General features: G+C 46.8%; 122 protein-coding genes and 1 tRNA gene (2 of these 123 only partly in view). 35 read left to right on the top strand and 88 right to left on the bottom strand.

Translation table 11 applies throughout. The features are described from left to right. The 12 genes from rlmD to rpoE all read right to left on the bottom strand — a co-directional run. On the bottom strand, nt 1-1,263 hold the 5' portion of the coding sequence (gene rlmD, locus IL_RS04100; RefSeq protein WP_011234056.1) for a 23S rRNA (uracil(1939)-C(5))-methyltransferase RlmD. 90 nt of this gene lie to the left of the window's left edge; the window shows 1,263 of its 1,353 coding nt (coding positions 1-1,263); it begins with the start codon at nt 1,261-1,263; its stop codon lies off the left edge, out of view. 27 nt (nt 1,264-1,290) lie between these two features. Beyond that, on the bottom strand, nt 1,291-1,671 hold the full coding sequence (gene acpS / locus IL_RS04105; RefSeq protein WP_011234057.1) for a holo-ACP synthase: 381 nt from the start codon (nt 1,669-1,671) through the stop codon (nt 1,291-1,293). Next, on the bottom strand, nt 1,671-2,399 hold the full coding sequence (gene pdxJ, locus IL_RS04110) for a pyridoxine 5'-phosphate synthase (RefSeq protein WP_011234058.1): 729 nt from the start codon (nt 2,397-2,399) through the stop codon (nt 1,671-1,673). Before pdxJ ends, acpS begins: the two co-directional genes overlap by 1 nt. A gap of 38 nt (nt 2,400-2,437) precedes the next feature. Further along, complete coding sequence (recO, locus tag IL_RS04115) at nt 2,438-3,142, bottom strand: DNA repair protein RecO (RefSeq protein ID WP_011234059.1); 705 nt, start codon at nt 3,140-3,142, stop codon at nt 2,438-2,440. A gap of 3 nt (nt 3,143-3,145) precedes the next feature. Then, the gene (era, locus tag IL_RS04120; RefSeq protein ID WP_011234060.1) at nt 3,146-4,063 is read right to left on the bottom strand and encodes a GTPase Era; all 918 of its coding nucleotides are present in this window, start codon (nt 4,061-4,063) and stop codon (nt 3,146-3,148) included. Further along, nucleotides 4,060-4,749 (bottom strand): ribonuclease III, encoded by a 690-nt coding sequence (gene rnc, locus IL_RS04125; RefSeq protein ID WP_011234061.1) that lies wholly within the window; start codon nt 4,747-4,749, stop codon nt 4,060-4,062. The genes era and rnc overlap by 4 nt, the downstream gene beginning before the upstream one ends. After that, a complete protein-coding gene (gene lepB, locus IL_RS04130) occupies nt 4,746-5,666 on the bottom strand; it encodes a signal peptidase I (protein WP_011234062.1) in 921 nt (306 codons plus the stop codon). Before lepB ends, rnc begins: the two co-directional genes overlap by 4 nt. A gap of 3 nt (nt 5,667-5,669) precedes the next feature. Then, a complete protein-coding gene (lepA, locus tag IL_RS04135; RefSeq protein ID WP_011234063.1) occupies nt 5,670-7,481 on the bottom strand; it encodes a translation elongation factor 4 in 1,812 nt (603 codons plus the stop codon). A gap of 103 nt (nt 7,482-7,584) precedes the next feature. Beyond that, entirely contained in the window at nt 7,585-8,028 is a 444-nt protein-coding gene (locus tag IL_RS04140) for a SoxR reducing system RseC family protein (RefSeq protein ID WP_011234064.1), read from the bottom strand. Next, entirely contained in the window at nt 8,028-8,993 is a 966-nt protein-coding gene (locus IL_RS04145; RefSeq protein ID WP_011234065.1) for a MucB/RseB C-terminal domain-containing protein, read from the bottom strand. The genes IL_RS04140 and IL_RS04145 overlap by 1 nt, the downstream gene beginning before the upstream one ends. A 4-nt stretch (nt 8,994-8,997) precedes the next feature. Next, nucleotides 8,998-9,585, bottom strand: a complete 588-nt coding sequence (locus IL_RS04150) for a sigma-E factor negative regulatory protein (protein WP_011234066.1) — start codon at nt 9,583-9,585, stop codon at nt 8,998-9,000. Nucleotides 9,586-9,603: 18 nt separating this feature from the next. Then, nucleotides 9,604-10,182, bottom strand: coding sequence for an RNA polymerase sigma factor RpoE (gene rpoE / locus IL_RS04155; RefSeq protein ID WP_011234067.1), 579 nt, complete (start codon nt 10,180-10,182; stop codon nt 9,604-9,606). A gap of 145 nt (nt 10,183-10,327) precedes the next feature. Here rpoE and nadB point away from each other — a divergent pair, with 145 nt between their 5' ends. Continuing rightward, nucleotides 10,328-11,929: an L-aspartate oxidase gene (gene nadB, locus IL_RS04160; RefSeq protein WP_011234068.1), complete on the top strand. Its 1,602-nt coding sequence runs from the start codon at nt 10,328-10,330 to the stop codon at nt 11,927-11,929. Here the strand turns inward: nadB and IL_RS04165 are convergent. Next, nucleotides 11,926-12,159, bottom strand: a complete 234-nt coding sequence (locus IL_RS04165) for a hypothetical protein (RefSeq protein WP_153849033.1) — start codon at nt 12,157-12,159, stop codon at nt 11,926-11,928. The two genes, nadB and IL_RS04165, sit on opposite strands and share 4 nt — an antisense overlap. A gap of 45 nt (nt 12,160-12,204) precedes the next feature. Next, nucleotides 12,205-12,477 carry a succinate dehydrogenase assembly factor 2 gene (locus tag IL_RS04170; protein WP_011234070.1) on the bottom strand — a complete coding sequence of 91 codons (273 nt, stop codon included), beginning with the start codon at nt 12,475-12,477 and terminating at the stop codon, nt 12,205-12,207. 80 nt (nt 12,478-12,557) lie between these two features. Between IL_RS04170 and IL_RS04175 the strand changes: the two genes are divergently transcribed. Beyond that, nucleotides 12,558-13,451 (top strand): YgfZ/GcvT domain-containing protein, encoded by an 894-nt coding sequence (locus IL_RS04175; protein ID WP_011234071.1) that lies wholly within the window; start codon nt 12,558-12,560, stop codon nt 13,449-13,451. Between the two features lie 4 nt (nt 13,452-13,455). Then, entirely contained in the window at nt 13,456-13,938 is a 483-nt protein-coding gene (locus IL_RS04180) for an FKBP-type peptidyl-prolyl cis-trans isomerase (RefSeq protein WP_011234072.1), read from the top strand. 62 nt (nt 13,939-14,000) lie between these two features. On the opposite strand, the gene lysS is transcribed toward IL_RS04180, so the two are convergent. From lysS to IL_RS04210, 6 genes are all read right to left on the bottom strand, one after another. Continuing rightward, on the bottom strand, nt 14,001-15,512 hold the full coding sequence (lysS, locus tag IL_RS04185) for a lysine--tRNA ligase (RefSeq protein ID WP_011234073.1): 1,512 nt from the start codon (nt 15,510-15,512) through the stop codon (nt 14,001-14,003). 36 nt (nt 15,513-15,548) lie between these two features. Further along, nucleotides 15,549-16,647, bottom strand: a protein-coding gene (prfB, locus tag IL_RS04190; RefSeq protein ID WP_110012522.1) for a peptide chain release factor 2 whose coding sequence is annotated in 2 segments (ribosomal slippage) — nt 15,549-16,571 and nt 16,573-16,647 — 1,098 coding nt in all. Because the reading frame shifts where the segments join, the coding sequence is not laid out codon by codon here. Nucleotides 16,648-16,686: 39 nt separating this feature from the next. Continuing rightward, nucleotides 16,687-18,399: a single-stranded-DNA-specific exonuclease RecJ gene (gene recJ / locus IL_RS04195; protein WP_011234075.1), complete on the bottom strand. Its 1,713-nt coding sequence runs from the start codon at nt 18,397-18,399 to the stop codon at nt 16,687-16,689. 3 nt (nt 18,400-18,402) lie between these two features. Beyond that, a complete protein-coding gene (gene dsbC / locus IL_RS04200; protein WP_011234076.1) occupies nt 18,403-19,134 on the bottom strand; it encodes a bifunctional protein-disulfide isomerase/oxidoreductase DsbC in 732 nt (243 codons plus the stop codon). A 55-nt stretch (nt 19,135-19,189) separates the two neighbouring features. Further along, nucleotides 19,190-20,092, bottom strand: coding sequence for a site-specific tyrosine recombinase XerD (xerD, locus tag IL_RS04205; protein ID WP_011234077.1), 903 nt, complete (start codon nt 20,090-20,092; stop codon nt 19,190-19,192). 100 nt (nt 20,093-20,192) lie between these two features. Continuing rightward, the gene (locus IL_RS04210; protein WP_011234078.1) at nt 20,193-20,678 is read right to left on the bottom strand and encodes a VC2046/SO_2500 family protein; all 486 of its coding nucleotides are present in this window, start codon (nt 20,676-20,678) and stop codon (nt 20,193-20,195) included. Between the two features lie 111 nt (nt 20,679-20,789). Between IL_RS04210 and IL_RS04215 the strand changes: the two genes are divergently transcribed. Continuing rightward, nucleotides 20,790-20,874, top strand: a tRNA-Tyr gene (locus tag IL_RS04215). A gap of 37 nt (nt 20,875-20,911) precedes the next feature. Here IL_RS04215 and IL_RS04220 read toward each other — a convergent pair. Continuing rightward, entirely contained in the window at nt 20,912-21,880 is a 969-nt protein-coding gene (locus IL_RS04220; protein WP_011234079.1) for an NAD(P)H-quinone oxidoreductase, read from the bottom strand. 84 nt (nt 21,881-21,964) lie between these two features. Between IL_RS04220 and IL_RS04225 the strand changes: the two genes are divergently transcribed. Then, on the top strand, nt 21,965-23,608 hold the full coding sequence (locus IL_RS04225) for a tetratricopeptide repeat-containing response regulator (protein WP_011234080.1): 1,644 nt from the start codon (nt 21,965-21,967) through the stop codon (nt 23,606-23,608). Here IL_RS04225 and IL_RS04230 read toward each other — a convergent pair. The 16 genes from IL_RS04230 to rpsB all read right to left on the bottom strand — a co-directional run bounded on the left by IL_RS04230 (nt 23,605) and on the right by rpsB (nt 39,319). Beyond that, nucleotides 23,605-24,441, bottom strand: coding sequence for a pirin family protein (locus IL_RS04230; protein WP_011234081.1), 837 nt, complete (start codon nt 24,439-24,441; stop codon nt 23,605-23,607). The two genes, IL_RS04225 and IL_RS04230, sit on opposite strands and share 4 nt — an antisense overlap. After that, a complete protein-coding gene (locus IL_RS04235) occupies nt 24,438-25,400 on the bottom strand; it encodes a glutathione S-transferase family protein (protein ID WP_011234082.1) in 963 nt (320 codons plus the stop codon). The genes IL_RS04230 and IL_RS04235 overlap by 4 nt, the downstream gene beginning before the upstream one ends. Nucleotides 25,401-25,494: 94 nt before the next feature. Beyond that, nucleotides 25,495-26,634 (bottom strand): lipid-A-disaccharide synthase, encoded by a 1,140-nt coding sequence (lpxB, locus tag IL_RS04240; RefSeq protein WP_011234083.1) that lies wholly within the window; start codon nt 26,632-26,634, stop codon nt 25,495-25,497. Next, nucleotides 26,634-27,401, bottom strand: coding sequence for an acyl-ACP--UDP-N-acetylglucosamine O-acyltransferase (gene lpxA / locus IL_RS04245; protein WP_011234084.1), 768 nt, complete (start codon nt 27,399-27,401; stop codon nt 26,634-26,636). Before lpxA ends, lpxB begins: the two co-directional genes overlap by 1 nt. Further along, nucleotides 27,402-27,857 (bottom strand): 3-hydroxyacyl-ACP dehydratase FabZ, encoded by a 456-nt coding sequence (gene fabZ, locus IL_RS04250; RefSeq protein WP_011234085.1) that lies wholly within the window; start codon nt 27,855-27,857, stop codon nt 27,402-27,404. It lies immediately after the preceding gene. Between the two features lie 14 nt (nt 27,858-27,871). Beyond that, nucleotides 27,872-28,897, bottom strand: coding sequence for a UDP-3-O-(3-hydroxymyristoyl)glucosamine N-acyltransferase (gene lpxD / locus IL_RS04255; RefSeq protein ID WP_011234086.1), 1,026 nt, complete (start codon nt 28,895-28,897; stop codon nt 27,872-27,874). 3 nt (nt 28,898-28,900) lie between these two features. Further along, nucleotides 28,901-29,416, bottom strand: coding sequence for an OmpH family outer membrane protein (locus IL_RS04260; RefSeq protein WP_011234087.1), 516 nt, complete (start codon nt 29,414-29,416; stop codon nt 28,901-28,903). A gap of 47 nt (nt 29,417-29,463) precedes the next feature. Further along, complete coding sequence (gene bamA, locus IL_RS04265) at nt 29,464-31,965, bottom strand: outer membrane protein assembly factor BamA (protein WP_011234088.1); 2,502 nt, start codon at nt 31,963-31,965, stop codon at nt 29,464-29,466. Nucleotides 31,966-31,996: 31 nt separating this feature from the next. Then, entirely contained in the window at nt 31,997-33,352 is a 1,356-nt protein-coding gene (gene rseP / locus IL_RS04270) for a sigma E protease regulator RseP (RefSeq protein WP_011234089.1), read from the bottom strand. After that, nucleotides 33,349-34,542, bottom strand: coding sequence for a 1-deoxy-D-xylulose-5-phosphate reductoisomerase (ispC, locus tag IL_RS04275; RefSeq protein WP_011234090.1), 1,194 nt, complete (start codon nt 34,540-34,542; stop codon nt 33,349-33,351). Before ispC ends, rseP begins: the two co-directional genes overlap by 4 nt. A gap of 4 nt (nt 34,543-34,546) precedes the next feature. Further along, nucleotides 34,547-35,410 carry a phosphatidate cytidylyltransferase gene (locus tag IL_RS04280; protein WP_011234091.1) on the bottom strand — a complete coding sequence of 288 codons (864 nt, stop codon included), beginning with the start codon at nt 35,408-35,410 and terminating at the stop codon, nt 34,547-34,549. Between the two features lie 3 nt (nt 35,411-35,413). Continuing rightward, nucleotides 35,414-36,187 (bottom strand): polyprenyl diphosphate synthase, encoded by a 774-nt coding sequence (gene uppS / locus IL_RS04285; protein ID WP_011234092.1) that lies wholly within the window; start codon nt 36,185-36,187, stop codon nt 35,414-35,416. A gap of 82 nt (nt 36,188-36,269) precedes the next feature. After that, a complete protein-coding gene (gene frr / locus IL_RS04290; RefSeq protein ID WP_011234093.1) occupies nt 36,270-36,827 on the bottom strand; it encodes a ribosome recycling factor in 558 nt (185 codons plus the stop codon). A gap of 31 nt (nt 36,828-36,858) precedes the next feature. After that, on the bottom strand, nt 36,859-37,593 hold the full coding sequence (gene pyrH / locus IL_RS04295) for a UMP kinase (protein ID WP_016341299.1): 735 nt from the start codon (nt 37,591-37,593) through the stop codon (nt 36,859-36,861). Nucleotides 37,594-37,696: 103 nt separating this feature from the next. Then, nucleotides 37,697-38,575: a translation elongation factor Ts gene (tsf, locus tag IL_RS04300; protein ID WP_011234095.1), complete on the bottom strand. Its 879-nt coding sequence runs from the start codon at nt 38,573-38,575 to the stop codon at nt 37,697-37,699. Between the two features lie 15 nt (nt 38,576-38,590). Beyond that, nucleotides 38,591-39,319 (bottom strand): 30S ribosomal protein S2, encoded by a 729-nt coding sequence (rpsB, locus tag IL_RS04305; RefSeq protein ID WP_011234096.1) that lies wholly within the window; start codon nt 39,317-39,319, stop codon nt 38,591-38,593. 285 nt (nt 39,320-39,604) lie between these two features. Here rpsB and map point away from each other — a divergent pair, with 285 nt between their 5' ends. The 3 genes from map to dapD are packed head-to-tail and all read left to right on the top strand — an operon-like array spanning nt 39,605 to nt 43,887. Continuing rightward, on the top strand, nt 39,605-40,393 hold the full coding sequence (gene map, locus IL_RS04310) for a type I methionyl aminopeptidase (protein ID WP_011234097.1): 789 nt from the start codon (nt 39,605-39,607) through the stop codon (nt 40,391-40,393). 20 nt (nt 40,394-40,413) lie between these two features. After that, on the top strand, nt 40,414-43,053 hold the full coding sequence (gene glnD / locus IL_RS04315) for a [protein-PII] uridylyltransferase (RefSeq protein WP_011234098.1): 2,640 nt from the start codon (nt 40,414-40,416) through the stop codon (nt 43,051-43,053). Between the two features lie 9 nt (nt 43,054-43,062). Then, nucleotides 43,063-43,887: a 2,3,4,5-tetrahydropyridine-2,6-dicarboxylate N-succinyltransferase gene (gene dapD / locus IL_RS04320; RefSeq protein WP_011234099.1), complete on the top strand. Its 825-nt coding sequence runs from the start codon at nt 43,063-43,065 to the stop codon at nt 43,885-43,887. Nucleotides 43,888-43,890: 3 nt separating this feature from the next. On the opposite strand, the gene truC is transcribed toward dapD, so the two are convergent. Then, nucleotides 43,891-44,601, bottom strand: a complete 711-nt coding sequence (gene truC / locus IL_RS04325; RefSeq protein ID WP_011234100.1) for a tRNA pseudouridine(65) synthase TruC — start codon at nt 44,599-44,601, stop codon at nt 43,891-43,893. Nucleotides 44,602-44,603: 2 nt separating this feature from the next. Next, entirely contained in the window at nt 44,604-44,948 is a 345-nt protein-coding gene (locus IL_RS04330; protein WP_011234101.1) for a YqcC family protein, read from the bottom strand. Between the two features lie 93 nt (nt 44,949-45,041). On the opposite strand from IL_RS04330, the gene IL_RS04335 reads away from it, so the two are divergent. Both IL_RS04335 and IL_RS04340 read left to right on the top strand, forming a co-directional pair. After that, nucleotides 45,042-46,073, top strand: a complete 1,032-nt coding sequence (locus IL_RS04335) for a DUF3549 family protein (protein WP_011234102.1) — start codon at nt 45,042-45,044, stop codon at nt 46,071-46,073. Continuing rightward, a complete protein-coding gene (locus IL_RS04340) occupies nt 46,073-46,384 on the top strand; it encodes a DUF3301 domain-containing protein (RefSeq protein WP_011234103.1) in 312 nt (103 codons plus the stop codon). Before IL_RS04335 ends, IL_RS04340 begins: the two co-directional genes overlap by 1 nt. Before the next feature lies 1 nt (nt 46,385). Here the strand turns inward: IL_RS04340 and IL_RS04345 are convergent, their stop codons facing one another. Further along, on the bottom strand, nt 46,386-47,066 hold the full coding sequence (locus IL_RS04345) for a GNAT family N-acetyltransferase (protein ID WP_011234104.1): 681 nt from the start codon (nt 47,064-47,066) through the stop codon (nt 46,386-46,388). A 97-nt stretch (nt 47,067-47,163) separates the two neighbouring features. Next, entirely contained in the window at nt 47,164-47,715 is a 552-nt protein-coding gene (gene syd / locus IL_RS04350) for a SecY-interacting protein (RefSeq protein WP_011234105.1), read from the bottom strand. 59 nt (nt 47,716-47,774) lie between these two features. Between syd and queF the strand changes: the two genes are divergently transcribed. Continuing rightward, nucleotides 47,775-48,599 (top strand): NADPH-dependent 7-cyano-7-deazaguanine reductase QueF, encoded by an 825-nt coding sequence (gene queF / locus IL_RS04355; RefSeq protein ID WP_011234106.1) that lies wholly within the window; start codon nt 47,775-47,777, stop codon nt 48,597-48,599. Nucleotides 48,600-48,605: 6 nt separating this feature from the next. Here queF and IL_RS04360 read toward each other — a convergent pair whose 3' ends face one another. Continuing rightward, nucleotides 48,606-50,411 (bottom strand): M61 family metallopeptidase, encoded by a 1,806-nt coding sequence (locus tag IL_RS04360; protein ID WP_011234107.1) that lies wholly within the window; start codon nt 50,409-50,411, stop codon nt 48,606-48,608. 151 nt (nt 50,412-50,562) lie between these two features. Here IL_RS04360 and IL_RS04365 point away from each other — a divergent pair, with 151 nt between their 5' ends. The 5 genes from IL_RS04365 (at nt 50,563) to IL_RS04385 (ending at nt 56,540) form a co-directional block, all read left to right on the top strand. Further along, nucleotides 50,563-52,086, top strand: a complete 1,524-nt coding sequence (locus tag IL_RS04365; RefSeq protein ID WP_011234108.1) for a GGDEF domain-containing protein — start codon at nt 50,563-50,565, stop codon at nt 52,084-52,086. A 74-nt stretch (nt 52,087-52,160) separates the two neighbouring features. After that, complete coding sequence (ppnN, locus tag IL_RS04370) at nt 52,161-53,516, top strand: nucleotide 5'-monophosphate nucleosidase PpnN (RefSeq protein WP_011234109.1); 1,356 nt, start codon at nt 52,161-52,163, stop codon at nt 53,514-53,516. Between the two features lie 7 nt (nt 53,517-53,523). Beyond that, nucleotides 53,524-53,910 carry a DUF3192 domain-containing protein gene (locus tag IL_RS04375; protein WP_011234110.1) on the top strand — a complete coding sequence of 129 codons (387 nt, stop codon included), beginning with the start codon at nt 53,524-53,526 and terminating at the stop codon, nt 53,908-53,910. Further along, complete coding sequence (locus IL_RS04380) at nt 53,907-55,430, top strand: hypothetical protein (RefSeq protein ID WP_011234111.1); 1,524 nt, start codon at nt 53,907-53,909, stop codon at nt 55,428-55,430. The genes IL_RS04375 and IL_RS04380 overlap by 4 nt, the downstream gene beginning before the upstream one ends. A 105-nt stretch (nt 55,431-55,535) precedes the next feature. Continuing rightward, nucleotides 55,536-56,540, top strand: coding sequence for an isocitrate dehydrogenase (locus IL_RS04385; protein ID WP_011234112.1), 1,005 nt, complete (start codon nt 55,536-55,538; stop codon nt 56,538-56,540). A gap of 45 nt (nt 56,541-56,585) precedes the next feature. On the opposite strand, the gene rlmM is transcribed toward IL_RS04385, so the two are convergent. The 9 genes from rlmM to IL_RS04430 form a co-directional block, all read right to left on the bottom strand. After that, nucleotides 56,586-57,695: a 23S rRNA (cytidine(2498)-2'-O)-methyltransferase RlmM gene (rlmM, locus tag IL_RS04390; RefSeq protein WP_011234113.1), complete on the bottom strand. Its 1,110-nt coding sequence runs from the start codon at nt 57,693-57,695 to the stop codon at nt 56,586-56,588. Further along, a complete protein-coding gene (locus IL_RS04395) occupies nt 57,695-58,075 on the bottom strand; it encodes a DUF423 domain-containing protein (protein WP_011234114.1) in 381 nt (126 codons plus the stop codon). The genes rlmM and IL_RS04395 overlap by 1 nt, the downstream gene beginning before the upstream one ends. Continuing rightward, nucleotides 58,072-58,695: an alpha/beta fold hydrolase gene (locus tag IL_RS04400; protein WP_011234115.1), complete on the bottom strand. Its 624-nt coding sequence runs from the start codon at nt 58,693-58,695 to the stop codon at nt 58,072-58,074. The genes IL_RS04395 and IL_RS04400 overlap by 4 nt, the downstream gene beginning before the upstream one ends. Then, nucleotides 58,695-59,594: a transcriptional regulator GcvA gene (locus IL_RS04405; protein ID WP_011234116.1), complete on the bottom strand. Its 900-nt coding sequence runs from the start codon at nt 59,592-59,594 to the stop codon at nt 58,695-58,697. Before IL_RS04405 ends, IL_RS04400 begins: the two co-directional genes overlap by 1 nt. Nucleotides 59,595-59,691: 97 nt before the next feature. Beyond that, nucleotides 59,692-60,456: an SDR family oxidoreductase gene (locus IL_RS04410; protein WP_011234117.1), complete on the bottom strand. Its 765-nt coding sequence runs from the start codon at nt 60,454-60,456 to the stop codon at nt 59,692-59,694. Between the two features lie 20 nt (nt 60,457-60,476). Beyond that, nucleotides 60,477-61,373 (bottom strand): 3-hydroxyisobutyrate dehydrogenase, encoded by an 897-nt coding sequence (mmsB, locus tag IL_RS04415; protein ID WP_011234118.1) that lies wholly within the window; start codon nt 61,371-61,373, stop codon nt 60,477-60,479. A 27-nt stretch (nt 61,374-61,400) separates the two neighbouring features. Continuing rightward, nucleotides 61,401-62,522 carry an enoyl-CoA hydratase/isomerase family protein gene (locus tag IL_RS04420; RefSeq protein ID WP_011234119.1) on the bottom strand — a complete coding sequence of 374 codons (1,122 nt, stop codon included), beginning with the start codon at nt 62,520-62,522 and terminating at the stop codon, nt 61,401-61,403. Nucleotides 62,523-62,531: 9 nt separating this feature from the next. Beyond that, complete coding sequence (locus IL_RS04425; protein ID WP_011234120.1) at nt 62,532-63,689, bottom strand: acyl-CoA dehydrogenase family protein; 1,158 nt, start codon at nt 63,687-63,689, stop codon at nt 62,532-62,534. Between the two features lie 12 nt (nt 63,690-63,701). Next, entirely contained in the window at nt 63,702-65,201 is a 1,500-nt protein-coding gene (locus tag IL_RS04430) for a CoA-acylating methylmalonate-semialdehyde dehydrogenase (protein WP_011234121.1), read from the bottom strand. A 68-nt stretch (nt 65,202-65,269) separates the two neighbouring features. On the opposite strand from IL_RS04430, the gene IL_RS04435 reads away from it, so the two are divergent. Beyond that, nucleotides 65,270-66,148 (top strand): EamA family transporter, encoded by an 879-nt coding sequence (locus IL_RS04435; protein ID WP_011234122.1) that lies wholly within the window; start codon nt 65,270-65,272, stop codon nt 66,146-66,148. Between the two features lie 8 nt (nt 66,149-66,156). Here IL_RS04435 and IL_RS04440 read toward each other — a convergent pair whose 3' ends face one another. Further along, a complete protein-coding gene (locus IL_RS04440; protein WP_011234123.1) occupies nt 66,157-67,338 on the bottom strand; it encodes an acetyl-CoA C-acyltransferase in 1,182 nt (393 codons plus the stop codon). A gap of 78 nt (nt 67,339-67,416) precedes the next feature. Here IL_RS04440 and IL_RS04445 point away from each other — a divergent pair, with 78 nt between their 5' ends. The 11 genes from IL_RS04445 to IL_RS04495 all read left to right on the top strand — a co-directional run bounded on the left by IL_RS04445 (nt 67,417) and on the right by IL_RS04495 (nt 81,426). Continuing rightward, nucleotides 67,417-67,836: a MerR family transcriptional regulator gene (locus tag IL_RS04445; RefSeq protein WP_011234124.1), complete on the top strand. Its 420-nt coding sequence runs from the start codon at nt 67,417-67,419 to the stop codon at nt 67,834-67,836. Then, entirely contained in the window at nt 67,833-69,002 is a 1,170-nt protein-coding gene (locus IL_RS04450) for an isovaleryl-CoA dehydrogenase (RefSeq protein WP_011234125.1), read from the top strand. The genes IL_RS04445 and IL_RS04450 overlap by 4 nt, the downstream gene beginning before the upstream one ends. A gap of 15 nt (nt 69,003-69,017) precedes the next feature. Then, on the top strand, nt 69,018-70,625 hold the full coding sequence (locus IL_RS04455; RefSeq protein ID WP_011234126.1) for a carboxyl transferase domain-containing protein: 1,608 nt from the start codon (nt 69,018-69,020) through the stop codon (nt 70,623-70,625). Between the two features lie 16 nt (nt 70,626-70,641). Further along, a complete protein-coding gene (locus IL_RS04460) occupies nt 70,642-71,427 on the top strand; it encodes an enoyl-CoA hydratase-related protein (protein WP_011234127.1) in 786 nt (261 codons plus the stop codon). A 14-nt stretch (nt 71,428-71,441) separates the two neighbouring features. Further along, entirely contained in the window at nt 71,442-73,412 is a 1,971-nt protein-coding gene (locus IL_RS04465; protein ID WP_011234128.1) for an acetyl/propionyl/methylcrotonyl-CoA carboxylase subunit alpha, read from the top strand. Between the two features lie 32 nt (nt 73,413-73,444). Next, nucleotides 73,445-74,344 (top strand): hydroxymethylglutaryl-CoA lyase, encoded by a 900-nt coding sequence (locus tag IL_RS04470; protein ID WP_011234129.1) that lies wholly within the window; start codon nt 73,445-73,447, stop codon nt 74,342-74,344. 22 nt (nt 74,345-74,366) lie between these two features. Then, on the top strand, nt 74,367-76,310 hold the full coding sequence (locus tag IL_RS04475) for an acetoacetate--CoA ligase (RefSeq protein WP_011234130.1): 1,944 nt from the start codon (nt 74,367-74,369) through the stop codon (nt 76,308-76,310). Between the two features lie 3 nt (nt 76,311-76,313). After that, the gene (locus IL_RS04480) at nt 76,314-78,533 is read left to right on the top strand and encodes a putative bifunctional diguanylate cyclase/phosphodiesterase (RefSeq protein WP_011234131.1); all 2,220 of its coding nucleotides are present in this window, start codon (nt 76,314-76,316) and stop codon (nt 78,531-78,533) included. 17 nt (nt 78,534-78,550) lie between these two features. Continuing rightward, on the top strand, nt 78,551-80,200 hold the full coding sequence (locus IL_RS04485) for an electron transfer flavoprotein-ubiquinone oxidoreductase (RefSeq protein WP_011234132.1): 1,650 nt from the start codon (nt 78,551-78,553) through the stop codon (nt 80,198-80,200). 327 nt (nt 80,201-80,527) lie between these two features. Beyond that, nucleotides 80,528-80,944 (top strand): H-NS family nucleoid-associated regulatory protein, encoded by a 417-nt coding sequence (locus tag IL_RS04490; protein WP_011234133.1) that lies wholly within the window; start codon nt 80,528-80,530, stop codon nt 80,942-80,944. Between the two features lie 113 nt (nt 80,945-81,057). Continuing rightward, nucleotides 81,058-81,426 (top strand): hypothetical protein, encoded by a 369-nt coding sequence (locus IL_RS04495; protein ID WP_231378628.1) that lies wholly within the window; start codon nt 81,058-81,060, stop codon nt 81,424-81,426. On the opposite strand, the gene IL_RS04500 is transcribed toward IL_RS04495, so the two are convergent. After that, nucleotides 81,423-82,064: a hypothetical protein gene (locus IL_RS04500; RefSeq protein WP_011234135.1), complete on the bottom strand. Its 642-nt coding sequence runs from the start codon at nt 82,062-82,064 to the stop codon at nt 81,423-81,425. The genes IL_RS04495 and IL_RS04500 overlap by 4 nt on opposite strands. A 211-nt stretch (nt 82,065-82,275) precedes the next feature. Here IL_RS04500 and tsaA point away from each other — a divergent pair, with 211 nt between their 5' ends. Together tsaA and IL_RS04510 are read left to right on the top strand one after the other, a co-directional pair. Further along, a complete protein-coding gene (tsaA, locus tag IL_RS04505; RefSeq protein ID WP_011234136.1) occupies nt 82,276-82,983 on the top strand; it encodes a tRNA (N6-threonylcarbamoyladenosine(37)-N6)-methyltransferase TrmO in 708 nt (235 codons plus the stop codon). Between the two features lie 78 nt (nt 82,984-83,061). Beyond that, nucleotides 83,062-84,765, top strand: coding sequence for a proline--tRNA ligase (locus tag IL_RS04510; RefSeq protein ID WP_011234137.1), 1,704 nt, complete (start codon nt 83,062-83,064; stop codon nt 84,763-84,765). An 80-nt stretch (nt 84,766-84,845) separates the two neighbouring features. Here IL_RS04510 and gpt read toward each other — a convergent pair whose 3' ends face one another. Beyond that, on the bottom strand, nt 84,846-85,331 hold the full coding sequence (gpt, locus tag IL_RS04515; RefSeq protein WP_011234138.1) for a xanthine phosphoribosyltransferase: 486 nt from the start codon (nt 85,329-85,331) through the stop codon (nt 84,846-84,848). A 146-nt stretch (nt 85,332-85,477) separates the two neighbouring features. Between gpt and IL_RS04520 the strand changes: the two genes are divergently transcribed. Further along, on the top strand, nt 85,478-85,798 hold the full coding sequence (locus IL_RS04520) for a 2Fe-2S iron-sulfur cluster-binding protein (RefSeq protein ID WP_011234139.1): 321 nt from the start codon (nt 85,478-85,480) through the stop codon (nt 85,796-85,798). A gap of 12 nt (nt 85,799-85,810) precedes the next feature. On the opposite strand, the gene IL_RS04525 is transcribed toward IL_RS04520, so the two are convergent. Genes IL_RS04525 through prmB form a run of 5 tightly spaced genes read right to left on the bottom strand, consistent with a single transcriptional unit; the run spans nt 85,811 to nt 89,668 of the window. Beyond that, nucleotides 85,811-86,953 (bottom strand): ATP-NAD kinase family protein, encoded by a 1,143-nt coding sequence (locus tag IL_RS04525; protein ID WP_011234140.1) that lies wholly within the window; start codon nt 86,951-86,953, stop codon nt 85,811-85,813. A 2-nt stretch (nt 86,954-86,955) separates the two neighbouring features. Then, nucleotides 86,956-87,084, bottom strand: coding sequence for an entericidin A/B family lipoprotein (locus tag IL_RS13600; protein WP_011234141.1), 129 nt, complete (start codon nt 87,082-87,084; stop codon nt 86,956-86,958). Between the two features lie 27 nt (nt 87,085-87,111). Continuing rightward, nucleotides 87,112-87,645: an elongation factor P hydroxylase gene (locus IL_RS04530; RefSeq protein WP_011234142.1), complete on the bottom strand. Its 534-nt coding sequence runs from the start codon at nt 87,643-87,645 to the stop codon at nt 87,112-87,114. A gap of 5 nt (nt 87,646-87,650) precedes the next feature. Further along, entirely contained in the window at nt 87,651-88,739 is a 1,089-nt protein-coding gene (aroC, locus tag IL_RS04535; protein ID WP_011234143.1) for a chorismate synthase, read from the bottom strand. Beyond that, nucleotides 88,739-89,668 (bottom strand): 50S ribosomal protein L3 N(5)-glutamine methyltransferase, encoded by a 930-nt coding sequence (prmB, locus tag IL_RS04540; protein WP_011234144.1) that lies wholly within the window; start codon nt 89,666-89,668, stop codon nt 88,739-88,741. Before prmB ends, aroC begins: the two co-directional genes overlap by 1 nt. An 86-nt stretch (nt 89,669-89,754) precedes the next feature. On the opposite strand from prmB, the gene smrB reads away from it, so the two are divergent. Beyond that, complete coding sequence (gene smrB / locus IL_RS04545; protein WP_011234145.1) at nt 89,755-90,318, top strand: endonuclease SmrB; 564 nt, start codon at nt 89,755-89,757, stop codon at nt 90,316-90,318. A gap of 3 nt (nt 90,319-90,321) precedes the next feature. On the opposite strand, the gene sixA is transcribed toward smrB, so the two are convergent. From sixA to IL_RS04560, 3 genes are read right to left on the bottom strand one after another with little or no spacing between them, the layout of a single operon-like run. Then, nucleotides 90,322-90,804, bottom strand: a complete 483-nt coding sequence (sixA, locus tag IL_RS04550) for a phosphohistidine phosphatase SixA (protein ID WP_011234146.1) — start codon at nt 90,802-90,804, stop codon at nt 90,322-90,324. Further along, nucleotides 90,801-91,178: an RnfH family protein gene (locus IL_RS04555; protein ID WP_011234147.1), complete on the bottom strand. Its 378-nt coding sequence runs from the start codon at nt 91,176-91,178 to the stop codon at nt 90,801-90,803. Before IL_RS04555 ends, sixA begins: the two co-directional genes overlap by 4 nt. Then, nucleotides 91,156-91,602, bottom strand: a complete 447-nt coding sequence (locus tag IL_RS04560) for a type II toxin-antitoxin system RatA family toxin (RefSeq protein WP_011234148.1) — start codon at nt 91,600-91,602, stop codon at nt 91,156-91,158. Before IL_RS04560 ends, IL_RS04555 begins: the two co-directional genes overlap by 23 nt. 106 nt (nt 91,603-91,708) lie before the next feature. Here IL_RS04560 and smpB point away from each other — a divergent pair, with 106 nt between their 5' ends. Further along, nucleotides 91,709-92,188: an SsrA-binding protein SmpB gene (smpB, locus tag IL_RS04565; RefSeq protein WP_011234149.1), complete on the top strand. Its 480-nt coding sequence runs from the start codon at nt 91,709-91,711 to the stop codon at nt 92,186-92,188. Here smpB and IL_RS13700 read toward each other — a convergent pair. From IL_RS13700 to queE, 16 genes are all read right to left on the bottom strand, one after another. Then, nucleotides 92,130-92,642: a hypothetical protein gene (locus IL_RS13700; protein WP_011234150.1), complete on the bottom strand. Its 513-nt coding sequence runs from the start codon at nt 92,640-92,642 to the stop codon at nt 92,130-92,132. The genes smpB and IL_RS13700 overlap by 59 nt on opposite strands. Beyond that, nucleotides 92,596-92,988, bottom strand: a complete 393-nt coding sequence (locus tag IL_RS04570) for a DUF192 domain-containing protein (RefSeq protein WP_011234151.1) — start codon at nt 92,986-92,988, stop codon at nt 92,596-92,598. Before IL_RS04570 ends, IL_RS13700 begins: the two co-directional genes overlap by 47 nt. Further along, entirely contained in the window at nt 92,985-93,773 is a 789-nt protein-coding gene (locus tag IL_RS04575; protein WP_016341301.1) for a type II secretion system F family protein, read from the bottom strand. Before IL_RS04575 ends, IL_RS04570 begins: the two co-directional genes overlap by 4 nt. Further along, a complete protein-coding gene (locus tag IL_RS04580) occupies nt 93,770-94,621 on the bottom strand; it encodes a type II secretion system F family protein (protein WP_016341302.1) in 852 nt (283 codons plus the stop codon). The genes IL_RS04575 and IL_RS04580 overlap by 4 nt, the downstream gene beginning before the upstream one ends. After that, complete coding sequence (locus IL_RS04585) at nt 94,603-95,826, bottom strand: CpaF family protein (RefSeq protein WP_011234154.1); 1,224 nt, start codon at nt 95,824-95,826, stop codon at nt 94,603-94,605. The genes IL_RS04580 and IL_RS04585 overlap by 19 nt, the downstream gene beginning before the upstream one ends. Further along, nucleotides 95,823-97,037 (bottom strand): type II and III secretion system protein family protein, encoded by a 1,215-nt coding sequence (locus IL_RS04590; protein WP_011234155.1) that lies wholly within the window; start codon nt 97,035-97,037, stop codon nt 95,823-95,825. The genes IL_RS04585 and IL_RS04590 overlap by 4 nt, the downstream gene beginning before the upstream one ends. Continuing rightward, complete coding sequence (locus IL_RS04595; RefSeq protein WP_011234156.1) at nt 97,022-97,729, bottom strand: Flp pilus assembly protein CpaB; 708 nt, start codon at nt 97,727-97,729, stop codon at nt 97,022-97,024. Before IL_RS04595 ends, IL_RS04590 begins: the two co-directional genes overlap by 16 nt. Continuing rightward, nucleotides 97,726-97,917, bottom strand: coding sequence for a hypothetical protein (locus IL_RS04600; protein ID WP_016341303.1), 192 nt, complete (start codon nt 97,915-97,917; stop codon nt 97,726-97,728). The genes IL_RS04595 and IL_RS04600 overlap by 4 nt, the downstream gene beginning before the upstream one ends. Further along, the gene (locus IL_RS04605) at nt 97,914-98,420 is read right to left on the bottom strand and encodes a hypothetical protein (protein ID WP_011234157.1); all 507 of its coding nucleotides are present in this window, start codon (nt 98,418-98,420) and stop codon (nt 97,914-97,916) included. Before IL_RS04605 ends, IL_RS04600 begins: the two co-directional genes overlap by 4 nt. Nucleotides 98,421-98,527: 107 nt before the next feature. Continuing rightward, nucleotides 98,528-99,028: a hypothetical protein gene (locus IL_RS04610; RefSeq protein WP_011234158.1), complete on the bottom strand. Its 501-nt coding sequence runs from the start codon at nt 99,026-99,028 to the stop codon at nt 98,528-98,530. Between the two features lie 2 nt (nt 99,029-99,030). Further along, nucleotides 99,031-99,567: a hypothetical protein gene (locus IL_RS04615; protein ID WP_016341304.1), complete on the bottom strand. Its 537-nt coding sequence runs from the start codon at nt 99,565-99,567 to the stop codon at nt 99,031-99,033. Then, nucleotides 99,557-100,780 carry a TadE/TadG family type IV pilus assembly protein gene (locus IL_RS04620; protein WP_011234160.1) on the bottom strand — a complete coding sequence of 408 codons (1,224 nt, stop codon included), beginning with the start codon at nt 100,778-100,780 and terminating at the stop codon, nt 99,557-99,559. Before IL_RS04620 ends, IL_RS04615 begins: the two co-directional genes overlap by 11 nt. Then, nucleotides 100,777-101,055, bottom strand: coding sequence for a Flp family type IVb pilin (locus IL_RS04625; RefSeq protein ID WP_011234161.1), 279 nt, complete (start codon nt 101,053-101,055; stop codon nt 100,777-100,779). Before IL_RS04625 ends, IL_RS04620 begins: the two co-directional genes overlap by 4 nt. 154 nt (nt 101,056-101,209) lie before the next feature. Then, entirely contained in the window at nt 101,210-101,509 is a 300-nt protein-coding gene (locus IL_RS04630; RefSeq protein ID WP_011234162.1) for a type II toxin-antitoxin system RelE/ParE family toxin, read from the bottom strand. Further along, nucleotides 101,506-101,745: an addiction module protein gene (locus tag IL_RS04635; protein ID WP_011234163.1), complete on the bottom strand. Its 240-nt coding sequence runs from the start codon at nt 101,743-101,745 to the stop codon at nt 101,506-101,508. Before IL_RS04635 ends, IL_RS04630 begins: the two co-directional genes overlap by 4 nt. A 155-nt stretch (nt 101,746-101,900) precedes the next feature. Then, nucleotides 101,901-102,572, bottom strand: coding sequence for a 7-carboxy-7-deazaguanine synthase QueE (gene queE, locus IL_RS04640; RefSeq protein WP_016341305.1), 672 nt, complete (start codon nt 102,570-102,572; stop codon nt 101,901-101,903). Nucleotides 102,573-102,634: 62 nt separating this feature from the next. Between queE and queC the strand changes: the two genes are divergently transcribed. Then, a complete protein-coding gene (gene queC / locus IL_RS04645) occupies nt 102,635-103,291 on the top strand; it encodes a 7-cyano-7-deazaguanine synthase QueC (protein ID WP_011234165.1) in 657 nt (218 codons plus the stop codon). 15 nt (nt 103,292-103,306) lie between these two features. On the opposite strand, the gene nagZ is transcribed toward queC, so the two are convergent. Beyond that, nucleotides 103,307-104,299, bottom strand: a complete 993-nt coding sequence (gene nagZ / locus IL_RS04650) for a beta-N-acetylhexosaminidase (protein ID WP_011234166.1) — start codon at nt 104,297-104,299, stop codon at nt 103,307-103,309. A gap of 133 nt (nt 104,300-104,432) precedes the next feature. On the opposite strand from nagZ, the gene IL_RS04655 reads away from it, so the two are divergent. Then, on the top strand, nt 104,433-105,776 hold the full coding sequence (locus IL_RS04655; RefSeq protein ID WP_011234167.1) for a S41 family peptidase: 1,344 nt from the start codon (nt 104,433-104,435) through the stop codon (nt 105,774-105,776). A gap of 31 nt (nt 105,777-105,807) precedes the next feature. Here the strand turns inward: IL_RS04655 and IL_RS04660 are convergent, their stop codons facing one another. From IL_RS04660 to prfA, 9 genes are all read right to left on the bottom strand, one after another. After that, nucleotides 105,808-108,147 carry an acyl-CoA dehydrogenase gene (locus IL_RS04660; protein WP_011234168.1) on the bottom strand — a complete coding sequence of 780 codons (2,340 nt, stop codon included), beginning with the start codon at nt 108,145-108,147 and terminating at the stop codon, nt 105,808-105,810. Nucleotides 108,148-108,210: 63 nt separating this feature from the next. Then, nucleotides 108,211-108,837, bottom strand: coding sequence for a TetR/AcrR family transcriptional regulator (locus tag IL_RS04665; RefSeq protein ID WP_011234169.1), 627 nt, complete (start codon nt 108,835-108,837; stop codon nt 108,211-108,213). Nucleotides 108,838-108,951: 114 nt separating this feature from the next. After that, nucleotides 108,952-110,445, bottom strand: coding sequence for a TrkH family potassium uptake protein (locus IL_RS04670; RefSeq protein WP_227016307.1), 1,494 nt, complete (start codon nt 110,443-110,445; stop codon nt 108,952-108,954). A 4-nt stretch (nt 110,446-110,449) separates the two neighbouring features. Next, nucleotides 110,450-111,292 carry a 3-deoxy-8-phosphooctulonate synthase gene (gene kdsA, locus IL_RS04675; protein ID WP_011234171.1) on the bottom strand — a complete coding sequence of 281 codons (843 nt, stop codon included), beginning with the start codon at nt 111,290-111,292 and terminating at the stop codon, nt 110,450-110,452. Nucleotides 111,293-111,307: 15 nt separating this feature from the next. Next, the gene (locus tag IL_RS04680; protein WP_011234172.1) at nt 111,308-112,579 is read right to left on the bottom strand and encodes a DUF819 domain-containing protein; all 1,272 of its coding nucleotides are present in this window, start codon (nt 112,577-112,579) and stop codon (nt 111,308-111,310) included. Between the two features lie 15 nt (nt 112,580-112,594). After that, a complete protein-coding gene (locus IL_RS04685) occupies nt 112,595-112,969 on the bottom strand; it encodes a SirB2 family protein (RefSeq protein WP_011234173.1) in 375 nt (124 codons plus the stop codon). A 24-nt stretch (nt 112,970-112,993) separates the two neighbouring features. Continuing rightward, entirely contained in the window at nt 112,994-114,466 is a 1,473-nt protein-coding gene (locus IL_RS04690; protein WP_011234174.1) for a DUF3369 domain-containing protein, read from the bottom strand. A gap of 2 nt (nt 114,467-114,468) precedes the next feature. Beyond that, nucleotides 114,469-115,314, bottom strand: coding sequence for a peptide chain release factor N(5)-glutamine methyltransferase (gene prmC / locus IL_RS04695; protein WP_011234175.1), 846 nt, complete (start codon nt 115,312-115,314; stop codon nt 114,469-114,471). Further along, a protein-coding gene (prfA, locus tag IL_RS04700; protein WP_011234176.1) for a peptide chain release factor 1 crosses the window boundary here: on the bottom strand, nt 115,311-115,343 show its end. Its footprint extends 1,062 nt past the window's final position; the window shows 33 of its 1,095 coding nt (coding positions 1,063-1,095); the start codon falls outside the window, past its right edge; it ends in the stop codon at nt 115,311-115,313. The genes prmC and prfA overlap by 4 nt, the downstream gene beginning before the upstream one ends.

Here is a 115,343-nt window from a genome sequence, read left to right on the forward strand (position 1 = left end):
ACAGCCCTTGCTTTCGGTTAGCATGCCGGCAATATCCCGCGCCAAAGTATCCGGTGCGCAGGAAACATACAAAATGCGTTGTGGTCTGTGTTCGGGCTTCAGCTTATGCAGCAACTTCACCACACCTTCAGCTCCTGGTCTGGCAGGATCTAAACACCACAAATCAGCGGGTTTGCCTAAGTCTGAAGCAGTTATTTCGTTTAAGTCAGCGCTAAGTGAACTCAGGTTATCCATACCGTTGCTTTCGGCGTTAATGCGCGTCTGCTCGGCCATACGGTAAACACCTTCTACCGCCAGTACCGACTGTGCCCGGCGCGCCAACGGCAGACTGAAGTTACCAATACCGGCGAAAAAGTCATACACGCGCTGTGTTTTTTCTGGCTTCAGCCAGTCCATAGCCTGTTGCACCATGCGCTGGTTAATACCGCCGTTAACTTGTAGAAAGTCACCCGGCTGAAAATACAGCTTGTCGCCGTCGATGCTAGTATCAAAAGGCATTGCAGCACCGGCTAAAGGCTGCAGATCATTCTCGCTCTGTAACCAAATATTGGTTTTATTGACCGTTTGCCACTCCTGCAACGCCTGCATAGCATCACCCGGCAGCGCTTCCGTGATACGCAGCAAAATAACGGGCGTGTTGGTGTTTATTGCTTCAATATGGCCCAGCTTGCTGGCAACAGTCGATGTATTTAATAACGGGTATAGGGTATTTACGCAGTGCAGCAGAATTTCATCGGCTACCAGGCAATCTTCTATGGGCACAATATGGTGGCTTTGCGCTTCTCTGAAACCAATCAGCAGCTTTTGCTCTTTGCCCAACCAGCGCGTTGCCAGCCTCACTCTGCGACGGTAACGCATCGGTTCGCTGACAAGAGGTTCCTGCCACGGCAGACTGCTGGTTTGGGGATTAAATACGCCGAACTTCTGAAACAGCTCTTCCACCACTTGCCGCTTATGAGCCAGTTGTTTTTGCTCGTCTATATGCTGAAAGTCGCAACCTCCACAGCTAGCATAATACTCACAGGGCACTTCGCGACGGTCGCTACTGGGTTCCAGAATACGCTCTAAATGACCACTGTGTTTGCCGGCGGTTTTGTACTCTATAACCTCGCCCGGCAAGGCGCCCATGATAAAACGGGTGGACTGACCTTTTACAGCTGCACGGACAACCGCACGCGCCTGATGGTCAAGTGCTGACACCTGACCTTTTAGGGTTTTACTTACGGACTTATTGCGCTTCTGCGGCTTAAAAAATTGCGCCATGTTGGTTTTGTTTTACCTAATTTATTTCTAGTCTGTTTCTAAAATAACCGTTGCTACCGCGTAGTGCTTTTCGTCACTAATGGATAAATGACTACCGCTGATGCCCTGCTCTTTTACCCATTGTGCCGCGGTTTCGGTGAAATGCCACTCGGGTTTACCGTATTCATTATGCACTACCTGCATATGCTGAAACGACAGTCCGGCGGAAATACCCCGGCCAAAGGCTTTGGAACAGGCTTCTTTAGCAGCAAAACGTTTGGCCAGAAAAGCGGCTTCATCAACCGAGGCTGTCATTTCTTCCTGTTCTTTTGGCGTTAACACGCGTTTCACTAAACTGTTGCCACGCGCTAAAGACTGCTCTATACGGGCTACTTCAACAATGTCAGTACCTAAGCCCCAAATTGCCATTAGCGTGCCTTATCTAAAATATTGCGCATATCGCGCACAGCCTGATCCAAGCCAACCAATACCGCACGGGCAATAATCGAATGACCAATGTTCAGTTCACAAACTTGTGGAATTTCCGCCACCTCTAATGTGTTGTGATAATGCAGACCGTGACCTACATTCACCTGCAAACCAATAGAATGCGCGTATTCTGACGCTTCCATTAAGCGTGCCAGTTCAACGGTACGCTGCTCTTCAGTTTCGGCCTCTGCGTATTGCCCGGTGTGCAATTCCACAATGGGCGCACCGGCTTTTTTAGCGGCGTCTATTTGCTCATGGTCAGCGTCAATAAACAACGACACCTGAATACCTGCATCACTTAAGCGACGAGTAGCATCGGTGATGGTTTCTAACTGACCGGCAACATTCAGGCCACCTTCTGTAGTCAGTTCCTGGCGTTTTTCCGGTACCAGACAACTGTAGGTAGGTTGCGTTTTTATCGCTATATCGAGCATTTCCTCGGTAACAGCCATTTCCAGATTCATGGGGACGTTCAATGTCTGCTTCAGCATAGCAACGTCGCGGTCAGTAATGTGGCGGCGGTCTTCACGCAAATGAATGGTAATGCCGTCGGCACCAGCTTGTTCGGCAATAGCTGCCGCAGCTACCGGGTCAGGATAACGGACTCCACGTGCGTTACGCAACGTGGCCACATGGTCAATGTTAACGCCCAGGCGTAAACCTTTCATTATTCAGCTCCTTTCGCTTTCGGCTAGTTCTTCGTAATTCACTGACGCTTAGTGCCCCGGAACAATTCACGACTGCGCAGCGGTTTATCACCTAAGTAAACCGCTAAGGCGTCACGCATAATATATTTTAGCAGTCTTAAGCGGTTTTCGTCGTCAACGTCCCACGCAGCCAGTTTTTGAATATCCGCCACAGAGTATGCTCGTTGTTGATTATCTCTGGCTTGGGTCACAAAGCCATGATCGGGAATAAAATAGCACCACTTCGAGTCGGACAGCACATTACCGGTGTCGGCGTCATAATGCCAGTCAAACGCCGCTCCCAGATGCTGTAATAACTGCCATTCAAACTGACGCAAAGCTGGCTCTACGCGCTCGCTGTTGGTCATGTTTTGTAAGGCCGACAAGTAGCTTTCAAAAAGCTCGGGGGCTTCAGCTTCTGTAGGCACCAGCCGTTGAATTAACTCGTTGAGGTAAAAGCCACTGTAGAGTTTATCACCCTGCAACAGCAGCTTTTGAGTGGTTTGCTGCGGTTCCAGCAAGGTTAAGGTTTTTAAGTCGCTGCGCCCCTGAAACTCGGCCAACAGTGGCATAAAAGGTTGTGCTAAACCGCGCCAGGGGCTTTTCGGGCGCTTAGCGCCTTTTGCCACCACCCGGACCCGTCCTTTATCTTCAGTGAACAGATCCAGAATAAGACTGGTTTCCTGATAGTCCCAACGATGCAACACCAGTGCTCGCTGCGCCACCGATTAATCTTCCCGGTAGCCCAGACTTTTTAACGCTCGTTCGTCGTCCGACCAGCCAGATTTTACCTTAACCCAAAGTTTCATCATGACTTTGTTGTCCAGCAGTTTTTCTAGATCGCGCCGGGCTTCGGTGCCTATGGTTTTCAGTTTGCTACCGCCTTGCCCGATAATCATCCGCTTCTGCGCTTCGCGTTCAACCAGTATTAAGGCATGAATATGAGTGGTGCCTTTTTCAGACTGACCAAACTGCTCAATTTCCACTGTCGTTTCATACGGCAATTCGTCACCGGTAAAACGCATAAGCTTTTCACGCACAATTTCTGCCGCCATAAAGCGCACAGAACGGTCCGTTACGTAGTCTTCAGGGTAATAGTGGTAGCCTGGCTGCAAATGCGAGCGAACAATTTTTCTCAGCTCGTCAACATTGTCGCCGTGTGTTGCCGATATGGGCAGAATGGCATCAAACTTATGCTGTTCATTCAGCCACTGCAAATGCGGTAATAAGCGTTCTTTGTCTTTCAATTGGTCAACTTTATTAACCAATAACACTACTGGCACTTTACTGCGCTGAATTTTCTCCAGCACCATTTTGTCGTCTTCTAACCACTTTAGGTTTTCAACCACAAAAAGCACTAGGTCCACGTCTTTCAAGGCGGAGGATGCAGTCTGGTTCATCACGCGGTTTATCGCACGAGGTTCCTGTTTGTGCATACCAGGCGTGTCGACATAAATAGCCTGACAGCCATCGTCGGTATCTACGCCTAAAATACGATGACGGGTGGTCTGAGGTTTATTCGAGGTAATACTGATTTTCTGCCCCAGCAACCGGTTAATCAGTGTGGATTTCCCCACATTCGGACGACCAACAATGGCGACAAAGCCGCTGTGTTTATTCTCGTCCAGTTCTATATCCAGCGTCATGCGCTCTCCTGCAAATGTTCTAATGCGGCCGTTGCTGCAGCCTGTTCGGCTTTACGGCGGCTGGTACCTGTGCCTTTAAAAGGGCTTTCGATACCTTCTACAGAACAGTTTACGGTAAATTGTTGATTATGCGCCTGCCCCTGCGTAGCGACCACGTCGTACTCAGGTAAAGGCTTCTGACGCGCCTGCAGTAATTCCTGCAAGCGTGTTTTCGGATCTTTCTGGCTGGTACCAGGTTCAATCAAGGTTAACTGGGGTTCGAACCAGTTAAGAATGACCTGTCGAATGGTATCCATGTCACTGTCCAGATAAATGGCACCAATAATGGCTTCTACTGCATCGGCAAGAATGGACTCGCGACGATAACCGCCGCTTTTTAGCTCGCCCTGACCCAGCGACAAAAAATCGCCCAGTCCCATTTTTTTTCCAAGCTTCGCCAAAGAACGACCACAAACTATGGCAGCGCGCATGCGGCTTAAATCGCCTTCTGCTACTTTGGGGAATTTTTGATACAAAGCTTCAGCTATCACCAGACCTAAAATAGAATCGCCCAAAAACTCCAGGCGTTCATTGTGCGTTGATGAAGCACTACGGTGGGTCATTGCCTGATGCAATAAACCCTGCTGTTCAAAGCTATAACCAACAATTTTTTCCAGTTCCGTTAAAGGTGGTTTGGGCAAACTCACTCAATACTCCCTAGCCTTTCAAATCGAACTCCCGTAGGAACCCACGACGGCAACCAACTATCGCTACTGCGATCCATTTCAAAACTCATCCAGATGAATACCGCTCTGCCAACCAGCAACTCTTCGTCAACAAAGCCCCAATAGCGGCTGTCACGAGAATTATCGCGGTTATCACCCATAGCAAAATACTGGCCTTCCGGCACCACCCACTCGTCTTTCTGTGTGCCCGGCTGATTAAAATACGACATAGTCCGTGGCGCAACACGTGGGTCGATAAGAATTTCGTGGCTTACATCGCCTAACTGTTCTTCATAAGTGCGTAAAGGTGACGAACCAGAGAAATACTCACCATCTTCTTTTAATGAGGTGGATACCACCTTCATTTCTTCACAGTCTTTCTCGCCAACGGCACACGCAGGCTGAATATAAAGTGACTTGTTTCGGTAAATAATACGGTCGCCAGGCAAGCCAATAACGCGTTTTATGTAATCTATGCTCGGTTCTTCCGGATATTTAAATACGGCGATATCGCCGCGTTCAGGCAACGAGGTATCCACCAACGTCTTTTGAAAAAGCGGATCTTTAATACCGTAGGAAAACTTTTCTACCAGAATAAAGTCGCCCTTTAGTAAGGTTGGCATCATTGAGCCTGACGGTATCTGAAATGGCTCGTATAACAATGTACGAACCACCAGTACTAAAGCAATCACTGGAAAAATAGACTCGCTCAGCTCCATAAGTTTAGGCTGAGGTGCCAGTGTGTCAATTTGCTGTTCGGTTAAAGCCTTGGTTGTTTTGGTCTCAACCTCAGCAATAACCGCTTTACGCTTTGGCTTCAGTACTCGCGCATCGTAAAGCCATAACAACCCGGACAGAACGGTAATAACGGTTAAAATAATTGAAAAATAATTGGCCATTTCCTATTTGCCTACTTTTAAAACCGCAAGAAAGGCTTCCTGAGGTACTTCTACGTTACCCAGGTTCTTCATGCGCTTTTTACCCTCTTTTTGTTTTTGTAAAAGCTTCTTCTTACGACTAATGTCGCCGCCATAACACTTCGCTGTTACGTTTTTACGCAACTGCTTGACCGTCGAGCGCGCAATAACATGGTTGCCAATGGTCGCCTGAATGGCAATATCAAACATTTGTCGTGGAATTAACTCACGCATTTTATCAACTAACATGCGGCCGCGCCCTTCAGCGTGATCACGGTGAGTGATCATTGCCAGCGCATCTACCCGGTCGCCGTTAATCAGTATATCGACACGAACCATGTCCGCAGGTTCAAATTTCTTGAACTGATAATCCAGTGAAGCGTAACCACGACTGGTCGATTTTAACCGGTCGAAGAAATCCATAACCACTTCTGCCATGGGCAGCTCGTAAGTTACCGCAACTTGTTTACCATGGTAAGCCATAGCCGTTTGTACGCCGCGCTTATCAACGCACAAGGTAATCACATTACCCAGAAACTCTTGCGGAACCAGAATATTGGCTTCCACAATAGGTTCGTAAATGGTTTCAATATCGTTAACCGCTGGCAAGTTCACCGGGTTATCCACTTTGACTATGCTGCCATCGGTCTTTTCAACTTCGTAAACAACCGTTGGTGCCGTGGTAATCAAGTCTATGTCGTACTCACGCTCTAAGCGTTCCTGAATAATTTCCATGTGCAGCATGCCAAGGAAACCACAACGGAAGCCAAAGCCAAGTGCCGCAGAGTTCTCCGGCTCATAAAAAAGCGACGCGTCATTTAACGACAATTTCCCCAAAGCATCCCGGAACGACTCATAGTCCTCTGAGCTGATTGGGAACATACCTGCGTAAACCTGAGGTTTGACTTTTTTAAAGCCCGGTACCGGCTCTTTTGCCGGGCTCTTCGTATTGGTTAGAGTATCACCGACCGGTGCGCCCAGAATGTCTTTAATACCCGAAATAACATAGCCCACCTCACCAGTGTGTAAAATACCGGTTTCGTGAGGTTTCGGGTCAAAATAACCAACTTTATCAATTTGATACGACTGACCAGTAGACATTACTGTCATTTTCTCGCCGGCACGCAACGTTCCGTTGCGGACGCGAACCAAAGAAACAACCCCCTGATAATTATCAAACCAGGAGTCAATAATCAGTGCCTGTAATGGCTCTTCTGGTTCGCCCTTAGGCGGCGGTATTTGCCGGACAATGCGCTCAAGCACGTCGTCAATACCTAAACCAGTTTTAGCCGAACACTGAACCGCGTCTACGGCTTCAATGCCCACAATGTCCTCTATTTCCTGTGCAACGCCCATAGCATCGGCCTGCGGCAGGTCAATTTTGTTCAATACCGGAACAACTTCCAGGTCCATTTCAATAGCGGTATAACAGTTTGCCAAAGTCTGCGCTTCAACACCCTGAGCTGCATCAACAACCAGCAGTGCGCCTTCACAACCCGCCAACGAACGCGAGACTTCATAAGAGAAGTCAACATGCCCTGGAGTATCGATGAAGTTTAACTGATAGGTTTCACCATCTTTAGCCGTGTAATAAAGGGTTACGCTCTGCGCTTTAATCGTAATACCCCGCTCACGCTCCAAATCCATGGAATCGAGTACTTGCTCAGCCATCTCACGGTCAGTCAGTCCACCGCAATGCTGGATCAAGCGGTCGGACAAGGTGGATTTACCGTGGTCAATGTGAGCGATGATCGAGAAGTTACGAATATTACTTTGCTTGAACGCCCTATTCGGCATTGATGATACCTCTGTAAAACTGAATTCTGGAACTTAAAAAATTAGTCCCGATCATACTCATGTTAGCGGCAAGAACAAAGGACTTTATGACAGTTCAGGGGTTTCAGTGCTGAACTTCAGCCGCGACGGTTTCCAGTTTGACCATTGCATTGACTTGAATGTCACGTTTACGGAACCAGCGTTTTAGTCCCCAGAAGGTAAAAGCAAAGCCAGCAAAGGACAATAAAATAACAAAACCTTCGGGTAACGTGCCTGTGTTTTCCAGTAGCACAGCTAATAGCAACAGTGTCAGTATAGGTAAACCGTAGAGTAGTAGAGCAAAACGTGTTACTGCGGTTTCCGGTACTTCTAATTGCACCTGGTCGCCGGGACTAAACGTTTGTTCGGTAACCACAGTAAACTGCGCATTTCGGTCGGCAAAAACTTTACTTAAAATGCCAGCGCCACAGTTAGATACCTGCGCGCAACCCGAACAGGCCGTTTTTAACTGAGTGGTAACGGTTACGCGGTTGCCATCAACCGCGGTTACTTCTGCTACTTCTTTCATTATTTAACTTCCGCCGCTATGCGTTGAGCCATGGTTAAAGGTACCTGACCCACCACTGTCACAAGAAAGTTATTATAACGCTTTGAGAACAAAGTGTGTGAAGAAGATAGAGCGAGATCGGTTTCCATACCTTCTGTTAGCTCAGCCACATAAACCGAGTACTCAGCAAGACCATCAGAAAACAAATAATGGTCAACCGGCGTTGCATCAACAACGAGAGTATGGCTTTGCTGGCTTAACAATTTGAATCCGCGCGGTGCCCACCGCGGCCCAACACTGTAATTTGTTGCACTTTGTACCCGAAGATCTTTTAACAGCGGTGGCATTTCAATATTGCTTATTTCTTTGGTTATTTCGGGAGCGGTATCACGAACCGATAAACTGGTTAATTGCATTTGCTCCACAACATCGCCGGACTGATTCATCATGATCATTTTAAGCGGCATACCGTGCTTGCGGTCAATCCATAGTGCATAGCTGTAACGCTGATTATCGCGGCTTAAAATACGAATATGCTGGGCATTACGACCTAAAACCCGTGCGCCACCACCCACCATAACTTGATAACTATGGCTAAGACGCTCAAAGGGTTGAGAAAATGCGGCCGGAAAGATAGCAGTAATAGTATCGGACTCTAGCGCGTAATTACTGGATGAGGTATTAAAGTGGGCAACCTTGTTATTCACTCTTAAGATGCGAAAGTCCGGACCATTCATTTGAATTAACAGTTCGGTACTTCCTGTCTCCGGATCGTTGCCCTGTAGCCATTGATAAGGCTCAATTTGATCACCATGTACATGAACTAAAGAAGCCTCAAAATTCAGTTCAGTTAAAGCTTCTGCCATACGGTTGAACCAGTCAGCGCCACTTTCTGCTTGTTCGTTAGTCTGCTGTGCGCTTACCGAGAAGGTGCCGGCGAATAAAACAGCGCCACATAAAATAGACCGATACAACCGAGTTATCATAGCCTTAATTACCTTTGTTGAGCTCCTGCTCTGACTGCTCATCTTTTTCTGCTTGCTCTGTTTTCTGCTGCAACATCAATTGTTGTTGATGATCAATCAGGTATGACTGAACCTGACGGCGTCTTTGCTGATCGCTGATTTGCGACATTGGCTCAACACGATTCAAGCTCACCGGCTCACGGCCACCACCAATGGGGCTGGTCAGCAGAGTAGGTTCTGCGCTGCTACCATCGGGTGTCGCGGGTTGCTGATAAGTTTGCACTGTCATCACCGCAACCACGGCCACACTTGCTGCAACGGCAACTTTGGCGAAAGGCTGGAACCAACGTGAAGCCGCTTTATTCTGGCTCTTAGAGCGACCAAAACCTGGCTTAACGACATTGGACTCCTGGCTTACGCTAACACGAACACGCTCGCTAATATCAAGGCTGATATCCGAGTTTAAGTCACCTTTTATTGCCGCGTGAATAACACTGTAACGGTGCCACTCCTGCTGAGCCTGTTCATCTTGCAACAGTGCTTCAATTTCATCGGCATTGATGAGTTGTTCATCAAACAACGCGGATGTTGATTCTGATTTATTCCGAGACATAGATGCCCCTCTGTTAGTTTACCGTTCCAGCAACGGTCGGAGTTGATTATCTATTGCTTCCCGAGCGCGAAAGATGCGAGAGCGGACAGTACCTATAGGACAATCCATTTCTAGCGCAATTTCCTCGTAACCGAGACCTTCAATTTCCCTTAAAGTAATTGCCCGACGTAAATCATCCGGCAATTCATCAATTGTTTTTAATACCACATCTCGAATCTCATCAGAGAGCATTTGCCTTTCCGGAGAGGCGCTGTCTCTTAGCGCACCGGCTCCTTCATAAAACTCTGCGTCTTCTGCATCAATGTCAGATGCGGGCGGTTTTCTACCTTGCGAAACTAAATAGTTTTTCGCCGTATTCACCGCAATTCGGTACAGCCAGGTATAAAAGGCACTGTCGCCACGGAAGTTCGGTAACGCCCGATACGCTTTTATAAACGCTTCCTGTGCAACATCAGCTACGTCGCCCTGTTGTTTGACATAACGCGATATCAAACTCATGACTTTATGCTGATACTTTTTTACCAGCAGATCAAAAGCTCGGTTATCACCTTGTTGTACTCTTTCGACCAGCTGTTGGTCACTCACCTGTTCGCTCATCCGAGCCTGTTCTCCCTTAACCCAGGAACTGCTGGAACTGGCGGCCCGTCCTGTTTCTTACTGACTGTGACAGAGCCGCATGTAAAAAGTTCGCAAAAATATCGTCAAATGCGTAAAATCGTTCAAAATTCACATTGAGTACTTTATGGAACCTGTTGCAAATTATCAATGCGATGTACTGATTATTGGTTCGGGAGCCGCGGGATTAACTACCGCTTTACAGTTGGCCGATAACTTAAACGTTACGGTACTAAGTAAAGGCCCGCTGACTGAAGGCTCAACCTTTTACGCGCAAGGCGGCATTGCCGCAGTATTCGACGAAAACGACAGTATTGAGAGTCACATCGAGGATACCTTAATTGCCGGCGCCGGCCTTTGCGATCCCGAAGCCGTTAAGTTTACCACAGAAAACGCGCGCGCAAGTCTGCAATGGCTGATTGATGCCGGCGTGGGTTTTGATCAAGTCGAGTCTAAAGACAGCAACCCAGCGTACCACCTGAACCGTGAAGGCGGTCACAGTCATCGACGAATTCTGCACGCAGCAGATGCCACCGGCAAAGCGGTACAGACAACATTGCAGAAAAAAGCAATGGAGCATCCAAATATTCAGGTGCTGGAACGATACAACGCGGTCGATTTGATCACGGGTTCTCGTATCGGTAAACCTGACGGTTGCTATGGAGCTTATGTCTGGAGCCGTCAGAAAGAACAAGTGGAAACCGTTGCGGCAGGCTGTGTGGTATTGGCTACGGGCGGTGCAAGTAAGGTATATCAGTATACCAGTAACCCGGATATTGCCAGCGGCGACGGTATTGCCATGGCCTGGCGCGCAGGCTGCAGTGTGGCCAATATGGAATTTAATCAGTTCCATCCAACCTGTTTATTTCACCCCAACGCGCAGAGTTTTCTATTAAGCGAAGCCTTGCGTGGCGAAGGCGCTTTGCTGAAACGGCCCGACGGAACTCGTTTTATGCCGGACTTTCATGAGTCTGCTGAATTGGCTCCGCGCGACGTGGTTGCCCGCGCTATCGACTTTGAAATGAAGCGTCTGGGTGCTGACTGCATGTATCTGGATATTTCTCATAAACCGAAAGACTTTATTCAGCATCACTTCCCTACCATTATGGAAAAATGCTTGTCGCTGGGTATTGATATCAGCAAACAGCCGATGCCGGTTGTTCCTGCGGCCCATTACACCTGTGGCGGTGTTAAAACCGATATGAACGCAGCGACCGATTTACCCAACTTGTATGCTGTTGGTGAGGTTGCCTGCACAGGTCTGCACGGAGCCAATCGCATGGCTAGCAACTCGCTGCTGGAATGTCTGGTTTTCGCCCGTGCGGCGGCTAAAGATATTTTATCTAAACGCCCTCATCAGAAGGCCTTAAATCATATTCCCGGTTGGGATGAAAGTCAGGTAGGCAATTCCGACGAGGAAGTTATAATTCAACATAACTGGCATGAGCTACGACTGTTCATGTGGGACTACGTTGGCATTGTGCGTACCACCAAGCGTCTGGAACGGGCCCTTCACCGAATTCAGTTGCTACAGCGCGAAATTCACGAGTATTACTCGAACTTCCGCGTGAGTAACAATTTACTGGAGTTACGTAACTTAGTGCAGGTATCAGAGCTTATTGTACGAAGCGCTATTAGTCGTAAAGAAAGTCGCGGCTTACATTATACTCTCGACTACCCTGACACATTGCCGGATCCTCAGCCTACGGTGCTGACACCGAAAAGTTAAGGCTCTGACAACTGTTGTAACTGGCGCCGCAGTTTTATCTGCTGCGCCTTTGACAACTGAAACCACCAAACCCGGAGCCAGTGCCGCTTTTCCTGACCTTTTTCTGTTTTATAGGCAAGCGGCAGTAAAACCAACATACCGCCTACGACCAGTGCTTTGCTGAATAATTGACAACGTTCACCCAGCCACCACCAGTAACGTCCGCACGCTGACACAGACAACACGCGCATAGGTCGCTGTAAACGAAAATAACTGTCAGGGTTCACCGCCCGAGTCTATACCTTAACGCGTGACAACATAAACCGAATCATTTCAGCAAGTTCTTCGTCTTCACACTTCTGGTGACCCATAAACCAGGCAAAAAGATCCGGGTCATCGCAGGTAATTAAACGGCGAAATACCGCTTTTTGTTCTTCACTTAGTTCGTCGTAAGCCTGATCAACAAAAGGTTCAAATAATACATCCAGCTCCAGCATGCCCCGGCGGCACGCCCAACGTAAACGACGCTTGTCTTTTAGTGCTTCTTCTGACTGTTTTAACGGCAACATAAAATCTCCGCAGCAATTGCCCTTGTAATTCGATAATGTGCCCTAATATTACCACGTAAGCCATTTAATAAGGAGTCATTGTGGTTGAGTTAACGCAGCATTTTACTGACGCAAATCAGGATCACCTTTCCGTTCAACTGACGGACTATGGTATCCTCTCGGTTTCTGGCGAAGATGCTGACAGTTTTTTACAGGGTCAGCTGACATGTGATTTACGCAAACTCGACCAGGATAATTGCTTATATGGCGCACATTGCGATCAAACCGGAAAAGCGTTTAGCATCTTCTGGCTTTATCGCGAAGACGACGCCGTTTTTTTAATTATGCATCGCAGTGCAATTGAAGGCTCTTTGGCACAATTAAAGAAATTCGGTGTCTTTAGTAAAGTCACTATTGAAGATGTAAGCGACGACTGGAGCATAGCCGGTGTTTTCGGTAGCAAAGCAGCCAGCGTTGCAGCAGAATTTGATGGCCGGGTAATGCAGGTTGGGACCAGTCCCGACCAATATCTGTTACTCAGCCAACAGCCAATTTCTACGGATTATCCGCAACCTTACTGGGATGCGTTGGAAATTGAACGGGTTCGTCCACAACTTACGTCTGAGAACATCCAGGCGTTTGTCCCGCAAATGATGAATTTGCAGGTGTGGGATGGAATCAGTTTTGACAAAGGATGTTATATCGGCCAGGAGACTATTGCCCGGATGAAATATTTGGGCAAACAGAAACGGGCGCTCTTTCGCTTATCCGGTAAAGTAACGGCTCAAGTTACTGCTGGTACGCAATTAGAGAAAGCCATTGGCGAGAACTGGCGTCGTGCAGGTACGGTCATTATGGCAGTGAACCGCACCGACACCCAAGTGGACTTATTAGCTGTTTTACCCAGTGACATAGACACTGACACGGCTATACGAGTCCGGGATGACGACGCAAGTCTTCTGGAAATACACTCACTGCCTTATCAATTAGGTTAAATTTATGAGCGAAACCATTGCACCAAACAAAGTCGTGGCTATCAACTATGCCGTTAAAACGGAAGATGGCCAGACGCTGGACCAGTCTAAAGATGGCAGCCCACTGAACTTCATCCACGGTCGTGGCATGCTGATTCCTGGTCTGGAAAATGCACTGGAAGGCAAAAAAGTTGGCGATAGCTTCACTGCAGAAGTTAAACCAGAAGAAGCTTATGGCGAACGTCATGACGGCTTAATCCAGACTGTACCACGTAACCTGTTCGGCGAAAACGAAGTACAGCCTGGCATGCAGTTCCGTGCCAGCACGGATCAAGGCGAACAGTCTGTTGTTATCGTTGAAGTAAAAGACGACGAAGTGACTGTTGACGGTAACCACCCACTGGCCGGTGTTAACCTGAACTTTGACGTAAAAGTTATTGAAGTTCGTGAAGCGACTGAGCAAGAACTTGAGCACGGTCACGTTCACACTGACGGCGAAGATCACTAAGCGCTGTTTTTGATAAAAGAAACCCGGCTAATAAGCCGGGTTTTTTTGTTTCAGAGAGGTAATTAATCCGCTTTTGGGCGCATATGCGGGAACAATAATACGTCGCGAATAGACGCAGAATCCGTTAGCAACATTACCAGACGGTCAATACCAATGCCCTGACCGGCTGTTGGCGGCATACCGTGTTCCAGTGCGGTGACATAATCTTCGTCGTAGAACATGGCTTCATCATCGCCCGCTTCTTTCTGTTCAACTTGCTCGCGAAAACGTTCAGCCTGATCTTCAGCATCGTTAAGCTCCGAGAAACCATTCGCCAACTCACGACCACCGGCAAAAAATTCAAAACGATCAGTCACAAACGGATTGTCGTCGTGACGACGAGCCAACGGTGAAACTTCAGCCGGGTACGCAGTAATAAAGGTAGGCTGAATTAAACGATGCTCAGCAACAGTCTCAAAAATTTCGATCTGAACTTTACCTAAGCCCCATGACGGCTTAACACTGACACCAACCTGCTCGGCAATTTCAGTTGCTGTATTCATGTCATTAAGCTGCTCAAGGCTCACTTCCGGCATGTACTTAACAATAGCTTCCAACACTGTCATGCGCTCAAACGGCTTACCGAAATCATAATCCACGCCCTGGCTGGTAAACTGAGCAGAGCCTAAGACCGACTCAGCCGCACCACGTAACATCTGCTCGGTTAAATCCATTAAGTCGTGATAATCCGCGTACGCCCAGTAGAACTCCAACATAGTGAACTCAGGGTTGTGGCGCGTTGACAGGCCTTCATTACGGAAATTACGGTTAATTTCGAACACCTTCTCAAAACCACCAACGACTAAACGTTTCAGGTAAAGTTCTGGTGCAATACGTAAAAACAGTTCCATATCCAGTGCGTTATGGTGCGTGCTGAAAGGACGAGCTGCGGCGCCGCCCGGAATCGCCTGCATCATAGGAGTTTCAACTTCCAGAAACTGACGGTCACTTAAAAAACGACGAATATAGTCAATGATTTTAGAGCGAGCCATGAAAGTACTGCGAGACTCTTCGTTGGTAATCAGGTCCAGATAACGCTGACGATAGCGCATTTCCTGATCTGACAAGCCATGGAATTTATCCGGCAAAGGACGCAGTGCTTTAGTCAGCAAACGTACTTCGTCAACTTGCACGCTTAACTCACCGGTTCCGGTAATAAACAAGGTGCCAGAGGCGCCGAGAATATCGCCTAAATCCCATTTTTTAAATTCCGTGTTGTAATAACCTTCAGGCAGATTGTCGCGGGCAACATACAGTTGAATTTTGCCGCTCATATCCTGGATGGTTGCGAAACTGGCTTTCCCCATAATACGGCGGGTCATCATACGGCCGGCAACTTTCACGCGAATGCCTTTTTCCGCCAGCTCTTCTTTGCTCAGATTATCGTATTCAGCGTGTAAGTCAGCAGCTAACGAGTCCCGACGGAAATCGTTCGGGAATGCGATACCCTTATCGCGAAGCGCCGACAGTTTCGCCTTTCGCTGCGCGATCTGTTCGTTTACGTCTACTTCAGGTGCCTGCGATTTATCAGTCATTATCGATTTTCCTCTGTCGGGATACTTAAATTAAACTTACAGCCCGCTTTTCAAGCTGGCTTCAATAAACGGGTCAAGTGCGCCATCAAGCACAGCCTGGGTATTACGGTTTTCGATACCCGTACGTAAATCTTTGATACGCGCATCGTCCAGAACATAAGAGCGAATTTGACTGCCCCAGCCGATATCAGCTTTTGAGTCTTCTAATGCCTGTTTCTCTTCGTTCTGTTTCTGTAATTCAAATTCGTACAATTTCGCTTTCAGCTGTTTCATTGCTGAGTCGCGGTTCTTGTGCTGCGAACGGTCACTCTGACATTGCACCACAATGCCTGTTGGTTCGTGCGTTAAACGAACCGCAGAATCGGTACGGTTAACGTGCTGACCACCGGCACCCGATGCCCGATAGGTATCCACCCGCAGGTCAGACGGATCAATCTCAATATCAATGTCGTCATCTACTTCCGGGTAAACAAAAACCGACGCGAACGATGTATGGCGGCGATTACCTGAGTCGAAGGGGGATTTACGTACTAAACGGTGCACACCGGTTTCAGTACGCAGCCAGCCGTAGGCGTATTCTCCGACCACACGTACCGTGGCCGATTTTATACCAGCGACATCGCCTTCTGACAGCTCAGTAATTTCCGCTTTAAAGTCATGCGCTTCTGCCCAGCGCAAATACATGCGTAGCAACATATTAGCCCAGTCCTGAGCTTCGGTTCCGCCGGAGCCTGACTGAATATCCAGGTAGCAGTCTGCCGAGTCGTTGTCTTTTGAAAACATACGACGAAACTCTAAAGCTTCCAGCTGTTTCACTAAACCGGACAGCTCTTCATGAGCTTCGTTAAAAGTGTCTTCGTCTTCTGCTTCTACCGCAAGATCAACAAGACCCTCGACATCATCCAGCCCCTGCTGAAGTTTATCCAGGGTTTGTACCACTTGCTCTAATGCCGCACGCTCTTTACCTAAAGCTTGCGCCTTGGGTGGATCATCCCACACATTGGGCTGTTCCATCTCACGAGTAACTTCTTCCAGACGCTCTAACTTAGCATCGTAGTCAAAGATACCCCCTAAGCGAATTACTACGCTCACGCATTTCTTTGATGTTGTTGTAGGTTGCGTTAGTTTCAAACATGCGACTACCTAATTCTGTTAATTCTAAAAGGGGCGTAGTTTAACGTATTGCGCGGATTTGCTCCACCAACAACTGAACGTTTGTGCGTCCGCGGAAGTGATTAAGCTGTGGCTTGTATAAAAGTTCAACAACGGAGGCCTGCCGCGCCGGCCATTGTTGTGTATCGACGTTAAAGGCAATCGCATCTAATAATTCGCCTTGCGGATGACGCACCACCAATTTTAGATGTCGCTCTCCGACAATGCGCTGATCCACCAATTCAAACTGGCCGTCAAACATAGGTTCGGGAAACTGCTGTCCCCAGGGGCCGGCACTTTGCAGCGTATTCACACTGTCCAGCGAGAGTTGTGTTGTTGTGAGTTCGCCATCAGACCAGAATACCCGCTGCTTCTGTTCTTCTGACAGCCACTCCGACGCAACTTGCTCCGCCAGTTCGGAAAAGCGCGTCAGATTTTCTTTCTTCATGGTTAAGCCGGCGGCCATAGCATGTCCACCGAAACGTTCCATAATGCCCGGCTGCAGACTATGAACACGTTCCAGTAAATCCCGCATATGCAGACCACTAACCGAACGTGCGGAGCCTTTTAGGAATTCATCGTCATCGTTGGCAAGCGCAATCACCGGTCGGTTCACTTGCTCTTTTACTCTACCCGCGACAATACCGATAACCCCGGCATGCCAGTCCGGCTGATACAAGGTGACTAAATCAGGCACCTGCCCTTGATCAAAACACAGCTTTGCAACAGCGCTTTCGGCGTGCTCGCGCATTTCCGTTTCAATCGATTTACGTTGCTGGTTTAAATCGTTAAGTTGCTGCGCTAACTGCTGCGCCCGGGTCTCACCCGCTAATAAGCACTCTATTCCCAGCCCGATATCGTCTAAGCGGCCAGCAGCATTAATTCGCGGACCAAGGGCAAACCCTAAATCACTGGCGGCCAGCTGACTGGCATCACGGTTGGCAACTTCCAGCAACGCTTTAATTCCGGGTCGGCTCATGCCTTTACGAATACGGGCTATCCCCTGCTGCACTAATACGCGATTGTTATAATCCAGCGGTACAACATCCGCTACGGTGCCAAGAGCAACAAGATCCAGCCAGTCAGCCAGGTTAGGTAACGGTTCAACGCCTTGTTCACGTAACGCTGAACGCAACGCCAGCAGGACGTAAAACGCCACACCCACACCCGCTAAATTTTTGCTGGAAAACTCACAGCCGTGCTGATTCGGGTTCACTATCGCGTTAGCCGGAGGCAGTTCTTCAGGTGGTAAATGGTGGTCAGTAACCAGCACTTGTATGCCTTTTTCACGAGCAAGTACAATAGCGTCATGCGCTGCAATGCCGTTATCGACAGTCACAATTAACTGCACATTCTCGACAGCTAGTTGTTCTACCATGGCAACAGAAAGTCCGTAGCCGTCAGTCATTCGGTTTGGTACGCGATACCCCACCTGCTGTAGACCAAAGGCCTGCAAGGCCGACACCATTAATGCCGAACTGGTTGCACCGTCGGCATCAAAATCACCGCAAATACAAACTTTTGCTTGATTTTTTAACGCATTTTGCAGCAGTTCAACGGCTTTCCCGATGTCTCTTAACGAAGAGAAATGCAGTAAACCGGAAGCTTTCAAAGATAATTCGTCAGCACGACGGACACCCCGGCGGGCATAAATTTGCCGCAACAAAGGTGGCATTTGTTGCGGCAAAAAGTCATCGTCAACCAGTTGATAACGACGTATTTCATAATCACTCATGAATTACTGTGACTCACCTTTTTTAATTTCAGCAATTAAGCGTGATGCAGGTAACGCCCCCGGTACTAAGCGACCGTCGGGCAGAACGATAGCGGGCGTACCGCTTACCCCAAAAGATTTGCCCAGTTGGTAGTGCTCAGCAACCGGATTGGAACAGCTTGAGTCGCCACTGTAATTTTCGTCTTCTTTAAAGGCGGTAATGGCCCCTTTTTTGTCATCCGCACACCAAACGGTTTGTAACTGCTTCCCGCCTTTGCTACTCATACCACCACGGGGAAAGGCCAGGTATTTTATGGTAATGCCTTGTGCGTGATAGCTGTCCATGTTTTCGTGCAGGCGCTGACAATAACCGCAGGTAGTGTCAGTAAAAACCGTTACCTGATATTTCTCGTCCTCAGCCGGGTACACGATCATATCGTCAGCAAAGCCTTTTAGCATTTTCAGGCGAACTTTAGCCATGCCGGCTTCACTTAAATTTTCCGGTTCACTCCCGGTTATATCAAACACATTGCCGCTAATAAGCCGTTCACCGTCATCTGACACATAAAACATGCCCTGATTAGTCACCGCACGGACATAGCCGTCAATTTCACCGGGCTCTGTGGACAACACTTCAATACCAATTTTATTCAGGTGCCGGGTGTCGACTTCACTTTGTTCCGCACTAATAGCCGGCGCACTGAAACTTGCGCCGACCAGCCCTACTAATCCAACTACAGACATTAAATTGCGCATAAATACCTCTTAAATTAACTGTCCGAACCCTACCCTGTTACCAGCCAAAATGCAATTAGCCTCGCGGGTGATGCTGAGCATGTAAGGCCTGCAGACGTTCACGTGCAACCTGGGTATAAATTTGTGTGGTAGATAAATCACTGTGACCTAACAGTAGCTGTAAGACACGTAAGTCGGCGCCATGGTTCAGCAAATGCGTGGCAAAAGCATGGCGTAAAGTGTGCGGCGACAAATGTGCGTAAATGCCGGCTTCTTCGGCGTAATGCTTTAATCTGTACCAAAATGCCTGACGTGTTAATAACGAGCCACGTTGCGTAACAAATATCCAGGGGCTGCTTTTATCCGTTATTGCCGGACGTCCATGCTTTAAATAATTGTCCAGCCACTCCAGCGCGTCTTCCCCTAAAGGCACTAAGCGTTCCTTATTGCCTTTGCCGATAACCCGAACTAAGCCTTGCTGGCGGCTCAACTGATCATATTGCAGACGAATAAGTTCGGTTACCCGTAATCCGGTGGCATAGAGAACTTCCAGCATAGTCCGGTCACGCAGACCAATGGGAGTTTCTGTATCCGGTTGTTCCAATAAAGAAATCACATCCTCTTCGCTTAACGAATGTGGGATGCTTTGCGGTAACTTAGGGCGTTTCAGGCGCGCTGTTGGGTCTACTGCCACCCACTGCTGTTTTACAGCAAACTGGAAGAATTTCTTCGTCGAACTTAAAAATCGCGAGGTGCTTCGTGGCGATAAGCCTTGCATACGCCGCCACAACAGGTAGTCCTGCAGCACCACTTCATCAGTGTCCATTAAGGATTTTTTAAGCGATAGCAAATATTCACAATAACGGCGTAAGTCACTGCGGTACGCGGCTTGAGTATTATTGCTGGAGCCATGATGCAGCCAGAGGTGCTCAGTAAAAGCATCAATACGATCTTCGTCCTCTGGGCGGAGTTGCTTCATGGTTTTTGGAAATTAGCGAAATGATAATGCTATTATGCCGCATAGCGAGAGCGGCTGAAACTGCTTGTGCAAAACTCTCCGAAAAGAATCAAGTTAAGCGCTAATGAGTAATGCCTAGTTTCTGCAGAACATCGTATAGGCCAGCGGGCCCTTTATATTTGTACTCGTTTTTTTCGTCCGTTTGCGGCTGCTTCTTCTTTTCCAGCCGCTGGCGAACCCGCCAGTCCAGGTTGTGAAGAAGCTCCAGGGGCAAACGATCAGGCGTTGCATCGGGAATAAGCGGCTGAGGATGAGTTGCGTCCTGTAGTTTAAAGTCTGACAACTGACTAACTGTTGCATAGACACCACTAGCCAGCACCATGCCTGGCTTTACATCTAAAGGCCGCGTTCTGCCGGCACCAATGGTTCTTTGCCAGTTAACTTGCGCAGGGCGCTCAGAAATAACCGGGTCGTCACCCAAGGCAGACACCCAATAAGCAAACTCGCCCGCGAAGCCGTGATTAACTGCTTCGCTCGCGTGTTGCTCAAAGAAATGAGCGGCCTGGTTTTCGACAGCACTATTCTGTACAGCTGAAACTTGACTCATTAAGACTCTGGATAATCGGTTACAGATACTTCTGTATCGGCCAAAGTCCTAAAAGTTTAAGTTTTCTCTTTACAGCTAAGCTAAGACTGTTATTATACGCGCCTCTTGAGTGGAGGGGTTCCCGAGTGGCCAAAGGGATCAGACTGTAAATCTGACGGCTCAGCCTTCGCAGGTTCGAATCCTGCCCCCTCCACCATTTCTTTACTGCACCGGCAGTTGGCTATCAGCCTGAATTACTCTTCCGAAAGCGTTATAACCACCTTACCCTGAGTTTTATTATCTGCAACATAATCCAGTGCTTGCTGAATATCGTCAGCGGCAAAAACCTCATCGATGATAGGTTTTATGGTGCTGCTTTTAAACTTATCGCCAAAATCACGCCACAAACCCTGTAAAATTTTTCCTTTGCGTTCCGGTGATAATGCTCGCAGAGTTGAGCCAATCAGCTTTTGGCGCTTCATCAGCATACGTCCGAAATCAACTTCGCCAGTCACGCCAGCCATTAAACCAATTAAAATAATACGGCCATCCTGTGCCAGATACTGCTGGTCTTTTGCTATAGACTCACCAGCGACAGGATTCAGAATGACGTCGACTTCGCCAAGAGCTTTAACTTCTTCAACAATGTTCTGTTTGTGCCGGTTTATCGCATTCTTCGCACCCAGTTTCAGGCAAAACTCCGATTTCTCTCCACTACCCACTACGGCGGTAAGCTCATTACCACTTTCCCGGCACAACTGGATCAGTGACGAACCCACACCGCTGGCACCCGCATGAGCTAATACCCGCTCTCCGGGTTTTAAGTCAGCTAATTGATAGACATTAAGATAGGCCGTAGCAAAAGTTTCCAGCCAACCCGCAGCTTCTGCATTACTCCAGCTTTCAGGCACCTCCAGTATTTGTTCAGCAGAAACATTCACTTGTTCAGCAAAACCGCCGCCAGCCAATAACGCGCTGACACGTTGCCCGGTTTGCCAGCCATTGACTTCGCTACCTACTTTTTCTATAACCCCACAGACTTCTAGTCCAGGAATAGTTGAGGCACCTTTAGGTGGTGGGTATTTCCCTGCTATTTGCATTAAGTCGGCACGATTAAGCCCGGCGCTCAGTACCCGCAGCTGAACTTCATTAGCCTGTGGCTCGTCCAGCTCAGGATGGTTCTTCCAGTGTACTTTTTGTTCGGAAATAGCAATTGCTTTCATATCAGCCTCTGTTGCCGCTTAACATTATTGAAATTAGCCAGTATGCTGTCGGTATGAATAAGATCAGGATACTGTTTGACGCAAATGGACAAAACCTTAGAGCTCAATAATAAACGCGTATTATTAATAGATGACCAGAAGCCCTTTCAGGTCATGCTCAAAGGCTTGCTGTTAAACTTGGGGGCGCAGGACGTACAAGTCAAGACCACCGGCGAAGCAGGTATTGCCGCTTACATTAAAAACCCGCACGATATTCTGTTGGTAGACTATAACCTTGGGCGTGGTCGCAATGGTCGTCAGGTTTTAGAGGAACTGCAAGTTCGAGGGCTAATGAAAGAGCATACTCTGTTCTTTATTATTACCGGCGACAACACCCGTCCTATGGTTCTCAGCGCACTGGAACTTCAACCCGATGATTATTTGATGAAACCGTTTTCACATAGAGTGTTGCGCTCCCGCCTGGTGCGAGCCTATAAACGCCGCATGTGGTTAAAAGACGTATTCAAGGCGCTGACAAATCATGATTATGAAACCTGTATTGGTGCCTGCCAGAAACATATTCAATCTAACAGCCGCTACAGTAATTACTGCCGCAAACTGCAAATTGAGTTGTACAACAAAACCGGTCAATTAGATAAAGCGGAAACGGCAATTAAAGAACTACTTGAGGAAAACTCTCACAGTTGGGTCTTTCTAAAACTGGCTGAAACGCGGTTATTACAAAACTCTCCCGAAGAAGCCCTGAATATTCTTAATCATTTAATTAAGCGCATGCCTAATGCTGTTGAAGCTTATGACCTGAAAACCGAATGTTACCTTCAACAACAGCAGCTGGAAGACGCTTTGGAAAGCGCCCGTGATGCCATCACCATGGCGCCATTTTCAATTGAAAGGCAAACCAAACTGGCCCATATTGCCCGCGACAACGGCGACTTTGACATTGCCAAGCAAGCCATGAACAACGTTTTGCAAATAGCTCGTAAATCGGTTTTTCGTAACGCACATCACTTATGTAACTATTTACGCAGCATTTTAGATGCGGCCGAAAATAGCGATACACCGCAGCAAATCAGTAAGTATCAGACAGAAGCAACAATGGAGCTACAACGAGCCCGCTATGACGAGCACCTGTTGCATGCCGATATTTCGTTTGAGGATTTGGAATCCATTTTATTGTCACGTATTGATTCATTTAATGGTCGTTTACGCGAAGCTCAGCAACGCTTAAACGAGGTTGTTGGCGAAAAACTAGCGCACAATCAGCCTATCAATAAAGATTTACTACCTGACGTTATCGCCATTTTACTGGATGTCGGGGAGTATGAAAAAGCGAATGCGCTAGCAGCGAATCAGGATGAAAACCCGACTCTTGACAGTTATACCACTAAAATTTTACAGGCACGCTTAGCTGCAGCTCAAAAACAGCAGGATAACTTCTTTGAAGTTCATAAGGCGGGCTTAGATGCTTATCAGCAAGGCAACTATATTCGTGCACTGGAGCTGTTTCGTAACGCCATGGAGGCCGCGCCAATGAATAGTGGTGCTGCACTTAACTTTATTCAGGCGGCCGTCCGTTATGTTGAAGAAACTCCAGGTGGAGAGCGAGCTCGGCTTAAGAAAGAATGCGATAATTGCTTTAAAGTCTTAGAGGGGCTGCAATTATCCAGTAGCCACAGTAACCGCTATGAGCGGTTACTGGAGCAAACTGAAGGGTTGGAACTGCGCTAGCTCAGCTTTTGGTTAGCGGCTAACTGACCTGATTGATAATCCTTAATAGCCTGCTCAATCTGATCCGACGAGTTCATGACAAAAGGACCGTATTGAGCAATCGGTTCTTCAATAGGTTTGGCGGCCAACAAGATAAAGCGCGCATGTTCAGTAGCGGAAAAATCTAAGGTTTCAGCAGGATCAAGCAAGATCAACTCGCCCTCTTTCGCCCCCTCCCCATTCACTGTCAGCTCACCCTGATAAACATAAGCCAAGCGTCGTTTTTGCCCTTGTGACGGCAAACTGAAGCTGTCACTTTCTAAGTGAACATCGAGCATTAGAAAGTCTCGTCCCGGCGCATTTACTGGACCCTCCTGCTGCTGGTATTTCCCTGAAATTATTCGGATCAGAGCATCACCATTTTTCACTTCAGGAATGCTGGCTGCCGGATAGTCGTGCCACTCAGGTTCACTCATTTTTTCATCGCCCGGCAAGTTTACCCAGAGCTGAAAACCCCACATAAGGCCTTCAACTTGCTTCGGCATTTCGGCGTGAATAATACCTTTCGCCGCCTTCATCCACTGCACACCGCCAGCATCAACTTCACCGCTATTACCAACAGAGTCTTTATGTTCCATAGTGCCCGCTAACATATAGGTCAGCGTACAAAAACCGCGGTGTGGATGGGGCGGAAAACCCGCAATATAATCGTCCGGGTTATCGGAACGAAACTCATCCAGCATTAAAAACGGGTCCTGATGTTTTAGCCCCGGCTGATTAATAATACGAGTGAGTTTAACTCCCGCGCCATCCTGCGCCGGCATTCCCCGGTGTTTGGCTAAAATAACACTCATGACTGGCTACTCCCCTTGCTACCCCTGTTATGTGCCTGGTGAAAATCGATTTCCGGTCCCTTCGGCACTATTTGTGTCGGATTAATGGTTTTATGGCTGGCATAGTAATGCGTTTTAATATGGTCCATCACTACGGTCTCTTCTACGCCCGGGTACTGGTATAGCTCCAATAGGTAATTCCACATATTAGGGTAATCGACAATGCGCTTCTTGTTGGTTTTAAAGTGCCCGAAATAAACCGCATCGAAACGTACCAGAGTAGTAAATAAACGCCAGTCAGCCTCGGTTAATACGTCACCAGCTAAATAACGGCTCTGACTAAGAATGTTCTCTACTTTGTCTAAGGCAGCAAATAGCGATTCGTACGCTTCTTCATACGCATGCTGCGTGGTCGCGAAGCCACTACGGTAAACACCGTTGTTAATGTCGTTGTAAACCCACTCATTAACTTCTTCTATCTGCTTTTGCTTACCTGCGGGAAAGAAGTCCGATGTATTCCCGGTCAGCTCGTTAAACGCTGAATTGAAAATACGGATAATTTCGGCCGATTCATTGTTCACTATGGTCTGATTTTTCTTATCCCATAGTACTGGAACGGTTACTCGCCCGGTGTATTCCGGGTCAGCTTTTAAATACAGCTGATAAAGGAAGTCGGCATCATACAATGGCTCGTTAAGCGGCGCGTCTGAAAACTCCCAGCCATTCTCCAGCATCAGCGGGTGCACAACGGAAACATCAATATGACTTTCCAGACCTTTTAATTTTCGGAAAATAAGCGCACGGTGAGCCCACGGACAGGCGTAAGAAACGTAAAGATGGTAACGCCCAGACTCGGGCTCAAACTCTGTGCCCTGCGCTACGGTATTGCGAAACTGTGATTCGCTGCGAACAAAGCGGCCACCGTGTTTTTTGGTGTCATACCATTTGTCATGCCATTGGCCATCAACTAATAAACCCATAATAAACTCCTCAAGTTAGTATAGCTTTATAATAGAGTCTATTTTTTGGAATTATTAGCGCATTATTTTCTATTAATTATTCTAAAAAATAGAACTATAGAAAGGATTCAACCACGTCAGCAGCTTTTTCGCTCGCCGATACCTGTAATTGCTGGTGAATATTTGTGAATTGCTCCAATAAGGGCTCGTTGTCTTGCTCAATTAACTGAACTAGCGCTTGTTCGATTGCCTCTTCCGAAGCATCAGATTGAGCCAGTTCCGGCACAATTTCTTTACCCGCTAAGAGGTTAGGTAAGGAGAAAAAAGGCGCGTGAAATAAACGTTTAATGATTTGATAAGATAACCAATGAAAACGATAAGCTACTACCATAGGGCGTTTTATCAGCAAGGCTTCAAGCGCAACGGTTCCTGACGTTAGCAGTAAATAATTGGCTGCGGCCATAACTTTTCGACTTTCACCAACAGGTAACACAATATTCAGTTCGGGACTGTATTGGTCAACTAGTTCCCGAAATTGTGCGGCGCGAGCTTCGCTTATCATAGGCGCAACAAAGCGAAGTTCTGGGTATCTTTCTGCTAGTTTGTTCGCTACTTTCAAAAATACCGGCGCCATACGGGCAATCTCACCTTTACGACTTCCAGGTAAAATAGCCAGATACATAACAGCAGGTTCAAGTTCCAGCTCATTACGCGCTTCTGTTTGCTGCCATTGCATAGGAATATCATCTGCCAACGGATGACCAACAAAAGTTGCAGGCAATTGATGTTTATCGTAGAAATCTTTTTCAAAAGGCAATAAGCACAGTACGTGATCAACTGCTTTTTTTATGCCTTTAATACGCCCTTCTCGCCATGCCCAGACAGATGGACTGACGTAATGAATGGTAGAGATACCGGCTTTTTTAAGGCGAGCTTCAACCGTTAGGTTAAAATCAGGGGCATCAATGCCTATCATCACATCCGGTTGCTCAGAAATGAGATAGTTGACCAGGTTCTTTCTGTGTTTTAACAGCTTAGGAAGTTGCTGAAAGACCTCAGCAATGCCCATAACGGCCAAGTCATCCATGGCAAAGAACGAGTCCATTCCCCGTTCTGCCATTAAAGGCCCGCCGACTCCAATAAAAGTTGCATTGGGGTGACGCTTGGCAATGGCCTGCATTAGCCCGGCGCCTAGAAGATCACCCGAGTGCTCACCGGCAACAATAGCTATTTTAGGCGGCTGATTGCGGCTCATTACGGACGAATAATGCCTCGTGAACTGTTTTCAACAAAAGCTTTAAAACCATCCAATACCGGTTCATTTAATGCTGAAATACCTTCCAGGGCTTCGTCTACAGTAAGGCTGGAACGATACAAAATTTTATAGGCACGACGGACATTTTGAATTTGTTCGGGCGTATAGCCGCGACGCTTTAAACCCTCGGAATTGATTGTTCGGGGTTTGGCGTTATGACCCTGCGCCATCACAAAAGGAGGAATATCCTGAACGATAATAGAGTTAACCGCGGCAAAAGAGTGAGAACCAATATGACAAAATTGATGCACACCACTCATGCCACCCAGAATAACCCAGTCGCCTACGTGAACATGGCCAGCCAGAGTAACCTGATTAGCAAAGATATTGTCATTACCTATGACACAATCATGCGCAACATGTACGTAGGCCATAAACAGGTTATTATCGCCAATTTTAGTTAACGAGTTATCCTGCACCGTGCCACGGTGAATCGTTACCGACTCTCGGATAACGTTGTTGTCGCCAATCTCAAGCTCAGTCGGTTCGCCGTCGTATTTTTTATCCTGGCAGTCTTCACCAACCGACGCAAATTGATAAATGGTATTGTTCTTACCAATGGTTGTTGGGCCTTTTAAAACAACGTGTGACCGAATATCACAGTTGTCGCCGATAACAACATCGGGGCCAATAACCGTCCAAGGACCGACACTAACGTTCGTACCGAGTTTGGCGCTGGGGTCGATAATTGCGGTTTCGTGAATCACTTAAACTTCTCTTCTTGCACAAATAATTTCAGCAGTACAGGCAACGTCACCGTCAACTTCCGCGCGACCAGTAAATTTCCAGATACCACGGCGTTCTTTTTCGAAAGTAACAAAGAAATCAACAGTGTCCCCCGGGATAACCTGACGTTTAAAGCGGGCATTATCAATACCGGCAAAAAGGTACAAATCGTTTGCATTCTTTTTGCTTTCTGTAATTTTAAAACCTAATAAGCCACAGGCCTGAGCTATAGCTTCAAGCAACAACACTCCCGGGAAAATAGGCTTTGCCGGAAAATGTCCATTGAACATGGGCTCGTTAAAAGTCACGTTTTTTATCGCGTGTAACGAGTCTTTAGAGTTTGTTTCTATAACTCTGTCTATTAATAAAAACGGATAACGATGAGGCAGTAAATCTAGTACGCCCTGAATATCAAAACCTGATTCCGTAATTTTCAAATCTTTCACCTTACTCAGTTATTATCGTCAGCTTGTTTTTCTAACTCTTTGACACGCTTAAAAAGATCATCCAGCTGACGGAATCTCGCTCCATTACGTCGCCATTCACGATGCCCACTGGCAGGAATACCTGACGCATAAACACCTGGCTCGGTGATTTCTTTTATCACCATAGCAAATCCCATAATTTGCACGTCGTCACAAACACTGATATGACCGTTAATAGCCGAAGCCCCACCAATCATACAACGCTTACCAATGCGGCAACTGCCTGCTAGTACAGTACAGCCTGCGATAGCCGTATCTTCATCAATGAATACGTTATGCGCAATTTGACATTGATTATCAATAATACAGCCCGACGAAATAACCGTGTCGTCCAGAGCTCCGCGATCGACCGTTGTGCTGGCACCAATTTCAACATTGTCTTTAATAACAACGCGGCCTAGCTGAGGAATTTTTAGCCACTTGCCATTATCGGGAGCCCAACCAAAACCATCAGCACCAATAATTGAGCCAGAATGAAACAGGCAATCATCGCCAATAACACAACGGTGATAGATTTTAACGCCTGACCAAAGTGTGCACCCGGCGCCAATTTGCGTTTCCGGACCAATATAGCAATGCGGGCCAATACTGGTGTTATCACCAATTATAACGCCTTCGTCAATCACCGTATATTCACCAATGCTAACGTTCTGACCGATAGTAGCTGACGGTGCAATTTTCGCAGACTCTGCGATACCATGAGCCGGCTTCGGCGTGGTGTCTAATAGTTGAGCAATTCGCGCAAAAGCCGCATAAGGGTTAACTACCCGGATTGCATTATCTATCGCATCGCTATCGTCTTTTTCAGAGACAATAACAGCGCCGGCGGAGGTTGTTTCTAACTGACTTTTGTAACGGCTATTCGCCAAAAAAGCGATAGCGTCACCAGTAGCAGACTGCAAGGTCGCCACGCGCAAAATGGGGAGCTGCGAATTGCCTCGCACCTCCCCACCCACATGGTCAGCCAACTGCTGCAATGTGTACTCAGACATAAATTAGTTACCTGAAGTCATTTTCTCGACAACAGCACCAGACAAGTCATTATCGGCTTTCATGTAAGTAACCGCGTTACTTTCAAGAACCATGTCATAGTCTTTAGCTTCTGCAACAGCAGTAATCGCGTCCTGAACTTTTCCAAGCAACTTGTTACGTTCTTCATTTTGACGACGACGAGTGTCCTCTTGCAATGCTTTGCTTTTCAGCTGCGCTTCAGAGATAGTCTGCTCAAGATCTCGCTCTAGCTGAGTTTTCTCAGAAGCTGACATGATTGATGCATCGCGTTCTTGCTTTTGACGCAGTTCCTGAACTTTCTGTTCAAGCTGACGCATTTCCTCAAAGCGATCCTGAAACTCTGTTTGCAGCTGTTCGGAAATTTGCTCACGTTGTGGTAACTGCTGGAATACTTCCATCATATCGACAACACCAATTTTTTGCTGTGCCTGTGCAGCACCAGCAAAAAGCGCTGTTGAAACAGCAACTGCTGCAGCTGTAGATTTAATTAACTTTTTCAAGGTAAAACTCCTTCAAATTTTTTGTAACTATTATGTAATTATTATTATCAGAATGTAGTTCCGATATTAAATGAGAACACTTGGGTTTCATCACCCTCAACTTCTTTTAAAGCCCGACCTAACGAGAAAGTTAATGGACCCATTGGAGATATCCATTGCACAGACACACCAGCCGATGCGCGGAAATCTCCCGGTGAGCTATAGTCAGTTAACGGTTGTGGACTAGTATTTTCCAAGTCCTTGTATCTATCGTAGTCGAATTCAGTATCCCAAACCATACCAAAATCAACAAAGACACTAGTTCGTATGCTATTACGCATACCTTCGTCAACAAAAGGTGTCGGTACAATCAGTTCCAGTCCACCAGAGACTTTAGCGTTACCGCCTAAAGAATAGTTATTTTGTACAAACAACTGCTGGTTACCCGTTTCCGAACTGTAGTTCGGTGTTGGCAACCCGGTGAAATCCGGAATACCCTCAGAGTTGACCGACTCAGGTACAACATAAACAGCTCTCGGACCGACAGTATTCGGTTCAAAACCGCGTAAATCGCCCTGGCCACCAATACGGAAGTATTCCCAGAACGGTAAGAGGTAATCATTTCCAGCATCGTCTTCACCGTAACCGTTACCATAACCTAAATTCAGTCTGGTGAGAAATGACCACTGCTGGTCACGACTTAACGGATAATAGTGCTTGTACTCATAGTTTAAACGAAAATACTTTACGTCACTAAATGGCGCCGAAATTTCGGCACTAGCACGCTGCGAGGATCCACTAGTCGGGAATGTTCCACGATTAAGCGTCACCCGAGACCAACCGGCATTTAATTCATAAATATCGAAACTGATTGGTCGCTCCGGATTCTGGTCATCCAGATAAGAGCGGTAAAACTGCTGGATTTGCTCGATACTCTGGTTCTGCGAATTAACACTCACTTCCTGATTTTTATAACCCACGCCAAAGTTTAAGCGGTTAATTTCATCTATTGGAAAGCTAAGTCCCGTGGATAACCCATAGGTTTTCTGATTATAGTTAACGAGGTTTTGTGCATTACCTGCGTCAAACTCGCTCATATAAATCTGACCTGAGAGTCCAACACCATTCATAGTGAAATAAGGGTCGGAATACGACACACTGACGTTTTTATTAAAACGACTGGTACTGATATTGAACCCGACTCGGGTACCCGTACCTAAAAAGTTGTTTTGCTGAACACCTGCGTTAAGTTGCAGACCTGAGTAGTCTCCGTAACCAATACCCGCATTAAAGGAACCTGAAGGTTGCTCTTTAACCTTATAAGTCACATCTACCTGATCATCCCGGCCTTCAACCCGTTCAGTGGACGTTTCTACGGTTTCGAAATAGCCCAGACGCTCAAGACGAACTTTACCTTGCTCAATGTTGCTGTCAGACAACCATGCGCCTTCAAGTTGACGCATTTCACGGCGTAACACCCGGTCTTTGGTCGCGCCATTGCCTTCAAAATTAATATGACGAACGTAGACGCGTTTTCCTGGGTTTATCGAAAAGGTAATTTTAACCGTTTTATCTTCATCATCGTGCTCAGGGATAGCTCTAACTTCTGGATACGCATAACCATAGCGACCATAAAAGCGGCTGATCATGTCTTCAATATAAGTAACCTGTGCCGCGTTATAGAGCGTGCCTTTCTCAATTTTAGCAATTTTTCCAACCAACTCGTCATGGCCTTTTAAATCACCAATGACATCGGTCTCGCTAATTTTATATTTATCACCTTCACTGACATTTATAGTGATATAAATGCCTTCGCGATCCGGCGTCATAGAGACCTGTACAGACTCTACCCGGAAGCGCAAATAGCCGCGGTCACGATAAAATGACTCTAAGGTTTCCAGGTCACCGCTTAATTGTTGTTTCTGGTAACGCTTTTCGCCTATAAAGTTCCACCATGGAAGGCTATCCCGAAGTTCAAAGGTATCCAGTAATAGCTCATCAGCGAAAGCTTTATTGCCCACAATATTAATTTGCGCAATTTCCGCCGCATCACCTTCTTCAAAGTTCATGCGTAACTCAACACGGTTACGTGGCAAGTCCACAACCTGAACTTCCACCGACGCATTATATTTACCCACACTGTGATAAAAGTCTTCCAGACCTTTTTCAATGCCAGAAATAGTGGTTCTGTCTAAAGGTTCACCAGTAACAATATTATTATCAACTAAGCTTTCCTGAAGCTGCTCGTCTTTAATATCGCTGTTACCTTCAAAGGTGATTTCGGCAATGGTTGGCCGTTCACTAACAGTGAAGATCAAAGTGTCTTCACTTCTGCGCGCATCGATATAGTCGAAATGAGTAGAAGAATAAAGTGAGCGAATAGCGCTGCGAATTTGCAACTCGCTAACTTCGTCACCGACTCTCACAGGTATGTAGGTTAACGCAGCACCTAAAGCGACACGTTGTAATCCTTTTACTTCAATATCTTCGACAACAAATTCATCTTGTGCGTAGGCTGGTGCTACTGCACCTGCAATCATGGCACTCACTAACAGCTTTTTAAACGTCATTATCACTAGCTACTTATTGTTAATTCGTGACTCAGAATGCGAAACGGGCGATGTCATTTGATATTGCTAACGCCATCAACGCGAATACCAGCACCCCACCAATCCTATAGCAAACGTCTTGCACTCTTTCGGATACCGGCTTACCGCGCACCCATTCAATGCTGTAAAACATCAAATGACCGCCGTCTAATACCGGTAAAGGTAATAAATTAATTATCCCTAAATTGACACTTAACAGCGCCAAAAAACTTAAAAAATAAACGAACCCATTGCTGGCACTAACTCCAGCACCTTCGGCAATACTTAAAGGCCCTGCCAGGTTCTTTACAGAAACATCTCCGGTCAGCAGTTTACCTATCATTTTCACGCTAACAACCATCAATTCCCAAGTTTTTTCTGCGCCTTTCGCTAAGCCGCTAAAAAAACCATATTGATGCGTGAAAACGTAATCATCTGGCAAAGGCTCTGTTACCGGAACTACGCCAAGGTAGCCTATGACACCATTTTGGCTTTCCCGTTCCCCTATTTGAACAGAAATTTGCTGCTCAACCTGATTCCTCTGAACCGTAAATAAAACGTCCTGTCCCGCCGATTCAGCGATTATTTTACGTATTTCAGTCCAACTTTCGACACTTTCATCACCAATTCGGGTGATTGTGTCACCTTCTTTTAATCCGCCGGCCTCGGCTGGGGAGCCACTTTCTACCTGGCTAAGTTCGGTATAAACAGCAGGTTGATAAACCTCAATTCCCAAACTGCCAAAGGTCGATTCCGTTTCCGGATCAAACTGCCAGCCACTTAAATTCAGTGTGCGTTTTACTTCATCACCGTCCGGCGTTCTTAATGTGAGTACTGTTTCATCGTCGCCAATTGCCGACATAAGCCCCAGCTGAACCTGTTGCCAGTCATAGGCTTCAACATTATCAACTGAGAGAATTTCGCTACCTCTTTCAAGCTGAGCTTCGGCTGCAACAGAGTCGGCTTTTACATCGCCGATAACCGGTTTCACCGTGGGAACACCAATGCCAAACATCAACCATAAAACAGCGACCGCTAAAACAAAGTTCGCGATTGGACCGGCAGCAACTATCGCAAAACGTTTATATACTGATTGCGCGTTAAAGCTAACATCTCGCTCTTCCTCGCTGACATCATCAATACGTTCGTCCAGCATGCGAACGTAGCCACCAAGGGGAATAATCCCCAGTTGATAAACCGTGCCTTCTTTGCCTTCACGTTTCCATATAGCCCTGCCAAAACCTACCGAGAAAGTTAACACTTTTACACCGCAGCGGCGCGCAACCCAAAAGTGCCCAAACTCGTGAAAAGCAACTAAAATACCGAGAGTTACAACGAAGGAAAAGAAATACCAAATTGCGTCTATCACTGTGCGTACTCCTGCAACCATTTATTGGCTGCTAAACGCGCTTGTTTATCTATGGCTAACAGCGTCTCTAAGCTATCGGCCTCATCAGCTTGTATTGACTGCAATACCGAATCACAAACTTTTGCAATATCAGTAAAACCAACCTGTTCTTGTAAAAATGCAGCAACGGCAACTTCGTTCGCCGCGTTTAAAGCAGTAGTGGCCCACTGCCCTTCCCAACATGCTTCTATCGCCAACTGTAAACACGGATAACGTTGTGCTTCGGGCTGCTTAAAGGTCAGTTCGGCTATTTGAGTAAAATCTAAGCCCGCAACACCGCTTTCTAAACGCTCTGGATAACCCAACGAATGGGCTATAGGCGTGCGCATGTCCGGTTCACCCATTTGAGCAAGTACGGAACCGTCGGTGTATTGCACCATAGAATGAATAACGCTCTGCGGGTGAATAACAACTTTCAGTTGGTCACGCGAACAATTGAATAACCAGCGGGCTTCAATGTATTCCAGCCCCTTGTTCAGCATGGTGGCGGAATCCACTGAAATTTTCCGACCCATGGACCAATTTGGGTGATTGCATGCCGCACCAGGGGTTTGTTGCGGCAACTCCTCAAGAGGTATATCGCGAAACGGACCGCCGGAGCCGGTTAACAGTAAATACTGAATGCCATGCTCCGCTAACGCCATAGTACCAACCTGTTGCTGCGCAGCCTGGGGTAAACACTGAAAAATAGCGTTGTGTTCGCTGTCGACCGGAATAATTCTAGCGCCGGAACGTTGAGCATGATCAATAAACAACTGACCGCTCATAACCAGAGCTTCTTTATTGGCTAACAGTACATCTTTACCTGCGTCAATCGCAGCTAGTGTCGGTGATAGTCCGGCCGCACCGACTATAGCCGCCATAACCACATCCACCTCAGCGTCCGAACTGACCTCAGCTAAAGCCTGATCTCCATACATAACCTGAGTTGAAGTCTGTTGACCGAGAAGTGCTTTAAGCTCAGCAGCAGCATTGTATGAACCCATAACCGCGTATTGCGGATTATGCTTTACACAAAGCTCAGCCATAGCACTAATCTGGCTATGGGCTGTTAAGGCAAAAACCTGAAAGTCATCCGGATGCCGTGAGACAACGTTCAATGTGTTTTGACCAATAGAGCCGGTTGCTCCCAAAACTGTTATTCGACGCATAGGTTTAATGCAAAAACTCCAGATAAGCTAAGGTGAAAATAGGCACTGCAGCGGTAAGACTGTCAATACGGTCAAGAATTCCCCCGTGCCCGGGTAAAATTGAACCGCTGTCCTTAACCCCTGCACTACGCTTAAACATGCTTTCGTTTAAATCACCAAATACTGAAGCAACCACAGTAAACAATCCGGTTAAGTAATAACCGGTAAACTGATCGGCAGGCACTTTAGTCCAGTGCGCCACAACCATCATCACTACAAAAGCTAAGGTCACACCACCACAAAGGCCTTCCATTGTTTTACCCGGGCTTACCGCTGGCATCATCTTATTACGGCCATAACGCACGCCGGCAAAATACGCACCAACATCAGCAGCCCAAACCAGCAGTAAAATAAAGAGAACCACCCAGCCACCAAAGAAGCGCGACTCATCAATATCAATTGAGCGAACCGTGACTAATGCCGCCCAGGTAGGAATAAAAATTAACAAACCAAATACACCGACAATGGCTCGGGTTCGTGACCACATACGTCGGCTGGAGGGATAATTTACGATCATTGCCAACGCAACGACCCACCAGACACCGCCAGCTAAAATAGTGTAGTAGATGAGTTTAGAGAGCTCACCGCCCTCCCACAAATGCTCGTAGGGAGCCAGCCAGGACAACACGCCAATTATGGCACCGACAAATAAGGTGTAAGCGATGCGCGCTGAAATGCGACGCACGCCCATTAGCGGAGACCATTCCCAGGCGCCCAGCATAAGGACCCCCTGAATGAAAAGAGCAAAGCCCCACAACGGCAGCATAAAAACACCGTACAGTGCCACCGGAACCAGCAATAGTGCTGTAATAATACGTTGTTTTAGCAAGTGTTATTCCTCTATCCGAGTTTCTATGCCTTGCATTAGCACGGTTAATTGTTCGCTCGTTAAACCAAAACGGCGTTCCCGTTGCGCAAAATCTGTAATTGCCTGAGCAAAGGCCGTATCGTCAAAATCAGGCCATAATACTGAGGTGAAATACAGTTCGGCATAAGCCAGCTGCCATAAAAGAAAGTTACTGATACGATGTTCACCGCCTGTACGAATAAGTAAATCCGGCAAAGGCTGGTCTGCCATCATCAATTCGCCTGCTATTGTCTGTTCAGTAATTTCCGCCGGTTCTATTTCACCCGCTTTCACTCTCTCAGCTAATCTACGACTGGCTTGTGTAATATCCCACTGACCGCCGTAGTTCGCCGCTATGTTTAGATTGAGTCCGCTGTTACTTCGCGTTTGCTCTTCTGCTTCACTCATGCGCTTTTGCAAACGCTTTGAAAAAGCCTCTTTGTCACCAACTATGCGCAAGCGAATATCGTTGTCATCTAATTTTTTAATTTCGCTTTTCAGTACTGACATAAACAATTCCATCAATACCGAGACTTCAGTTGCCGGACGCTTCCAGTTTTCACTACTGAATGCGAACAAAGTCAGTGACTCAATACCGTTACGGCGAGCAAAAGCAACTGCCTTGCGCACTGCTTCCGCGCCGGCTTTATGCCCGAAGGTTCTTATTTTACCGCGTTGTTTCGCCCAGCGCCCGTTACCATCCATTATAATGGCAACATGCTTGGGGACTAACTGCTCAATTGACGGTAATTCTTTCATTCAATCTGCCGTAAACATTAAAAAACGCCGTGCGAGTATACCTGACACGGCGTCATAGACCAACGTAGGGACGGTTTGATGGTTAAATTTCCATCAAATCCGCTTCTTTTGCTTTCAGAGCTTCATCAATTTGCTTCACGAATTTATCGGTCAGTTTTTGAATCTCTTCTTCAGCATTACGTTCTTCGTCTTCAGTAATTTCTTTCTCTTTCAGCAGATCTTTAATATCGCCATTTGCATCGCGACGAATATTACGTACCGCAATACGCCCGTTCTCAGCTTCGGCACGAACAATTTTAACTAAGTCGCGACGACGCTCTTCTGTCAACGGAGGTAATGGAATACGAATAACTGCGCCTGCTGAGGCCGGATTCAGACCCAAATCAGAATTAATAATGGCTTTTTCAACTGCCGCTGAAGCTGACTTATCAAACACTGTCAGAGCCAGAGTTCTGGAGTCTTCCGTGGTGATATTAGCTAACTGCTTAAGAGGCGTGTCAGTACCGTAATAGTTCACCATGACACTGTCCAGTATGCTTGGATGAGCACGACCCGTACGCACTTTTGACATTTGACTGCGCAGCGACTCAACACTTTTTTCCATGCGATCTTTAGCGTCTTCTATAGTTTCTTTTATCACTGTCTTATACCCTTTTATTCAATAACTGCGTTTACTCTGCGTTCTTGCTAATCAGTGTACCTTCTTCTTCACCCATTATCACGGCTCGTAAGGCACCCGGCTTATTCATATTAAACACCCGGATAGGCAAAGCGTGATCACGCGCCAGAGTAAAAGCCGCTAAATCCATTACTTTTAACTGTTTTTCCAGTATATCATCGTAATTAATATGCTTATACAAAGTCGCATCCGGGTTACTCACCGGGTCATCAGAATATACTCCGTCAACCTTGGTTCCCTTAAGTACGACTTCAGCTTCAATTTCGATACCGCGCAAACAAGCGGCAGAATCTGTAGTAAAGAACGGATTACCGGTTCCCGCAGAAAATATCACTACACGTCCTGATTTTAGCAAACTGATGGCTTCTGCCCAGTTGTAACTGTCACAAACACCGGTCAATTCAATAGCTGACATTAAACGTGCGTTAACAAAGGCACGGTGTAAAGCGTCGCGCATAGCCAGGCCATTCATTACAGTGGCCAACATGCCCATGTGGTCGCCCACAACCCGATTCATACCCGCTTTTGCTAAGCCTTCTCCACGGAATAAGTTACCGCCCCCAATGACTAAACCAACCTGAACCCCAAGTTCAACCAATTCTTTAATTTCCTGCGCCATACGATCAAGTACTTTGGCGTCAATACCAAATGGCTCATCTCCCATAAGGGCTTCACCACTGAGTTTTAACAATATGCGTCGATAACTGGGTTTCGGATGGGTGCTCATCATTGCCTCTACTCTTTCCTTTAGTTTAAAAAAAACCGCGTCCTGAACGCTCAAGACGCGGTTTATAATTTTCTATTTCATGGGGCTGGTCGAGACCACGCTATTAGCCTTTACTCGCTGCCGCCACTTGTGCCTGAACTTCAGAAGCAAAATCTTCTTCTTTACGTTCAATACCTTCACCCACTTCAAAGCGAACGAAAGTCACAACATCAGCACCAGCTTTCTTCAATAACTCACCAACAGTCATTGATGGATCTTTAACGAAAGGCTGACCTGTCAGGCTGATTTCGCCGGTAAACTTACGCATACGGCCTTCAACCATTTTTTCAGCAATTTCTTTCGGCTTACCGCTTTGCATTGCGATATCAACCTGAATAGAACGCTCTTTTTCTACAACTTCAGCTGCAACGTCTTCAGGCTTAACGAATTGCGGGCTGCTTGCTGCAACATGCATGCACAGGTCACGAGCCAGATCTTCGTCACCGCCAGTTAAAGCAACAGCAACACCAATGCGGGCACCGTGAGTATAAGTCGCAACAACGTCGCCAGCTTCAAGAGTTTGAACACGACGAACGTTCATGTTCTCGCCAATTTTAGCCACTAAATCTTCACGAGTTTTCTCAACAGTCTGACCATCGATGTCAGTTGTTTTTAATGCTTCAACGTCATTTTCTTTATTAGCAAATGCTGCGTTGATAACTTTATCACCGAATTCCAGGAAGCTGTCATCGCGAGCAACAAAGTCGGTTTCACAGTTCAGTTCAACCAAAGTTGCCTGATTACCTTCAGATTTAACTAAGATAACGCCTTCAGCCGCAACACGGCCTGCTTTTTTAGCTGCTTTTGCCTGACCGCTCTTACGCATCAGTTCAATTGCCGCTTCCATATCACCGTCGACTTCCTGCAATGCTTTCTTGCAGTCCATCATGCCAGCGCCTGTGCGCTCGCGCAGTTCTTTAACTAGAGCTGCTGTAATAGCCATGATTCTATTCCTCGATTATTCAGTTGCTTCGACGAAATCGTCTGAGTCTTTCGCTTCAACTTGCGCTGTACGTGCTTCTTTTACCGCTTCAGCTGCAGTGTTCAAGTATAATTGAACCGCACGGATTGCGTCATCGTTACCTGGAACAATGTAGTCCACACCGTCAGGGTTAGAGTTTGTATCCACAACAGAAACAACTGGAATGCCCAGGTTATTTGCTTCTTTAATAGAGATGTGTTCGTGATCTGCGTCGATAACAAACAGAACGTCTGGTAAGCCGCCCATGTTTTTGATACCGCCTAAGCCTTTTTCCAGCTTTTCCATTTCACGAGTATTAACCAAAGCTTCTTTCTTGGTCAGTTTCTCGAAAGTACCGTCCTGGCTCATTGTTTCAAGGTCTTTTAGACGCTTGATTGATTGACGAACTGTTTTCCAGTTAGTCAACATGCCGCCTAACCAACGGTGGTTTACATAGTACTGACCACAGTTAATGGCTGCTTCTTTAACCGCTTCAGCTGCTGCGCGCTTAGTACCAACAAACAGGATTTTGCCTTTGTTAGAAGCAACGTGCTGCATATAGCTCAACGCGTCGTTGAACATAGGCACAGTTTTTTCGAGGTTAATGATATGAATTTTGTTACGAGCACCAAAAATGTAAGGTTTCATTTTTGGGTTCCAGAAACGAGTTTGGTGACCGAAGTGGACACCCGCTTTCAGCATGTCACGCATTGACACGTTAGCCATAATATTTTCCTTTTTAGGGGGTTAAGCCTCCATACATCCCATAAGCCGACCTGTTCTTAGACAAGCACCCCGCCTTATGTGTCGATGTATGTGTGGATTATAATTTACATACAAGTGTACTTTGTTGGCATAAGGCCAAAAAAGCGTGCGTTTTATACCATAAAGCCGAGCCCTGCACAACAAAAAACCTTCGCTAACTTCTGCTTTGACCCACCTCAAAGATAGCGAATTTTATCAGTCACTGTTAAACTGTCGGCTTTTCCAGCAGTCATGGACAGGAAGAGAATGACCATCTCAATTAAGACACCCGAAGAAATCGAAAAAATGCGCGCCGCAGGCAAGCTCGCTGCCAGTGTGCTTGAAATGATTGGTGAGCACATCAAACCCGGCGTAACCACGGAAGAACTGGATGATATCTGCCATAAGTACATCACGGATCATAACGCCTATCCAGCACCATTAAACTATCACGGTTTCCCTAAATCGATATGTACGTCGGTTAACCATTGTGTCTGTCATGGTATTCCTGGCCCGAAAAAACTGAAAGACGGCGATATCATGAATATTGACGTTACCGTTAAACTGGATGGTTACCATGGCGACACTTCGAAAATGTTTGTTGTGGGTAAACCTTCAATAATGGCCGAGCGGTTAATTAAGGTAACTCAGGAGTCGCTTTATAAAGCCATAGAAATGGTCAAGCCAGGTATCAAGCTGGGTGACTTTGCTGAAGTTATTCAGAAACACGCCGAAGGCCATGGCTATTCTATTGTTAGAGAGTACTGCGGTCACGGTATTGGCTCTGTATTCCATGAAGACCCACAAATTCTGCATTACGGTGAGGCAGGTACTGGCGAAGAGCTAAAAGCCGGTATGTGTTTCACTATTGAACCTATGGTAAATGTGGGTAAGCGCCACACTAAACTGATGAAAGACGGCTGGACCGTACTGACTAAAGATCGCAGCTTAAGTGCACAGTGGGAACATACATTATTAGTTACCGATAACGGTGTTGAAGTACTGACACTGCGCAGTGATGAGCCTGACTTAGCGCGAGTTATCGAGCACAGCTAACGCATTTGCAGGGGGAGCCTATGGCTAACGTTCAAGAAGATAAAGACTTTCACGGGCGCTGGCCTGACCGAACCCTGCAACCTTGCCTAAAAGACTACAAAGCGCTTTTAGAAAGTTACCAAAACTGGTCTGCAGCACGTTTTGTTACCGCCGATATCGATGAGCTGGTTCATCACCGTGCGACCTTCTTTGACCAGCTAATTAGCCAGTTGTGGCAGCAATTTCAGCTTGAAGACGAGCCGGCAAGTATTTTAGCTGTGGGTGGCTATGGTCGTGAGACTCTGCACCCGGGTTCAGATATCGACCTGCTCATTTTAGTGGGCCCTGAAAATGCTGAAGCCGAAGCTAAGTTGTCTGAAAAACTCGGACAGTTTGTTACCTTTTTATGGGACCTGCACCTGGATATCGGCCATTCGGTACGTACTATCGAAGACTGCTTCGCTCAGTCAGAAAACGATATCACGATAGCCACAAACCTTATTGAAAGCCGATACCTCTCAGGAGCTGAATCGCTTTACAATGAATTTCATCAACAGTTGTTAAATGACTTCCCCTGGTCAAGCCGCGATTTCTATCAGGCCAAGCTGGATGAACAAAAGCAGCGCCACCAGCAATACCACAGTACATCTTATAACCTGGAACCGAATATTAAATCGAGCCCCGGAGGGCTACGTGATATTCAGACCGTAGGCTGGATTGCTAAACGTCATTTCCGTACTCACTCAGATGAAAACCTGGTTGAGTACGGTTATATGACAGCCGATGAATTCGTTGAACTGCGTGACTGCATGAACTGGCTATGGCGCATACGCTTTGCCCTTCATCTGGAAGCAGGTAAACGCGAAGACCGCTTACTCTTTGACTTTCAGCCAGGCGTTGCTGTTCGTCTGGGCTACGGTAATGACGGTAAGGCATCCGTTGAAACCATGATGAAAGATTACTTTAAAGTGGTCTTACGCGTCAGCGAGCTTAACCAGATGCTTCTGCAGTTTTTTCATCAGGCGATATTAGGAACACAGGACTTACAACACGCTGAACATATTAGCGATGACTTTGCGGTTGCGAATAAACTGTTAACAGCACGCCACGACAATGTATTTGATAATCACTGCAATATTATCCGCGCTTTTGTCTGCATTGCGGAACACCCGCAAATACAGGGCATACACTCGAATACCATACGTTTACTCAGAAATGCCCGAGCCCAATTAAGCGAACCGTTAAGCCATGACCCAGAATGCCGCGACTTATTCAATCAGCTGATTCAGCATCCCAGAGGCTGTGGTTTGTCCTTTGCACTGATGCATCACCACAGTGTACTGGCAAGCTACCTGTCGCAGTGGCAACAAATTGTCGGGCAAATGCAATTTGACCTTTTTCACGCTTACACAGTGGATGAACACACCTTTCGTTTAGTGAGAAACTTATACCGCTTTAGCGACGAAGATTATCAGGATCAGTTTCCACTATGCGAGAAGCTGGTTGCACAAATGGATCGTCGCTATTGCCTGTATCTGGCGGGTATTTTCCATGACATAGCTAAAGGTCGCGGCGGCGATCATTCAGAGCTTGGCGAAATGGATGCGCGTAATTTTTGCCATCAACACGGTTACAGTGAAGAAGACGCAGAGCTGGTGGCCTGGCTGGTGCGGCATCATTTAACCATGTCGGTTACCGCGCAAAAGCGGGATATCCATGACCCCGAAGTCATCCAGGACTTTGCGAATCAAGTTTCTACGCCCGAGCGGTTAGACTACCTTTACTGTCTTACGGTGGCAGATATTCGCGCAACCAACCAGTCGCTTTGGAACAACTGGAAAGCAACTTTACTGGAAGAGCTTTATAACGCCACTTCGTACTTACTGCAGCAGGACAGCAATAAGCCTACCCTGGATATTCGCCAAAAAATAAATGAAAATAAAGCCAGTGCAATGGCATTACTATTAAGCGCAGGCTTTGAAAAAGCTGAGATTCTGGCGTTATGGGGGCGTTTTACCGCAGATTATTTCTTCCGCCATACGGCAGAGCAAATCAGTTGGCATTCACAGCATATTCTGAACCTGCCAAGCGAGCAGTTGCCGCTCATTCTTATTGGGGATGAGAACAACTACGGCACAACTGAGTTGTTTATCTACCACCACGAAGAGGGGCATTTGTTTGCCTCGGTTGCGGGCGTGCTGGACAGTCAGCAACTCAACATTCTGGACGCACAAATTCTGGCTACCCGCGATGGCTTTGTCATGGATACTTTCGTTGTGCTGCAACGGGACGGCAAGCCGTTAACAGAACCTCATCGTATTGAGGAGGTAAAACAACAATTGCTGGATGTCCTGCATAAACGGATACCCGTTCCCAGCACTAAGCGGCCATTGTCGCGTCGCATGAAGAACTTTTCGGTGGCAACTGAGGTCACCTTTATACCCAGTAAACACCACGGCCGTACCACCTTCGAACTGGTAACACTGGACAGGCCGGGGCTTATTGCTAAACTTGCCGCTATTTTGCAGCAACAGAACGTTATCCTGCTGGCAGCAAAAATCACCACCATAGGCGAGCAGGCAGAAGATTTATTTATTGTCACTACCGAGCAGCAAACCGCCCTTAGCGACAAACAGAAAAAAACATTGAAAGCAAAAATTATCAAAGACCTGGAGTTTTAAATTCTTATCATGGAAAACATAAAACAGCGCATCATTGATGCATTTGAACAACGTGATCAAATCAATGCTCGAACCGAAAACGACGACCTACGCGAAGCTGTGCGTTACGTTATCGACGAGATTGACCGCGGCGAGTTACGGGTTGCAGAAAAAGTTTCCGGTGAATGGGTTGTTCATCAATGGCTTAAGAAAGCGGTTCTGTTGTCATTTCGCTTAAACGACAACGACCTGATTGAAGGCGGAGAAACCCGCTTCTGGGACAAAGTCCCGGCCAAATTTGCTGACTATGACAGTGCCCGTTTCCGTGCCGAAGGCATGCGGGTTGTACCACCCGCGATGGTTCGTAAAGGTGCCTTTATCGGCCGCAACGTTGTCGTAATGCCATCGTACGTTAATATTGGTGCACACGTTGGTGAAGGCACTATGGTGGATACCTGGGCTACCGTGGGCTCTTGTGCGCAAATTGGAAAAAATGTTCACTTATCCGGCGGGGTTGGTATCGGTGGGGTTTTAGAACCATTGCAGGCTAATCCGACTATTATTGAAGATAACTGCTTCATTGGTGCGCGCTCAGAAATTGTTGAAGGCGTTATTGTTGAAGAAGGCGCGGTGATTTCCATGGGCGTTTACATTGGCCAGAGCACGCGTATTTATGACCGCGAAAATGACCGCATTCTATATGGTCGCGTACCTTCAGGTTCCGTTGTTGTACCAGGTTCATTGCCTTCTGCAAACGGAACGCACAGCCTTTACGCTGCCATCATTGTTAAGCGGGTTGATGCTAAAACTCGTGCCAAAGTGGGTATCAATGCCCTGCTACGCAGCGCGGAATAACTTTTACTTAAGAAATGGCTGGTGAAACTCATCCGGCAGTGGTATTTCCAAATTGATGGACTCGCCACTGACCGGATGTTTAAAGCTAAGTCCAGTCGCTGCCAGCAGTAAACGGTGGCAATTAAAGTGCTCGCGAAAAAAGTTATTATGCCGTCCATCACCATGGTTTGTATCACCAACAATGGGATGCCTAATGTGTGCCATGTGTCTACGTAATTGATGCTTGCGCCCCGTTTCCGGTTGCATCTGAACCAGTGAATACCGTGTGGTGTCATGTTTTTTACTGACTTTATAAGGCAGTTCAATCTGCTTTAAACATTGATAATGCGTTACCGCCGGCTGCTTATCTTTATCCGGATCCGCGTCTTTATCAGCAAGCTTATCCAGTTCTTCTTTCAGCGCGTAATCGATAGTACCGTTTTCTGGTACGTAGCCTCGGACCACAGCGTGGTATGTTTTGCTCACTTCGCGCGCGGTCAGTTGCTCTGTCAGAGTACGGGCGACATCGCTGTTTAAGCCAAAGATCAACAAACCGGATGTAGGGCGATCTAAACGATGAACAGGGTAAACGTGGCAGCCAAGTTGATTCCGCAGCATCTGCATTGCAAACTCGCGGGCACCGCTGGCTATACGGCTTCGATGAACCAATAAGCCACTGGGCTTATTAATAACGGCAAGGTGCTCATCCAGATAAACAACTTCTAACTGACTCACCGTTAAACATCTTCCTGCAAGGGGTCAGTTCCGCTGAGCAACACATCAAATTCACGTATCAGTGCAATAAGTTGTTCGTATTGTTCCAGCTCGCTGCGGTAGATATGCGCAGCCATGGGGCTAACGGCAATACCCTCAGGCAAAGGGCGCTTGCTATCCACTAAGGCCCACATTCGGGGAAGCATAATAAACTGCAACCACTGATGAAACTCCAGCGTGTCGACAGCAAAAGGCTGCTGACTCTCTAACGCCTGCACCGGCGGGTGGTGAGACTGCCATAAGCCAAGACTGTTCAGTTCACGCTCTATTCTATCCAGCAATCGAGCGGCTTTCTGATACTGCTCCATATCAGACTCCGTTACCACATCATTGTATAAACCGATATAATGGCGCCATAGTGATTTAATACGCCTTAAAATTCAAGCAAAAAGGGAGCGCCTGTGTCAGCACCGACCATCACCACCTTGGGTGAGTTTTTGCAAGCCGGCCAAGCCGAATACAAAATTTTTGATATTGGCAGATGCCTGACGGAGCTGTCTCAAGAAGAGTTTGCAGCCATTGAGCAACAACAGCGTCCGTACCCCTACCCCATTGCGCGGCAAGCTCAATTGGCAATACTGTTCCAGCATAAACAACATGACCAACAGCCTTTTATTTGGTTTTTGCAATTTCCGTTGGACGAGCGCGGTCTTTTAAATATAGCCGCACGTAATCAATACCTGGAGTATGTGGTCAATGCATTGGGCCATGAAATAACCGGAGAAATGACCGAAGAGCAGCAAAAGCAGCTGCAACAAAACCCGTATTTATTAACGCCGAATGAGCAACAGCGCGCGGCTTTGCATGCCCGGGTTCAGCGCCAGCAAAAGTTGTCGCCGTCTATACATTTTGAAACGGCGGAAGCGTATTTAAAGCAGCCTGAAAGCGGCATAGACTGGCAACAAATGGGCTTGCAGGGGTTACATGACTGCGCTGCCCGGTTAGAGCAATTGCCGGAACTGAGCAAAGCCATAGCAACGCATTTCTCTCATTATCCGAGTGCGGTGCGCCAGCCGTTGGCGGTTGCGCTTGAGCAACAAAGCCTGACGCCACCGGTAAGAGACGCTCTTCTGCAAAACCTCGAGAGCAGTAATGCTCAACTATGCACTGACAGTTTGCGTGCGCTGGCCTCCGCTTCAGCTCATCCTCGGGTAAAAAAGGCAGTAAACAAGCTGGTTCCACATGCCAATGCCGATCAGCTCGTTGTTATTGCTGCGCGTTTATGGCCCGTGCTTTGCGAAGAGCAAAATTTGTTGCGCTACTTAGACGCCATAGCAGAGCTTGATAATTCACTGTTTGATGCCTTATTCCAGGATATTATTGCCCTGCCGGACATACGTCCGTTACTGTTATCTATTATTGCTCAACAAAAACAGTCTGCGGCGGTTAATGAAGCATTAAACCGATTAAAACAACAGACTCAGGGAAGCTGATGAATTTACTCGATGTCATTGTTTTACTGGCGCTGGCAACCGCAATATGGGTGTTTTGGCAACACCGCCAACAGTCAGAAAGCGCACAAAAACATGCAGTATTTTACTGTAAGCAGCAGGGGCTTCAGTTTTTAGATATTCGTCGCGAGGACACGCGCTGGTCTTTTAAAGGCAGCCAGCCGGGCTGGCGTAGTACTTTTAAAATGGGCTTTAGTAGCGACGGCGAAACTCGTTATGAAGGCGACTTAACCCTTCATAACCAGCGTTTGGTAGGTGTTGAGCTACCGCCGTTTCGAATTCCCGCGCAATAATTTAATCAGGCTGCCGTTGGTAGAACAGAACTTCACCTGGCAGCTTTTCCACTTCTATCTGAGCTTGAATGCGATAGCCGCGCTTTTTAAAGAAAGCCTGATAATCCGAACGAGTCACGTAAACGGCTATCCCTTGTGATTCCGGGTCTTCCTCAAAAACCGCTTTGGCAGCTTCAACAAGTAAATGCCCCACTCCCTGCGACTGATACTGTGGTGCTACCGCAATAAATGCCAGCATATGGTAAGGCACATCAGGCATCGCTTCCTGAATTAAGCGTTCCTTTTCAAGTACCTGCTTAGTACTCAAAAAACCAGCCGTTAATAACATGCTTATTCGCCAATGCCAGAAACGTCCGGGACCAAAGCTTTTACCAGGACGGGTAAGACACGCGACACCTAGTAGTGTGCCACCATCTCTAATACCAATAATAGGCTGTCCGCTTTCCCAGAAAGCGTTTAAGTCTTCGCGGATAGCCGCCCGTAAACGCTTATCGTAGTCAGGTTTGTCTGACCGGAAAATCTTTTGCAGTAATTCATCATCGTAATACGTCTGGAACAAAAGCGAGGCCGCTAATTTCAGATCTTCAGCAACAAGGTAAACCAGCTCGCCCTGAACATGCTCATTGCTGTTTTCACCTGCTTCATCAATTTCGTTTTCCGTTTTTTCTGTCAGACCCTGCATAATGAATAGCCAATTGTTAGTTTTTCATAACACCAACTTAACCATTTTTCGGAATTCTGTCGAGAGTCATTTATCCGCCATTCAGGCAAGACTCTCATCAAGAGTTTTTATCAGTCTCAACTTGAGGCTGACAATTATCAAGCCAGGCCGCCAATGAATCAGACAGAACGTCGTGTTGTTCCTTACCTACCCATTCGAGTCCAACCGCACCACTTTGGTTATCTATGGTTACCAACAAGCCGTCATCCTCGCTACCTAAACCAATAAAGACCGTTTCAGGCTGTTTCAAACGACGCTTCATTAAAATGTGACCAGTAATATTCTCTAATAAACGTTCACCGTCTTCTGCACTCTGCGTCTGTAGCAAACTAATTGTGTGCCCCTGATAATCAAGCGCAAGGTCTCCTGCATACCAGCGGCCAAACAAAGTTTTAATACTCTGATGGAAACTCATTTCCAGAGCACTCTCAAGATCATCAAAGTTTAACGCTTCGGGTTGCCGGCACGGCGTCCACTCAACCGTATTCTCATCAATCACAGTTCCGTAAATTGGGCTATTCCACTCTTCTACATACTCGGTATAGCGCACAGGAACATTTTCCTTATAGCGTGTCATTAGTGCATCTATTGATTCTTCTAACGTCTTCATCTGGTACTTACACCTCAGAAAATTTACAATACGGCCATTGTACTTACGGAGCGACTTAAATGCCAAAGAAGGACGCACTAGACCATTTATCACTGGGTCAGCACACCGACTATCCGAATGAATATGACCCGAAGCAGCTGCAGCCAGTCCCCCGCTCACTGAATCGGGAACCTATAGGGCTTAAAGATAAGCTTCCTTTTTCGGGTGTTGATTTATGGACCGGTTATGAAATCTCCTGGTTAAATGCAAACGGACTCCCACAGGTTGCGGTGGGGTATTTTGCAGTGCCAGCTGAAAGCCCTAACCTGATCGAATCCAAATCCTTTAAGCTTTATTTAAACAGCTTCAATGACTCGCGTTTTGACACTTGGGAGTATGTGCAACAACTGATGGAAACCGATCTTTCCGCTTGTGCTGGAACGCCGGTTAAAGTCAAGCTGAAACAGTTATCCGAGCTGGAAGGTGAATCTGTGGCGACTTTCCCGGGTCATTGCATAGATGATCAGAACATCAGTATTTCGCATTACGACTATCAGCCATCACTGCTTGCTACAGAACAACATGAAACAGAAGAAGCACTGCACAGTCATCTGTTAAAATCGAACTGCCTGATAACCAATCAACCCGATTGGGGTTCGGTTTACATTCATTATCAGGGGCCGAAGTTGGATCGCGCTGCGCTGCTGGCTTATCTGGTCTCATTCAGACGTCATAACGAATTCCACGAGCAATGCGTCGAGCGCATTTATCAGGACTTGAAAGCACTAGGAATGAAAAAGTTGACGGTTTATGCCCGTTACACACGTCGTGGCGGTCTGGACATAAATCCATTTCGTTCCGACTTCGAGCCAGCGCTGCAAATGCAACGCATGGCCCGACAATAACGGATTTTAAGCGTTAGGGTGCGGAATTTGTAACCATTGCAGAAAACGAGCTTTCTGTTCAGCCGTAGGCTCGTCTAATGGTTCAATTTTCGCATCGGTTGCAGGGGTTGGTTGCACCGTTAAGGTTTTCTTGTGCAACTGGTCGCGACGGAAGAATGTCACTTCAATTGAATCACCCGCTTTATATTCAGCAAAAGCTTCTTTAAAGCGACCATCAACTACGGTGTGTCCGTCGTAAGCAACAATGACATCGCCCGGCGTAAAGCCCGCTTCCCAGGCGGGACTGCCCTTACTAACCCGGGTCAACTCCATACCACCGCTGGCTTCACTGGCACTCCAGCCAGCCCAAACTTTCTCAGCTTCGGATTCATCCTCGTCTTCTTTCTTGCCCTGCTCGTAAACCAGCTCTAAACCCACCTGCTTCAGCATGCTCTCAAACGGAATGTCTGCAACCGGACTTTCAACATTTTCTTGCCACCAGTCCTGCCAGGACTCACCGGTTAAATCTTTCAAAATAGTTAGCACGTCGGCTGAAGTGAAGCCCTGCTCGTCGGCATCGAAGCGCTGATACAACGCGTTATGCACGTCGCGGTAGCTAACTTTCCCATCGGTTGCTTTTAACAGCTCGCTGTCCAGCATCCAGGACACCAGAGCACCTTCCGAATAAATATTAACGGAATCGTTATGCGCCCGGTCTCCGTATTGATCAATCCAGGCTTCGAACGAGGCTTCTGCTACTGACATCACCTCCCGACCCGGTTTGGCTCTATAACGGTCGATACCCGTTGCCACTCGTTCAAAATATTCAGACGGCTCCATAATCCCTGCCTGTAATAGCAAGTGATTCTGGAAGTAGCTGGTGGAACCTTCCGCAATCCAGAACAAATCTGTGTAGTTTTCTTTTTGGTAATCGTATGGCACCAGCCCGTCCGGACGATAAGCCTTCACGTTCCATGTATGCACAAACTCGTGTGACGCTGTGGACATAAACGACAGATAATCATCGCGACTGGCAAAGCTGTATCTGGGGCGCTGGATAATCGTCGAGTTTTTGTGCTCAGTCGCACCACCCGCGCCAGTCGTCGCGTGGATCATGAAAACATAACGCTCAAATGGATAACTGCTCCAAATCGAGTCACCGGTAGTCACCAACTTTTGTAAGTCTTCGACCGTTTTTTCAGCGTCGTAGTTACCCTCGCCCCAGAATACGACTTCATAATCGCGATCATCCTGAGTGAATTCATAGTGTTTGTTAATGCCCGTTTCTATGGGCGAATCAACTAAGACGTCCCAGTTTGCGGCAGAGAACTGGTGTGCCCCGTCTCTCTCCATACCGGAGTAACTCTTCCACTCGCCCGGGACATCCAGAGAAACGGACACCGGCTCATTACGCCAGGCGTCGGCATACATAAAGACAGCGGATGCATCTAAATAAGCATGAGTATCATCGATATGCCGACTGCGACGCCCAAGTTGATTGGCGTAAATTTCGTAGTCAACGGTTACTTCACCGCTGTCTTCAGGTAAGTAAACGCGCCAGGTGCTCTTATCGACCTTTTCCCAGCGAAGTTCTTCCCCGTTGCTCTGAGCATCAAAGTCACGGACGCCATTAGCGAGATTCAAAATGCGATAATAACCTGTTCTCCAGGCTGGCATTTTTACATCCAGAAACTTAGCGTCACTGGCCGGGAAGGTTATAGACACTTCGCCTTTGTGGTGCTCAGGTTGCGTTAAATCAATTTTATAATCGGTATTTGCCAATACAATGGAAGGTGCCAACATAACACCAACAGCTAATAAGCTCTTGCGCACAGTTTATCTCCGTTAGTTTCGCTTTATTTGTTAGTTAACTTGTTCAAAGACTACCACAATTCACCAATAGAAAATAAATTCAGATAGGTTAGACTTTATGGGATTATTTTTCGTATTATGCGTATTGACTTCAACATTTGGTAGGTGAGCATTGGCAATACCGGAAACACCGCAAGAGCAGGTTCAGCACCTTAGCAAGAAGCTACGACAGAGCATCCAGTCGCGTAAACAGATAGAAGACGACTATCTGCGCGATTCGCAACGTTACTCAAACTTTGTGAACGACCTTTGTCTGGCATTAAATGGTGTTGATAGTGAGTTAGACGGTTTACTGCATAAATTACGCGGTCACCTGCAGCAAAATGCGTCCGCTGCGGTTCTAGAGCCCATGATGCAACAAGTGGGTGAGGTAATTTCTCAGCATACCGTTCGTATGCAAACGCTGCTGAAAGAAACCAACGAAAGTATCCAACTGGCATTACAGTCTATTAAGCCACGTGATAGCAGTGGCAGAAGCCAGCTACAAAAAATAGCAAATGAATTCGAGCAACCAACAATGACGGTTTCTCATTATTTGCCATTAGTAAACCAATTACTGGCACTTTCCTACCAGCAGCAAGGTACTCAGACAGAAACCCAAGTAGCTCAATATCAAAGTCAATTGCTTGATTTACTCAGCGAAGTCGAATTTCTGGGAAATGCTGCTGACACCTTGCAGCAAGTAAAAGTAGCTTTACAAAAGCCGCAAACTAACGAAACCTTGTTAGCTATAACCTTGAAGGTTATGCGGCTGGTGTTTAACAACATCAACGATGAACGCCGCTCAGCACAACTATTTCTGCAACAATTAAATGCTTCTTTAGAGTCTGTTCAAAGTGTATTAGGTAAAACCATAAGTCATTCTGCGGACTTTGCCGACCAGCGACTGCACCTGAACCAACAACTAAAAAGTGGCGTCTCCGAGATAAAAGCTTGTGTCACTGACGCGTATGAACTGAACGATTTAAAAGAATCGGTAGGTTTGCAGCTACACCGTTTAGGTGAAACTTTAAATCAGCACCTAAAGTTGCATGACGAAGAACGTCAAAGTTTCCATAGCAACACACAGGCCATGGAGCAGAAACTCCGTGAAACCGAAGAGCAGGTTTTACATTACAAGCAGGAGCTGGCTAAACAAAAGTTCCGCAGCTTACAGGACAACCTGACCAAGCTGCCTAACCGCTCTGCTTTTGATGAGCGCTTAAACCTGGAATTCCAGCGTTGGGTCAACGATGAAACCCCGCTGAGTATAGCCATTATCGATGTTGATCATTTTAAGAATATTAATGATAGCTTCGGCCACATTGCCGGCGACAAGACCTTACAAGTTATCGCAGGTACTCTTAGCAAATCGTTACGAGAATCAGCTTTTGTTTGTCGCTATGGTGGCGAAGAGTTTGCTATCATATTCTGTTCTGATGGACAAAGTGCCTATCAACATATCGAGAATACGCGGGAGAAAGTGGCTAATATCCCGTTTAAATTTAAAACCGACGATATACGCATTACTATTTCCGCGGGAATAGCCGAATTTAAATACAATGAAGATACACCGCTGGCGGTTTTTGAAAGAGCCGATAAGGCGCTCTATGAAGCAAAAAATAGCGGGCGCAACAAAGTCATCACAGCAAAATAGAAACCAACGCTGAGGATCACCGCCGGCACAAGGATGACGCCGAGTCATCGTTATTACAGGAGTATGGAAAAATAATGAGAGCAAGCATTTCTCCAAGAGGCACTATGTCTCTTTTGTCACAACTGGAAATAGAACGTTTAAAGCAATCCTCAAACAGCCAACTTTATAAATTATTTCGCAACTGCTGTCTCGCGGTCCTAAATGCCGGAAGTAATACCGACAGCAGCGCTGAAATTTACGATAAGTATAAAGATTTCTCCGTTAATATTATCCGCAAAGAGCGCGGTATTAAAATTGAGTTGATTGAACCGCCGGCGGAAGCTTTTGTTGATGGCGAACTCATTGTCGGTATTCGTGAGTTACTGGAATCCGTATTGCGCGATATTCTCTTTACCGGAGAGCGCTACTCAGAAGAAGAACTGAAAGACGCCGACAGCGCTACCCTAACCCACGTGGTGTTCGATATTTTACGCAACGCCCGTACTATTCAGGCCATGCAAGAGCCCGATATGGTTGTTTGCTGGGGTGGTCACTCGATTAACGAAGCTGAGTATAAATACACTAAAGAAGTGGGTTATCAGTTGGGTTTGCGTGGCTTAAATATCTGTACCGGGTGTGGTCCGGGTGCCATGAAAGGCCCTATGAAAGGCGCGACCATTGGTCATGCTAAACAGCGTATTAGTGGTGGTCGTTACCTGGGCCTTACTGAGCCTGGCATTATCGCTGCCGAGCCACCTAATCCTATCGTTAACGAACTGGTTATTTTGCCCGATATTGAAAAACGCCTGGAAGCTTTTGTTCGCTGTGCGCACGGCATCGTTATTTTCCCAGGTGGCGCGGGTACGGCTGAAGAACTGCTGTATCTTCTTGGCATACTGATGCACCCGAAAAACCAACAACAAAGCTTACCAGTTATATTGACGGGCCCTGAAGCGTCTAAAGATTACTTTGATGCGCTGGATACCTTTATTGTCGAAACTCTGGGTGAAGAGGCTCGCGGCTTTTACCGTATTATTATTGCTGATCCATCAGGTGTTGCGCAGCACATGCACGCAGGCATGGCAGCCGTAAAACAATACCGCCGTGATTCTGGTGACGCTTACTACTTTAACTGGACCTTGTTTATTGATGAAAACTTCCAACGCCCGTTCTACCCGACTCACGAAAATGTGGCGTCACTGAACCTGCACCCGGAACAGCCTAAAGAAGAGTTAGCAGCGGACTTACGCCGCGCATTCTCAGCTATTGTTGCCGGCAATGTGAAAGATGGTGGCATTCGCCAAATTAGAGAAAAAGGCGTATTTACCATTCACGGTGAAAAAGAGTTAATGAAACGACTGGACGTATTGTTAAGAGCATTCGTCGAACAAGGGCGTATGAAATTACCAGGTTCGGTGTATCATCCTTGTTATAAGGTTGTTACTGACTGAAGGATTTATGAAAAATAAAGTCTTTGTCATACTCGCCATTGGCGCTGTTTCTTATCTAGCTATAGTAGGAGCAGTGCTGATGCTTTATCAGGCTGATCCTGCTGATTTACAGTGGCAGGAACGAGAGACCTACAACGCCAGACAAATTGGTCAATTTGATCTGGGTATGTCAAAAGACAGTGTTATTCGAGTTTTAGGCTCACCAGACATAACTGAAGCGAAAGCGTCATCTGAAGGTGACATGCAAGTTCTGTTTTATCGAACTCATCACGTGACTTCTGACGGAATCACGACTAAAGATGAATGTACCCCTTTGGTTTTTCGCGATAATAAGCTTATCGCCTGGGGTAACGACTCTTATCGTGACTATCAGAATTATCAGAGGCGAGAATGAGAGAACTGACCGAGTGTTGTGAAAAAGCGGCAAGTTTACTAAAACAACACGACGTTCGTCAGCTTTATCGTCTGGTTCAGTTTATTGATGAAGAATACCAGCAAAACCGCTGGCCTGAACTGCTTCCCCTTTACGCTCAGCAACATGCTCAGGACAATAATCAGCTAATAAGTGAGTTACTCGCGGTTTGTGTGAACGCGCTGCATTGCGGTTACCAATGGTCTTTGCACTCACATTATCGCCGAATTCTGGCCGCCGCTTGCGTCAGTGAAAAGCTCAACCCAGACCCGAACTACTGGAAGCAACTTCATTTAAGGCAGCCCCTGTGGCTTTCGGCTTTAGAGCCTCTAACCCTAAAATCCGCTGATATTGTCTTTTTTCGCTACTGGGTTAACGCCTTAACTCAGGTTCAGCTGCAACGCTGTGAGCCTACTCAAGCTTTTTTCCCCTTATTGAACAGCGAATTCCGCTATCGCTTCTGGACGCTTTTAAATCAGCAGAATGCGCTTCCGGTAAGACTCACTGGTCAAAAGTTTTCACATCACAAAAACCAGCAGACCGCGGTACTTTTAGGTTATGAAGGAAAGCACCAAGTTCTGGCTCTATTACATAAGCTGGACAGCCCGTTTTATGTCAGCCCGGACGAAACACAAAATTGGCAAGTTAACGACAAACCTCTGACACAGGAACAAATGAGCGCACTGGCTCAGCATCGGTTGCTAAAACAAGAGCAAACAAGCACAACACAACAAACGCCCAGACAACTGTTACGGGCAATAAACCGTTACGCCAATGCCAGTGGCGCCTTAAACGCAGTAATTCAGCAAATTAACCAACTGCCTTTTTTAGCCAGCAGCCTTCATGCCGCCGTGCATCAGAGCGAACGCATTGGCTACAGCGAAGCCAGCCGTATGGACTTGAAACAGTCTTATTTATGGCTAGGCTCTAAACGAGCTTCAGTTATTCTTGCGACCGCTTTTTTACAACACCAATTTTCATTAAATACAATTCCTCTGCATAACGCATTGATGCAAAAGCTCGGCTTACTGACCACAACGCTACAGCACTTATCGGCAGAAACCGGCGTTAGCCTGCCAACCCCGGCTCCGCTACTTGCCCTACTTTCAGGCTCCGATCTTTTTCGTCACCCAGAGCTGCTTAAATCAGCGAAGTGGCCCCGTCCGCGAGAAATAGAACACTGCTATAGCACAAGTTGGGTTGGCTCTGCACTGGATATCAGTGACTTTCGCCGCAGTCGACAATTAGTTAAGCGCTGGCAATTGCCTCCGGCTACCGAAAATTTATTAAACCCCGATAAAGCCGAGACCAGCAAATTAAGTGCACTATTTTTCTTAGCCCACTATTTAACGCTAAGCACTTATTATCCAGAGGTGTCGTTAAGCAGTTCAGTAAAATCGATGCTAAAGTCTTATTGTCAGCAACTGCAAATAAACAGTGAGCAACTGACCCGAATTAAAGCTAAATCGGCTTTTGAAAGTCACTGTTACTCACCGTTATAACCTATATTCACTGGCTGAATAATGCTTTGCTAGTCAGTATTAGCGCGGCAATGGTAGAATTACCGTTCCTGTTTTTGTTGTAACACGGTTTAAAGGAATCAATTCATGAGTAGAACTATCACAGTTATTCCAGGTGACGGCATCGGCCCGGATATTGTCGAGTCTGCAACAGCCATTCTTGATAAAGCAGGTTGTGACTTTGAATATGAATACGTCGACGCTGGTCTGACTGCTTTGGAAAAAACCGGAGAGTTATTACCTCAAAATACTCTTGATGCGATTGAACGTAACGGTGTTACATTAAAAGGTCCACTGACTACTCCGGTTGGCGAAGGCTTCACCTCTATTAATGTCAGCCTGCGTAAACACTTTTCGCTATATGCTAACGTACGCCCTGTTTTGTCTTTTACCGGCACCCAAGCGCGCTACGAAAACATTGATATTATTACCATTCGTGAAAATACCGAAGGTATGTATTCCGGCTTAGGCCAAAAAGTGTCTGAAGACGGTAATGAAGCAGAAGCAGTCAGCAAAATTACCCGTGAAGGCGCTGAGCGGATTGTCCGTTTCGCCTATGAAACCGCACGCCGCGAAGGCCGTAAGAAAGTCACCGCAGTGCATAAAGCCAATATTCTGAAGTCCACTTCTGGTCTATTCTTAAAAGTAGCGCGTGAAATTGCGGAAGAGTATCCGGACATTGAATCAACAGAAATGATTGTTGATGCGGCCTGCATGCGCTTAGTTATGAACCCTGAAGAGTTTGACGTTATTGTTACCACCAACCTGTTTGGCGATATCCTGTCAGACCTGTGCGCAGGTTTGGTCGGCGGCTTAGGTATGGCACCCGGCGCTAACATTGGTAAAGACTGCGCCATTTTCGAAGCTGTACACGGCTCAGCCCCGGATATTGCCGGTAAAAACCTGGCAAACCCAACCTCAGTTATCTTAGCGTCAATTCAGATGCTGGAATACTTGGGCATGCAAGAGCAAGCCGAAAAAATCACCAAAGCACTAGAAGACGTGATTTCCAGTGGTGACCGTACCACTCGTGATTTAGGCGGTTCGCACGGTACCACTGATTTTACTCAGGCAGTTATTGAGCGTCTTTAAGGCGAAAGGCATAGCCATGAATGAACTCAGGCTATGCCATTAAAGCTAGCTGCGGGGCAGCCAGCGCAAGTGTACGGTAATTTCTTCACGGTCGTGGTAAAGGTGCTTGGCCTGAATTTCAAACGGCTTAGTCCCCTCGGTTTGTAGTTGTTCTTTAATCTGATCCAGGTAGCCTTTAACTGCGGCATAGCGCTGACGCATTGGTAACTTAAGGTTAAAGATGGCTTCTTCACAGTCACCTTCGAGTAACCAACTGGTCATCAGCTCGCCGACACGTGCGGGTTTTTCAACCATATCGCACACCAGCCAGGTAACATTTTTGCGTTTCGGACGAAATTTAAAGCCGTCTTCCTGAATGTGCTTAACCTGCCCGGTTTCCATTAAGGACTCAGCCATCGGGCCGTTATCAACCGCTTGCACCATCATACCGCGGCGAACCAGCTGATAAGTCCAGCCTCCCGGCGCTGCACCAAGATCTACCGCCTTCATGCCCGAGTGAACACGTTTTTCATGTTCGTTTTCAGGTACAAATACCTGAAAGGCTTCATCCAGTTTTAACGTTGAACGGCTTGGTGCCTCTTTTGACATACGCAAACGCACAATACCACCGTTGTGTAAGGTTTGGTTATAGCTGTATGAATAGCCCACCAAGGCATGCGCCGGGTTGACGAATAACACATGCAGCATCGGTCGTTTAGCTAGCGGCTTATTACTTAAAAGCTCTTCTTTACGCAACGCCTGACGCAGCGGCACGCTGAATTTTCGGCAGAATTTGGATAGCTGGTTAGCTTCATTAGTATCTGGAGTTCCCACCCGTAACTCACCGGCTAAACCGAACGTTTCCTGATGAGGTTTTAATACCTTAATGACTTCGCTGGCACGGTCTTCAATACCGGCCACTTTAACAGGCCCCAGCAAGGCAAACATTTCGCGCGCAAAGACCAGGTCTTTCAGCGTCAGTTTACGGGCAATATGCTCTGCTTCTTCGTGCTGGCAATGATAGGTAACGTAAGCTTGCTCGGGTTGTGTCTGGCAATAACCATAAACACCCAGTTCCGCGGTTTTATCCTGAATTTCAGCCGCGCAATCACCTTCGAACCCTGCACGACACAGCAATACAATGCCACTACCTCTGCCGTTAACAATTTCACTCATTAACTACCTGCTCCTAACTTTATTGCGCCAACTAATAAACTGACCCAGCCAGCAATAAATAATACCCCGCCAATGGGCGTTATAGGTCCAAACCATTTAACACCGGTAAGCGCTAAGGCATACAAACTGCCGGAAAATAAAACCACGCCCGCCAGCCACAAATAACCACTGACAACAAACCAGACTGACTGTGACTGCTTTAACCAAAGCGCTAAAACAAACAGTGCCAACGCGTGATAAAATTGATAAGTGACTCCGGTCTCAAAAGCGCTCAGCAAACTCTCGCTTAATTTCGATTTTAAACCGTGCGAAGCAAAAGCGCCCAACATAACGCCGGTACCGCCTAAAATGGCGGCCACAATTAAAAATATCTGACTCATTGAATAAACTCCTTAATGGCATCTGCGGCCTGTTGCCAAAGCTTAGGCGTATTCTCCGCTTTGGCTTTTGTGGCGGCAAAACCGTGATCGGCACCCTCTAGCCACTGCAACTGCCAGTTATGCGGCAACTCCACGCTTTGCCCCTGCTCCGCTCTTTTTAAAAGCGGTTTACTGAACGGGTCCCGTGTTCCCTGCAAAATAAGACCGGGCGCCTGCGTCATTTCTAATTCTTCAAGGCGTGACTTCTCAGGTTTTTGCGGCGGATGGAACGGAAACCCCAAAGCAATTACTGCTTTCGCGCCGTATTTATCGGCTAAACGCAACATCACCCGGCTTCCTAATGACTTACCCATCAAAACTAACGGCTTATTATCTTGCTGTAATTCGCTCAATAGTTCATCGATCGCATCGAGCAATGCCTGCATTTTATTCGGCGGCCGGGGTTTCCCGGTTTCTCGAACCTTTTCCCAATAAGGAAAGTCCGGACGCACAAGCTCTGCGCCAAGCGCTATGCCCTGCTCCGCAAAGAAATCCATAAAAGCTGTGTCGGGACCGCCTCCTGAACCGTGCAAAAACACGATGCGGAAGGCTCCTTCCGGGTTCTGTTGTTGATAACGCATTATTGGTTAAACTCTTGCTCTTCTTTTTGAACCAAGTTTAGCAACCACTGACGGAAGGTCGCGATTTTACCTATCTCCGCCTGATTGTCACGACAAACCAGATAAAACGCTTTATTCCGCTGCAAAGCCTGAGGGAAAATACGAACCAGGTGGCCACTGTCAATTTCAGACTTCACCAGCACATTATTGGCTAATGCAATGCCCTGCCCGTGGACCGCCGCCTGTAAAGCCAGGCTCGAATGACTGAATACCGGTCCGTTATCGCCTTTATACTGAGGTAATCCCACCAACTGAAACCAGTCCTTCCAGGCATTACGGGTTTCGTCGTGCAGCAAAGTTTGCTTGAATAAATCTATCGGCTCTTTGATATTCGCTTTGTTCAGTAACAACGGCGAACAAACCGGCCACAAATACTCTTCGTGTAGCTGGTAAGCCTTTACCCCGGGCCAACGGCCATCGCCATAATAAATAGCAACGTCCACGTCGTCGGTTAACGAACCACTAATTTCATCCACGGCTTTAATGCGAATGTCCATATCCGGGTGTTCTTCGCGAAAACTACTGAGCCGCGGAACAAACCATAAAATAGCGAAACTGGGCGGAACCGACACGGTCAAAGCCCCACGTTCAGACACTAACCGAAGTTTATCGGTAGCCTGCGCCAGTTGCTCAAAAATATCGCGTAACTCTAAGTAGTATTCCTGCCCTTCTTCGGTCAGCAACAGCGAGCGGTTACGCCGAATAAAAAGCTTCAGTTCAAGGAAGTCTTCTAACGCTTTCACCTGGTGACTAACTGCCGCCTGAGTCACAAATAACTCTTCAGCTGCTTTGGTGAAACTGAGGTGACGCGCTGCCACTTCAAATGATTTAAGCGCGTTTAAGGGAGGTAATTTCCGCATGCCATTAACTAAAAAGCGTCTCTGTTTAGTATATTGCCACCACTATAACAGAGACGCCCTTTGTTCGGCTATTTATCATTACTTTATCTAATGTGACTTACAACCGAACGCCGCCGTCAATTTCGACCACACGGCCGCTGAAAAAGTCATTTTCAATAATGTAGCGCGCACTGTGGGCAATTTCATTGGGCTGGCCCCAGCGTTTTAGCGGAACCATAGACAACGCGCGATCAACCGCTTCAGGTTTCATCTGTGCCGTCATTGGAGTTTCAATAAAGCCCGGCGCAATGGCACCGCAGCGAATGCCGTAACGACCCAGTTCGCGAGCCCAGGTCACCGTCATAGCAACCACACCGGCTTTGGTTGCGGAATAGTTAGTCTGTCCCATATTACCAGCACGCGCGACGCTGGAAATATTGATGATAACGCCTTTCTTGCCGGCTTTTACCATCTGTGCCGCGGCTTCACGGCCGCATAAGAAGGTACCGGTGAGATTCACATCCAGTACCGACTGGAACTGTTGTAAAGGCATTTTCTGTTTCAGTTCGCCGTCTTTGAATTTGATCAGCAAGCCGTCACGCAATAGGCCTGCGTTGTTCACCAGCACATCAATGCCATCAAACTCTTGCTGAATTTGCTCAAATACGGTTTCTACCGACTCTTCGTCAGTGATATCAACTTCATAACCAACCACTTTGGCTGCGCCCAACTTTTCGCATTGCTCCTGAGCTTCACCTAATACGTCGCCGTTAATATCAATAAGCGCAAGTTTGGCACCTTGTCTCGCGAAATCTTCAGCCATCGCAAGGCCCAGCCCCTGAGCACCACCGGTAATAACAATGACACTGTCTTTAATTTGCATGTGTTTCCCCAATTCTTAGGTTACTTCTGTGACTTAGGTGCCACATAATTAAAAATACTGGAAAAGTCCTGGCGACCATGGCCTTGCTCAGACCAGCTGTGGTAAAGGTTGCGAGTCAGTGATCCCATAGGCGTTGCGGCACCACTTTCTAATGCGGTTTGTTGCGCCAGACCTAAATCTTTAGCCATTAAGTCAACCAGAAAGCCGCCTTGGTAGTCGTTACTTGAAGGCACGTTATCCATTACCCCTGGGCACGGATTATATACCTGTAATGTCCAATTACTACCCGAGCTTGCCAGCATAATTTCCGATAAAACTTTCGGGTCCAACCCGTTAGCCTTACCTAATTGCAGAGCTTCAGAAGTACCCACCATTAATACTGACAACAACATGTTATTACAGATTTTTGCAATCTGTCCGGCACCGACATCACCGGCGCGGAAAACATTTTTGCCCATGTCGTTAAGCACGCTACGAGCCCGGTCAACGTTAGTTTCTGTACCACCGCAAATAAAGGTTAAGGTACCCGCTTTCGCGCCACCAACACCACCAGAAACAGGGGCGTCGATAAAGGCAATACCAGCTTTCTCTAACTGTTCACCCACATACATAGCGGTTTCAGAAGAAATGGTACTGCAATCAATAACGAGCTGATCTTTATTCAGCTTGTTGATTAGGCCGTCGTCACCAAGGTAAACGCCTTTTACGTGACGGTCTGCAGGCAGCATAGACACCACAAATTCAGCTCCGTCGATGGCTTCAGCTGCTGTTTTCGCAGCCTGTGCACCGTCAGCAACTATCGCTTTAAGTGCTTCTTCCGATAAGTCAAAAGCCTTAACCTTGTGGCCGGCTTTTGCCAGATTGCTGGCCATTGGGCCACCCATGTTACCCAGTCCAATAAATCCTACGGTTGCCATAAAGGCACTCCTTCTTGTTAATTCGTTTTATTTATCAAGATCGGCTAATGGATGCGTTCGCTCGCCCCAGGGCGGTAAAAAGAATGCATCAATCTCTTCCGCTGGTACTTCGGCTACCGAGCTATGCTGCCATTGTGGATTCTTATCTTTATCAATCAGCAGTGCCCGAATACCTTCGGCAAAGTCACCACGAACTGCACAGTTACAGGACAAGGTTAGCTCTAAACGGAAACAGTCAGCCAAAGACAAGTCAGAGCCTTGCTGCAACTGGTTCCAGACCAGGTGCGATGTAAACGGACAACCATTGGCCAGGTTCTTACGCGCCCGCGCCAGCCATTTATCATCGGTTTCGTCACTGACAATACGTTCAACAATTTCACCAATATCATTGCCCGTTGTCAGCTCTGTTATTAGCTTCTGATGTGGTTCTACCTGAGGCGTGGGTAATGCTGTTGGGTCACTACTTGCCACGTCACTCAGTAAGTCCGTCACTTTTTGTTTGTTCAGAGCCTCAGTATTGCCCCATTGAACTTCTTTCAGCTTATTCAGAATGCTTTCTTTGCTCTCATGCCCAACAAAGTGATCGGCCAGGTTCAGATACAGTGCATCGTTCGCATTCATCGTTGCGCCGGTAATACCTAAGAACAAACCGCAACCTCGTGGCATGCGATTAAGGAAGTAGGTCGCACCAACATCCGGGTACAAACCAATAGTCACTTCTGGCATAGCCAGTAACGAACGTTCGGTCACAATACGGTGGCTGGCGCCATTCATTAGCCCCATACCGCCGCCCATCACAATGCCGTCACCCCAGCAAATAAGAGGTTTAGGGAAGGTCTGAATAAAGTAGTCCAGTTGATATTCCTGGGTGAAGAAGTTTTCGACTTCTTCCACTAATTTGCCCGGCTCTGCCTGCATGGCTTTATACATAGCCACAATGTCACCACCGGCACAGAATGCTTTTTCACCGGCACCCTGTAACCAGACACAAGCAACTTTGTCATCTTCTGCCCATTTTTTCAGCTGCGGTAACAGCTTTTCAGCCATTGCCAGGCTTAGGGCATTCAATGATTTCTCGGAATTTAACGTAGCAACGCCGATGACTTTGTCACCGGCGTTCAGTTCTTCAAAAAGTACAACGTCTTGCATGGAATCTCCTTACAAGATTTCGCGATCGTTATCAGCCAGAATGCGACGTCCAATAATCATGCGCATAACTTCGTTTGTGCCTTCCAGGATCTGGTGCACACGAACATCACGCACATGGCGCTCTAACGGATACTCTTTAATGTAGCCATAACCACCGTGCAGCTGCAGTGCGTCGTTACACACTTTAAAACCAACATCGGTCGCAAACTGTTTTGCCATAGCACAATAGGTAGTTTTATCAGCATCGTTGTTATCGACTTTACTGGCTGCCAGACGCACCATTTGACGGGCCGCAACCAGCTCAGTCGCCATATCGGCTAACTTAAACTGTAGCGCCTGAAAAGCCGCGAGGGGCTTACCAAATTGCGTACGTTCCTGCATATAAGCTTTGGCAGTATTTAATGCCGCTTGCGCTGTACCCACAGAACACACCGCAATGTTAATGCGTCCGCCGTCTAAGCCCATCATGGCAAACTTAAAGCCTTCGCCTTCTTTACCCAGCAGGTTTTCTGCCGGAATGCGAACGTCTTCAAAAGTCACTAAGCGGGTAGGCTGTGCATTCCAGCCCATTTTATCTTCGGCTTTACCGTAAATAACACCTTTCGCGTCCGCCGGTACAGCAAAGGCAGAAATGCCTTTAGGTCCGTCTTCGCCAGTACGAGCCATAACCACTAAAACGTCAGTTTCACCGGCACCGGAGATGAACATTTTAGAGCCATTTAAGACGTACTCGTCGCCGTCTTTTTTCGCACTGGTACGCAAGCTGGCAGCGTCTGAACCAGAGCCTGGTTCGGTCAGGCAGTAAGAGCCAAGCTTCTCACCGGTAACCAACTCGGACACCCACTGGTCAATCACTGACTGTTGGCCGAAAGAACCAATCATCCAGGTGACCATGTTATGAATGGTCATCATGGCCGTGGTTGCGGTACAACCACCTGCCAGCTGCTCAAAAATAAGCGCTGAGTCCAGACGGCTCATTCCGAAGCCGCCAGCCTCTTCCGGCGTATACATGCCCATAAAGCCCATTTCACCAGCTTTACGGAACACTTCAACGGGGAAATAATGCTCTTCGTCCCACTTAGCCGCATTAGGCGCCAGCTCTTTGTCGGCAAAAGCTTTGGCAGTATCCACAAAGGCTTGCTGGTCTTCTGTCAATTCGAAATTCATCGTTATCCCCTATTATCTCAGGTTAATTGACATGTTCGGACCTGCTGGATCTTCAAGGTCGCTCTCAAACCAACGCGCCGTTACCGTCTTAGTTTCGCTGTAGAAACGAACGCCCTGCTTACCATAAGCGTGAAGGTCACCAAAGAATGAACGCTTCCAGCCAGTAAATGAGAAGAACGGCAGCGGTACCGGAATTGGAATGTTGATACCGACCTGACCCACTTCAACTTCGTGCTGGTATTTACGCGCGGCGGCACCACTTGCGGTAAAGATAGAAGTACCATTACCGTAAGGGTTGTTGTTAACCAATTCCAAAGCGTCTTCAAGGCTGTCCACTTCTGTGGCGCACAATACCGGACCGAAAATTTCTGTTTTATAGATTTCCATATCCGGCGTTACGTTAGAGAACACTGTTGGGCCAACCCAGTTACCATTTGGCAGACCGTCAACTTTGCAATTACGACCATCAACCAGCAATTTAGCGCCTTCTTTCTCACCCTGAGTAATCAAAGCTTCAACGCGTTCTTTCGCTTGTGGACTAATAACCGGGCCATAAGCGGCACCTTCGTCATTCCATGCGCCCGGACGAACCTTAGCAATAGCTTCCGCTATTTCAGGGATCCACTCTTTTGCCGCGCCAACAAATACTGCGACAGAAATAGCCATACAACGTTGACCCGCCGCACCGACAGAAGAGCCAACCATATTATTGATGACTTGCTGTTTATTGGCGTCAGGCATAATAACGCAATGGTTTTTCGCACCAGCAAAAGCCTGTACACGCTTACCATTTTCCGTACCACGGCGGTAAATATATTCAGCAACCGGCACTGAGCCTACAAAAGACAAGGCACGAACGTCCGGGTGGTCTAACAGAAAATCGACCTGTTCTTTATTGCCGTGCAATACCTGCAGTACGCCTTTAGGTGCGCCAGCTTCTTCGAACAGTTCAGCCAAACGGGTTGGCGTTAACGGATCTTGCTCGGAAGGCTTCAGAATGAAGGTATTACCACAAGCAATGGCCAGCGGGAACATCCACAGTGGGATCATCGCCGGAAAGTTAAACGGCGTAATACCAGCGCAAACACCTAATGGCTGAGTGTAACTATAAGAATCAATTTTACGAGCAACGTTTTCAACTGTCTCGCCCATTAATAACGAAGGAATATTCGCTGCGTGTTCAACCACTTCTATACCACGCCAGACATCACCTTTGGCATCTTCAAAAGTTTTACCAGTTTCTTGCGCCAGAGTCTCTGCAATTTCTTCCTGATGTTCTTTTAACAAGGCCTGATAGCGCATCATTACGCGAGCACGCTCAGAAACAGGCACTTCTTTCCAGGTTTTAAAAGCTTCACGAGCACTCTCAACCGCTGCGTCCATTTCGCTTTGAGTAGCAACTGGCACTTGAGCGATAACTTCCTGAGTTGCCGGGTTGGTGACAGGAATCCACTGTTCTGACTTCGAGGCGACAAATTCGCCATCTATATACAGAGGCACTTTCTTAGACATAATTCACCTTCTTATTGTGTTATTTTGTCATCTATTGATGAGCTAAATTTAGTTAAGTGAGCCTTAACGTGACCCTCTTAATTCTGATTACTTTACTTTGGGCCGCCAGCTTTTCGCTAATCGGCGTTTATCTTGCCGGCCAGGTTGACGGTTATCTTGTTGTCTTTATCCGTATGGTTTTAGCCTTAATAACGGTTTTGCCGTTATTCCGCTGGAGGCATCTGTCACCACAAAATGGGCAACTACCTCAACTAGCTAAACTGGCCGTTATTGGCGCTGTACAAATTGGCGCCATGTATTTGTTTCTTTATCATGCGTTTTTGTATTTGAGCATTGCCGAAGTGCTTTTGTTCACTATCTTTACACCACTCTACATAACGCTAATTGACGAGCTGATACTTAACCGCAAGCATCTGCCGCTGTTATGGTGGATAGCCGCTGCGGTATCGGTATGCGGCGCCGCCATCATTCGCTATCAACCCTTGTCCGATGATTTCATCACCGGCTTCTTTTTAATTCAGGCAGCCAATGCGTGCTTTGCCGCCGGTCAAGTTGCTTATAAACGTTTACCCACGGGTAAAACCTTAGAACAAAGCCAGCAATTTGCCGCCTTTTTCTTTGGCGCCAGTGTTATCGCCGGCCTTGGTGTTTTATTCTTTGGCGACTTAACCAAAATGCCGACCACCAATCTTCAATGGGGCATTTTATTGTGGCTCGGTATTGTTGCCTCCGGGCTTGGTTACCTTGGTTGGAACCTTTCCGGTAAACGAGTCAATACCGGGCAACTGGCCACCATGAACAATGCGTTAATTCCCGCGGGCATTTTGGTTAATGTCATTTTTTGGGAACAGTCTTTCGACTATACCCGGTTAAGCATTGGCGCTCTTATTATTATTCTTGCCGTATGGCTGGCAGGACGGGTTAACAAACTTAAACCCGCCCGCTAACCAACGCTTTAGATCATTTCTACGGCCAGAGCAACGGCTTCACCACCACCAATACACAGTGAGGTGATACCCCGTTTCTGGCCTTTTTGTTTCAGTGCATGCAGCAAAGTAACCAATAACCGCGCACCACTTGCGCCAATAGGATGCCCTAAAGCACAGGCTCCGCCATGCACATTCACTTTAGCCGGATCCAGTTTCATTTGCTGAATAGCCAGCATGGTAACCATGGCAAAGGCTTCATTAATTTCCCATAAATCGACGTCGTCTTTAGTCCAGTCCAGCTTACTCAGCAAAGAATTCATTGCACCAATTGGGGCAACGGTAAATTCAGACGGCGCCTGAGAATGCGTAGTATGACCCATAACTCGCGCCAGCGGCTGCAGGCCTTTGGCCTTTGCATCGCTCTCACGCATTAAAATAAGTGCTGCTGCGCCATCAGAAATAGAACTGGAATTAGCCGCAGTAATGGTGCCGTCTTTTTTGAATGCCGCACGCAACTGAGGAATTTTGTCCAGACGCGCTTTACCCGGTTGCTCGTCAGTATCGACAGTGACGTCGCCTTTACGAGTAGAATATGTAACTGGGGTGATTTCGTCTTTAAAAAAGCCATCTTTAATAGCAGCCTGAGCTTTGGTAAGTGAATGAATGGCAAACTCATCCATTGCTTCACGACCCAGACCGTATTCGTCAGCGGTGTCCTGTGCGTAACACCCCATAGCTTTATGCTCGTAGGCGTCTTCCAAACCGTCCAGCATCATATGATCCAGCACTTGTCCGTGCCCCATACGATAACCGCTGCGGCCTTTTGGCAGCATGTAAGGTGCATTCGACATGCTTTCCATGCCACCGGCCAGTACCACGTCTGCTGAGCCCGCTTTAATTAAATCGTGCGCCATCATTGCAGCTTTCAATCCGGAGCCGCATACTTTATTAATGGTGGTCGCGCCCGTTGAGCGAGGTAGATCCGCATGCAGCATTGCCTGACGCGCTGGTGCCTGACCTAAACCGGCAGGTAACACATTGCCCATGATTACTTCTGAAATATCATCGGCTGCTAAACCGCTGTTATTCAGCGCTGCTTTTATCGCGGTTGCGCCCAAATTGGGGGCGGTAACTTCACTTAAGCTGCCCTGAAAACCGCCCATTGGCGTACGGTTGGCCGCTACTATAACGATTGAATCGCTCGACATTTTTCCTCCAAATGCACTTTACGTTAACGTAAACTTCCTCTAAGCTTAGATCTTAGGACAACCAAAAAGCAAGTACCGATGAACAATAAAGTGACCTACAGTATTGGCGAACTGGCAAAAGAATTTGACATTACCACCCGCAGCATTCGTTTTTATGAGGACGAAGGCTTGCTTTCCCCCAGACGCCAGGGGCAACAGCGCATATATACCAACAAAGACCGGGTTCGTTTAAAGCTGATTCTACGCGGCAAACGACTCGGTTTTTCACTGGCCGAAACCCGTCGTTTGTTCGAACTTTACGACGCGGATAATAGCAGTGCGGCCCAGCTCGAAAAGGTACTTGAGCTGGTCAGTGAGAAAAAACACTCACTCAAACAACAAATGGAAGATATTAATGTGTTACTGACCGAACTCAGTGGTCTGGAGCAACGTTGCCAAGACGAGCTCGAGAATATTCAGTCGTCAGTTTCAGAAGTTCATTCTCAGGAGTCGTTATGATCAGTCAATATACCACCTTTAACTTTGGTCTCGGCGAAACAGCCGATATGATCCGTGAACAGGTTAATGCCTTCGCGCGTGATGAAATAGCCCCACGCGCCGCCGAAATTGATGAAAAAAATGAATTTCCCGGCGATTTATGGCAGAAACTTGGCGACATGGGTCTGCTGGGCTTAACCGTTGCCGAAGAATATGGTGGTTCCGGCATGGGCTACCTTGAACATGTTATTGCTATGGAAGAAATTAGCCGCGCTTCTGCCTCGGTTGGCTTAAGTTATGGTGCCCATTCAAACCTCTGTGTTAACCAAATTCATCGCAACGGTAACGAAGAACAAAAACAAAAGTATTTGCCTAAACTATGCACCGGTGAGCACGTTGGTGCTTTAGCTATGAGTGAACCTAATGCCGGTTCTGATGTAGTCAGCATGAAATTACGTGCAGAGAAGAAAGGCGACAAGTACATTCTGAACGGTAATAAAATGTGGATCACTAACGGTCCGGAAGCTAATGTCTTTGTCATTTACGCGAAAACCGAACCCGAGAAGAACTCACGGGGCATTACGGCCTTTATCGTTGAAAAAGACACACCAGGATTCAGCCAGGCGCAAAAACTCGACAAACTGGGTATGCGTGGTTCAAATACCTGTGAACTGGTCTTCGAAGACGTCGAAGTCCCCGAAGAAAACATTCTGGGAGAGCTAAACGAAGGCGTTAAAGTGTTGATGAGTGGCCTTGATTACGAGCGCGCTGTTCTTGCAGCGGGTCCTTTAGGCATTATGCAGGCCTGCCTTGATACATGCGTACCTTATATTCATGATCGTAAACAGTTCGGTAAAGAGATCGGCGAATTCCAGCTAATTCAGGGCAAAGTTGCTGATATGTACACTCGCACCAATGCGGCGCGTGCCTACGTTTACGCCGTGGCTCAATCTTGCGACCGTGGCGAGACCACTCGTAAAGATGCCGCCGGAGCAATTCTTTACGCCGCAGAATTAGCCACTCAGCTAGCACTGGACGCTATTCAGTTATTGGGCGGTAACGGCTACATTAACGAGTACCCCACAGGACGCCTGCTACGTGACGCCAAGCTTTATGAAATCGGTGCTGGTACGTCAGAAATTCGCCGTATGCTCATTGGCCGCGAACTGTTCACTGAATCCAAATAATAAGGAGGCAACGCCGTGGCGATTTTATCCAGTAAAATCAACACCCGCGATGCACAATTTGCAGCTAACAGCGAGTCTATGCAGACCGTCGTTAACGACCTGCAGGAAAAAGCGGCAAAAATTCATCAAGGTGGCGGTCCGAAGTATCAGGAGCGCCATTTGTCCCGTGGTAAGTTATTGCCCCGCGACCGTATTAATAAACTACTGGACGCGGGTTCACCGTTTCTGGAAATAGGTCAGTTTGCGGCCTGGGAATGTTACGAAGACTACGTTCCTTCTGCTGGTGTGGTTGCCGGTATTGGTCAGGTTGAAGGCACTGAGTGCATGATCATCGCCAACGACGCCACCGTTAAAGGCGGTACTTATTACCCGCTAACCGTAAAAAAACACCTGCGCGCTCAGGAAATTGCCGAGCGTTGCCACCTGCCTTGTATTTATCTGGTGGACTCTGGCGGTGCTAATCTGCCCCGTCAGGATGAAGTATTCCCGGACAAAGAACACTTTGGTCGCATTTTCTTTAATCAGGCAAATATGTCAGCCAAAGGCATTCCACAAATTGCGGTGGTTATGGGTCTTTGTACCGCAGGCGGTGCTTACGTACCGGCTATGGCCGATGAAAGCGTCATTGTAAAAGAGCAAGGCACTATTTTCCTTGCGGGTCCGCCGTTAGTTAAAGCTGCAACAGGTGAAGAAGTCTCAGCCGAAGAGCTCGGCGGTGCCGATGTGCACACACGCATCTCCGGTGTTGCGGATCATTTTGCTCACAACGACGAACACGCTTTAGCCTTAGCGCGTCGCTCAGTAGCCCGCCTTAACCGCGGTGAACCAACTAAGCTCGACCGCCAGCCAGCCAAACCGCCGCGTTACGACGCAAAAGAGCTGTATGGCATTGTCGGCACTGACTTGCGTAAACCTTATGATGTACACGAAGTGATTGCGCGCATTGTCGATGACTCAGACTTTGACGAATTTAAAGCCAATTATGGCAATACATTGGTGACCGGCTTTGCCCGCATTGACGGCTACCCGGTAGGCATTGTCGCAAACAACGGTATTTTGTTCTCTGAATCGGCACAAAAAGGCGCTCACTTTATTGAGCTTTGCGCCCAGCGCAAAATTCCACTGGTGTTCTTACAAAACATTACCGGCTTTATGGTCGGTAAAAAATACGAAGCCGAAGGCATTGCCAAGCACGGCGCGAAAATGGTGATGGCGGTTTCCTGTGCCAAAGTACCTAAGTTTACCGTGTTAATCGGTGGCAGCTACGGCGCCGGTAACTATGGCATGTGTGGTCGCGCCTATGACCCAACCATGATGTTCATGTGGCCTAATGCCCGTATCTCAGTTATGGGCGGTGAGCAAGCTGCAGGCGTTATGGCGCAGGTGACTAAAGACAACTTAGCCCGTAAAGGCGAAAGCTTAAGTGAAGAGAAAGAACAGGCGCTGAAAAAACCCATTGTTGAGCAGTACGATAAGCAGGGGCACCCCTATTATGCGTCAGCGCGCTTATGGGACGATGGCATTATTGACCCGGCACAAACGCGCGAAGTTCTGGCATTGAGCCTTGCCGCTTCATTAAATGCACCGATTGAAGACAGCCGCTTCGGCGTCTTCCGCATGTAATCGGAGGTTATTAATAATGGCAAAATACACCAAGCTTGATATTAACGACCAGGGCGTTGCCACGCTGACATTGAACCGGCCTGACGTTCACAACGCGTTTGACGACGTGATGATCGCAGAGCTGCTGCAGGCGTTAAAAGAAGTTGAAGAAAGTGCCAGCGCGAGAGTGCTGGTGCTTCGCTCAGAAGGTAAAAACTTTTCTGCCGGTGCGGATCTTAAATGGATGCGCTCCATGGCCGATAAAAACTACCAGCAAAACGTGGATGACGCGGGTGAGCTTGGGCTGTTAATGGAGCGTCTGGACTTGCTCAGCAAGCCCAGCATTGCTTTAGTCCAGGGAGCCGCTTTCGGCGGTGCCGTAGGCCTGGCCGCTTGCTGTGACATTGTACTGGCGCAGCCGCGCAGCAGCTTCTGCCTGAGTGAAGTCAAAATTGGGCTTATTCCTGCGGTTATCAGCCCTTATGTTGTGCGTACTATTGGCGAGCGCCAGTCGCGTCGCTATATGCTCACCGCCGAGCGCTTCTTTGCCGACAAAGCACAGGAGCTAGGTCTGGTTAACGAAGTTGTAGAAGATTTCGAGGAGCCACTGAATAAGTTATTAGAAGCTCTTCTAGCCAATAGTCCACAAGCGGTAGACGCCTGTAAGCAACTGATTCGCAATGTTGGTTCACGTCCAGTTGATAAAGACGTGCGTGAACACACCATTAAAGCCATTGCCGAAATTCGCGTGTCGGAACAAGGTCAGGAAGGACTCAGTGCGTTTCTTGAAAAACGCCCCGCCGCCTGGCTTAAACAGAGTTAACAACAGGTCTCATTATGATCAAAACATTATTGATTGCGAACCGTGGTGAAATTGCCTGTCGTATTATTGCCACAGCTAAAAAAATGGGAATTCGCACCGTAGCGGTATTCTCCGATGCCGACCGTAACTCACGCCACGTTAAGCTGGCAGATCAGGCCGTACATATTGGTCCTGCAGCGAGCACGGACAGTTACCTGCGTGCGGACAAAATTATCGCCGCTGCTAAACAAACTGATGCCGAAGCCATTCATCCTGGTTACGGTTTTCTCTCAGAGAACGAAGATTTTGCCGACCAATGTCAGGCTAACGATATAATCTTTGTTGGCCCGCCAGTATCATCCATTGCCGCTATGGGTTCGAAGAGCGCGGCTAAATCCATTATGCAGGACGCCGGCGTACCTCTGGTTCCGGGTTACCACGGAAGCGAGCAGGACATTAAAACGCTAAAAGCAGAAGCTGAAAAAGTGGGTTTCCCGTTACTGCTGAAAGCGGCGTACGGCGGCGGTGGTAAAGGCATGCGTGTGGTCGAAAACATGGGCGAATTCGATGACGCCCTGAATTCCGCCAAACGCGAAGCTAAGTCCTCTTTCGGCAATGATAAAATGCTGATGGAACGTTTTATTCGTAACCCTCGCCACGTAGAGATTCAGGTGTTCACCGATGAACACGGTAACGCCGTTTATCTAGCAGAGCGCGACTGTTCAGTGCAACGCCGTCACCAGAAGGTGCTTGAAGAGGCTCCTGCTCCGGCACTAACCGAGAAAACACGTACCGAAATGGGCGAAGCTGCCATTCGAGCAGCCCAGGCAATAAATTACGTTGGCGCCGGTACGGTTGAGTTTTTGTTCGACCAAAGTGGCGAGTTCTACTTTATGGAGATGAACACTCGCTTACAGGTTGAGCATCCGGTTACGGAGATGATCACCGGCCAGGATTTAGTCGAATGGCAGTTGCTGGTCGCTTCGGGTCAGCCATTACCTCTGGCGCAAAATGACATTCAGGTAAACGGTCACGCGTTTGAGGCACGGATTTACGCCGAAGACCCGGACAACGATTTCTTACCCTGCACAGGTACCATTAAGCATTTACGTACGCCTGCAGAAGAAAACGGCATCCGCATTGACACCGGTATTGAAGAAGGCGATGAGATATCTGCTTTCTATGACCCAATGATAGCTAAGCTGATTGTCTGGGACACCGATCGTACCCGTGCCCTGCTGCGTCTGCAAAAGGCTTTGCGTGAATATCGTTTAACTGGGTTAACGACTAACGTCGACTTTTTGCATCGTTTGGCTTCGCATCCTGAGTTTGTGAAAACAAACCTGACAACCGAATTTATCCAGCAACATCAGGAAGAGCTTCTGCCCGATAGCTCGGTAAATTGTCAGCAAATTGCAACGGAAGCGGCTTTGTTTGATATTTGTCAGCGCCAACAACAGCGTGGCAGTTCACCATGGCAAAGTGGTAATGCATTTAGAATGAACTCAGCGGCGACACATACGGTTCCACTGCAATTTGGCGAAGAAACCTACTCCATTTCACTAATAGAAACCGCTAACGGAGAGTTCCTGCAGCAAGTTGATGACGAAAGCATACAATGGCAGGCATCTTTAACCGACGACAAACTCACTCTGACTGCCGGTAGTATGCGCTATCATCGCTATGTCAGTGCCGACGACCAGCAAATTACCGTATTCACCGATAACGGCCCTATGACTTTCCATCGACACCGCGTGACTGATACGCTGTCGGATGAAGCGGCCCATGGTGGTCACGTTGCCCCAATGAACGGGACCATCATGGAAGTACTGGTCAAAAAAGGCGATACAGTCAAGAAAGATCAACCGCTGGTCATTATGGAAGCCATGAAAATGGAGTACACCATTAAAGCTGGCCATGAAGGTGAAGTCACCGACGTCTTTTTCGCCGCGGGGGATTTGGTCAGCGACGGCGATGAACTGCTTACAGTGAGCGAAGCCGAATAATAAGACATTATTAGAAGTAACCAGGAGTAATTATGGCAATTGCAGAACAGATAAAAATCGTCGAAGTTGGTCCTCGTGACGGCTTGCAAAATGAAGCAGCTGTTTCTGTCGATGCAAAAGTTGCCTTAATTGAAGCGCTGGCAGAAGCCGGCGTTTCTTACATTGAAAGTGCCAGCTTTGTCAGCCCCAAATGGGTGCCGCAAATGGCCGACAGCCCTGCCGTTATGAAGCAGATTAAGCGTCGCCCTGGAGTGACTTACGCTGGTTTAACGCCCAATTTGAAAGGGTTTGAAGCGGCAGTTGCAGTCAACATGGACGAAGTCGCAGTGTTCGGTGCAGCATCGGAAGCCTTTGCCCAAAAAAATATTAACTGCAGCATCGACGAATCACTGGAGCGTTTTAAGCCAGTTATTGCCGCGGCTAAAGAAAAAGGCATTCCCGTCAGAGGTTATGTTTCCTGCGTTTTGGGTTGCCCTTACCAGGGTGAGGTTCCGGTAGAAAATGTGGTTAAAGTTGCAGAAGCTTTATACCACATGGGCTGTTATGAAGTATCGCTGGGCGACACCATAGGCGTCGGTACACCGCTAAAAGCTCAGGAAATGCTTGCTGCGGTGGCGGAAAAAGTCCCCATGGACAAACTGGCGCTGCATTTTCACAATACATACGGACAAGCTTTGGCCAATATCATAGCCTGCCTGCCACTAGGTGTAGCCACCATTGACTCGGCCGTAGCTGGCCTGGGTGGTTGCCCATACGCTAAAGGCGCCAGTGGCAATGTTGCCACCGAAGACGTGGTTTACATGTTAAATGGTATGGGCATTAAAACCGGTATTGACCTGAACAAGTTAATCGCGGCCGGAGCCGATATTTGTCAGCATTTAGCGCATGGCCCCCGCTCTCAGGTCGCAGTAGCAGAATTGGCAAAAGCTTAATTAGCAAAATAAGGGGATTAAAATGACTTCAGAAGCTTTATGGCAACCGTCAGCAGATACCATTGCTAATGCCCGCATGACAGACTTTCTACAACAAGTGAATACAGAAGAAGCCGCTGCGCTGGCCAATTATCACGACCTTTATCAGTGGTCCGTCGAGAACGACGAAAGTTTCTGGTCTATGGTGTGGGATTACTTTGATGTTATTGGTGAAAAAGGCTCTACGATAGTTACCGATAAAGAAAAAATGCCCGGTGCTCAATGGTTTCCTGAAGCCAGCCTGAATTTTGCCGAAAACCTGTTGCGTCATAAAGACGATCATATTGCTCTAATTTTTCGCGGTGAGAATGGCACACGCCAGCAGTTAACTTATGCCGAACTCAACCACGAAGTTGCCGCTTTTGCCGAAGGTCTACGCCAACGCGGAGTTGAAGCCGGTGACCGTGTTGCCGCCATGATGCCTAACTGCATTGAGACCATAATTGGTATGCTGGCAACCACCAGCATCGGCGCTATCTGGTCGTCTTGCTCGCCAGACTTTGGCGTTCAGGGCGTGCTTGACCGTTTCGGTCAAATAGAACCTAAAGTTCTGATTACTGTTGATGGTTATTTTTATAACGGCAAAAACCTCAACATAAAGAGCAAAACCGCCGATATCATTAAACAAATTCCCAGCATTGAAGCCACGGTGTTGGTTAATTTCAGCGAACAAAAAGATCGCATAAAAGGCGACAAAATATTTTCATGGAGTGATTTTGGCGACGCTGAAAAGACCCAGATAGATTTCGCTCCACGCAACTTTAATGACCCGCTCTATATTATGTTTTCATCAGGTACTACGGGCGTACCTAAGTGCATTGTTCATGGTACGGGTGGTACCTTATTGCAGCACTTAAAAGAGCACGGTCTGCATACCGACTTAGATCGTGACGACAATCTGTTTTACTTCACCACCTGTGGCTGGATGATGTGGAACTGGCTGGTCAGTGGACTGGCAGTGGGCGCAACCCTGACCTTATTCGACGGTTCACCTTTTGCACCTAAACCTGAGTTTTTATGGGATGTGGCTGACGAAGAAGGCATTACCGTATTTGGTACCAGCGCCAAATATTTAGCAGCGCTTGAAAAAGAAGGCGTTAAACCGGGAGAAAGCCATAACCTGGAAAAGCTGCGCAGCATCTTAACCACGGGGTCGGTACTACCACCAGAAAGCTTTGACTACGTTTACCGCGACATTAAAAAAGACCTGTGTCTGTCCTCAATATCAGGCGGTACGGACATTGTCTCCTGCTTTGCCCTTGGCTGCCCTATTCTGCCGGTTTACCGGGGCGAATTACAATGTCGGGGCCTTGGTTTAGCCGTTAACGTTTATGACGAGAACGGAAAGCCGGTTAAAGGCGAAAAAGGCGAACTGGTTTGTGAAAACTCATTCCCCTGCATGCCCGTAAGCTTCTGGAACGACGAGAATGGCGAACGCTACTTCAACGCGTATTTCGATAGATTTAAAAATACCTGGGCACATGGTGACTTTGCTGAGCTCACCGAGAACAACGGCGTTATTATTTACGGCCGTTCCGATGCCGTTCTTAACCCGGGCGGCGTACGTATTGGCACCGCTGAAATTTACCGTCAGGTAGAAAAGGTTGAGGAAGTATTGGAAAGTATTGCTATCGGTCAGCAATACGAAGATGACGAGCGCGTCATTCTTTTTGTAAAACTCAGAGATGGCATAGAGCTTAGCGACGAACTTCGTCAAACCATTGCAAAAACCATTCGGGCCAACGCGACTCCGCGGCACGTACCTGCCGTAATTTTGCAGGTTGAGGACATACCCCGTACTATAAGCGGTAAGATAGTCGAATTAGCGGTACGTAATGTGGTTCACGGCGAGCCCGTGAAAAACACGGATGCTCTGGCAAACCCAGAGGCACTGGATTACTTCCGTGATAGAGAGGAGTTGCGTTAATCCATGATGTTCCTGCACGGATCACGGCAGGCTGTTATAGCAGCCCTTGTTGGTTTGGTCATTACTGTTACCGCTTTTAGCTATTTGCGTTATCAGGAAAATCAAGTTGTCCACGATGCCCTGGAAGCCGAAACTTATAACTTGCAACGCGACATTCGACAAAGTCTGGTATCCCATTTGTTCGTCGCTGAATTGTTAGCTCGCGAGTGGGAACGTAGTGACCTTTCAATAGAGGAACGCTGGAAGGAAAATGCCGATATCGTTACTTTGTACTATCAGAATGTACAAGGCATCACCTGGCTCAATGATGAGCTGGATATTGAGCTTATCTACCCTCAGAACGAACAACCCGAACTACTGGGAACGCCTTTTGCTAAAACTCCATTACTGGAAAAGCTGAAGGCTTCGGAAGGAAACCGTCACGCAATGATGGGCCCTGCCGGGAATTTGGGCCGTATTAGCAGCGACATAGCTATTTTTGTCCGTGTAGAGCAGCAAGATCAAACTCACGGCTTTCTGGGTTTTGTAATAAGCCTGCAAAGCCTGTTTAACAATGTGGTGCGCAGTAACATCAGTGAAGGTTTCCAACTCAGTGTACGCAGTGACAACGACATACTGTATCAATTTGCCGGCGATACTTCATTACGCGAAGAATGGTCACATTTTCATTCACTACAATTAGTAGGAAATAGCTGGGAGCTTTCAGTCTGGCCGACCGCTGGTCATCTGGAACAACTACGCGGGGGAATTTCACTAGCCGCTTTAATCGCCGGTTTACTCGTAACCAGCATGCTGACTTTTGTCCTTTATATTTTAGGCCAGAGCCGTTTTAAAGCTCAGCAACTGGCCGATTCAAATATTGAACTTTATAGTGAAATTGATGAACGCGAGCGCATTGAAAAGCAGATGGCTTATCTTGCCGAGCATGATTCTCTTACCGGCCTTGTAAACCGAAACGCCTTGAAACGTATTTTGGGTGAGTGGCTGGAAACCGAATCGCCGCATAAAAAAGCCGCTTTGTTATTTATCGATTTAGATAGATTTAAGGAAGTCAATGATGCGCTGGGTCATACGGTTGGCGACGAATTGCTACGCCGGGTTGCACGACGCATTACAAAATTAGCACCTAAAGGTAGTGTTCTGGCGCGGGCTGGTGGTGATGAGTTTTTACTGGCAATAGCAAAACCTGATAGTCGCGAAAGTATTATCAAATTGTCTGAGCAAATGCTCCAGGCTTTGGACACGCACTTTTTCGTCGACGTCTATGAGCTCTTTATTAGTGCTTCTATTGGTGTCACTTTCGCGGATGATGCCGATTTTAACGCTGAATACTTTATTCGTAACGCAGACACCGCGCTATATCAGGCAAAAGAACATGGCCGCAATACCTATAAAGTTTACGATAAAGCCATTCACCGCGACTTGACCAAAAAACTGGAACTGGTTAAACGGCTGCGCCACGCCGTTTCTAAGCAGCAACTAACGGTTTATTACCAACCTAAAGTTGAGCTCGGTAGCCGCCGTATCAGTGGTTTAGAGGCTCTGGTTCGCTGGGTTGATGACGATGGCAGTATCATTCCTCCGGATGAGTTTATTCCACTGGCTGAAGATACCGGCCTTATTATTCCTATATCGGAATACGTGATGGAAGAAGCCTTCCTACAATTAAAGCAATGGCACGAACTTGGCTTCGACGAATTGAGCATTGCCATCAATATCTCAGGAAAACAGCTACACTTAGCTGATTTGGTCGATGATATTATGGAGCGGGTTAACGAAGCACAAATACCGCCAAACAAAGTTGAACTAGAGCTAACTGAGCAAGTATTTATCGAAAATATTCAGTCCCATACCCGTTTCATGCACTCGGTGCGTGAACAGGGAATGTCACTGGCTATAGACGACTTTGGTGTGGGATACTCTTCGCTTTCATATTTGAAGAATTTCCCGGTTACTTCGTTAAAAATAGATCGCTCTTTTGTCAGGGATTTACCACACAACGAAGACGACGCAACCATTACGCAGACCATTATTAGTCTGGCGCGTAATTTAAACCTGCAATTGGTTGCCGAGGGTATCGAAACCGAAGAACAAGTCGAATTTTTATTACAACGTGAATGCAGTACCGGACAAGGCTTTCTTTTCAGTAAACCGGTTCCGGCACGGCAAATCACTGAACTATTACAGCAGTATAAAGGGCTTATCCCTATCCAGATAGCCTGAATATAGTGGAGGTTAACGTGGAACGCGAAAGCATGGAATTTGATGTCGTCATAGTTGGTGCAGGCCCGTCAGGGTTGGCAACCGCCTGTCGACTCGGCCAACTCGCACAGGAAAATGAGCAAGAACTCATGATATGCGTAGTTGAGAAAGGCGCTGATATTGGCGCTCATATTTTATCCGGCGCGGTGTTCGAACCACGAGCCCTGAACGAACTTTTCCCTGACTGGAAAGATCGCGGCGCCCCGCTCAATACCGAAGTTACCGGCGATGATGTTTTATTGCTAAAAGACGAAAATAATCACAGTCGCCTGCCTGACTTTAGTGTGCCTAAAACCTTTCACAATAAAGGCAATTACATTGCCAGTATGGGTAACCTGTGTCGTTGGATGGCAGAACAAGCCGAACAACTGGGCATCGAAATATTTCCTGGTTTTGCGGCCTCTGAAATTCTGTATAACGACGATGGCAGCGTTGCGGGTATTCAAACCGGTGACATGGGTGTGGCTAAAGACGGTAGCGAAAAAGACGGCTATATGCCGGGAATGGAACTGCGTGCTAAATACACCTTATTCGCAGAAGGTTGTCGCGGTCATTTAGGCAAAGAGCTGATTAGCAGGTTTGAACTGGATAAAGACAGCACCCCGCAACATTATGGTCTAGGCTTTAAAGAAATTTGGGATGTACCAGAGGACATGCACGAGCCCGGCAAAGTGGTTCACACCGCAGGCTGGCCGCTAACCGACAGTGATGCTACTGGCGGCGGTTATCTATATCATGCCGAAGACGGACAAGTGTACTTAGGCCTTATTGTTGATCTTAACTACGCTAACCCTTACCTGAATCCATTTCAGGAGTTTCAGCGGTTCAAAACTCACCCGGCTATTAAGCAAATCATTGAAAATGGTAAGCGGGTGTCCTACGGCGCACGCGCTATTGCTAAAGGTGGCTATTATTCGTTACCGAAAATGACCTTCCCCGGAGGTTTGCTGGTTGGCTGTAACGCAGGCACCTTAAACTTTGCCAAGATCAAAGGAAACCATACCGCAATGAAGTCGGGTATGGTGGCCGCTGAATGTGTATTTGAACAGCTAAAAAATGGTAAAGCCAACGACGACATTACCAGCTACAAAGAGGCGTTTGAAAAGTCCTGGGTATTTGATGAATTGTATCGCTCACGCAATTTCGGCGGTGCTGTGCATAAATTGGGCACAATACTTGGCGGCGCTTATAATATGGTCGATCAAAATTGGTTTGGTGGTAAATTACCCTTTAAATTTAAAGAGTGGACACCGGATTATAAAGCGACAGGTAAAGCCGAAAACTATACGGCAATCGACTATCCAAAAGCAGATAATAAACTGACATTTGATCGTCTGTCATCGGTATTTTTGTCCAATACCAATCACGCAGAAGATCAACCCTGCCATTTAAAGCTCAGTGACGCTAATATTCCATTAGAGGTCAATTTACCGAAGTATGCAGAGCCTGCGCAACGCTATTGCCCTGCCGGGGTTTATGAAGTGGTTGAAGAAGACGGCAAACAAGTTTTTCAAATTAATGCGCAAAACTGCATACACTGTAAAACTTGTGATATTAAAGATCCTAGCCAGAATATAACCTGGGTTGTGCCCGAAGGTGGCGGCGGACCTACCTACCCTAATATGTAAACACTTCGTAAAGTTAATAACAAAAAACACCAAAGCATGTTAAATGTTTTGGTGTTTTTTCGTTTTAGGAACTAAAAATTATAAGTTTGTCGACTTATTAAGTCATAAATGTACTTTTAAACGAGTCATATAAAAATGAAGTGAAAAGAGAGCAGTATTGATAGTAATTATAAGTAATTGTTAATAAGTAACGCTATACGGTGATTTTAATCCTCTTTCTCTATTTCTATGTACTTATTCAATAAAAAGAAGTTTCAACTTAAACTGTAATAACAGCTATAATGCAAACAAACCAATATTTAAGCAATCAAATAAGGTAAGCAAAAAATGAGTGAATTCATTAACATTCTTCGTCACGAACGCCGTTTAAAAGCAGCATTAAAAGAACTGGATTTAAACGAGCTGGAAAGTGTTAAATCTAAATTTGATTCGGTAATTTCTCAGCGTCGCGAAGAGGAAGCTGAAAAGCAACGCCAGAACGAAGCAAAGCAGAAAAAAATTGAAGAATTTAAAAGCGCGATGGCCGATGCAGGCATTGAATTGTCCGACATATTAGAGCAAGAGCTGGGTGGCGAACCTATCGTTAAAACCACTCGTAAAAAACGGGCACCTAAGCCTCCTAAATACGAATACACCGACGAAAATGGCGAAAAACAAACCTGGACTGGTCAGGGTCGCATGCCTAAAGCCATGAAAACAGCGGTCGATAATGGCAAATCATTAGAAGCATTTCTAATTAAGTAGCGTTAGTCAAACGTAATCTCTACCAATAATAAAGAGTAGAGATTACGCTTTTTGTTGAACAATAGGCTCAGCTTGATTAGGCTATAGAAAATTCAAACTGGCAAGGATCGACATTGCGCTATCGTTTCATAGCATTCGTATTAACGCCATTATTCGGCCTTTCTGCCTGTAGCATCTTACCTCAGATGTCAGGAGGCTTTAATCAGATCGACTCAGGTGATGTTGAAGTTTATCGCGGTGACAACAAGCCCTCGCGTGCATACGAGTTGATAAGTATTGTAAATGGTGAAAGCTGCCAGCGAAAATTTAGAGGCGCAGAAGCGTCGGCGAACGATGCCGTTGAAGCCCTGCGGGAAGACGCTGTCCGATTTAAAGCTCATGCCATTATCGGCGCTCAATGCTTTTCTTTTAAACCCGAAGCCGACTCCATCTGTTACAGTGAAGTCAGCTGCGTGGGCCGCGCTATTCAATGGCGTGATTAATAACCTTGTTTCAAGGTAACGTCGCCAACGCCAACTTCAACCTTAACTCTGACAGAGCCGTTACCCTGATAACTCGACTCAGATGTCACAATCATTCTGTCTTCCTGAGTGTTGCCGAAGTTCTTTAAACTGGTATCGCCAACTCCTACCGATGCTTCTACTTGCTTGTAGTCGCCCTTGGCTAGATTCAAAGAGACATCACCAACACCTAAATCAACTTTTAAGTCGTTGAATGGTACGTCACCTTCAATCTGACCAACACCCAGGTCTATCTCAAGCAATCGGCTGCGCGGTACGGACACTATCCAATGTTGTGACATATCGTCATCGGGTGTTGCCGAAATTTCCAGGCGATTCCCGTCTCGTTCACCTTTTATAATAACTTTATCAAGCTCACCGCCACTGACGAACCAGCCGTCATCATCCGACTCTACACGAAGCTCAATTCCGACCGTATCGCCTTCTGTTACACTTAACTCAACCGTTCCCACCGTTGCGTCTAAATGAATTTCTGTATCACTGCTAACAATATAACTACTGGTTAACGTGCGTTCACTTTCGGCAGAAAACGCGGCTGTACTTACTGTAACTAAACCAATAAAACCTAAAGTTAAAGGCCAAATTTTGTGTTTCATCATTTTTCTTTTCCTATTGTTATTAAAACGATTCATGCTAACCCCTAAAGCACTAAAAGTTGCTTATGACTAGCTTTTGCAACGCCTGTGCCAAAAATAAAAGTCACATAAAATCAGTGAGTTAATCCATCTTTGATTTTCGAGGTTAGTGAATTAACAAACTATGTGGTCAAATTGGCTACCACAATTCTGGATATTCACTAACGGAGGCAGAATGAAAAGCCAGCAACAACTAACACCCATAGCTATCATTCGTACGCCTTTTCCTGAAAAGTTTAGTGTTCCCCGGCAACCCGGCCTGGCTCCCTCTGCATTGGCTCAGGTTGAGCTCGTTGGGAATTACCAGCATGCACAAGCCATAGAGGGTATAGAACAGTTCTCTCACCTTTGGCTAACCTTCGAGTTTCATCAGCACAGTTCGTGGCAGGAGCGCGTTCGCCCGCCCCGGCTTGGCGGTAATGAACAGCTAGGCGTCTTTGCCACCCGCTCCCCGTTCCGGCCGAATCAATTAGGCTTATCTGTGGTTGAGTTAGTTGCAGTAGAGACCGAGCCTAAGGTGGTGTTGACGGTTCGCGGAGCTGACTTGGTGGATAACACCCCTATTGTCGATATAAAACCTTATATTCCCTACGTCGACGCCATTAGTGACGCTCGTGCGGGATTTGCTCAGCACAAACCGGAAGAAAGCTTAGAGGTGATTTTTTTGGAAGCGGCGGAGTCGACTCTTATCAGGGAGTCAGAGCGCGCTCCTGAGCTTAAAACACTGATTACCGAGGTGCTCAGCCAGGACCCCAGACCCGCTTATCACAAGTTACAGGAAAACCAGAGAAATTACGGCACAGCGCTTTTGAACTACAATATTCGCTGGTATGTACAACAAAACACCGTTTTTGTTGAAGAAATCTCACTAAAACAGCTGTAAAAGGCTTTTGGGCGGCGTCAGACACTGCTAAACTTCGCTCTAATTTTTGACCACTATAACTTGCAGAGATGCCGGACTATGCGCAGCAGCAAATATTTATTATCAACGCTTAAAGAGACACCTTCTGATGCTGAGATCGTGAGTCATCAGCTGATGTTGCGGGCAGGTATGATCCGTAAAGTCGCCGCTGGGTTGTATACCTGGACGCCAACCGGTTTGCGTGTACTGCGCAAAGTTGAAAACGTTGTGCGCGAGGAAATGGAAGCCATTAACGCATTGGAAATTTTAATGCCAATGGTACAACCCGCCGATCTTTGGCAGGAGTCAGGACGCTGGGATGACTACGGACCGGAATTACTGCGTATAAAAGACCGCAACCAACGTGACTTTTTACTGGGGCCAACCCACGAAGAAATTATCAGTCAACTGGTACGTAAGGAAGTTAGCAGCTACAAACAACTGCCATTGACCTTGTTCCAAATCCAGACCAAATTCCGTGATGAAATACGCCCTCGTTTTGGCGTGATGCGTGCGCGCGAATTTCTGATGAAGGACGCCTACTCTTTCCATTTGACCGACGAATCGCTGCAAAAAACATACGACGATATGTACAAGGCCTACTGTCGTATTTTCGAGCGTCTTGGTTTAGATTATCGTCCGGTTATAGCCGATACAGGCTCTATTGGCGGAAGCCACTCGCATGAGTTTCATGTGCTGGCAAGCTCCGGTGAGGACGCCATTGCATTTTCTGACTCTTCAGATTACGCCGCGAACGTGGAAATGGCAGAAGCTCTGGCTCCTGCTGGTGAGCGCCCTGCTCCTAATCAAAAAGTAGAAAAGCATGAAGTACAAGGCGACGAACTCGCTGCTGTACTACAGCCTTTGTCTGTAGAAAGCCAGCAAGCAACCAAGTCTTTTATTGTTAAAGCAGCGGACGACATTGATTCTGAATACGTTCAGCTAGTTCTTCGCGCTGACCATGAACTGAACACAGTAAAAGCTGAGAAACTGGCTCAGGTTGCGGCTCCGCTGGAAATACTGACTGAAACAGAGAAAGCCACCGGCGTAGAAGCACCTTACATTGGCGTTGTAAACGCGAAACTGCCTCTGTTAGTTGACAGCAGTGCGGCTCACCTCGCCGATTTTGCCTGTGGTGCAAATGAGAACGGCCAGTGGCTAACAGGTGTTAACTGGAAACGTGACACGGGTGATTTCAGCGTCGTGGATATTCGTAACGTTGTTGCCGGTGACCCGAGTCCTTGTGGTCAGGGCAAAGTAAAAATTGCTCGCGGTATTGAAGTTGGTCATATTTTCCAGCTGGGCAAAAAATACAGCGACGCTATGAAAGTTGGTGTGTTGTCTGAAAGCGGTAAACACGAAACTTTAACCATGGGCTGCTATGGAATAGGTGTTTCGCGCATAGTCGCTGCCGCCATAGAGCAAAATAACGACGAGCGCGGTATTTGCTGGCCGGAAGCTTTAGCGCCTTTCCAGGTTGTTATAGTGCCAATGAATATGCACAAGTCGGCACGGGTACAGGAAGCCGCTGAGAAGCTTTATACCGACTTAAAGGCTCAAGGTATTGATGTGCTGTTTGATGACCGTAAGGAACGCCCTGGGGTGATGTTTACCGACATGGAGCTCATAGGTATTCCTCATCAGGTTGTGGTTGGTGAGCGTAACCTTGATGAAAACCAGGTTGAGTACCAAAGTCGTAAAGGCGGAGAGAAGCAGAAAATCAATTTAGATGACTGCATTAGCTTCATACAGCAACAACTCTAACTGACGTTATTAATAAAAATGGCCTGATAGTTTTCGCTATCAGGCCATTTTTTTTGCCTTAATTTTTTAACGAGAGAGTCTTAAGACTCCTGACCCGCCAAAGGCTCAATGTAGTGTAAATGCATATCCCACGGAAAGTGGATCCAGGTATCCTGGGCTAAGTCAGCAACAAAATCGTCGACCATTTCCATACCACTGGGTTTTGCGTAAACCGTCACAAACTTAGCTTTCGGCAAGCGTTCCCGCAAAAACTTCATCGTATTGCCGGTATCCACTAAGTCATCAACGACCAGAAAACCTTCGCCGTCTTCCGTTGCCGTTACGTCTTTCATTACCTGCAAGTCGTCACGCTGTTCTGTGTGGTCATATGAGCTAACAGCAACACAGTCGACAACACGAATATTAAGCTCGCGCGACACAATTGCCGCCGGAACCAAACCACCACGGCTAACCGCAATAATACCTTTATATTGCTCCGCCGGTAATTGCCGACGCGCTAGTTCACGCGTAGCGCGGTGCAACTCTTCCCATGATACAAAAAACTCGCGGTTTGAATGCCATCCCATAATTTCGTTACCCTAACCCGATAAATGTAATAATAATGCGTAGCTGCTAAAATTTAGCATTGCGATTAAAAGACAGATATCTTACCTTAACCGCCGCAAAATGTGTTGTTCACTTTTTATTTTGTTAACAGGATACAGAACTTATCATGCCAACCGTTTACTTTGTTGATGCCGATGGTAACCAGTTTGAAGCTACTGTCGATGCAGGAACCAACGTTATGGAAGCCGCTGTCGAAAACTTTATTGACGGCATTATTGGCGAGTGCGGCGGCGTTATGTCGTGCGCAACTTGCCATTGTTACATACCGCCAGAATGGCAAAGCAAAATTCCTGCCCCATCGGAGCAGGAAGAAGACATGATAGATATGGTTTTAGAGCCGCAGGACAATAGCCGCTTAAGCTGTCAGATAGAAATAACAGACGAATTAGACGGTTTAGTTGTGCACATGCCGAAAACTCAGTTCTAAATAAGCCTCAAATTAATTTACGGCTGCCACCGGCATAAGAACTTCGTCGTGGTAGCCGGTAATAACCCGAATAGTGCCTGAGAGTTCACGGTCTAGTTCCGAGTCGCCGGTATCAACGCGTAGAGGCTTGTTATTCAGTGCCTGCAACTTAGTTTTAGTGGCAACCACCCAAATATTCTCTTTACCAATATGCCGAATAACCCGTGGACTTAATTGCTGATTTCCACGACCAAATAAATGCCCCTGCCCGCCAATTAAGGTTATAACCAATTTAACGCTTCCAGCTTCGCACTGAGCCACTTCTTCGTATAAACGGCTTTCGGTTACGTCGCTGGCTAGCAGGTTATTCTGTTGGACTAAGTCGACACCGAGCAAAGTATTCTCGTGCCCCATGGACTGCATAATAGCTTCTACTGTAGAGCCAGACCCCATAACTAAAAGTTCGTCGTCAATGCGCTCTGTTACTTCAGCAGCAATATCATCCAGTACCATCTCGTCGCTTTCTTTACCGCCCATTTTTACCGCCTGAACATATTCAAGTTCGGCCGGTACCGACATTTCACCAAAACGTCGGGCTTTTACTGTGCCTTTTCTGAAAGCGTCTTCATCAATATCCATGACATCGGCGTTATGAATGCTGGATAACTCACCCTGCAGGATCTTCTCAATAACCCGCCCGGCACCAGTTGGACTAATAGCGTAAACGCCTGAATGAATTTTAACGCCAGCCGGTATACCCAAAACTAATTGTTGCTCAGGAACCACCTGATAAATATCGCGCGCAGTGCCGTCACCGCCGGCGAATAAAAGAATATCGATGTTATGAGTCACAATTTCAGACACCGCTTTTTTGGTGTCTTCTGGTGAGGATGGAGTTTCAGCAGCTTTATAAACCGAGTCAAATGAAAAACCCAGAGCTTCGAGACTATTCGCTCCCATTTCATTGTCGGCAGTAACAAAATGAAGTAGCTGTTTGTATGGCTGCAAAAGTTCTAATGCGGTTTCAGCTCTTCTGGCGGCCTTTTTCTCAGCCCCGGCCGCTAATGCTTTTTCCCGAATGTCGGCGCCATCGCTTCCCTTTAAAGCTAAGGCGCCGCCAATACCTGCGTATGGGTTAATAATAAAACCTACGGTGAGTTTACTGCTTGTTTCCATTACTACTCGTCATCAGCCTCATCTTGAATCGCTTCACCGGCGTTTTCTATATCTTCACCCGCACCTTCCATAGTTTCACAGGCACTCAAACCGAATATTGCGATGGTAACCAATAATGCTCTTAAAAACATAGGTAACTCCTTATTTACTATTACAAATTAACTGTTTGGCGGATTAGGCCAGCTACAATTAAAGTCGTCACAGAGCGCTTTTGCAAACTTTGCAGCGCGTGGCGGTATCGTATTTTCTTCCAGTAGACGACTTAACTGCGCAGCCACTTTCGAGGAAAATGCCTGCCTGTCTACTTCAACGCCATTTAAATTATCCACACTTACCTGGAACGGAAAACCACAACATAAAGAAAACAGCCACTCCAAAGCCTGTGGCTTTTGCTCAACCTGCTCAAAGGATTTCTGCTGGGCTTCGTTGCGCCCGTCAGGTTCATACCAGTAGCCATAGTCAAACAACTTGCGCCGCGCTTCACCCGCTATACACCAATGTGCGGTCTCGTGCAGCGCTGAGGCAAAAAAGCCATGAGCAAACACCACCTTATGTGGCTCACCCTCTTCCGCTGAGGGCTGATAATAAGGCTCATCGTCACCGGCAACCAGTATTGTGTTGTAATCTTCGCTGAAACAACGCTTAAAAATCTCAATTAAGCGCTCATAATGGTGTTCTGACGTCTGACTCATATTCGCTAGCGACTAATATCCGGCGTTTCAGTTTGCGCTGTTAAATTATGCGCCCGCTGGCGTAACCAATGGTCGGCTAAAACCAGGCTGGTCATAGCTTCAACAATAGGTACCGCACGTATGCCAACACAAGGATCATGACGGCCTTTCGTCACTATCGCTTGTTCGTTACCCCAGCGGTCAATTGTACGCCCGCTAATGGCAATACTTGAGGTTGGTTTCAGTGCGATATCAGCAAAAATTGGCTGCCCACTGCTAATACCGCCTAAGACACCGCCCGCGTGGTTCGATAAGAAACCGTCCGGCGTCATTTCATCACGGTGTTCGCTGCCACGCTGGCTTACCACCTCGAAACCATCGCCAACACTCACCGCCTTTACCGCATTAATGCTCATCAGTGCTTTGGCTAAATCAGCATCCAGCCTGTCAAAAACCGGTTCGCCCCAACCCGGCGGCACACCAGTAGCCTGCACCCGAATTTTTGCACCAATTGAGTCGCCTTCTTTTTTCAGCTGACGAATAAGCTCCTGCATAGCTTCAACCGCATTGGCGTCTCCGCAAAACAGTTCATTCTCGCGTACCTGCTGCCAGTCAATATTACTAGCAACAACATCGCCCATTTGCGTTAATGCCGCCTGAACCTGTATGCCCTGCTGCCGTAGTAATTTATCGGCTATAGCACCAGCCGCCACCCGCATTGCGGTTTCACGCGCTGAAGAACGACCGCCACCGCGATAATCCCGTACACCGTACTTATGTTGGTAGGTGTAATCGGCATGGCCGGGTCGGAAGGTATCTTTTATGTCAGAGTAATCCTGGCTGCGCTGGTCAGTGTTTTCAATCAGCAAACCAATAGAGGTGCCGGTTGTCACGCCTTCAAATACCCCGGAGAGGATCTTAACTTGATCGGCCTCACGACGTGCTGTGGTATAGCGGTTTTGTCCTGGCTTACGCCGGTCTAAAGCTTCCTGTAAATCGGCTTCGGTTAACTCTAACCCCGCAGGACAACCGTCAACAACTGCACCCAGCGAAGGCCCGTGGCTTTCACCAAAGGTGGTAATTTTGAATAACTGACCAAAACTGTTTCCTGGCATTAGCTGGCCTTAGTTTCCCGTTGTTTATGTTCAATTAATTGCTGTTTTGTCAGCAAAAATACCCCGTCGCCGCCATTGGCAAACTCAAGCCACATAAACGGCGTTTTCGGATACTTTTCAGCTAAAGCCGGCATTGAATTGCCCACCTCACAAACAAACAGGCCGCCGTCGTTCAGTAAATCCGACGCCTGCATCAGCATTTTGTCTACCAAAATCAAGCCATCTTCGCCGGCCGCCAACCCAAGTTCCGGTTCGTGGTGATACTCAGGTGGTAAATCAGTCATATCTTCGGCATCGACATACGGAGGATTGGTAACAATTAAATCGTATTTTTCGGCTTTTACCGCATCGAATAAGTCCGACTGAATGGGCGTCACTCTATGAGTTAAACCGTGCTGTTCAATGTTGAACTCAGCCACTTCCAGCGCTTCGGTGGAAATATCCAGCGCATCGACTTCGGCTTCGGGAAACGCATAGGCACAGGCTATGGCAATACAGCCACCGCCGGTGCATAAGTCCAGAACACGGTGCGGGGCTTCGACTAACCAAGTCTGAAAGCCATTTTCAATAAGCTCGGCTATTGGAGAGCGTGGCACCAGAACCCGTTCGTCGACATAAAATGGTAATCCGGCAAACCAGGCCTGATGAGTCAGATACGCAGCCGGAATGTGTTGCTCAACGCGTTGCTTTAATAACTCAACAAATTCTTGTTTCTCTGAGTTGAGCATACGGCAATGACCCATAGCGGCTAACTGAGCCGTTGTTAGCTGTAGCACGAAGCTTAATAAAGCCCGGGTTTCATCAATTGGGTTGTCGGTGCCATGACCATAATACACGTCAGACTGGTTGAGCTGAGTTACGCTCCAGCGGGTAATGTCATCAATGCTTACTAACTCTTGAATGGCTTGTTCCAGATTACGCACTTGCAAAGGCTGTCTCCCGACCACTGAATGTTTTATACTGAATAAACTTAATGCCTTAAAGATACCTTAATTCAGCGCGGTTTTCATCAATCATGGTTGCAAACAAACGTCAGTCATCATCACTTTCTGAAGACGATATCGAGCTTTTTCGTGAAGCCGCGAAAGGTGCTGCCCGCATAAAGCAGGACAAACTGCCGCCGGAACCACCAAAAATTGCTGAATTACGGAAGCGCCGACAGCTATCGCAAGACCCCAGCGCCCAGCAAATTGCCGACGCCAGTCGCTCGGCCAGTCATTATTTTTCGGATGATTTTGAAGCGCACTTTGCCGACGGCCCGGTACGTTTTTCCGCGGAGGGTGAGTCGGGGTATTTGGTTAAGCAATTACGCCGGGGAGACTACACGCCCGAGTTACTACTGGACTTACACGGCATGACGTTAGCCACGGCGCGCCAGGAGTTAGCGGCGTTATTACTGGCATGTGAGCGCGAACACATAGACTGTTGCTGCATTATGCACGGGCACGGCAGTGGTAAATTAAAGCAGCAGTTGCCACACTGGCTGGTACAGCATCCGCATGTTCGGGCGTTTCATCAGGCTCCGCTGGAATGGGGTGGCGCAGCCTCTTTACTGGTACTGTTAAAAGTAGCGAGCTAGCAGTTAGCCAGCACACCGCTCTGCTATTAATAGTTGCTGAAACTTGCCGCGTAAGGTTTCCGGCGAAAAGTCGACAACCGCAATACCCGCTGTCGGAAAAATAGGAGGCTGCACGCTGGCATCCAGCTCATGCACTAAATAACTCACTAGCGGCATGTGCGACACCAACACCACACTCTCGTAGCCGTGCTGTTGAATTTCTGCAGCAAGCCAACTAACAACCGAACCGGCATGACCATCGGGCGTAATGTCATCGCAATTTTGCTTCTGCCCGGTTTTCAGATGCGACAATAAAATAGAAGCCGTTTGCTGAGCACGCAAATACGGGCTGACGTAAACACAGTCTACTTTCGGTTGCTTGTCTATGAGCCAATTGGTTGTGGTTATAACTTCGCGCTCGCCATTTGTTGTTAAGCGACGCTCGCGATCGGAGTAACTGCCCTTGGGGTAGTTTGCTTCACCGTGACGCATAATATACAGCTTCATTCTGGCTTGGACTCCTCAGCCTGCGCTCGACGTTTTGCGTCTGGTCGGCCACCGGTTACCCGGTCTGCCCGGCCGGACTGCTTAGCTTCTTCCGCACGACGTTTACGTACGGCTTTTGGATCGGCAATTAGCGGACGATAAATTTCAATGCGGTCACCGTCTCGCGGTTGTGCATTTAATTTCACCGTCTTATTCCAGATACCCACTTTTTGCTGTTCAAGATCAATTTCCGGAAACTGCTCGAGCACATCCGACATGCGTATGCACTCTTCCACCGTTGCGCCTTCTTGCGGATGCACGGTTAACAGCACTTGCTTGTCAGGGGTAGCGTAAGCCACTTCAATGGTTAATTTATTGCCCATGCTGGTTTCCATACACCTGCTCCGCCCTTTTCACAAAGGCATCGACCATACGTGACGTGACTTCTTTGAATATTTTACCAAAGGCCATGCCCAGCAAGCGACTGGAAAACTCAAAGTCCAGCTTAAGCTCAACTTTACAGGCGTCTTCGGCCAGTGGCGTAAATACCCAACCACCAGTTAATTTTTTAAATGGTCCGTCTACCAGATCCATATCTATACGTTCGGGTTCGTGCAGCGTATTGCGGGTAGTAAAGGTTTTGCTGATACCCGCCTTGCTTATGTCTAACGCAGCCACTTTTTGTTGGCTGGAGGACTCCAGCACCCGCGCGGCAGCACATCCGGGCACAAACTCCGGGTACGCTTCAACGTGGTTAACGAGGTCGAACATTTGTTTGGCGCTGTACGAAACTAAAGCACTTTTCTCGATACTCGGCATTTTTTTACCTACGACTAAAATCAACTGCGCAATAATAACGCAACCAGAAGCTCTTTGAAGCCCTTAAAGCAATTTTCTTTTCAGTGCGCATAGGTATAATGGGGCTATGAGTAAAAAGAAACCACAACAATCATCCAATACCATAGCTCGTAATAAAAAAGCGCGGCATGAATACTTCCTTGAAGACAAGTTCGAGGCAGGTGTTAGTTTGCAAGGCTGGGAAATTAAGAGCATACGGGCTGGCAAGGTCAACATTAGCGACAGCTACGTCATTATTAAAAATGGCGAGGCTTACCTTTTGGGTGCCGAAATTCAGCCTCTTAACCAAGCCTCAAGCCATGTTTATTGCGAGCCAGACCGCAGCCGTAAACTGCTGCTGAAGCGCCGCGAGCTGGATAAGCTTATTGGCGCCTCAGAGCGTGAGGGCTATTCCATTGTTGCCACAACCATATACTGGAAAGGCCCATGGGCAAAACTGGAAATATTTTTAGCCCAGGGTAAAAAGTCACACGATAAGCGCGACACCATTAAAGAGCGCGACTGGCAACGCCAGAAGGCTCGGATAATGAAGCATTCGGTGCGTTAGTTGGAACTTCAGGTGCGTCATTCAGGCGTGCCTGTTGAAGTTTCAATAGTTGATTGAGCAACCTTTCGAGCTCTCCGTCAAAGGTATCCAGCTCAACCCGGGCATCCATAAGAATGTTGGTGGTCTGACGTAAATTAAGTAATGCCAGATTGAACCACACATTCCGATCAGAAGAATTAAGTCTCAGGGATTGCCCGTAAGCTGATTCGCTAGCTTTAAAACGATACTGTCTAAAGTAAATGTTACCGAGTAGCGCCCAACTTTTATCCGTCCCTAACCCCTTACGGTGTAACCATTGCAAATGCTGTTCCGCTGATAAGAGATCGCCATTTTTATACCAGTTAATGGCGGTATCCAGGCTCTGTTCCCTAACTTGCCTCTCTTCTACTGTCGCGCTACAGCCTTGATTAATTAAGCTCAATAGCAATACAGCAATCAAAATGCTTGTTTTCATTTAGCTCTCCATGCTTGTTTATAAACTTTAATCTCTTTCCAACCCATTTTTCTAAAGGCCAAAAGTTTCCAGCAGCCATTTCAATTAATCCGTGAGCTCCTTTAAAGCGAGCGATTTCATTGGGACAAATGAATCGACGAACCTCTATAATTTGATTTCCTTTGTCGAGGGCCACAACATCAATTGGCTCTTTCATTCCCCAAGTGTGTATTGACCTACAAAATGGAAACCAAAAGGCCATCTCTGGCGTTGGTTGCTGCTCGCCCAGCATGCCAATTAACCTTTGATGAAACTTTTTCATGGCCTTCACCTTGGGCCATGCAATAATTTCTTTCTCACTCGTCATCCAAACCCTCCTTGGCTTATTTGAACAATAACTGGCCCGAGAATAACCAGAAAGTTTACGGGAAAAAAACAAGTTACTAGTGGAAAAAGGAGCTTTACGGGCGCTTCTTGCGCTCTCTTCTCCGCTGAGTTTAGTAGATCCTGTCTTAATTGGTTAGCATAAAACCTTAACGACTTGGTTAGGCTAGTTCCTTGCTGATATCCTTTTATTAGCATCGAACTCCACTCATGGATCTGCTTCGCATCATACCGTTCAGATAGTTCATACATTGACTGAGCAAAACTTGTCCCTCGTCGCAACCGACTGAGCATCGATGTGATCTCCCGCGCAAGCAGAAGATCGCTGCACGACGCAGATACCTTTTCTAAAGCGGAAATTAACGGAATACCTGAAGCAATCATCATAGAAATTAGATCACAAAAATCAGGAAGTTGGCGAACTATCGCTTTATTATTTTTTAGAGCTAACTGTCTTCTCTTATTTATTACCATTAGTAGTAAGAGAACATAAGCGATACTTAAAAGCCAAACCCCGGAAAGCAGAGAAATAGAGACAGATACACATGCCATAAAAACCCAGAAGAAAAATGATCGCGCGGCTCCTTTTAGAAAATCTACTTCCAGATAACGAACAGTCCATCTTTTGACATTTTCCGGTAAAACCGACCACATTTTTGACACTGCATAATCAAGCTTTTGCCCAAGCCCCAGTATTTGCCAGAACGCGAGGACTAAAAGCGAAAAGCTAAGAGTAGCGAGAAATGTTAAGACAGCAACTATAATCATTTTTCATCTTCCGGATGCATAATTCGCTTAACCATCCATCCACCAATAATCATCAATATAAGAGCCACTATAAGCATAAAAATACCAACCCGTGACTCAGTGAAAAGCGCTGTATGTTCTGATTTCATCCAACTTAAAAGAAAATACAATCCAACCGGCATCATAACGAGAATTTTAGCCTGCATTCTGGCTTGTGAAGTCAGCGTTATCTGCCGCTCTTTAATGTGCTGCTGTTGTTGGAGGTTGTCAGCCAACCTTAGAAATAAATCCGACTGTTGCCCTCCACTTTTCAAACCTAGAACTAAAGATTGAACCACGAGTTTAATGGAGAAAACAGGAACTCTCCGCTGCCAGTCTTCCAGGCAATCTGTTAAGGGTTTACCCACTTTTTCCTGTCTCAATAGCTCGTCCACCTCTTGTCCTAAAGGAGCTAATAACGTTCCTTTTAAATTCTTCAAAGCTGCTCCGACACTCGTACCACTTCTTAACTGGTTACTAAGCCCGATCAACATACCGGGCAACTGTTTTTCAATTTTTATGTAACGTTGCTTTTTAAGATGACGATAAACAAATGGAGGAGCCAACAAAGTCAGAATAAACGTCGCTACTGCCCAGGTTCTATTAACATAAAACCATACGATTAGAGGCGATAAGAGTGTGACTACCAGATAACTTCTGACCAAAATTGTTACCGGCATTCTCAAGAAAAATTCTTCTAAAGAGCGTACCGTTGATAGCGTCAGTTTGTCTTCAAGTTGTCGATATCGCTTTGGTGTTAAATGCGAAAAGATCCAGAGCCAGCAAAGTCCGCTGCATACGATTAAGAGGGCTAATCCGAAGATGAACATAATCCATCTCCCATAAGTGACTCCCAGACCTCTTGACGAATATCGTCCCCTTGCTCATCTGCGAACTTACATAATGTCATACTACTTATTAATGATTGAGTCGTATTGCTTCTTTCAAATAGTGGTGACAGCTGTAAAACATTATCGTCTATCCCCGTAACTTCACTGATACTAAGCACGGCTCTTCGGCCATCAGAAAGACGCGCTATCTGAACCACAATATTAACAGCACTGGCTATTTGCTGTCGTAACGCAGAAATCGGAAGCTCTATTCCACCCATCAAGACCATAATTTCCAAACGTCTTAAAGCATCGCGAGCGCTGTTAGCATGAACGGTACTCAAAGATCCCGCATGACCCGTGTTCATAGCCTGTAACATGTCTAAAGCTTCCGACCCACGGCACTCACCTACAATAAGTCGATCAGGACGCATTCGCAGTGCATTGATAACGAGTTCACGAATATTTATAGCCCCTGTTCCCTCCTGATTTTTAGGTCTGGCCTCAAGACTTATCAGATTATTGTGATCTAATTGCAGTTCAGCCGCGTCTTCGATACTTATAATTCTTTCACCTTCAGGAATTTCCTGAGATAGAATATTTAATAAGGTTGTTTTACCCGTTCCTGTTCCACCAGAAACAATAATATTTTGGCGACAACGAACAGCAAGCCTTAAGAATTCAGCAGCTTGCTCCGTTAATGAGCCACTATCTACCAAGTCCTCGATCGTTAGCGATTTCTTGGTGAACTTTCGAATAGTGAGACACGACCCTTTGGTTGCTAAAGGAGCTAGAACAGCGTTTACGCGAGAACCGTCTGGTAGACGAGCATCGACCATGGGGGATGCATCATCAACGTGACGGCCTAAAGGCAGAACAATCTTATCGATGGTTCGCCGCAGGGAAACCTCGTTACTGAATTGTTCATCCGCTTTCTTCAACTTACCTGAGCGCTCAACATAGATCTGATCATAACTATTGACCATGATTTCAGTTACTGAATCATCTTCTAAAAGACCCTCAATAGGCCCCAGGCCAATGACTTCAGCTACTGCATCTGCTATATCTTTTCCAGACTCGCCTGTAGTTTCCTTTAAATAGGATTCAGCATAGCGCCTCAACTCACATTCACTCATAGACTCAAAACGCGGATCTCTGGTATCTAAATGCTCTTTGAGGCTGTTAATTAAATTAACTGATATCATCGAAATGTCTCCCTTAGCTGTAAAATGGAGTCCTTCTGGTACCAGTCGTGTTTTTGCGCTAACCGTTTTTGCTTATCATGCAACCGCTCTTTAGCCGTATCCATACGCTCAGCCGTAACCATAATAATTAGTTCCGTGGTTTGCTCTCTGTTTTGCTGACTTCTGAAAGCATTTTCCAGAATCGGTAATGAACCTAAACCCGGTATCTGGTCATCCTGAGCTGACTCATCTGTACTTAAAAGACCAGACAAAACCAGTGTGTCTCCATCATTTGAGAGAAACACCGATTCCGTACGACGACTAAGTATGCCCGGTACACCTGAAACCGAAACAGCAGGATCAATATTGCTTAATTCGGCATGAAGCTGCGTTTTTATTCTGTTGTCATCTAAAACCACCGGCTGAATAACAAGCCTTATACCGTATTCGCGGAAAGTAACGTCCTGCATACCCTGCGCGACAACTTGAGGAATAGGCAGTTCTCCTCCCGCAAGAAACGTCGCCTTCTCACCGCTTTGGGTAGATAAAACAGGATTTGCCAATAGTTTGGCGAGACCGCGTCGCTGCATAAGCATCAGTTGGGAATTAATTTCGGCGTCCCACTCGAACAAACCTGATAAAGAGCTCGAAAATGTAGGGCCGCTCGTTGTCCCTTGCCATCTAATTCCAAGGTCTTCGAGATACTGGCGCTTGGTTTCCAGAATATTGACTCGCAAAGTCAACATAGGAGGCTCTTCCTGAAAAGATTCAGTTAAATTTAAAATCTCTTCGTGATTCTCGGAAATTTTCTCGAGTTCTTCGTAATTTCTTTTGGATACCTTGCCCGATAAAACTGTAAGCCCTGACTTTTCTGTTTTGTTAAGACTCTGTTCTGCTTCAGATATAGCTTCTAAACGCCCCTCCAGGGAGAGTTTCAGGCTAGCCGTTACCATAATCTTTAACTCTTTTAATACCTCTTCGGATTTGAGCCAGATATCAGCTTTGCCAACTCCCACCCCTCTTAGAATTGCCCTGCTATTATCAAGCACATGAACATCTACAACACTCTCATCACTGATAAGAATATCGCTTCCAGGTTCTATACTGATAATTCGAGTCTCACCTTCTTCAAGATAGTAGGAGCTATGATTAACCTCGGCCCGAGCACTAAGGGCGACGAAAAATAACAAAGTCACGACTAAGTAATGTTTGAACTTTACTGAACCTTCCATGGTTGCACCTTGCTTTGTTTAGAATCTTGATGCCAAATACTTGCTTGCTCTAAATGACGGCCTCTCGCCCAGACCAACATTGGACTTCCAATAGCTCTTGTAAATGCGGCTACCTTCTCGGGCTCCACCAACAATGTCAGCGAATATGAACCATATCCCTCCTGCAAGCCGTGGATATCGAAAACCTCAATTTCTTCAAATGAAACGTATTGTCTTGAGTTTTCAAAAGACTCCCCGACAAATACAATATCGACCAGATCTCCGACTTTCAGCAGCGCATTGTGGTGGCCTAAATTGTCCGTAGTGACCGTAATAGCGTAGTAACCGTTAGGCAGAACTTCCGATAAACCATTGTTCTGATTATTCGATAGAACGCGTTCAGAAACCGGTTCACCAGATTTAACAGAACTTCGCAGTTTCCTACCGATAATCAAATTAGCGGCGCTCTCCAAATACCAATGCTCATTGATAAGTTCGTGCGGATATTTTCGAACCAAGAGGTCGCTTACTTCTAAAATATCCCCGACATTAAGATCTTTGGAAAAAACAACAACACTATCAGCATTTCCTGACGCCTCTTGAAGTCGTCGGGAAGTTTCTTGCTGTAGATATTGATTAATTAGAAAAATCGTCACCATCGAAATTATTGAGCTAAAAATCACGGCAAAAATCCATTTCGCCTTTTTTTTCATGATCCTCCTCCTGGTATTAGTACTAAATAGCGCCAAATAAAATAATAAAACTCTTTCGCCTCACGACCCACTTCAATTAAGTAGTCAATGAGTGAAAGTTGCTCTTCAACAACAAATAAAATGGTCATTATTAAGAGAGAGAGCAATAACCACTCTGTCGATGCCTGGCCATTTTGTTGTCTTCTCATAGAACATGAACCAAAATCACATACTCACCTTGCTCGGAGAACATTAGGCTTCCCATATCTTCTTTAAAGATCCAAAAGTCATGGGGTTTCTCAATCGATTGAAAAGAATCGATTTTTTGGCTGTAAGTTAATTTTAATACGTTTTTTATATCTTTGAATTTGAATGTCGATAAATAAACCCAGACCTCTTTTCCATTTTTCCGGTTTTTTGAAATGGCATTAAAAGGCCCGTCAAGCTTAGGCTTTTCCATATACGGAAGAATTATTTTACTTAAAATCCATGAACCATCATTTCCTTTGAAGAAAGTCCAGTTGTCTTCTCCAATTGGACAGATCCAAAAATCTCCATGAGGGGCTGGACAGTAGGAATAGAAATCTTCAATAACACTCCAGTCTGGAACATTAGGACTTTGTAAAAAATAAGCAGTAGCCGTCGCATTCTGAGAAATTGGCATTTCAGACCATTCCCATTTATCAAACCCTGCAGGAATATCAGCAATCATATACGCACCTTAATTAAAGCTTTACTAAGAATTTGTTACAGCTAAACCCACAGATTTTTAGAAAAGTAATTTTCCATTTTTATGTAGATAAATCTTTAGTATTCCAGTCATAAATAATGTGCCAAAATCACATATTCACCTTGTTCAGAAAAAACTACGCGCCCCATATCTTCTTTTAATATCCAAACATCATTTTCTTTCTCAATAGATTGAAAAGAGTCTACTTTTTGGCTGTAATAAGACATCATTGCCGTTTGCAATGGTTTAAGCGGATATCTAGCTAAATAAATCCATATCTTTTCTCCATTACTTTCATATCCTGAAATTGGAGTAATGGGTCCCTTTAAAGATTCTTCATGTCCTGGAGACTTAGTCAGTGGCATTAGTATCCATTGTCCGTTTTCTCCCTCAAACAACGTCCATTCAGTATCTTCTATGGGACAAAGCCAAAAAATTATTTCCCCTCCGGGACAATATGGATAAAACTGGCTCAACTCTTTCCAGTCAGGAATTTCTGGTTTTCTCAAAAAAAGAGCATCAATATTGATGGATGAACTAATCGGTTGCTCAGCCCAGCTCCAGTCCTCTAAAACTACGGGTAAATCCATAACTATTCCTTTTTTTGAAGTACTTCCTCGGGCACGACATCTGGAGATATCGTACCGAAAACTAAATAATCGGAACTAAGCTCTTTAGCCAAAAAAAGTGAGCTAAGCCCATCTTGGATTAATTCTGTTATTTCTCCCGAGAGTAAGTTATTTACAACTAAAGACGCAGGCCTAGTCGATAGCTCCTCGCTGCTTCTTGCCTGCCAACTATCTGTTAACCTACTCATTGGATAAAAAGGTTTTTTATCCAGTTTCTTCAACTCTCTTAAGTTTTTCCCTTGGAGCTTTACTGGAAGAAGTCTATTTAGAGGGATAAATAACTTTTCTGTATGTTTATTTAGCCGATACTCTCCCGATAATTGAGCTCGATCAACATCCATAACCCTGCTCCAAATAATTTTACGAGCCTCAATAAGGTTAACGGTACTGTTGTTAATCGCAGGTATAAGGACTTGATACAACGACAAGTAAATAGCTAGCAAAATACCAATTGATAACATGACCTCAACAGTAGCTTGACCTTTACATTTAAAGCGCATCACGACCTAAAATTCCTGTTTTATCTTTATAAGATATTGAAGTTAGCTGAGGCTCCCAGAGCGCATTAAACAAGTTATCCGTTTCATAAAGATCATCTTTTCTATAGAAGATTTTGTCTGGACGACTAAAATGCGTTTTTGCTTTAGCATATGCAACTTGGTTACTGTCCCCCACTTTTATTATCACCGTATCCATGCCCATCTTTAAAAAGTTGCTTAGCCGCATATAGCTAAATTTTTGTGGGTTCGAATTAAACGACTCCATCTGCGCCAAACCAAGTCTGGAAGACATAGAATTACTTTGAAAGGCTGCACCATAACCAGAGCGATGATAACGTCTTTGCTGTTGTGCTTTAGCGCCCCAGCCTAATGGCAATTGCTCCCGAAAACTTCCTACGAACCATTTTCGCCCGTGAAGCGAAACGGAATCCAGCGCATGCCAGTCCCAGCCTCCGTTTCTGTTCCTTGATAATTCTGTTCCTCCACGCTTTATTATTTTATGAGTGAATACGTCTATCCAGTTATATCCTCTGGATTTGCTGAAGGGATCCAGACTTTTCAGTGTCAACTCTTCTAGTTCTTTTGATTGTCTTTCATTACTGGTTTTACGGACTTCTGTTTTGCGCCACCAAAGAGTTGGAAATGGCACAACACCACCTCCCTGATACGCTTCCCAACTTAGATCTCCTGAATGTTTAGAAACGATATCTTGAATAAGAAGTGGTAGCTCCAAGACGAAACTTGCATCTAAAAGTCTCTGTGCCGCTGATATTCCCTGTATCACAGCCGATTGAAAACGGATTAAGACGCGCGCCAATTGCTGATAAGCTTCCTCGACTCGGTCGAGAATGGTTGATAACACTCTGGTTATTTGCCCGATATAAGGAATGAATGACGTTACTGTCTCTAAGTTGTCCGCCGTCCGGTCTAACATAGACATATAGCTCGCTAGACCAACCCACTGAGCTATTGCTACCTGGTTTCCAATAAGTGCACGATTTGTTAAAGCTAGAAAATTCATCTGCCGGGACATAGCAACAGCTGCGCTATAAGCCGCGTTATCAGCAACACTTTGCAAGTACCATTGACGCCGGGCGTGTTTTCCCATGTCCGTTACAGCGAAAAGCAACATCGAAACGAGTAACAAAACCCCGACCATTAAAATCAGGGTTTGTCCTTTTATTCGCGTATTGGATTTTCCCAAAGCAATCATTTCTTCTTGCCTTGCTCGGTGGCCTCGTCATAATTTCCGAGGTTTACTTCAGTATTTGCCACGGTTCCTGCGCGCCTTGACGACTGGCGAGCTCGGTTTAACTGTTGCGTAGATGATTGCCCTGTCATTTCTTGAGCAAGTCCAGCCACCTGGTTACGTATGGACTTACCAAAAAGTGAATAGACTCCGATTGCAGCAACAGCAATCAAAGCGACAATAATGATGTATTCCGTCATTCCCTGACCACGAGAACGCCGAGCTAAATGCGTATTCATAATTCCCTCCTGGCAATAGGCAACACCGTAATTGGCGTTGACGTCAGGAAGTATAGAACGAGTTTTAGAGAGTCAGATCAGAAGTAGCAAATGTCTTACTCAATATTCAGATATTTATGCATCTGCGTAGAAAGTTTATGGCAGCTCAGATTTTTTAGGTGCTTAGTTTACTGTGCCACTTCATTGGCGCTTGTTTTGGATGGAAGACGGCTAATATGAGAATAAACTCAGCTTCATCACGATAGAGTATTCCGTGAGGAAATATCTCTAAAGGCCAACGGCGAACCTTATGCTCAAGAATTTGCATCGCCAAAGGTTGGTTTGCAGCAGCTTTAACGGCTGTTTCTACTGCACTTTGAAACTTTCTAGCTAAGTCAGGGCTAATTTTCTGATAATAGCTCTTTTCTCGCCGAATATCTTCGCGGGCAGATGCAAGAAAGCGAACAGGTTTCAACGATCATCTGCCTTAAGGTCTTTAAATACGTCCTCAGATGGGATAGCTTGCTCTTCACCCCGAATATAAGCTTCGTATCGGTTATTTGCTTCAGCCACCCAGGCTTGCTCCACTTGTTGCGAATTCGAGCCAGAACGCTGTTCAAGGCTCTCCAATAGGTGAACTATCAATCGGGTTTTCTCCTCTTTGGGAAGGGAAAGCGCTTCAGTTTCGAGAACTTCTGCAGATATCGTCATAACCACCTCGGTTAATATTTACTCTATAACACCCTACTATACGAGAAAGATGAAATGAAACCAGCATGCCCCACAAAATATTTCGACGCCTAAACAGCACGCAATATAAACGTTAATTATAATGGCATAGATAGGAACATCGCTTTTTTAGCAAGTTACTCAATATTAAGATATTTATGCATCTGCACGGAAAGTCGCCAGTTGCGCGCTATGCAGGTTTTCATCGCAAGCTCGGTGGCGCGTGGCCGCTGGCTTATTGGTTGCAGGCAAATAATGGCGTCTGCTTTGGGTGGGCAGCGTTCTAGTAAGGAATCTAGCGCGTCTATGTGCTTTTGCATGGCTATGGGGTGCTTTATTTCATTAGCGCGTGCCATGCAGTCGGGGCGCACTAAATAACCACCGGGCATATCCAGCTTGGGTGATACCGTTACCCAGGTGCTGTCGGTCACTTTTAGCTCAAAGGTACCGCTGGTTTCTATTTGCAACTGGTAGCCTTTGGCTTCTAAGGCTTTGCCAAGCGGCAGTAAGTCAAACATAGCGGGTTCACCGCCGGTTATCACTACATGTTTGGCGGAGTAACCTTCTTGTTCAAAACGCGCAATAATGTCCTCGGCGGTCATTTCTGACCATTTTGCAGAGGCTTCGGTTTTTGCCATTAATGCGTCTATGCTTACCTGGTCGGTGGGGTTGGTTTCCCATGTGTGCTGGGTATCGCACCAGGGGCAGCCCACAGGACAACCCTGCAAACGCAGAAAAATAGATGGCACGCCGGTAAAGGTGCCCTCGCCTTGCAAGGTTTCAAAAATTTCGTTGATGCGGTAAGACATAGCTTCCGTTAAAATGGCTTTGGTTAACATGAGTGAATGCGGATTATACGGGGAGTTACAGCATGTCGCAAAAGGTCGTTGTTATTTATTCAGGCGGAATGGACTCTTTTACCGTTTTGCACAGAGCCCTGGCCGAGGGAAACGAGGTACTGGCACTGTCGTTTAACTACGGACAACGCCATGTCAAAGAATTAGAAGTTGCGGGTAACGTCTGTAAACAGCATGGAATACCCCACAAAGTGGTGGACATTACCGCTATTAACTCGCTGCTGTCCGGTAGCTCGCTAACCGACGACATCGACATTCCTGAAGGCCACTACGAAGAAGAGTCAATGAAGTCCACTGTGGTACCTAACCGCAATATGATTTTACTGTCGCTGGCCATTGGTTATGCGGTGTCTGAAGAGGCTTCTGCGGTGTATTACGGCGCGCATTCGGGTGATCACGCTATTTACCCGGACTGTCGCCCTGAGTTTGTGCGGCAAATGGATGTAGTAAGTAAAATGGCGAACTACGAGCCGGTAGCGGTTCATGCGCCTTATTTAGACGTGGACAAAAACGCCATTTTGGCCGACGGCATTAAAATGGGGCTGGACTACAGTCAAACCTGGACTTGCTATAACGGCCGCGACAAAGCCTGTGGAAAATGCGGAGCCTGCCAGGAACGCTTAGAGGCCTTCGCCGCCAACGGCATTGAAGACCCTATTGCTTACGAATAAAAGGCTACGAATAACCTACAGCCAGCGTTGGGCTTGTTCCCAGCGCTGAGTGCGTTTTAACTCTTCGAGCGACACCGCGTTCGACGACATTAGCATTCGGTTCACGCGTTGGGCACTTTCCGGCTCAGTGGCGGGTAAGTCAGCGTCCAATACTTGCACCGCTCCGGCTCTGTCATTGCATACCAATATCATGTCACAGCCAGCCTTTAGCGCCGCCACTGCACGCTGTTCCATATCTCCGGCAACGGTTGCGCCCTGCATAGACAAATCGTCACTAAAAATAGTGCCGTTAAACTGCAGTTCACTGCGCAGTATTTGCTGCAGCCAGAACTCGCTGAAACCGGCAGGCTGCGGGTCTATTTGCGGGTAAATAACGTGAGCCGGCATTATGCCGTCTAGTTTCTGGATTAATGACAAAAATGGCTTTAAATCGTGCGCGCGAATTTGCTCTAAGGTACGGTCGTCTTCCGGAATGGCAATGTGGGAATCGGCCTGAACAGAACCGTGCCCAGGGAAGTGCTTGCCGGTGCAGGCCATACCGGCCTCATGCATGCCTTCAATAAACGACGACGCCAGTTTAGAAATTTCCGACGGCACTGCAGAAAATGCGCGGTCACCTATAACGTCACTGCAGTCGTCTACGTCCAGTACCGGGGCAAAACTGATATCAATGCCCACAGCCTGAACTTCTGCTGCCATTAGCCAGCCTAAGTCGCGCGCGGCACGCTGGCGCTCATCTTCATTTTCTATTTTTTGCAAAGAGCCCATAGACGGAATGGCGCTAAACCCCTCACGAAAGCGCTGTACCCGCCCACCTTCGTGGTCTACTGCAATAAGCAACGGCTTAGCAGCAGCGGCTCGTGCCTCACGTATTAACTCCTGCAGTTGTTCCAGCGAGGCAAAATTTCGCGTAAATAGAATTAGTCCGTTTACGGCGGGTGCCGCAAGAAGTTTTTTGTCCTCGGCGGTCAGCTCTGTGCCCGCAATATCTATCATTAATTGTGCCATAACAGCAGCTGTCTCATTTCGTTTTCAATAGTCAGCAGTTTGCCATGAGTTCAGTAAAGACGCCATGTTCCCTGTTTATCTTTTCGTCCGCTGTGCTAAATTAACATTATTACAACAATAAGAGAGACGTAGTATGAAACTCGAAAAATCGCTTTTATGTATTGGTATTACTTTGGCACTGTCTGCCTGTGATGGCTCAGACAGCGGCAGTTCCGGTAGTTCAGGCTCCGCTGGTGGTGGCGACAATGACTACGCGTTTTGTTCCGCTGAATATCAAAATGAAGAGTTTTTCGAGTACATGAAAGAGGATTACTTCTGGGCAAGTCAGCTACAGGACAGCTTAGACCCAGAGGCATTTGACGACGTTTATGCGGTTCTTGAGGAATTGCGCGTACCGGAGGACACCTACAGCTACATTCTTACAGAAGAGGAATACAATGACCTGTTTGTCAGTGCGACTTACTTCGGGTTTGGTTTTTCTATGGAGCAAATTAGCGCAAGCCGGGTGAAAATTCGTTTTGTTTATGACAATTCCCCCGCCGCTGCAGCTGGCATTGCCCGAGGCGATGAACTATTGGAAATAGATGGGCAGTCGGTAGCGGACTTACTTGCCAATGGGGAGTTTAATAACGCATTGGGCCCCAACGAGAGTGGCGTCAGTAAAAGCGTTACCTGGAGACGTCCGGACGGTAGTGAAGAAACCGAACTCTTAAGTAAAGTTGAAGTAGAAACCAATACCGTTATGGGGTCTCAAACTTACACACAAAATGGAGAAACGGTTGGTTACTTTGCTCTGGACTCATTCATTAACCGCACGGGTTCAGACTTAAACATGGCATTTGATCAGTTTGCCGCCGACAACATCGACCATTTAGTCATTGATGTGCGCTATAACGGCGGTGGTTTAATTCGTTACGCTAATCAAATTTCTACTCAGACTGCCGGCAGCAATGTGCTGGGTAAAACCTTTCTGCAATACCGCTTTAACGAGCAGAACAGCGACCAGAACCAGACACTCCCTTTTAGTTTGGTCGATGGTGTCGAGCAACTCGATTTAGACCGGGTGTTTGTGCTAACCACCGGCAGCAGTTGTTCGTCTTCCGAAATTATTATTAACTCGTTAAGCCCGCATATTGAAGTTGTCACCATAGGCGAACAAACATGTGGAAAGCCTGTCGGTCAGCAACCTGCCGAACTCTGCGATAAAGTCACTTTTGCCATTAACTTTGAAACGGTTAACTCAGAAGGCGAAGGGAAATACTACAATGGTCTGGCACCAACCTGTTCGGTTGAAGACCAACTGGTCGCTGACTGGGGAAGCTCAGAAGATCCACTAACAGCGGCCGCAAACACATACATTAGTACCGGCAGTTGCCCGGTAAGCTCTGCCAGCGCAGAAATAAAAAAGAGCGCTCAGGCGCGCTCTTTTGTTAAACCTATTCACAACATGAAGGATAAGCGCGAGTCCCTGCAGTAAGGCTATACGCAGGAACCCGATGCAGCAGCGGTTAATCTTTAACCGCTGCTTTTCTTATGTCGCCTTTAGCCGTGTAAAACTGGTTGTTTTCGATAATACCGGGAGCAAAGCTGTCCACGCCAATGGCGGTTAAACGAAGCTCTTCAGTTTCTGCCAATTTTGCAGCCGTGTCTGCATCCACCAAACCTTTTTCCAAAGCCACATCGGCAAGCTCTTTACCATTGAGGTTAGAGGATAATTCACCGCGTTTTTGCGCTTTACGCAGCGTTTTGTAAACCGACTTCATTTCCAGCATAGAAGTAAAAGCTTTTTCCATGTGCCCTGTTGCATCACCAATACTGTCTTTCCAGTAACACAGGAAAGTATGGCGGTCACGAGTAACGCCCGGCTCCATCATGCTGACACTGATATCCTGTAAAATTTCATCAGACGGCTTTTTGAAGTGATTGCCCAGCGGGAATATCAAAATACGCATTACCCAAGCCATAAAGCGATTCGGGAAGTTATCAAAAAAGCCATAGAACGCATCGGCAATGCTGTATAAATGGTGCTTCAGCGCATAATGAACGTAAGGTAAGTCGGCTACCTGACGGCCTTCGTCTTCAAAGCGCTTCAGTACTGCCGAGCCCATATATAAATGACTCAAAATGTCACCTAAGCGGGCTGAAATCATTTCTTTACGTTTCAAATCGCCACCCATCATCAGCATAGAAATATCTGATGCTAAAGCTAAACCACGGCTCATACGACCCAGCTTACGATAATAATGAGCAGTTTCACCACTCACCGGAGACTCGCCAAAGCGTGCGCCACTTAAGCCCAGCCATAAGCTGCCAAAGACGTTACTGGCGGCAAAACCGATATGCTTCATCAGCAGGCCGTCAAACTCACGCATACCCTCATCTTCATTAGGGTTAGCCGCAGCTTTCATTTCTTTAAGTACATAGGGGTGACAACGCGTTGCACCCTGACCAAATATCATCAGGTTACGGGTCAGAATATTTGCACCCTCAACCGTAATAGACACTGGCGTCGCCATGTAGGCGTGGCCTAAATAGTTATGCGGACCTAATTGAATGCCCTTACCGGCGTGAATATCCATTGCATGCTCTAATACCTCACGACCCATTTCGGTCATATGGTATTTAGTCATGGCAGTTACTACTGAAGGACTCTGTCCCTGACATAAAGCCGAAATGGTCAGACGACGCATAGATTCCAGAATGTAGTTGGTGCCACCAATTTTACCCATTGATGACTGCACACCTTCGAACATACCAATTGGCATGCCAAATTGCTGACGCACATAAGCGTAAGCACCGGTCATACGCTGAGTTACGTGGCCTGATGCAGCAGCCAGTGCCGGCAGTGAAATACCACGCCCTGCCGACAAACATTCAACCAGCATACGCCAGCCTTTACCGGCATAGTCTGAACCACCAATAATCCATTTCAGCGGAATAAAGACGTCTTTACCATAGGTTGTACCGTTCAGAAACGCCTGGTTCAGAGGAAAATGACGGTCGCCAATTTCAACACCTTTGTGCGATGTCGGAATTAACGCACAAGTAATGCCAATTTCTTTCTTATCACCTAATAAGGCATCCGGGTCGTAGAGTTTAAATGCCAAACCCAGAACCGTTGCTGAAGGCGCTAAGGTAATATAACGCTTCGACCAGTTAAGACGAATGCCAACAACTTCTTCACCCTCGTGCTCGCCTTTACAAATAATACCTTCATCCGGAATAGCACCAGCATCTGAGCCAGCTTCCGGTCCGGTTAAGGCAAAACACGGAATGTCGGTACCATCAGACAGGCGTGGCAACCAATAGTCTTTTTGCTCTTTGGTACCATAATGAGTTAGTAACTCGCCCGGCCCCAGGGAGTTTGGAACCATAACAGAGACCGCAGCACTGATAGAACGACTGGCAATTCGCGAAACAATGTAGGAGTTTGCCGCCGGGGTAAAGTCGAGGCCGCCGTAATCTTTACCAATAATCATGGCGAAGAAGCGTTCTTTACGCAGATAATCCCAAACTTGTTTAGGTAAATCGCGATCCTGCTGAACAATTTTAAAATCATCCAGCATGTCCAGCAGTTTAGCCAACTGGTTGTCGACAAACGCCTGTTCTTCGGCAGTGAGTTTAGGTTCAGGTACATCCAGCAGTTTTTGCCAGTCCGGACGTCCGCTGAACAGCTCTCCGTCCCACCATACATCGCCCGCTTCCATGGCCTCACGTTCTGTGTCAGACATAGGCGGCAAAATGCGTTTAAAAATAGCAAAAACGGGTTTAGTCACCAGGCTGCGACGGATATCTCCGACTGCAAACACCAGTACCACTAAAACCACTAACAGAATAAAAATTTCCATGGGTATCTCCAGTGCACCATCACAATAAAAGTGTAGTCAAATCTCAAACTTACGACAGGTTGTTTACGCTTCTTCCAGCCCGCCGGAAACAAATGGGATCAAATGATCAATAACATCCTGCGCACCCACTTTTTGATTGAATTCGGCCTCAGCAATTTCAATCAGAGCTTGCCCAGATACCTGGGCAAAAACTGCTGCTCCCAGAATAAAGTGTAGACGCCAGAACATTTGTTGCTCATCCAAATGTGGATTCGCGCGCTTTAATAAAGCCATTAAATGCTGTAATACCTCACCAAACTCCTGCTGAGTGTATTTACGTAAATGCCCCTGAATTTCGGAATAAGCAAAGCCCAGTAATCTTAAAAAGATATCGGGGCCGTGTTTATTAACTTCGGTTAACTTTGCCAGAGGTATTTTAAAGCGCTTAAACAATTCTTCCGTTTTTAACTCGCTCTGCTGCTCTGCCAGCTTTAACTGTTCTTCCAGAACCGGCATAAAAACAACCAGATAACGCGCCATTACGGCCTGAATAAGTGCTTTTTTTGAGCCAAAGTGATAGTTTACAGAAGCAAGGTTAACCCCCGCTTCCTGCGTAATTTGCCTTAACGAAGTCTGCTCAAATCCATCGCGGGAAAAGAGCATTTCTGCGGCATTAAGTATTTTCTTTTGAGTCGGAATTCGGGCTGCCATGAAATAAATAAACGCATGATTTAAACATGCGTTTAATCTAATTCATGTCGTTTCAGCGTGCAAGTGTTCGCTGAATTTATTTTTGGTAAGAGTGTAAACCTTTTCAGGCTGCACTTAGTGGCGCCAATAATGACGATGGAACAAAATAAGTACCGTCATAATTTCCAGACGGCCTGCCAGCATAGCAAAAACCAGCAAAAGTTTAGCTCCCCCGTCAAGGCTCGCGAAGTTTCCTGCCGGACCAATAATGTCGCCTAATCCAGGTCCAACGTTGCCCACCGCAGAAGCCGCACCTGATATTGCCGTCATAAAATCCAGATCAAATAATGATAACCCCAATGCAATAACCGCTATCAGCAAAAAGTACATAAAGCAAAAAGCGACCATTGAGCCAAGTAATGAGTCATTTACCCGACGCTCCTGATAGGTCTGGACACTGACCAGGTTAGGATGAATTAACTGGCTGAACTGTTTTCTTAATAACAGCTGCGACAACTGAAAACGAAAAATTTTCATACCGCCGGAAGTTGAGCCGGTGCAGCCGCCAATAAACATTAAGTAGAAGAAAGCCATTAACGACCAACTTCCCCAGTTTCCGTAATCTTCGGTTGCGTAACCGGTTGTGGTCACAACTGACACGACATTAAATGCCGTATGCATTAATGCATCACCAAGTTCCCGTCCTTTAACTATCTGAACCAGGGTAATCAACGCAATAGCAATGAGAAGGAAGGTAACAAAAGCCCGTACCTGGCTATCTTTCCACAATGGTCCAAAGTCACCTTTTACAAAGCGAATGTAGAGCACAAAAGGTAAGGCGCCTGCCACCATAAAAATAGTGCCCGTTATCACCAAAAATGGTGTATTAGAAAAATGCCCAAAAGACGCATCGTAGTTAGAGAAGCCTGCTGTCGCTATGGTGGTCATGCCGTGCACAAAGGCATCAAAACTGCCCATGCCGCCAATTAAATACAAGCTAATAACGGCAGCCGTCAGAATGAGGTAAACCCGCCCTATTGCCAAAACCATATGGCTGGAACGTGGCATAAATTTACCCGACATATCGGAAGATTCAGCCTGGAACAGGCGCATGCCGCCAACTTGCAAAAACGGCAAAATGGCCATAGCCATAACGATAATTCCGATTCCGCCCAACCATTGCAACATAGCCCGCCACAACAGAACACTCGCGGGCAAGTCGTCCAGCCCCGAGATAACGGTGGCTCCGGTAGTTGTAATGGCTGACATGGCTTCAAACCAGGCACTGGAGAAGTCCAGATAAGGTCGAGCAAAAATAAACGGCAAGGTGGCGAATAAGCTGGCCGAAACCCAGCATAAGGAGGTCAACAGAAAAACTTGTCGTGCCCGCAGTTTGGCCTCACCCGCTGGCTGCAAAAACAGAAGCAAACCAAAAACCAGACCCAGGCTGGATAATGTCAGGTAAGTCCACTGCTCTTTTTCGCCACTAACCACCGCCATAACAAAGGGCGCCAGCAAGGCGATAGAAAGCAATGCAATGAGCCCGCCAATGGCTTTCAGCAATAGCTTAATAGCCTGACGCTTATCAAGCGGAGTCTGACGCAATGACTGGCTTGCCTGCATTGACATAGTTTTAGTTAGACGTGTCTAAAGGAGCAAATGATTTCACCAAATCATCAATCGCTTTCATCTGCTGAAGGTAGGGCTCCAGAGCGTGCAGAGGTAAAGCACAGGGACCATCGCATTTCGCTTCATCGGGGTTCGGGTGCGCTTCAATAAACAAACCAGCAATACCCAGCGACATACCAGAACGAGCCAACTGCGCTGCTTGCGCGCGGCGTCCGTCAGCAGAGTCAGCTCTGCCGCCAGGACGCTGCAAAGCGTGAGTTGCGTCAAAAATAACCGGCGCCATGGGTTTCATCTCGTCCATACCAAGCATATCAACAATGAGATTGTTATAACCAAAGCTTGAACCTCGCTCACACAACATCAGCTTCTCGTTACCGGCCTCGCCAAACTTTTTAATAATGTGCTTCATTTCCTGCGGCGCAAGAAACTGTGGCTTTTTAATATTAACCATAGACCCGGTTTCAGCCAGTGCTACAACCAGGTCAGTCTGACGGGCGAGAAACGCCGGTAACTGCAATACATCAACCACTTCAGCGACCGGTGCTGCCTGATGCGGCTCGTGTACATCGGTAATTAAAGGTACATTAAACTGCTGTTTCACTTCTTCAAAAATGCGCAGTCCTTCTTCCAGACCGGGGCCGCGAAAAGAGTGAATGGATGACCGATTGGCTTTATCAAACGACGCCTTAAACACGTAAGGAATGCCAAGCCTGCTGGTTACCTCAACGTAATGCTCAGCAATTCGCAAAGCTAAATCACGGGATTCCAGCACATTCATCCCGCCAAATAAAACAAAGGGTTTCTCATTTGCTATTTGAATGTCACCAAGCTGTAACTCTTTAATCATCATAAACTCCCGCGGTTAACTACCGACAACTCGTAGAATCTGTCCGGCGAAATACGCCATATAGGTTCCAAGCGCATAACCCATTACCGCTAATAATACACCAACCGGCGCCAATGACGGATGAAAAGCTGAAGCAACAACCGGTGCTGACGCTGCGCCACCCACATTAGCCTGACTGCCCACAGCCATATAAAATACAGGAGCACGAAGCAGTTTAGCCACGAATAACATAAGCCCAGCATGGATCAGCATCCAGATAGCACCAATTAAGAAGTACTTAGGCGCCTCTACTATTTTGGTTACGTCCATATGCAGGCCAATGCTGGCCACCAGAATATAAACAAAAACGGAGCCTATTTTTGACGCCCCGGCGGCCTCCAAAGAACGAGCCCGGGTAAAAGAAAGTGCAATACCGCCAGCAGTGGCTAAAACAATGACCCAGAAAAACAGACTGTCCAGGCTGAACTTACTTAGTGCAGGATAATTCGTTGCTATTCCCGGAGCTATCCAGTCAGCCAGCAAATGCGCTAACCCGGCAATACCGAAACCAACAGCCAGAATCAGCATTAAATCACGTAAGCTCGGGTTTCTGACATGCTCGGCTTCATACTGCTCCACTTTACGACGAATGTTGTCGATAGCGGATGTATCAGCGCCGGTGCGGGCATCAATTTTCTTAGCATTTGCTGCCATATAAAGCAGTACAGCCATCCATAAGTTGGCAACAATAATGTCTACTGTCACCATGGCTGAGAAAATATCACCGCCGACTTCATAAACTTCTTTCATGGCAGCCTGGTTTGCGCCGCCACCAATCCAGCTTCCGGCAATGGTTGTCATGCCACGCCAAACAGCATCAGGGCCCGCACCGCCAAGCATTTCAGGGAATATGGCAGACACCAGTAACAAGGCTATAGGTCCGCCAATGACAATACCAAAAGTACCGGTTAAAAATAGAATAAGAGCCTTTGACCCAAGACCCATTACGGCTTTTAAATCCAGACTTAGGGTAAGCAATACCATACAGGCGGGTAACAGATAATCCATTGCTATATCTGTTACGGCAGTTTGATTTCCGTCGACAATACCAAAAGTATTCAGCAAAGACGGTATGAAATAGCAAAGCAGTAAAGCCGGAACAAAACGATAGAATTTCTTGAAAAAAGGATGCTCGCTGCTATTAGTGTAAAATACAAAACCAAGGATGGTCAGCAATAAACCAATAACAACCCCATCGTTAGTGATTAAGGCATTCGTTTCCGAAACAACAGACTCAGGCGCTAACATAGGTACTCCTTTTACTTAACCGGCAATAAGTGCTTGTTTGGACACAGCCACATGCAACAGGAAGGCTATCCAGCCGCAAGCGCCAATAAAACCAAGCCAGCGCGCACCAGCTGTTTTTCCTTTCATAGCTAAGACACCAAAGCCAATATAAGCAATAACACCTATGACTTTATCAGTTAACCAGGGAACCTGAATTGGGTACATGCTTAACGTCACCATGATACCCACCGCACTGAGCAACAATAAGGTATCGTTAACGTGAGGGACTATCTTCAACCACTTCTTTTTTAATAAAGGTGAGTCAAGAAGCAGAAGCACAAAACGGAATAAAAAAAGGCTGATCGAAATCAGCACAAATAATACATGCAGGTGTTTAAAAGCAGCGTACACAGTAACCTCTTATTTTTAATTTAATTAAATGGTTCTCAACTCAGGCAGGGATTTTATAACAACATCAAGAAACTTAGGTGAATAATAGCGGCCCCGTTCATCTTTCAGGCGTACCGCAATATCGCTGTCACTAATGCCACTTTCCCACCAATCCAGCAACTGCTCGGTCAACAGAAGAACCTGAGTGCTTATCGCGATATCCGAGCCTTGTTTACCTTCGGGCAAACCCAGGCCGTCCCAGCGCTCCAGTCTTTCAATAAGTGCCCTGTGCGCATTTTGTGTTGCTTCATGCTCACCGTGCCCCAACGCTCGTAATGAGCGGGCAACTCGTTGCTGACACGTGGTTTCTACCGCTGCAGCCGCATCTGAAGCGCAATTAAGCAACGGCCGCGCTTGCGCAAATAAAGACCAGGCCAAAGCCGTTGTCTCTGCGTCTTCTGCCGCAACTTTTTGAGCTACAGCATATGCCAATCGAACTTCGCTGTTTTGCTCCAGAATGCCGTTAAAATGGCTGGCATGGTGCAGCATAAGTTGATCGGCTAAACGCGCCAGAAACTGATCGGAATCTTCCAGACAAACCACGTTATCCTGTGCCAGTTGTACATTTTCAGAAAATAGTTGAAGCACATGGTGATCATCGGCCGTAAGTGCTCTGGATAAGCCGCCGATAAACAAAACAGAACCGTGCGACCGGCAATGACTGCGGCAATATAACAATACGAAGTCGTCACCATAATACGAGCCATGATTCGCAATAACATGCTCTAACTCGGCTAAGGCCTTTGACGGAATAACTGAACGTAAAGTCTGACCAACACAAACCCCGGAATCTTCTCCATGAGCGGCTAACACTTTATAAGATGAGCCGTCTTCATTGGAAGTAGCATACAAGGTTTGTTTGGCACCGCCGATTACCCAGCTCAACTGCTGCACTAAACCATCAACAAAACTGTTCATTGGTTGCAGAGCATAAAGATTAGCCGAAGCGGCGATGATTTTCTCAAGCCCGTGACGACTTTGATCAATGGACATGATATCGCGGTACGAACGCAGCGATGACATTACTGCAGTAAAGAGTTTCTGTGCAGTGAGTTCGGTTTTGGATTTGTAGTCGTTGATGTCGTAGTTAACGATAACCGTGCGTTCAGGTGCCTGACCCGGCTGCCCTGTCCGCAAAATAATACGAGTAAAGTGGTTGTCGGCTTCTTCCCGAATATAACGCGCTACCTGCAGTCCGGCATCATCGGTTTCCATAACAACGTCCAGCAGTAATATAGCTGCGTCAGGATGCTCGTCAATTAACCGCTTTGCTTCTTCACCAGAAAAAGCACTGTAAAACTTTAAACCACGACCTAAAAAATTAAAGTCGTTGAGTGCCAGTTTGGTTACCGCATGCACCTCTGGTTCATCATCGACAATCAGAATTTTCCAGTATTCTGTCGGTAATTTTGTGGTTTGCTGGCTGGTTTCGTCAGCAAACATAAACTGATTGCTCATTATTAGTCTCTCCCCGCCCTGGCTTTTTTCCCGCCGGTAACTCGGTCTACCCTAGCATAATCCTGCCAACGGTTAACCTTTTTATAACCACTTTTAAACAGTAGCTCTGCAACGCTATCAGCCTGTTGCCATCCCTGCTCAAGTAGTAACCAACCCTGGTCTGCTAAATGGTTGTTGGCTTCTTTTATAATAGTCTCTATATCGGCTAAACCGTTATTTTCCGCAATTAACGCCGTCTGGGGCTCAAATCTGACATCTCCCATACTCAAGTGCGGATCGCCTGCATCAATGTATGGAGGGTTCGATAAAATCAAGTCAAATTTAAGAGACTTTGGCACAGATTGAAACCAGTTGCTGCACAAAATTTCAACATTTAAGCCTAAAGCCTGACTATTCCGGCGTGCCAGTTCCACCGCATCGCCGCTTTTATCGCACGCCCAAACTTGCCAGCCGGGACGTTCCGACTTTAATGCCAAGGCGACCGCTCCCGTACCCGTGCCTAAATCCAGTACGCGGGCATTTTCAGGAAGCTCAAGACTAAGCGCCGCTTCAACCAGCGTTTCAGTATCGGGACGGGGAATTAACGTGCTGGCGTTTACTTCAAGCATCAATGACCAAAACTCGCGGCGACCAGTGATATGAGCCACGGGCTTGCCTTTCTGCCGGGCTAAAATACATTCCTCATAATGCCGTTGCTGCTCTTGTGTCAGCGGCTTTTCCGGCCAGGTCATAAGGTAAGTTTTTTCTTTATCCAGCACAAAGCAAAGTAAGGCAGAAACATCCGCAGCAGCATCTTCACTCTGCTCTAACTGCTCCCGCCCCCATTTTATGGCTTGCTGCAGCGTCATTGCTGTCCTTCAGACAGAGCCGCCAGTTG

It is taken from the genome of Idiomarina loihiensis L2TR, assembly GCF_000008465.1.
Classification (GTDB): Bacteria; Pseudomonadota; Gammaproteobacteria; order Enterobacterales; family Alteromonadaceae; genus Idiomarina; species Idiomarina loihiensis.

Coding starts and splice junctions, on each gene's coding strand:
- acpS (WP_011234057.1), bottom strand. CDS start 1,671: ATGGCAATTTGGGGCTTAGGTACTGACATTGTTGAAGTAGCCCGTATA.
- pdxJ (WP_011234058.1), bottom strand. CDS start 2,399: ATGAAAGGTTTACGCCTGGGCGTTAACATTGACCATGTGGCCACGTTG.
- era (WP_011234060.1), bottom strand. CDS start 4,063: ATGACGCTGGATATAGAACTGGACGAGAATAAACACAGCGGCTTTGTC.
- lepB (WP_011234062.1), bottom strand. CDS start 5,666: ATGGCCAATTATTTTTCAATTATTTTAACCGTTATTACCGTTCTGTCC.
- lepA (WP_011234063.1), bottom strand. CDS start 7,481: ATGCCGAATAGGGCGTTCAAGCAAAGTAATATTCGTAACTTCTCGATC.
- IL_RS04140 (WP_011234064.1), bottom strand. CDS start 8,028: ATGAAAGAAGTAGCAGAAGTAACCGCGGTTGATGGCAACCGCGTAACC.
- IL_RS04145 (WP_011234065.1), bottom strand. CDS start 8,993: ATGATAACTCGGTTGTATCGGTCTATTTTATGTGGCGCTGTTTTATTC.
- IL_RS04150 (WP_011234066.1), bottom strand. CDS start 9,585: ATGTCTCGGAATAAATCAGAATCAACATCCGCGTTGTTTGATGAACAA.
- rpoE (WP_011234067.1), bottom strand. CDS start 10,182: ATGAGCGAACAGGTGAGTGACCAACAGCTGGTCGAAAGAGTACAACAA.
- nadB (WP_011234068.1), top strand. CDS start 10,328: ATGGAACCTGTTGCAAATTATCAATGCGATGTACTGATTATTGGTTCG.
- IL_RS04165 (WP_153849033.1), bottom strand. CDS start 12,159: ATGCGCGTGTTGTCTGTGTCAGCGTGCGGACGTTACTGGTGGTGGCTG.
- IL_RS04170 (WP_011234070.1), bottom strand. CDS start 12,477: ATGTTGCCGTTAAAACAGTCAGAAGAAGCACTAAAAGACAAGCGTCGT.
- IL_RS04180 (WP_011234072.1), top strand. CDS start 13,456: ATGAGCGAAACCATTGCACCAAACAAAGTCGTGGCTATCAACTATGCC.
- lysS (WP_011234073.1), bottom strand. CDS start 15,512: ATGACTGATAAATCGCAGGCACCTGAAGTAGACGTAAACGAACAGATC.
- recJ (WP_011234075.1), bottom strand. CDS start 18,399: ATGAGTGATTATGAAATACGTCGTTATCAACTGGTTGACGATGACTTT.
- dsbC (WP_011234076.1), bottom strand. CDS start 19,134: ATGCGCAATTTAATGTCTGTAGTTGGATTAGTAGGGCTGGTCGGCGCA.
- xerD (WP_011234077.1), bottom strand. CDS start 20,092: ATGAAGCAACTCCGCCCAGAGGACGAAGATCGTATTGATGCTTTTACT.
- IL_RS04210 (WP_011234078.1), bottom strand. CDS start 20,678: ATGAGTCAAGTTTCAGCTGTACAGAATAGTGCTGTCGAAAACCAGGCC.
- IL_RS04220 (WP_011234079.1), bottom strand. CDS start 21,880: ATGAAAGCAATTGCTATTTCCGAACAAAAAGTACACTGGAAGAACCAT.
- IL_RS04225 (WP_011234080.1), top strand. CDS start 21,965: ATGGACAAAACCTTAGAGCTCAATAATAAACGCGTATTATTAATAGAT.
- IL_RS04230 (WP_011234081.1), bottom strand. CDS start 24,441: ATGAGTGTTATTTTAGCCAAACACCGGGGAATGCCGGCGCAGGATGGC.
- IL_RS04235 (WP_011234082.1), bottom strand. CDS start 25,400: ATGGGTTTATTAGTTGATGGCCAATGGCATGACAAATGGTATGACACC.
- lpxB (WP_011234083.1), bottom strand. CDS start 26,634: ATGAGCCGCAATCAGCCGCCTAAAATAGCTATTGTTGCCGGTGAGCAC.
- lpxD (WP_011234086.1), bottom strand. CDS start 28,897: ATGTCTGAGTACACATTGCAGCAGTTGGCTGACCATGTGGGTGGGGAG.
- bamA (WP_011234088.1), bottom strand. CDS start 31,965: ATGACGTTTAAAAAGCTGTTAGTGAGTGCCATGATTGCAGGTGCAGTA.
- ispC (WP_011234090.1), bottom strand. CDS start 34,542: ATGCGTCGAATAACAGTTTTGGGAGCAACCGGCTCTATTGGTCAAAAC.
- uppS (WP_011234092.1), bottom strand. CDS start 36,187: ATGAAAGAATTACCGTCAATTGAGCAGTTAGTCCCCAAGCATGTTGCC.
- pyrH (WP_016341299.1), bottom strand. CDS start 37,593: ATGAGCACCCATCCGAAACCCAGTTATCGACGCATATTGTTAAAACTC.
- tsf (WP_011234095.1), bottom strand. CDS start 38,575: ATGGCTATTACAGCAGCTCTAGTTAAAGAACTGCGCGAGCGCACAGGC.
- rpsB (WP_011234096.1), bottom strand. CDS start 39,319: ATGGCTAACGTGTCAATGCGTGACATGCTGAAAGCGGGTGTCCACTTC.
- map (WP_011234097.1), top strand. CDS start 39,605: ATGACCATCTCAATTAAGACACCCGAAGAAATCGAAAAAATGCGCGCC.
- glnD (WP_011234098.1), top strand. CDS start 40,414: ATGGCTAACGTTCAAGAAGATAAAGACTTTCACGGGCGCTGGCCTGAC.
- dapD (WP_011234099.1), top strand. CDS start 43,063: ATGGAAAACATAAAACAGCGCATCATTGATGCATTTGAACAACGTGAT.
- IL_RS04330 (WP_011234101.1), bottom strand. CDS start 44,948: ATGGAGCAGTATCAGAAAGCCGCTCGATTGCTGGATAGAATAGAGCGT.
- IL_RS04340 (WP_011234103.1), top strand. CDS start 46,073: ATGAATTTACTCGATGTCATTGTTTTACTGGCGCTGGCAACCGCAATA.
- IL_RS04345 (WP_011234104.1), bottom strand. CDS start 47,066: ATGCAGGGTCTGACAGAAAAAACGGAAAACGAAATTGATGAAGCAGGT.
- syd (WP_011234105.1), bottom strand. CDS start 47,715: ATGAAGACGTTAGAAGAATCAATAGATGCACTAATGACACGCTATAAG.
- queF (WP_011234106.1), top strand. CDS start 47,775: ATGCCAAAGAAGGACGCACTAGACCATTTATCACTGGGTCAGCACACC.
- ppnN (WP_011234109.1), top strand. CDS start 52,161: ATGAGAGCAAGCATTTCTCCAAGAGGCACTATGTCTCTTTTGTCACAA.
- IL_RS04375 (WP_011234110.1), top strand. CDS start 53,524: ATGAAAAATAAAGTCTTTGTCATACTCGCCATTGGCGCTGTTTCTTAT.
- IL_RS04380 (WP_011234111.1), top strand. CDS start 53,907: ATGAGAGAACTGACCGAGTGTTGTGAAAAAGCGGCAAGTTTACTAAAA.
- IL_RS04385 (WP_011234112.1), top strand. CDS start 55,536: ATGAGTAGAACTATCACAGTTATTCCAGGTGACGGCATCGGCCCGGAT.
- rlmM (WP_011234113.1), bottom strand. CDS start 57,695: ATGAGTGAAATTGTTAACGGCAGAGGTAGTGGCATTGTATTGCTGTGT.
- IL_RS04395 (WP_011234114.1), bottom strand. CDS start 58,075: ATGAGTCAGATATTTTTAATTGTGGCCGCCATTTTAGGCGGTACCGGC.
- IL_RS04400 (WP_011234115.1), bottom strand. CDS start 58,695: ATGCGTTATCAACAACAGAACCCGGAAGGAGCCTTCCGCATCGTGTTT.
- IL_RS04405 (WP_011234116.1), bottom strand. CDS start 59,594: ATGCGGAAATTACCTCCCTTAAACGCGCTTAAATCATTTGAAGTGGCA.
- IL_RS04410 (WP_011234117.1), bottom strand. CDS start 60,456: ATGCAAATTAAAGACAGTGTCATTGTTATTACCGGTGGTGCTCAGGGG.
- mmsB (WP_011234118.1), bottom strand. CDS start 61,373: ATGGCAACCGTAGGATTTATTGGACTGGGTAACATGGGTGGCCCAATG.
- IL_RS04420 (WP_011234119.1), bottom strand. CDS start 62,522: ATGCAAGACGTTGTACTTTTTGAAGAACTGAACGCCGGTGACAAAGTC.
- IL_RS04425 (WP_011234120.1), bottom strand. CDS start 63,689: ATGAATTTCGAATTGACAGAAGACCAGCAAGCCTTTGTGGATACTGCC.
- IL_RS04430 (WP_011234121.1), bottom strand. CDS start 65,201: ATGTCTAAGAAAGTGCCTCTGTATATAGATGGCGAATTTGTCGCCTCG.
- IL_RS04440 (WP_011234123.1), bottom strand. CDS start 67,338: ATGTCGAGCGATTCAATCGTTATAGTAGCGGCCAACCGTACGCCAATG.
- IL_RS04445 (WP_011234124.1), top strand. CDS start 67,417: ATGAACAATAAAGTGACCTACAGTATTGGCGAACTGGCAAAAGAATTT.
- IL_RS04450 (WP_011234125.1), top strand. CDS start 67,833: ATGATCAGTCAATATACCACCTTTAACTTTGGTCTCGGCGAAACAGCC.
- IL_RS04460 (WP_011234127.1), top strand. CDS start 70,642: ATGGCAAAATACACCAAGCTTGATATTAACGACCAGGGCGTTGCCACG.
- IL_RS04465 (WP_011234128.1), top strand. CDS start 71,442: ATGATCAAAACATTATTGATTGCGAACCGTGGTGAAATTGCCTGTCGT.
- IL_RS04470 (WP_011234129.1), top strand. CDS start 73,445: ATGGCAATTGCAGAACAGATAAAAATCGTCGAAGTTGGTCCTCGTGAC.
- IL_RS04475 (WP_011234130.1), top strand. CDS start 74,367: ATGACTTCAGAAGCTTTATGGCAACCGTCAGCAGATACCATTGCTAAT.
- IL_RS04480 (WP_011234131.1), top strand. CDS start 76,314: ATGATGTTCCTGCACGGATCACGGCAGGCTGTTATAGCAGCCCTTGTT.
- IL_RS04490 (WP_011234133.1), top strand. CDS start 80,528: ATGAGTGAATTCATTAACATTCTTCGTCACGAACGCCGTTTAAAAGCA.
- IL_RS04500 (WP_011234135.1), bottom strand. CDS start 82,064: ATGATGAAACACAAAATTTGGCCTTTAACTTTAGGTTTTATTGGTTTA.
- tsaA (WP_011234136.1), top strand. CDS start 82,276: ATGAAAAGCCAGCAACAACTAACACCCATAGCTATCATTCGTACGCCT.
- IL_RS04510 (WP_011234137.1), top strand. CDS start 83,062: ATGCGCAGCAGCAAATATTTATTATCAACGCTTAAAGAGACACCTTCT.
- gpt (WP_011234138.1), bottom strand. CDS start 85,331: ATGGGATGGCATTCAAACCGCGAGTTTTTTGTATCATGGGAAGAGTTG.
- IL_RS04520 (WP_011234139.1), top strand. CDS start 85,478: ATGCCAACCGTTTACTTTGTTGATGCCGATGGTAACCAGTTTGAAGCT.
- IL_RS04525 (WP_011234140.1), bottom strand. CDS start 86,953: ATGGAAACAAGCAGTAAACTCACCGTAGGTTTTATTATTAACCCATAC.
- IL_RS13600 (WP_011234141.1), bottom strand. CDS start 87,084: ATGTTTTTAAGAGCATTATTGGTTACCATCGCAATATTCGGTTTGAGT.
- IL_RS04530 (WP_011234142.1), bottom strand. CDS start 87,645: ATGAGTCAGACGTCAGAACACCATTATGAGCGCTTAATTGAGATTTTT.
- aroC (WP_011234143.1), bottom strand. CDS start 88,739: ATGCCAGGAAACAGTTTTGGTCAGTTATTCAAAATTACCACCTTTGGT.
- smrB (WP_011234145.1), top strand. CDS start 89,755: ATGGTTGCAAACAAACGTCAGTCATCATCACTTTCTGAAGACGATATC.
- sixA (WP_011234146.1), bottom strand. CDS start 90,804: ATGAAGCTGTATATTATGCGTCACGGTGAAGCAAACTACCCCAAGGGC.
- IL_RS04555 (WP_011234147.1), bottom strand. CDS start 91,178: ATGGAAACCAGCATGGGCAATAAATTAACCATTGAAGTGGCTTACGCT.
- IL_RS04560 (WP_011234148.1), bottom strand. CDS start 91,602: ATGCCGAGTATCGAGAAAAGTGCTTTAGTTTCGTACAGCGCCAAACAA.
- smpB (WP_011234149.1), top strand. CDS start 91,709: ATGAGTAAAAAGAAACCACAACAATCATCCAATACCATAGCTCGTAAT.
- IL_RS13700 (WP_011234150.1), bottom strand. CDS start 92,642: ATGAAAACAAGCATTTTGATTGCTGTATTGCTATTGAGCTTAATTAAT.
- IL_RS04570 (WP_011234151.1), bottom strand. CDS start 92,988: ATGACGAGTGAGAAAGAAATTATTGCATGGCCCAAGGTGAAGGCCATG.
- IL_RS04575 (WP_016341301.1), bottom strand. CDS start 93,773: ATGATTATAGTTGCTGTCTTAACATTTCTCGCTACTCTTAGCTTTTCG.
- IL_RS04580 (WP_016341302.1), bottom strand. CDS start 94,621: ATGTTCATCTTCGGATTAGCCCTCTTAATCGTATGCAGCGGACTTTGC.
- IL_RS04585 (WP_011234154.1), bottom strand. CDS start 95,826: ATGATATCAGTTAATTTAATTAACAGCCTCAAAGAGCATTTAGATACC.
- IL_RS04590 (WP_011234155.1), bottom strand. CDS start 97,037: ATGGAAGGTTCAGTAAAGTTCAAACATTACTTAGTCGTGACTTTGTTA.
- IL_RS04595 (WP_011234156.1), bottom strand. CDS start 97,729: ATGAAAAAAAAGGCGAAATGGATTTTTGCCGTGATTTTTAGCTCAATA.
- IL_RS04600 (WP_016341303.1), bottom strand. CDS start 97,917: ATGAGAAGACAACAAAATGGCCAGGCATCGACAGAGTGGTTATTGCTC.
- IL_RS04605 (WP_011234157.1), bottom strand. CDS start 98,420: ATGATTGCTGATATTCCTGCAGGGTTTGATAAATGGGAATGGTCTGAA.
- IL_RS04610 (WP_011234158.1), bottom strand. CDS start 99,028: ATGGATTTACCCGTAGTTTTAGAGGACTGGAGCTGGGCTGAGCAACCG.
- IL_RS04615 (WP_016341304.1), bottom strand. CDS start 99,567: ATGCGCTTTAAATGTAAAGGTCAAGCTACTGTTGAGGTCATGTTATCA.
- IL_RS04620 (WP_011234160.1), bottom strand. CDS start 100,780: ATGATTGCTTTGGGAAAATCCAATACGCGAATAAAAGGACAAACCCTG.
- IL_RS04625 (WP_011234161.1), bottom strand. CDS start 101,055: ATGAATACGCATTTAGCTCGGCGTTCTCGTGGTCAGGGAATGACGGAA.
- IL_RS04635 (WP_011234163.1), bottom strand. CDS start 101,745: ATGACGATATCTGCAGAAGTTCTCGAAACTGAAGCGCTTTCCCTTCCC.
- queE (WP_016341305.1), bottom strand. CDS start 102,572: ATGTCTTACCGCATCAACGAAATTTTTGAAACCTTGCAAGGCGAGGGC.
- queC (WP_011234165.1), top strand. CDS start 102,635: ATGTCGCAAAAGGTCGTTGTTATTTATTCAGGCGGAATGGACTCTTTT.
- nagZ (WP_011234166.1), bottom strand. CDS start 104,299: ATGGCACAATTAATGATAGATATTGCGGGCACAGAGCTGACCGCCGAG.
- IL_RS04655 (WP_011234167.1), top strand. CDS start 104,433: ATGAAACTCGAAAAATCGCTTTTATGTATTGGTATTACTTTGGCACTG.
- IL_RS04660 (WP_011234168.1), bottom strand. CDS start 108,147: ATGGAAATTTTTATTCTGTTAGTGGTTTTAGTGGTACTGGTGTTTGCA.
- IL_RS04665 (WP_011234169.1), bottom strand. CDS start 108,837: ATGGCAGCCCGAATTCCGACTCAAAAGAAAATACTTAATGCCGCAGAA.
- IL_RS04670 (WP_227016307.1), bottom strand. CDS start 110,445: ATGTCAATGCAGGCAAGCCAGTCATTGCGTCAGACTCCGCTTGATAAG.
- kdsA (WP_011234171.1), bottom strand. CDS start 111,292: ATGATTAAAGAGTTACAGCTTGGTGACATTCAAATAGCAAATGAGAAA.
- IL_RS04680 (WP_011234172.1), bottom strand. CDS start 112,579: ATGTTAGCGCCTGAGTCTGTTGTTTCGGAAACGAATGCCTTAATCACT.
- IL_RS04690 (WP_011234174.1), bottom strand. CDS start 114,466: ATGAGCAATCAGTTTATGTTTGCTGACGAAACCAGCCAGCAAACCACA.
- prmC (WP_011234175.1), bottom strand. CDS start 115,314: ATGACGCTGCAGCAAGCCATAAAATGGGGGCGGGAGCAGTTAGAGCAG.